This is a genomic window from Mycobacterium hubeiense, from assembly GCF_002838065.1.
Lineage (GTDB): Bacteria > Actinomycetota > Actinomycetes > Mycobacteriales > Mycobacteriaceae > Mycobacterium > Mycobacterium hubeiense.
The window spans coordinates 1-112,205 of the sequence record NZ_PIZU01000005.1; the positions used below are offsets into that span (position 1 = coordinate 1).

Below are 112,205 nucleotides of genomic sequence, written 5' to 3' on the forward strand. Positions count from 1 at the left end.
ACACAAAACGAGGTGTGCACCAAACCCGGGATGCTTCACTCGCCGGCATGAAAGTGTTCCTGAGCGAAACGGGTGCCGAGGTCGGCTGTGACCACGAATCACACCCGCCGACCCTCGTCTTCATGACCCGCCGGCCTCTTGCCGAACTTCGCCACGTACTGGAGTGCCGCGGCGCGCTTTTCAGGGACGACGAGGTCGTGGAAGGTTTCCCGGCCGATGGCGATGGAGTTCGCGCGGGCCGGAACGCAGAGTTTTTGTGGTTCTACGACCTGGACGGCAACAAGATGGAGTTCTGCCGAGTCTTAAAGAAGAACTGACGCGCTATACGTCGGGCTGATAGCAGCAGCGATGCCTATGACACGAGAGGTTTGACCATTTTGGCGAAGAGCTTTCGGTTCGGTGCGGCGTTGTCAACACTGAAATCCCGAGGGCAGTGGCGCGATGCTGTCCGACGTATAGAAGATCTCGGATACGACGTCTTGCAACTGCCCGACCATCTCGTCACCCCTGCGCCCTTTCCCGCCTTGCTCGCCGCCGCAGAAGTCACGACGATGCGACTGAGCCCTTTTGTGCTCAACGCGGGTTTCTACAAGCCGGCGTTGCTGGCCCGTGACATCGCCGCCGTTGATCTCCTGACCGACCATCGGCTCGAAGTGGGTTTGGGTGCTGGCTATGTGCGTGAAGAGTTTGAAGCCGCCGAACTTGAATTTCCAAGCCCACGAAGCCGTGTGGACCACCTCACCCATATGACCACCTATCTGCGTGAGCATGTGCCGACGGTGCCGATCATGATCGCCGGTTCGGGCGACCGAGCGCTGACACTTGCCGCCACGCGGGCCGACATCGTCGGCATCAGCGGCAGCAGAACGAACAGCACGGCAGCCGACCCACTAGCTGACCTGGTGGCTTTCATCAACGACAAAGCTGTCGACCGGTTTACGGGTCTGGAGCTGAATCTGATGTTCACCGCGATGCCGCACGACAGCAGCGGCGTTCCGAAGGTTTTGCGCACATCGGGCTTCGGCCAGGCGCTATCCCAAGAAGAAATACTCGCATCGCCAACAACGCTGGCCGGCTCGCCTCAAGATATGGCGGATACGTTGCGCCACTACAGCGAGGAGTACGGCATCACATACTTCAGCGTTCCTCAGCTGCATGCAGAAGCATTTAGCACGGTGATCGCGGAACTGCGCTGAGAGGTGGAGCAACAATGCCCGAGTCGCTGACATTCGACGTCTCTGCCGCCGCGGGGAGCGGCGAGCAACTCACCCAGGAGGCGTGGATGTTTCTGCCCGAGCGGCCCGCCGACGCGCGTGCGGTGTTGCTGTGCCTCGCGGGCGGCACGTACGACAAGCACTACTGGCACATCGACATCGACGGTTATCCTGGGTACAGCTTCGGCGAGCATCTGGCTGACGCGGGGTTCGTCGTGATCGCCGTCGACCACCTGGGGATCGGCGAGAGTACAGACCCGGTTGCCTCCGGCCCGCTGGGCCTGGAGTTACTCGCGAGAGGCGACGCCGAGGTAGCGCGCCAGGTCCGAGAACGACTGCAATGTGGGGACTTACACCGCGACCTTCCGACGACGCTGCCGTTCGTGGGCGTCGGACACTCGATGGGCGCCTGTCTGACGACGATGGTGCAGGCCACGGCGCACCCATACGACGCCGTAGCGCTGTTGGGCTACGGTGTCCAAATCACCAATGTGTACGACGAAGCCGCCGACGCTGAGGATTTGGAGGCGCGAATTCAGCAGACGATCGAAGTGTCCTGTCAGCTGACGGGGGCCCAGCCCACCGACGTCCATACGTTCGCTCCCCGTGGTTATCTGGCCGACTTGTTCTACGCCGGTGAGGTTCCGCAAGACGTCGTCGACGCGGACACCGCTGTGCAGAGCCGTGTTCCGTTGCGCGCGGCGGCAGAGGTCACCACGCCCGGGTTCGTGGAAAGGTATGCGCCCCGCGTCGATGTTCCCGTCTTCCTCGCGTTCGGAGCAGCGGCCGACGTGTCGCCGAACCCATATGCAGAGCCCGCGAGCTACACCGCCTCAGCGGACGTGACCCTGTTCATCGTCCCGAATTCGGGGCACTGTCATAATTTTGCCAGCCATCGCGCACAGCTGTGGGATCGCATTGCGACGTGGGTGCCGACGGTCCTTCCGGTAGGGAGTGTGCAATGACGAACACCGTTGGGTTCCTCGGCGCCGGACAGCTCGGCGAACCGATGGTCGAGCGGTTGCTCGGCGCCGGGCACGACGTACTGGTTTATGCCAGGCGCGATGAGGTTCGTCGTCGATTGGAAATCAAGGGCGCCGCGATGGCGGCCTCTGTGGCCGACCTTGCACGCGGCAGCGACGTCCTCATCTCATGCCTGTTCTCCGATGCACAGCTGCGCGAGACAGGGCTCGGGCCAGAGGGTTTCATCGCCAATGCGAAGCCCGGCGCGGTTTTCGTCTCGCATACCACCGGCAACCTCTCCACACTCGAAGCGCTGCGGGACAGTTCCGCCGCACCGCCGGTCATCCTCGACGCGCCCGTCAGCGGTACCGCCGACGACATCGCTGCGGGCAAGCTGACGGTGCTGCTCGGCGGGCCTGCTGACGCCGTCGCGGCCGTGACGCCCATCCTGGCCGCGTACGCCGATCCCGTGGTGGCGACTGGCGAGCTCGGCAGTGCGTTGGCGCTCAAGCTGATCAACAACCTGTTGTTTGCGGCAAACGCCCAATTGTTGGCCTCGGCAGCGCAATTGGGCGCCCAGCTGGGCATCGACCCGGACGTGCTGTTGTCTACCTTGCAAGTGTGCAGTGCCAACAGCAATGCAGCGGCGCACGCTCACCGCATCGGCGGGATGGACCGGTTCACCGAACTCGCCGGACCCTTCTTACGCAAGGATATTGCGGCCTGCCGCGAGGCCGCCGCCGAGTCGGGCGTCGACCTCGGCCTGCTGGAAACCGCCGTGCGCGACGGGCCGTTGGCGCTCTACGACGACCCCGCGGCAGGGGAGAACTGACTTCGTCAGAGCTCGTCGAGGTAGCGCTCCACCAATGCGACCGACGTCTGTGGATAGCTCATCGCGGTCGGGGCGTCCAATCCGTCGCGCACCAGTAGCCGGGCGAGCCGGTTGTTGATCAGCGACAGCACGAACGCGGCCACCAACTGGTAGTAGACGATGTCGCCCGTCAACGTCCCGCCGAACTCGAGGTAGCGCCTGACGAATTCGTCGTCGTCCGGGATGCCCGCTAGCCGGGTGAACCCCAAGGCCTCGCACAGAAAGCGCTCGAACATCAGCCACCAACCGAGGTCGATGTCCGGTGGCCCGGTGGTCGCGGTCTCCCAGTCGAAGAGCGCCACCACCGACAGGTCGTCGCCGAAACACATGTTGCCGACTCGCGCGTCGCCCCACACGACCGTCTCGGCGTCGGTGTCGGGCGCGCGGTCACGTATTGTCCGCAGCGCATGCGCGAGCGTGTCAGCACCGACCGCCAGGTCGTCACGGCACCAGTCGTACCAGCCGCTGAGTTTGTCGAGGTAGCGCTGCAGCGCCGTGCCATCGGCGTCGCCCCCGCCGCGGAGGAACCGCAACGTGTCGGCGTCGCGCACCCGGTGTAGAGCCACCAGCGCACGTAAACCGTTGTCGCACAGCAGTTCCCGTTGTGATGCGGTCAGCTCGACCGTCCAGCCCCGCTTGTGCCAACTCGGGACGTCCGACGGTGTGCGCCCCCGCACCCGGCGCATCACATAGAACGGCGATCCCAAGATCGCCGCGTCGCGTTCGATGCCGACGATTTCCGGTACTGGAATACCCTGGGCGCCAAGCCTTTGCATCACCTCGGCCTGCCGTGGCGCGTCGGGCCCGGTGAACAACTGGTGGTCGTCGGCCTGCGTGCGCAATACCAGCTCCTCGGCGTGGTGCGCGCCGGATTCGTCGGTCCACGTGGCGGCGAAGAACACGGTCTTTCCCGAATAGCCTGCCGCGGGCGCGCTGAACTCGGAGATGTCGAAGGCGTTCGCGCCTGAGGGTGCCAGCCGGGGAGGCAGCCAGGCACGCAGCACCTCGTCCACCCGCTCGCCGACGTCGCCGCGCGCCGATGAATACGCCATCAGTCTCCTTCCATGAGTTGAACACTACTGTCAGAATATGCGGTGTGGATGGTGGCCAGACTGTGAGTGTCGCGCTCGGCGCCTACGTGCTCCCCGGCCGCGTCACCGACCCCGGCGCCGCCATCGGCCAGGCTCAAGCCGCCGAGCGGCTCGGTCTGCGCACGGTGTGGCTGAGCGAGCGGTGGGGCACCAAGGACCTCGGCGTTCTGGCGGGCGCGATCAGCCAAGTCACCTCGAGCGTCCGAATCGCCTCAGGCATCACGCATTTGCAGTCGCGCCATCCTGCGCTGCTTGCGTCGTTGGCGATGACGGCTCAGGCACTCTCGGGCGGGCGGTTCATTCTCGGCGTCGGACGCTCGGTCGACGCCATGTGGAGAGCCGTGGGGCTACCGCGGTCCACCAACGCCTTGATCGTCGACCACGCCGACATCTTCCGGCGCCTGTGTCGTGGGGAGAGGGTCCGCTACGACGGCCCCGCGGGCACCTACCCGTCGCTTCGGCTCAACGACATTCCCGATCAACCGGTGCCGCCGCTGGTCTTCGCGGCGATCGGCCCCAAGGGGCTGGAGCTTGCGGGTCGCCACTTCGACGGGGTGCTGTTGCATCCGTTCCTCACCCCGGCCGCCGTGCGGCGGTCAGTCGAGCACGTGCGCGAGGCAGAACGCGCGGTGGGCCGACCGAGGGGCAGCGTGCGGGTGTACGCCACCGTCGTTACGGCTTGCGAGCTTGATGCCGACGAGGAGCTCGCCGTGGTCGGGGCGCGGGCAGTGACCTATTACCAGATTCCCGGCTTCGGAGAACGGTTGGCGGCGGTCAACGGCTGGGATCCGGAACCGTTGACGCGGTTGCGATCTCATCCGTTGCTGGCCGGCATCAGGGGCGCGGCGGACTCCGTGCTCAGCCGCGAAGAACTCGTCGAGGTGGCGTCGGTATTGCCGGCGGCCTGGACCGGCGAGGCGGCGGCGGTCGGAACGGTGTGCGCCTGCGGTTCGATGTTCGGACGCTACCGCGAGGCGGGAGCTGACGAGCTGGTGTTGCACGGCACCACACCCGATCGGCTGGGACCGCTGGTGTCGGCTCACTGCCGAATTGATCAAGATGGCTAAATATTGATCGGCAGCGCGTCGAGATTTCGCGTCGAGTATGAGCTGGGTGTATCGAGTGTGCTTGTGCTGCGGAGTGTTTCGTGAAAATGGATGGTGAGGGCACACTCGACGCTGTGAACGCACACTCGAAGTGGTTAATGCACACTCAAAGCGTCGCACCGAGAATTTGACCGTCAATGCGACCGGACGCCGAAGTCGATGTCGGCAATGCTTTCGAATGGTGTGAAGCCGTCCTTGCCCAACCATGACGGCTTGGCCCGGTGACCCGGCTGGGGGCGGGCCCAGTCGACCCACGGCCCCCAATCCTCGCGCCGCAGTTTCTGTTCCAACGTCTGCGGGTACTTCTTCGCGGCCGCGCTGTAGCGTTGCGCGAACCTCTTCATCTCGGGCAACAACCAGACATCCTCCTCGGACCGCCACTTTCCGCCGCCGGCGTACTCGATGAATTGGTAGGACGGGAAGTCGATGGGAGCTCCGCCGGGCTCCGGGTTGTCGGCGCGGTTGAAGACCTTGTAGGCGACGCGCGTCCCGTCGACGACGTACCAAATGAGCGGGCTGTAGACCTGAGGCGCGGCCCCCATCGTGCCCTCGAGGAACCTGGTGATTTCGTCAGGGCCGGTGAAGGTTCCGTAGAAGTGGTCGAAGTAGGTCGCGTCGTCGGTGAACAAGTACGCCCATGCCTGCCAGTCCTCGAGCACGGGACCAGTCATGAAGTAGCGCCGGAACTCCCGCTCGACTTCTTCGACGTCTGCCATGGTGGTCACCCTCCCAGTCGTAGGCCCGCGTTGCGGGTGCCGAATATGTCGGTGGCCATGATCCCGCCGAGTTTGTCTGCATCCCAACGCTTCTGTCCGTTCGAGACCGACGCCACCGGATGCCATCCCTTGAGCAGCTGGAGGTGTTCGCCCATGGCCCGGATTACCTGCCCGCTGATGTGTCCGGCCTCTGGGCTGGCCAGCCAGGCCACCACCGGTGAGCCCAGCGACGGGTCCTTGGGGTCGAACTCGTCCTCGGCGCGCTCGTCGGGCTCGATGGGCGCCTCGGCCCCTGGCATCGACGCGGACATGCGGGTACGTCCGCCCGGGCTGATGACATTCACCGTCGCACCGATCGACGCGAGCTCCAGGCTCAGGGTCTGGGTCAGTCCGACGATCGCGGCCTTGGCGGCGCTGTAGTTCGTCTGCCCGAAGTGGCCGTGCAATCCAGCTCCGGAGGTGGTGTTAATGATGCGGCCGTAGACCTTTGCGCCGGATTCCTTTGCTTCCGTTCGCCATTTGCGCGCGACGGCGCGGCTGGTGAGCCAGCTACCGCGGACGTGCACCCGCATCACCAGGTCGAAGTCGTCGACGGTCATGTTCCAGATTGCCTTGTCGCGCACGATGCCTGCGTTGTTGACGACGATGTCCAAGCGGCCCAGCTGTGAGTAGGCGCGTTCGACGGCGAGGTCCACCTGCTCCTCGTCGCCCACGTCGCTGAAGTCCGAAACCGCCTTTCCGCCGCGGCTTTCGATGATCGCCACCACCTCGTCGGCGACCTTGCCGGTGCCCTCGCCGGACAGGCTGGTGCCCAGGTCGTTGACGATCACGGTGGCGCCGTGCTTGGCCAGTTCGAGTGCGTGCCCGCGGCCGATGCCGTGGCCAGCGCCGGTCACCAGCGCGACTTTGCCGTCGAGCAGTCTGGTCATCGGTTCTCCTCGCTAGGTGTGAACACCGTCAAGTAGGGGCACTCGGGGTCGTTCTCGTCGACTGGGCGGAAGGCCGCGGCAACCGGCATTCCGACCCGAAGACCACCGGGGTCCGCGCCCTCGATGGTTGTCATCAGTCGCGGACCCTCGTCGAGTTCGACGATCGCCGCGACGTAGGGCAACCGGTCTTTGAACGGAGCCAGGTCATTCACGTACACCGTTGAGTACGTGTAGAGCGTCCCAGTTCCCTTGGCCTGAACCGGGTGCACGTCCTCGCTCCAGCAGTACGGACAGAACGGCCGTGGGTAGTGATGGACCTTGCCGCAAGCCGTGCATTCAGCGATCAGCAGCCGCCCCTGCCTGGCGGCCTCCCAGTACGGTTCACTGGCGGAATCGATGGTGGGAATGTCTGCGCGTGCCACCGCCGTCACCACCCGGTGAACTTGGTCGGACGCTTCTCCATGAACGCTTGCACGCCCTCCTTGGAGTCCTGCGCGTAGGACTGGATCTCCTGGGCCATCGCCTCGGCGACGAATGCGCCGGACCGGTCGGTGTCGGGGGAGTCGTTGAGCAACCGCTTGGTGAATGCGATCGCGGAGGTCGCCGCCTCCGCGAGCCGCATGGCGAAGTCGGCCACCGTGGCGTCGAACTCGTCGGCGTCCACCACCCGGTTCACCAGCCCCAGCGTCAACGCCTCAGTGGCCGAGAGCTTTTCCCCGAAGAACGCCAACTCCTTGGCCTTCTGCATTCCGATGCGCCGGGGCAGCAGGTAGCAGCCCCCGCCGTCGACCACCAGTCCGCGCTTGACGAAAGACTCTGCGAAGTAGGCATTTTGGGTGGCGATCACCAGGTCGGACGCATACACGAGGTGTGCTCCAAGCCCCGTCGCCGCGCCGTGCACCGCGGCGATCACCGGCTTGTTGCAGTCCAGCACGGCCGCGACCAACTTCTGTGCGCCGTTCATGATGCGCCGAGTCGGCTCCAGCACCCGCTTCTCGCCAAGCGCTCGTCGGTCGGCCAGTGCGCCCACGTCAGCGCCCGAGCAGAAGTGCTTGCCGTTGGCGCGTAAGACAACCACCCGCACCTTCTCCTCGGTGTCGGCGGCTTCCAGCAGCGCGATGAGCGTGTTGCGGTCCTCTGGCCGGACCGCGTTGGCGGCGTCGGGCCGGTTCAGGGTGATCGTCATGACTCCGTCCGCGACGTCGGACAGTACCGCTGCCTCACTCATGGCGTGTACGCCGCCTCGAGGTGTTTGATGCCGTTGACGAAGTTCGACCTCAGCATGACGGGTTCGCTGGCCGCGGTGATGTCGGGGTATCGCGAATACAGCATCTGAAACGCCACGTTCAGTTCGAGGCGGGCCAGGTGGGCACCCAGGCAGAAGTGCGGTCCAGGACCGCCGAATGCCAGATGGTTGTTGGGTTTTCGCTCGATGTCAAAGGTCTCGGGATTCTCGAAAACCGCGGGGTCGCGATTTGCGGCGGGATACCACATCACGACCTTGTCGCCCTCGTTGAATGTATGGATGACGTCGTCCTGCTCGTTCGTCAGCGTGACGCCGTCGCGAGTCACGGTGCGGCGCATGTGAATCACCGGGCTCGCGTAGCGCAGAATCTCCTCGACCGCGGTGGGCGCCAATTCGTCGTAGTTCGCCATCAGCCGGTCGCGCTGCTCGGGGTGTGCGCTGAGAATGAGCAGCCCGTGGCTGAGTGCGTTGCGGGTCGTCTCGTTGCCCGCGCCGATCAGCAGGATGAAGAACTTCGCCAGTTCCTGCGGCGTCAGGTTCTCCTCGTCGGAGGTGACCAGCTTGCTGATGACGTCGTCGCGCGGATGGGCAATGCGGTCCTCGGCGATGCTCTTGAGCAGATCGATGAGTTGCTCGCTGGTCTGGCTGACCGCCTTCTCGATCCCCGCGACGGTCTGGTCAGGGACGTACTCGGGATCCGATGCGCCCAAGACGACGTTGGTTGCGCGAAGGATGAATTGTTCGTGCTCGCGCGGCACTCCCAACATGTTGTCGATGATGCGCAGCGGCAGCAGGGTGGCGAACGCCGAGACGAAGTCGCAGGTGCCGGAAGCGGGCATCTCCTCGAGGATCTCGGCGGTTGTCTCGGTGACCAGGCCGCGAAGCTCAGTCAGCATGCGGGGGGTGAAGCCGCGCGACACGATCTTGCGCAACCGCATGTGCTCGGGATCGTCCATGTCGATGATGGAGCCGCGATAGGCGCGCATCTCCGCGGTTTGATCGAAGATCTGGGTGCCTTGCCCGGAGCTGAACTCGTCGGGCCGACGGCTGATGCTCACCACGTCGCGGTGTGCGCCTACCGCCCAGAATCCTCGCACCCGCGGAGAGCCGAGTCGGCTGGTGCGGACGAACACCGGGCGACCCGCGTCGCGCAGGCGTCGGTAGAGCTCCGTTCGGTCGCCCGGATGCTCCTGCCACCACTGCAGGTCGATCAGCGGGGCGAACTGCTGCTCGTCGAGATCGATCGCGCTCACGACATCCGATTCTGGCACTTATGTCACTTTTAGGCAACGTCGCATAACAGGACAGTATGGATTAATGCGGGGAAACTTGCCGCATCGATCTCGTCATATATCTAACATTAGTGTCACTGACAGTAGGGAACCGAGGAGGGCCATGTCATTACGGGTAGGCATCATCGGCGTGGGCTGGGGCGCCCACGTGCAAGTGCCGGGTTTTCGAGCGGCGAAGGGCTTCGAGCCTGTCGCGCTGTGTGCGCGCACACCCGAACGGTTGCAACGGGTGGCCACCAAGCTGGGCATTGACGAGACGTCCACCGATTGGCAGTCGTTCGTCACACGGGATGACCTCGACGTCATCTCGGTCGCCACGCCCACCTCGTTGCACCACGAGATGACGACGGCTGCCCTGGCCGCGGGCAAACCCGTGCTCTGCGAAAAGCCGCTCGCCGGCGACCTGGACGAGGCCCGCGACATGGTGCGCGCCGCCGCCGCCGCCGACGTGCCAACCGCCTGCTGCTTCGAGAACCGTTGGAACCCAGACTGGTTGGCCGTCGCGGATCGAGTGCGCTCCGGTTTCCTGGGCACGCCGTACTTCGTCCGCGTGAGTCGCAGCGCGTCGTACTGGCACCCGAGCCATCCTCTGCAGGCCCACTGGATGTACGACCGCGAGCAGGGCGGCGGATACCTGGCAGGCATGCTGGTGCACGATCTCGACTTCGTGTGCAGCCTGCTCGGTCGCCCCGTGTCGGTGTGCGCGGAGGTGCGCACCAGCGATCCGGTGCGCGAGCTGCCCGACGGTGGGACGCTGCAGGTCACCGCCGACGACACCGCGGCGGTGCTGATGCGGATGGAGTCCGGGGTAACCGCCGTGTTGAGCGTGTCGGTGATGGGTGCGCACGCCGACCACTACCGCCTGGAGCTTTTCGGCGCCGACGGCACCATCATCGGTGATGGCGACTTGCGTTCGGCGGCTTATCAACTCGGTGGGGCCACCGACGACGGCCTGCGTCCGTTGCCAGTCGACAACCGCGAGCCTGCACATCCCGAGCGGCTCCCTGGTGGGCTGGCGGGTCATGCCAGCCGGGCGATGGCGCTGATGCTGGAGGACTGGCTGCCCGCATTCGACGGCGCGCCGAGCCAGGTGGCCACCTTCGACGACGGCCTGCTGTCGCTGGCGGTGATCGACGCTGCGCGTCGATCCGCCGAAGGCGGCGGCTGGGAACCGGTGCAAGCATGAGAAGCGCGTCGAACGTGAACCTGTTGCGAAAAACCGTGGGGAATTTCGCAATAGCTTCACGTTCGGTGGCCTGAGGCCGAGCGTTACGCCTCGGCGGCTGGATAGATCAGCACGCCGCGAATGTTGGCCCCCGCGTGCATGTCGGCGTAGCCGTCGTTGACCTTCTCCAATGGGTACGTGCGGGTGACCATCGAGTCGAGATCCACTTGACCCGCGCTGTACAGCTCAAGAATTTTCGGAATGTCGGCGCGTGGGTTGCCTGAGCCGTAGAGCGTCCCGATGATTTGCTTCTCGGTCAGCGTCAGGTCCATCAGGTTGGCCCGGATCTCGCGCTCCAGCATCGGGTGGATGTTGGTGACGATCAGCTTGCCGCGCTTGGCGGTCATAGCCAGTGCCTGACCCACAAGTTGACCATCGCCGACGCCCATCGCGCAGATGAACTTGTCCACACCGCGGTCCCAGGTGGCTTCGGCCACAACGCTTTTGGCCTCGTTCCAGTCCGCTGCGGTGTGGGTGGCGCCCATCTTGCGCGCTTCGTCGCGTTTGTACGGCGACGGGTCGATGACGGTGATGGTGCGGGCACCGGCCAGACGCGCACCCTGAACCGCTGCGGCGCCGATGCCTCCGACACCAGCGATCGCGACGGTGTCGCCTGGCCGCACGTCGGCGGCATAGACGGCCGAACCCCACCCGGTGATGAAGCCGCATCCGAGCAGGCACGCGAGGTCAAGACGGTAGTGCTCCGGGATTTTGACGCAGCTTGCCTCGTGCACCACGGTGTGGTGCGCGAACGAACCGACGCCGCAGGCCAACGCGAGATCCTTGTCGCCGATATGGTGGCGGGCGGTTCCGTCGTGAATTTGCATGCCGGAGTAGATTTTTGCGCCCAGGTCGCACAGGCTCTGGTGGCCGGTCGAACACGACGGACACCGCCCGCAGGAGGGTATGAAGCTGAACACGACGTGGTCACCCGGGGCCAGCCACGACACGTGGTCGCCGACGGCCTTGACCACGCCGGCGCCCTCGTGCCCTCCGATGCAGGGCAGCGCGATCGGCATGTCGCCGGTGACGAGGTGGTCGTCGGAGTGGCACATGCCCGAGGCGTGAAGTTCGACCAACACCTCCGTCGCCTTGGGCTCGTCGAGCTCGATGGTCTCGATGGACCATGGCGTGTTGCGTTCGAATAGCACTGCGGCTTGGGTTTGCATGGAAATCCCTTCGGAGCCTTATCGAATGATGACTTGATGTTCAACGAAGCCGGCGATGCCCTCGGGCCCGCCCTCGCGGCCGATGCCGGACTGCTTGAACCCGCCGAACGGGCTGGCGAAGTCGAGCACCGCGGTCGAGTTGACCGCCACCGACCCGACCTGCAGCCGCGCCGCCACCGCCGCTGCCCGCTCCGAGTCGGACGACCACACCGCACCAACGAGCCCGTATCGGGAGTCGTTGGCGATGGCGACCGCGTCGGCAGCGTCATCCTCTCCGGTGTCGTCATAGGCGATGACGACAGCGACGGGTCCGAAGACCTCCTCGCGGGCGATCTCCATGTCATTGGTCGCCGCGACGAGTGCCGGGGCGACCAACCATCCTGGCCCGTCCGGCCGCTCACCGCCCACGAGGACCGTGGCGCCTTCTTCTCGTGCACGCGACACAAACTCTTCGACTCTGTCGCGTGCGGCCTCGTTGATCAGTGGGCCGATGTCGGTCGACCGGTCGGCAGGGTTGCCGACGCTCAACTTGGCGACCGCTTGGGTCAGAGCCACCACGTATTCGTCGTAGCGGCTGCGCGGCAGCAGGATTCGCGTCAACGCCGCGCACAGCTGGCCGTTGTTGCCCATCACACCGCTGACGAGTCCGGGCACGGTGTTGTCGAGCTCCGCGTCGGGCAGCACGATCGCCGCGGACTTGCCGCCAAGTTCGAGGCTGCAGCGCCGGATGAGCGAGCCGCACTTCGCGGCGATGCGCGCGCCGACGGCTGTCGATCCGGTGAAGCTGACTTTGTCGATTCCGGCATGTCCGGTGAGCAGCTCGCCGGTCGCGGCGCCGCCGTTGACGACGTTGACCACGCCATCCGGGATTCCCGCCTCCTCGATCGCTTCGGTCAGCACGGCGAACTCCAGCGGGGCGTCGGGCGCCGGTTTGAGCACCACCGTGCACCCGGCGGCCAGCGCCGGACCCAGCTTCAACGCGGCGATGAACAGTGGTGTGTTCCATGGCACGATCGCGCCGACCACGCCGACGGGCACCTGGCGTACGAGTACGGTGCCGCCCGTCATCGAGGGGCGGGTGGTGCAGAAGGGATAGTCACCGGTGATGGCGGCGTATGCCTTCAGCACGCCGACCGCGGTGATCACCTGACCGAAGGTGCTCCACGACCGCGGTGACCCGATCTCCGCGGTCGTCAGGTCGGCGAGCTCACCTTTGCGCGCAGCCAGGGCGTCGGCCAGCCGGCCGAGCGCGGCTCCGCGCTCTGCAGGGGAGGTCTGGCCCCACCCGGGCAGCGCGTCGCGGGCGGCCGCGACGGCGGCGTCGACTTCGGCAGGGCCGGCGACGCCCACCGAGCCGAGGACTTCGCCAGTGGTCGGCGACGTCACGTCGATCGTCTCGGCGGGCGCCTCCGTGATCCATTTGCCTGCGACATAGCTTGCCGCCACCTCGACCATGGGCATCGATTCTGGCATTAATGTCATCTTTGGACAAGCGGCTCATTTGTGCAATAGGCGCCCGGAGAGTTTCGCTCCTGACATTTTTCTGACACTATTGGTCACTATGACTCCATCGTCGGAAGGCGACGCCGACCTTGGCGTCGGAGAGCCGTGGGAGGTGGTGGTCGAACGCGGCAAGATCGCCGAGTTCGCCGAAGCCATGCTGAGTGACAACCCCGCCTACCGGGGCCCCGACGCGATCATCCCTCCGACGTTTCTCACCAGTGCGGCTCGGTGGGCACCGCCTGGTGTCCGGGTGAACGTGGGCTTCGACCGCAAGCGTTTGTTGCATGGTGAGCAGGAGTACACGTTCTACGGCGCACTGCCCGCGGCGGGCGACGTGCTCACCGCTGCGGAGCGCATCGTCGAGCGGTTCACCAAGCCCGGTAAGCGTGGCGGCACCATGCGCTTCGCCAGAGTGGTGACCGAATACCGCGACACCACAGGGACATTGGTCGCCGAGGCGAAGGCGACGTTCATCGAGACAGCGGCCAAAAAGTGACGGCCATGACCGCTCTGCGCGTGGGCGCGCAGGCGGCCCCGCGCGAGTTCGGGCCGCTGACCCGCCAGATGTTCGTCCGTTACGCCGGGGCGTCCGGGGACCTGAACCCGATGCACTACGACGACGAGTTCGCGCGGGCCGCCGGATTTCCGTCGGTTTTCGCCCAGGGGATGTTCTCGGCAGCCCTGCTCGCAGGTTTCGCGACCGACTGGCTAGGCGCGCGCAACGTTCGCCGGTTCGGGGTCAGGTTCCGCGAGCAGGTCTGGCCCGGCGACGTGCTGACCTGCTCGGGAACCGTCACCGCCGTGTCGGAGGAGTCAAACGCCGACCGGCTGATGGTCGAGTTGACCGCCACCCGGCAGACGGGCGGCGTGGCGATCACCGGGACCGCGGAATTCGTCATTCCGCGAAACGCGCCACTGCGCGACACACCCAGCCCGGCTGGGCCATAGGCTTAGACGATCATGTCCGAAGCCTCGATCGTCCGTCGGGCCAGTTACGGCCCGTCGAGCCCCACCGTCGGTGAACGCGGTGCCAGCACGCGGAGCAAGATCACCGAGGTTTCGCTGGAGTTGTTCGGTCGGCTCGGATACTTTGACACGTCCGTCGATGCGATCGCCAAGGGCGCAGGCGTTTCGCGTGCCACCCTGTACCAGTACTTCAAGGGCAAGGACGAGATCTTTCTCGAGTTGCTCAACGAATGCGGGAGCGCGCTGTTCCGGGTGGCTCGCCGCATCGGGCCGCTCGGGCCCGACGAAGTGGGGTTCGACAACCTGAACTGGTGGCTCGGCGAGTGGAGCTGGGTCTTCGAGAAGTACTCCACGATGTTCGTGCAGTGGACGGCCATCGCCTCGTCGGATACCAAGGTGCGCCCGGAGATAACGCGGTTCGTGCGCAGCTACAACCACCGCCTCGCCGAGCGGCTCGCGGCGTCGGGACTGCACGGCCTCGACCCTGAAGTGGCGGCCATGACGATGACCGCGCTCGTGCACCGCATCAACTTGCACGTGCACACCGGTCGCGCCTATGGCCGGACCGCGAAGGATGCGGTCGACACCTTGTCGGTCTTTCTCCAACTCATGTTGTTCCCTGCTACGCCACCTGCGGTGTTGACGTCGCTACGGCTACACGGCAGCAGCAATCCGGCTGCCGACGTGGACGCCGTCGAGGTGCCCGATGAACCGAGTGTCGAGGGACTTTCCATCAGCGAACGCACCGCAGGGCTGAGCAAGCGCGCTGACGCCACGGTCAGGGCGCTAGCTGAAGCCGGTGCGGCCCAGTTCCGCGCCCGTGGGTATCGCAGCACCAGCGTGGACGACATCGTGGCGGCCGCCGACGTAGCGCGCGGCACGTTCTACAAGTACTTCAGCGACAAGCAGGACCTGCTGGCAGCCGTCGCCGCGGAGATATACGGCGCCGGAATCGCGTTCGCAGAACGCATTTCGCAGGTCGACCCCCTCGCGCAGGAGTCGACTCTGCGGCACTGGCTGGCTACCTACGTCGAGTTCTACGACCGGTACTCCGGCTGCATCGAGGCATGGGCGGAGGGCACCACCGACGACCCCACGATCGTCGGCATCGGTGAACACGGCCAGGTGATGATGGACCTCGGCGCGGCCAAAATGCTGATCCGCCGCCCCGGTCCATATCCGTTCGACCCGCTGGTTTCGGCTCTGATCCTGCGCGCGCTCGTCACCCGGGTGCCCCAGGCCGCGTTGGATCTGCCCGAGCCGCTGGACGCAGACGGCATAGTCGAGCTATTGATCAGCTGCATCAAACGCGGGTTCTTCGGTCACGCAAGCTAACGTGCTGGGGCGGACACGGCGACGGCCATCCCGGTGATCCATTCCGGAACAGGCTCGTAGGCAACGGGGAAGACCGGCCTGCCGCCGCCGGCGGCACCCGCGGCGACCCAGGTCCTGACCTCGTTGGCGCCGGCGCCTGCGCGCGTGTGGGCGCAGTCCACGAGTCGGATCAGCGCCGCGGCATCCCAGGTCGACATTGCCTGTAACACCTCGGCATCCCAGTCCGGCCGTATCTTGTTGCGTGCGTCCGCCATTCCTGCGGCGATGATGCGCGCGCGCTCGTCGTCGCTGAGTTGGTAGCTGTCGACTTCCAGGCTCGGTGGCGAATGCGACAGTCCGCCGGTGCCGATCAGCAGCACCCGCTGATCGACCGAGTCGAGGAATCGCGCGACCGCCGCACCGAAGCCAGCGACACGCCGGCCGGTTGGCAGGGGGGCGGTCGCGCAGTTCACCGCGATCGGAATGACAGGCTTAGCATCCAAGTCGCCCACCAGGTCCCGAATCGGCTGTGCGAAAGCGTGATCCAGTTCGACGTCACGGCACACCGCGATATCAAACTCTTCGGTGAGCAAGTGCTCGCACAGTGCGCGAGCCAACGTCGACGGAACCGCCAAGGCGCCCGCGGGATGGCGGCCTTCGGCGATGATCGAAGCCGACAGTGCCACACCGAATGTCGGCACCACGGTGGTGAATGCGCGTCGGTGGTCACCGCCGAAGACGATCACCACGTCGGGGTCGAAAACGCGCACCTCATCGGCCGCCCGCGCCAAGGCCGAGCGGAACTCGAGCCCGAACACCTCCTCGACGTCGCGCTCCTTGCCGGGGCTGTGACTCGCGCAGACCACCAAGCGGCGCGAAGTCATTCCGTCACGGATATCGCGGCTTCGGGGCAGTTGGCCGCGCCGTTGCGCGCCGCCTCGACGTCCAGCGGCGACACCTCACCGTCCGCGACAACTTGGCCATACCCGTGGTCGTCATCAGTGAAGACGTTGGGCGCCAACGAGTAACACATGCCGTGGCCCATGCACTTTGCGGCGTCGATAGTGACCTTCACGCGCGACCCCCGCCCTCGATCGTCAGATGCAGCGAGTCCAGGCCGAGGGTTCCACGCGGCCAGTGCACCCGCGGCGTCGTGCCAGGCGTGATGTGGTAGTTCGGAATTCGCTTGTGCCATTCCTCGTAGAGCACCTGCATTTCCATCCGTGCCAGGTGTGAGCCGAGGCAACGATGCACACCCATGCCGAAGCTGATGTGCCGATTCTCGGGGCGGTGAAAATCGATCTCGTACGGATTGGGGAACACCTCTTCATCACGGTTGGCCACGGCCAGATACGTGGTGATCCGAGTGCCCTCCGACAGCGTGTGCCCGTTGATCGTCACCTCCTCGGTGCTCACCCTGGGAACGAACGGCGCCGGCGGATCCAGCCGCAGCAACTCCTCCATCGCGGCCGGAATGAGCGACGGGTCGTCCACGAGTTCTCTTCGCCGCTCGGGGTTCTCGGCCAGCCGCTGCATCCCGAATCCTAGGGCATCCATCACCGTGTCCAGTCCGGCGAGCACGAACAAAAAGCACAGACCGATGGCTTCTTCATCGGAAAGGGCATCGGGCGGTTCGATACTCAGTACCTGACTGAGCACGTCGTCTCCGGGTGTGCCGCGACGCGTCTTGATGAGTTCGGAGAGGTACGTGAACAGTTCGAGCGCCTTCTGCATGCCTGCCTGGGCCGCTTCGTCGACCGATGTTTGGCCTGCCGCGGCGCTGAGGTTCAGAACGGCGTTCTTCCACTCGATGAACTGATCGCGCATGTCCAAAGGCAGCCCGAACAACGTGAGAAACACCTGGATCGGGAACACGGCGGCGACCTCGGCGATGAAGTCGCATTCCCCGCGCTGCGCGATCGGCTCGATGATGTCGACAACCTGCTTGCGCAGATCGGGTTCGAGGGGCTTGATCACGCGAGGACTGAAGAATGGTTGCAAGATGCGGCGGTAGCGCGTCTGCTCGGGCGGGTCGAATGCTATGGGCACCAACGGGACTGGACTGGCGAGCACGTCGAACGCGCGCTTGGACGAGAACACCGACGGGTTCTTGAGGACGAGCTCCACCAAATCGCGACGCGTGACCGCGTAGCCGCCCTCGACCTCGACGAGGGCGTGCTTGTCCATTTGGTGCCAGGCGTCGTCGCGGGCCTCCGGCATCGGGAGGTCGTCGGTGCAAACCTTCGGAATTGCGTCGGTGGTCAACCCGTCCTCGATTCCTGGTCGATGCGCGGGCGCGCGCACTGTGACGGCGGATACCTTCAAAGTGTGCCAGGACCGTCAGAAATAGACAACGATTTCTCGGAAGTCCCAGCCTTCAAAGCTTAGAAAAGCCATTTTACCTGTGTATATAGCACTGATAGCGCGATCCCCATAGGTAGACGCATCCGTCAGACATAGCCGGTATTGACACTATGACAGTGAGCTGTCATCTTTGGATCGTCGTGAGAACGCCAAAGGAGGCCTCACAGTGACCGACCTCAAGAGCTCCGTCCACGTCGCGGGTTCGGAACCTCATCCCGGACCGCCTGAGCAGATCAAAACCCTTCGGCCGGTTCTCTTTTGGTCGAGTCTCGGTGCGCTCTGTGTGGCGTTCGCCACCTACGTCTACATCTCGTGGATCGTCTCGGGCAACGCGACGCCGGCGGATCCGGGCCCCGACCCGATCCCGGGCGGCACCCAGTTGGCGATGACCGTCTTCCAGATCGCCTGCCCGATACTGGCTCTGGTCGCGATCGTGTATGTGGTGCGCAAGAGCCTGCGCGAGCGCCAGCTCTGCGTCGAGGCCGCTGTCGTTATCGCGTCAGCGATCGCGTGGTGGCACGACCCGCTGATCAACTGGTTCCAACCCGTGCTGTTCTACAACGCAGGGCTGGTCAACTTCAGCAACTGGATGGAGAACGTGCCCGGGTCGCTGAGCCCGGGTAGCCGGCTGATGGCCGAGCCCGTGCTGATGATCGGAATGATTTACATCTGGATGCCGTTGGCGATGGGCAAGCTCGCCTTCTGGGCGATGGATCGGGCGCGGCGACGGTGGCCGACGTTGGGGCCGGTGCGCACATTCTGCTGCGGCTGGCTTGCCGTCTATGTCATCGAGTTCCCCCTGGAGATCTTCGCCGTGCACCACGGCCTGGTCGGCTATCCGGCATCGATTCCCAGCGTGACGCTGTGGGCCGGGCAGACGGTACAAATTCCGCTGTACGGCCCCATTCTGTGGTCGCTGGTGCTCACGTCCAGTGGGGCGTTGATGTTCTTCCGCAACCGCAAGGGCCAGATCCGGGTGGAGGCGGGCGTCGAGACGCTGAAATGGGCGGGGGTTAAGACGAAGTCGCTGCTGCGTGTGCTGGCGGTCGCGGGTTTCTACCACGTCGTCGCGATCGGGGTGTACGACCTTCCGGTCAACCTCGCCGGTTTCTATGCCGGGCCGACCGACACCTACCCGACTTACCTGCGCACGCAGTATTGCGGGCCGGACACCCCGCGGCCCTGCCCCGACGGAACGCTGTTCGACGATCCGTAGTCCGCTACTTCAACACCGACGGCAGGGCGGCGAACTCCTGTCGAATCAGATCGTCCAGCGCACGGTTCGAGGCCAGCCACCGTTTCATCGCGCGCTCGACCAGCAGCATGCCGATTGCCGCAAGCAGATGGCACTCGTCGTCCGGCGAGGCCAGGCGGCGCCGCGCTGCGATCACCCGCGCAACGGTGTCGGCGTTGGCCTGATGGTTCTCGCGCTCGCGGCCCTGCAGCACATACGACGACGCCACCGCTTCGTGATACTGCGCGATCCTCTTGCGGATGCGCTTCAGGCCAGGCGCCAATAATGCGAAAGAATTCGCCATCGCCTCGTAATCCGACAACGAATCGTCCTGGGCGAGGAAGACTCCACTGAACGCGTGGATGAAGCCGTACTCGCCGGAGAACAGCACCGATTCCTTGGTCGGGAAATAGCGGAAGAAGGTCCGCGGCGACACGCCGGCTGCGTCGGCGATCTCGTCAGTTGTCGTCTGCTCATACCCGTTGGCGCTGAACAGGTTCAGGGCAGCTTCGAGTAGCGCCGTGCGTACCTTGTCCGCATGTTCGCTGCGCGGCGAACGATCGCCCCTCGCCATCGGTCATCCTCCTCGGCCATCTCGGCACGCTGTTGGCAATTCAACCACTTCGTCGTTGACACCCGTTGCCGCGCGGACGATACTCGTCAGTTGTGACAGTCTACTGTCATAGTTTGAGCGCGCAATCGTCCGCGCCTGGAAAGGGACCCGCACATGACCGACACAGCCTTGAACGGGACCGCCAACATCAACGATCTGCCGTTTGCGACGGATCGTTCCCGCGCCTGGAGGGAGCTGCGCGAAGCGGGTGAGGCAGTGACCTCCGGCGAGGAGATCATCCTGACCAGTGCCGCGGCGGTCGAGTTCGCAGCGAAGAAGCCGGAGATCTTCTCCTCCGCGCGAGCCTTCGACCGCCTCGGCAGCCCGGTTCCGCTCATTCCCATCGCCATCGATCCGCCCGAGCACACGCGGTTCCGGCGCATGCTGGACCCGTTCTTCAGCCCGAAGAAGATGGCCGAGCGCGAGCCGGAACTACGCAGGCAGGCTGGCGAGCTGATCGACGCGATCCAGGCCAAGGGGCACTGCGACGTCGTCGCCGACCTCGCTACCCCGTTCCCCTCGCAGGTGTTTCTCACACTGTTCGGGCTGCCGATGGCCGATCGCGACCGGCTGGTGCAGTGGAAGGACTCGATCCTGCAGTTCACCGACCCCAGCAGCGCTGAGGCGACGCCAGAGGTGCTCGCCCACGCGATGGAACTGTTCACCTATCTGACCGAACACATTGCCGAGCGGCGGGCCAACACCACAGGCAACGACATGCTGACCCAGCTGATGCAGAACAGCGAAGAGGGCGGCATGGACGACAACGAGATCCTGGGCCTGTGCTTCATGTTCGTGCTCGCCGGCTTGGACACTGTCACCTCCGCGGTGGGATTCTCGTTGGCAAAGCTGGCCGGGGATCCGCAGCTGCGGCGCCGGATCAGCAACGACTACAGCCTGATTCCCGCCTTCATCGAGGAACTGCTGCGCGTCGACGGACCCGTTCCCTTCGCCCCGCGCGTCACCACAGAGGAAGTCGAAGTCGCGGGCAGGGTGGTGCCGAAGGATACGACGGTCATGCTCAGCTATGGCAGCGCCGATCGCGACCCACGGCGCTACGACGACGCGGACAACGTCCATTTGGACAGCAAGGCAGTGCATTTCGCGTTCGGGCGTGGCCCGCACAGGTGTCTGGGCTCGCATCTCGCGCGGCTGGAGCTGCGGATCATTCTCGAGGAGTGGCACACCCGCATCCCCGAATACAGCGTGGCCGACGGCAAGGACCCGCAGATGCCGTGGCCCACCGGAACGATGGGGCTCAAATCGGTCCCGCTGGTGTTCAAGTAGTAAACGTCTGCCGAGAGTGTGGTTTCATACGCGACACGCCGCTCTTAGCGTACGAAACGGCACAGTCGAGTCACGACCTGCTCGCGCAAGTGGCTCATCCGACCTTGGGAATGACCTCTTCGGCGACCCAGTGCATATGTTCGAGGTAGGCGTTGAAGTCGTCGAGGGGCGGCGGGTTGACCCAGGTGTCGGTGACGCCGAGCTCGGCCAGCATGTTGCAGTTGTCGATCACCTGCTGGGCGCTCTGGCCGAACTGCGCGTTCGGATCGTCGACGACTGCATGCTCCTGGCCGACGGCCAGCACGGCGAGGCTATAGAACAGCGAGAACGGCCGGTCGTCGAAGCCCGGCTGGGACCGCAGATAGTCCATCTTGGCCGGCAGTTCCTCCGGCTTGGTGAGCCAGGGCGCCCAGCCATCACCGAATCGGGCCGCGCGACGCAGCACCGCGTCGGCGTCTCCGCCCATCCAGATCACCGGGTGCGGCTTGCGAATCGGCTTCGGTCCGAACGCCACGTCCTTGAATTTGACGAATTCACCTTCGAAACTCGGCGAGTCGCTGTGCCACAGCTCGAACATCGCCTCCAGACACTCGTCGGTGATCCGGCCGCGCTTGTTGAACGGGACGCCGATCATGTCGTACTCGTCTTTGAGCCAGCCCACCCCCACGGTGACCTGCGCCCGGCCGCCGGAAAACCAGTCCAACGTCGAGATGGCCTTGGCGGCGATCACGGGATTGTGCAGCGGCAGAATCGTCACCATCGATCCGACCTGAATCGTCGAGGTGGCACCGGCGATGAAGGCCTGGGCGGTGGTGGCGTCGAAGTAGTGGTCACCCGAAAGCTCGACGTGCCCGGTGGGCGTCAGGAAGTGCTCCGGCAGGAAGACCTGCGAGAACCCCAGCTGCTCGGCGGTGCGAGCGACACGAGCGATGTCGGCGCCTGTGAGGGCGTGCTCCCATGGTTGAGTGATCGCCGCGACGTGCATGGTGTTGGGCAGATAAACGCTGAATCGCATTGTGCGCCTTTCGGTTCGGCGACCCGGTGTGCCGTGTCGGGTCGGGCCGACGGCACCGAAGTCGTGACCCGCAAACAATATGGCAGCCCACTGTCAATCGTCAACAACGATGACGTACGGTGAGAGCAGTCTGACGTGACAGTCGCCTGTCGCAGGGGCCAGGAGGCAGATGAACGGCACCAGCGCTGAACTGACCGACCCGATCCGCGGAGAAACCGCACCGGATCGGCTCTGGACGCTGACCAACGTCGGCGAGGCGACCCCCGACATCCTGTCGCCGCTGTGCTGGTCGCTGTGGGGAAAGGGCGTCGAGTTCGCGTCGCGAGCAGGGATCTACGACTTCGGCGTGCTGCCGGCGTCGGCGCTGGTGGTCCCTGACGATCCGAACCAGTGGAGCACGGCGTGTTTTTTCGGCAGGCAGGCCATGAACGTGGATCGCGCCCGAGAACTCGCCGGTCTGCTGCCGGGGATGACCGGCGACGACTTCGAACGGGACCTGCTGGGTTCGGTCCGCCCCGACGCCACACCAACGAAGAGCAATCCGAAACGGTTGCCGGTTGTCGCCGTCAAGACCCCGCTGGTGCTCCTACGCAGCCGATCGGCCGCCCGCGACGCCTACACCAGGCAGATGTCCTGGTGGCGTGCCACTGTGCTGGCCGGTGACCACACCGACGCCAAGGCGTTGCTCGCCGACTCCGCGCAACGGTTCAGCGCGGTGATGCGCGTCCATGTACGCAGCCGGATGATTCTGAACGCGCTGCGCTCCCAGGTGGAGTCGATCGTGGCCAAGATGGGCCGCGCCGACCTGGTGCCCGTCTTGCTCGCCGGCTACGGCGGCGTCATCGAGACCGAACTCGCCGACGACGTGTGGTCGCTCGGCCAGGGCCGGCTGAGCATGGACGAATTTCTGTCCCGACACGGATTCCACGGCCCCAACGAGGGCAACGTGATCGGCCATTCGTGGCGCGAAGACCACGACGCGATCAAGCGTGCCGCGGCCGCACACGCCGGACGCGCCGAAGAGGAGCGCCCGAGGGTGCGCGTGCAGCGCGCGGTCGCCGCGCGGCAGCGCGCCGAGGCCGAGTTGCTTGCCACGCTCTCGCCGCTGCGGCGGCTGATGCTGCGGAAGTTGTTGTCCTTCACGGGGGAACATGTCAGAGCGGTCGAGCTGGGGAAGGCCGGCTTCCTGACCGCCATCGACGGCTGCCGCGCCGCCGCCGCGGCGCTGGGCCGTGACCTGACGCACGCAGGAATCCTCGATCGGCGCGACGACACGTTCTATCTGACCGTAGACGAGCTACTGGCACCGCTGCCGCCGAATGTGCGCGAACTGGTCGACTATCGTCGCGCTCGGCGCGACGAGTACCGGCGCATGCAGTTGCCCACCGTGTTCACCGGGATGCCATTGCCGATCGATGCCGGCGGGGACCCCGCCCGTCAGGACAGCACCGTACGCGGAATGCCTGCGGGCACAGGGGTATTCGAGGGCACGGTGCGCGTGGTGCTCGATGCCGAATCAGACGACACGATCGATGATGGCGAGGTGCTGGTCTGCAAGATGGTCGATCCGGGGTGGACCGCGCTGGTGTCGCTGGCCGGCGCGCTGGTGACCGACATCGGCAGCCCCGCCAGCCACGGCGCGATCGTCGCCCGCGAACTGGGCATCGCCTGTGTGGTGGGCACGGGCAACGGCACTAGTGTCCTGCACACCGGCGACGTGGTCCGGGTGGACGGGATTACCGGAGAGATCGCTGTGCTCCAACGGGCAGGAAGTTGAGAGGGTATGACATCCACGCAAATCGATCTGTCGTCGGGACTGCCGGCGTCGCGGGAGGAAACCGTTCGGACCTGCCCCGATGTGCCGGGGTGGACCGAGAACCTCTTGTTCACACCGTATGACCCGGTCAACGACGTCGGGATGTGGCTGCATCTCGGGACGGTGGCCGACATGTGGGAGATGTGGGAGGACCGGGTCCTCATCGCGCTTCCCGAAGATCAGGGTGTGCTCAGTATGTGGGCCTATCACCGCACGGCGCCGGAGCACCAGCCCGCCGGCTCGAACCTCGCGTTCCGCTGCGAGCGCCCGTTCACCAAATGGCGCATCACATTCGACGGATTTTGTGTGAAGTCTTCCTACGAGGCGATGCGCAGCGGCCTGGTCACCGACGGCCCGAAGGCCCACGTCCGGCTTGACTTGGACGTGGCGGGCTTGACACCGGTGTGGGACGCCGAATCGGGACCTGCCATTGCATCCGGTGCCGGCATGGCCGAACAGAGCTGGGCCCGTGAGCATTACGAGCAGCTCACCCGCGTGACCGGGGAAATGCGCATCGACGGCGAACCGATCCGTTTCGACGGCGGCGGGTGGCGTGACCACTCCCGCGGCCCGCGCGGCGCAGACACCCTCACCGACTGGGGTGGCCACGTCATCGTCGGGGGAGTGATGCCCAGCGGGCGCGCGTTCGGCTTGTGCCGCTACTGGGCGCGCGACGGCCGCGTCACCCTCGAGGGCTCCTATGTCGTGGAAGACGGGGCGCTGCGGCACGTGCAGGTGGACGAGATTCCGTCGCCCGCGGAGTTGTCGCGCGACGGAGAGCGCTTCACCGTGGCGTTTGACGGTGGCGCGCCGCTGACAGGGAAAGTGTGCTCGTCGTTGTGGCTGTCGATGGCCGACGGCCTGCCCTACGGGGTGCTCGAGCCCGCGCGCGCGTACACCGTCAGCTGGGCGGAGGTGACGTGGGGCGACGAGACCGGCCACGTCTATATCGAGCGGTCGAACCTGTCCGGCCGCTGAGCTGTAGCCGCCGTCGCCAAGAATCAGCACCATGTCCGGGACGCAAGCCCGCAGTCGGCTCGAGCACCAGCGCGACCGCTGGTACCGCGAGGGCTGGTACTCCCGGCGCACGCTCATCGACGCGTTGCAACAGGGTGCGGCCGAACATGGCGACACGCCAGTGGTTTTCGTGACCGACGGGGTTGAGACCGCCAACACCCCCGCCGGCATCTTCCGGCAATCCCAACAGGTGGCCGCCGGTTTGCAGGGGCTGGGTGTCGGGCTCGGTGACGCGGTGGCGGTGCAACTGACCAACCGGCTGGAGTGCGCGGTCGCCTTCGAGGCGGTACTCATGTGCGGGGCCATCTTGGTGCCGATCGTCCACATCTACGGCCCCCACGAGGTGGAATTCATCCTGGCCGAATCGCAGGCCAAGGCGCTGATCATGCCGGCCCGATACCGGTCTGCCTCCTACCTCGACCGCGTCGGTGAGTTCACGAAGATCCCCACCCTGCGGCATGTAGTGGTCGTCGATGCACCACCCGGCGACGGTTACCTCAGCTGGCCGGATCTGGCCGGCGGCCGATACCGTCACGCGTCACCGTCGGCTGATGACGTCGCCGTGCTGATCTACACCTCCGGCACCACGTCGGCTCCGAAAGGTGTTCAGCACAGCCACAATTCGATTCTCGCCGAGCAGCAGACGCTGCCCGACCTGGTGACCGGCGACGATGTGGTCCAGCTGGTCACCTTTCCGCCCGGCCACATCGCGGGGGTGGGATCGCTGCTGCGGCCACTGATCTCCGGATCCCGCGCGGTGTTCATGGACGGCTGGGATCCCGCCGCGGCAGTCGACCTGATCCACCGGCATCGCATCACGGCAACGGCAGGAACTCCGTTTCATCTGGAGGGCTTGCTCGACCTCGGCGACACCGGCCAGAAGCTCGCCACGCTGCGGGAATTCCTCGTCGGTGCGGCCACCGTCACCGAAGAACAGGGCAGACGCGCGGCCGCAGCGGGCATCAACACCTATCGCTGCTACGGCTCCACCGAGCAGCCCACCATCACCTCGGCCCGGTCCTACGACCCCGCGCCGGCCCGGATGGGCACCGACGGTCTACCGATGCGAGGCGTGAGCGTGCGCGTCATCGGCCCGGATGGCGCCGAGCAGCCGGTCGGAGTGGACGGCGAGGTCGTCACGCAAGGACCCGACCAGTTCATCGGCTATCGAGACCCAGCCCTGGATGCCGAGGCGTTCACCGCCGACGGCTGGTTGCGCACAGGCGATCTCGGGCACCTGGATGCCGACGGCCGGTTGACTGTCACCGATCGCATCAAGGACGTCATCATCCGCGGCGGCGAAACCATCTCGTCCGGACAGGTCGAAGACGTCCTCAATGCGCATCCTGCCGTCGTCGAGGGCGCCGTGGTGGCCGCGCCGCATCCCCGCTACGGCGACGTGGTCGCCGCGGTGGTCGTCCTCAAGCCGGGCACCGCGCTGGACCTCGACGGCCTGCGCGACCATTTCGCCGCATCCGGGCTCGCCAAACAGAAGACTCCGGAGCGACTGGTGATCGTCGACGCGCTGCCCCGCACCTCGATGGGCAAGGTACGCAAGGCCGAACTTCGTAAGGAGCACTTTGAAAATCCGTGACAAGGTCTTCGTCGTCACCGGCGCAGCGAATGGGATGGGCCGACACGTTGCGCTGTTGCTTGTCGACAAGGGGGCTCGGGTGGCCGCCGTCGACATCGACGAAGCGGGCCTGAAAGCGGCTGTGGCGCTTGCCGGTCCGCGAGCCGGCCAGGTCTCCACGCACGTCATCGACGTGGTCGACCGGTCGGCCACCGGTGCACTGCCCGACGCGGTCGTCGCGGCCCACGACGCAGTCGACGGACTGGTCAACGTCGCGGGCATCATCCATCGCTTCGCCCGGCTCAACGAGCTGGACTTCGGCGAGATCGAGCGGGTGTTGAACATCAACCTCTACGGCGTGCTCAACATGACGAAGGCGTTCCTGCCGCATCTGCTCAAACGTCCGACGGCGCACATCACCATCGTGTCGAGCATGGCGTCGTATGCCCCGGTGCCGGGGCAGGCGATCTACGGCGCCTCCAAGGCGGCGGTCAAAATGCTTGCGGAGGGCCTCAATTCCGAACTGCGAGGCACCGATGTGCGCGTCAGCGTCGTGTTCCCGGGAGCGGTCAGGACGGAGATTGCGGTCAATTCGGGCGCGATGACCCCGCAGGAGAACGAGGCAACGGCGAACACGATGCGGATGCTGCCGGCGCCGGTCGCGGCCGCCAAGATCGTCCGCGGCATCGAGAAGGATTCCTACCGGGTATTCGCAGGGTTCGACGCATTCCTGTTGGACAAACTGAACCGGGTCGCGCCGCAGCTGGTCGCCAAGCTGATCAACAGGCAGATGCGCGACGTCCTGCCGCCGCGCTAAGCGCTGAGCAGCTTGCTGGTGCCCAGATCCGAGTACGCCTCGGCGAATCGGCCGAGCACCGCGGAGACGATCTCCACCGAATACATCTGATCCGGGGTGATCGCCCACATGCAAAAGCCCCACGCCGGGCTCTCGCGGTAGGCGGTCCACATCTGCTCACGATCCGGCGCCGACGTCACCCCGGCGTCCAGTAGCCGGCCGCGGTAATTGTCGAGCAGTTCCCGCTCGTGTGCGCGACGGAGTTCCGGCGGCAGCGCACCGATGAGCGCATAGCCGACGTCGTGCGACCACGACCCTCGCCGCACCAGTTGCCAGTCCAGAATGCCCATCCGGCCATCGGGCAGTGCGTACGTGTTGCGCGGGTGTGGGTCGCCGTGCAGCAGCGTGATCGGGTCACGAGCGATGCGCTCCTGCAGCTTCCAGAACGCCGCCTCCATCGTGTCCGCGTCGGCGCCTGCGGCGTTGAGCTGCTCCTTCTTGTGCGGATGCTCGAGGAAGGCGCGGATGATCGCAAACCCACTGGCGCGCAGGAACTCTGCGAATCCGCCGGTGAGGGGGTGCTGCAGCCAGGACAGGTCGCCGCCCTCGGCCAATCGCGGGCTGTCCCAGAACGGGGCGTGCACCTGGCTCAGGGTGAACAGCAGCTCATCGACCTGCTCCACCGAAAGCCCCGCGACCGCATCGGGAACCTGCGCTCCGCGCAACGTGATGTCTTCGCCCACGATGATGAACTGCGACGGGCCGTCGAGGTGATCGGCGAAGTAGGTCGTCATCGTCTCGACGTTCAGATCCGCGCGAAGATCGCGGTAGAAGCGGGTCTCGTCGTCGAGGAGCACGGTTCCGCCGCCACCCTGCGACAGCTCGACATCCACGGCGTCGGGCAGGTCGTGCACCGTGCTCAGCTGCGTCTTGAGAAAGAGGTTGCGCGGCAGTCGGGTAGCGGGATCGGCGTACTCCACATCGAGATGTACATGAGAGGTGGTGCCCTGCCAGGTGTGTCGCACCGCGATGTCGGTGACCACCACGCCGGGGTCGCTGTGGCGCAGCAGCGAGGTCAGCACCTCGGGCGTGATGTCCTCTGCGGAGCGCAGTGTGATGGGCAGGGCTTGGCTGGTCATCGCGATCCTCTTCGTTGAGCGCTCGTTTAACTATGACAGTCAACTGTCACAATGTCACGGTAGCACCAGCCGGCGCGAAACGGCGCGCTTCCTCAGGGACCGATGGGCTGACGGCGTGGACGTGTGCGCGGCGACAAGCGTCGGATGGTGTGCATCAATTGAGCCGGCGGCTCCGCCGCAGGCCGCCGCATGACCGCCTCTTTATGGCCTGTCGCGGTTGGTCGGTCCCCGCTACGCCGGGCCAGTTTCGTGATGTCGTGGATCACCACACTCTTGCCCTCTACGGTGATCCAGCCACGTTTGACGAAGTCGCCGAGCGCCTTATTGACCGTCTCACGTGAGGCACCGACCAGTTGGGCGAGTTCCTCTTGGGTCAGGCCGTGCGCCACGCGTACGGCCGCCCCCTCCGGTTCGCCAAACCGGCGCGCCAGATGCAGAAGCTGCTTGGCAACTCGACCGGGCACGTCGGTGAAAATCATGTCCGACAAAGCGTCCTGGGTGCGGCGCAGTCGACGGGCGAGCACCTGCAGCAGCTGCTCGCCGGTCTGGGGCCAGCCCGCGATCCAGCGGCGCAATGCCGCGCGATCCATCGACATCGCCTGCACGGCAGACACAGCGGTCGCGGTCGATGTCCGCGGGCCGGGATCGAAGATCGACAGTTCACCGAACATGTCAGAGGGGCCCATGATGGCCAGCAGGTTCTCGCGGCCATCGTCCATCCGGCGACCGATTTTCACTTTGCCGTTGATGATGATGAATAACCGATCGCCCGGATCCCCTTGTGCGAACACGGTGTGCCCGCGTGGAAAATACACCGGCCGCAGGTCAGCGATCAGCGACGATACGGCCTCCGATTCGACCCCTTGAAAGATCCCTGCCCTGGCCAAGACGGCGTAGGTGTCCGTAGACGAGGGCATCGCGGCTCCTTCCAGCGGCTGGCCCTCGAGTATATGATAGCTATAACTATTTATCTATATTGTTCCCCCGGTGGCCGGAACTAAGCATTCTCATTGACTATGACAGTTGACTGTCATACTGTCGCGGTAGCACCAGCTGACGTGAAAGGCGTGTCATCGATGGCTCACAACCTCTTCATTGCGTTGACCAACCCGATCGCGGGCGAAGACGACGCCTTCAACAAGTGGTACGACACCCAGCATGTCCCCGAAGTGCTCGACGTACCCGGCGTCGTGGCTGCGCAGCGATACGACATCGTGGACCTGCCGGTTCCCGACGATCCGGATCTACCTGCCCAACTGCCGCCGCCGACCCACCGCTACATGGTGATCTACGAGCTGGATCAGGACCCCGAAGTCGTCATGGGCGAGTTCCTCAAGCGGGTCATGGCGGGCACGATGTCGCTGGGCGAGTGGCTCGACCTGAGCACCGTGTCGCTGAATGGTTGGAAGCCGCGCGGCGAACGCGTGGTGGCGGGGTCGTAGTGGGGGACCTTCTGGCCGTCATGCATGCCCAGCGTGCGTGCCGGCGGTTCGACCCTGACGGCAAGGTGCTCGACGCCGACCTGGAGCGCATCCTCGAGTCCGCCGTTCACGCCCCGAGTGCCGAGAACACCCAGCCGTGGTCGTTCGTCGTGGTCCGAAACGAGGAGACCAGAGCCCAGCTGGCCGACTGGTGGACCGAGACGTGGAATGCGGGAGGCGGCGACTTCATCCGGCAGAGCGTCGACGACAAGGCGTTGGTCGCCGACCTCGAATACGGCTTCAACCGTGGGGGATTCGCTGCGGCGCCCGTGGTCGTCGTAGTCTGCGCCGACACCGAACGGGTGCCGGAGATCTATGCCGCCTCCTCGATTTATCCGGCGGTGCAGAATCTGCTGCTCGCCGCGGCCGATCTGGGCTACGCGTCCTGCCTGACGACCGGGCTGACCACCTTCGGCGTTGACCGGGTGCGCGAGAAGCTCCAGCTGCCCGACACGCTGCTGCCCATGGCTGCGGTGTACCTCGGCAAGTCCGCGAGGAAGCTGTCGCCGCCGCGTCGCCGCCCCGCCCTCTCGGTGACATATCGCGAACGGTTCGGCAATCCCTGGTGACAATCATGACGAGAATGGAGCACTGCCAATGGCATTGGCGATAACCGAGGAGCACCGCGCGCTCGCCGACGTCGCCAAGGCGATGGTCGCCGGACGCTCGGGCACGGCGGGTGCACGCCGCATCCTGCTCGATCCGAAGACAGAGGGGCGCTGGTGGCGTGAGGACGGCTTGTGGAAGGAGATCGTCTCGACCGGCTGGCTCGGCCTGCACGTCGACCCGCAGTTCGGTGGCGAGGGGTACGGACTGCCCGAGTTGACGATCGTGCTGGAGCAGCTGGGCCGCGCCGCCATCGCCGGCCCGTTTCTGCCGACCGTCGCGGCGTCCGCGGTGATCGCCGAGGCTTGCACCGACGAACAGCGCGAGCGCTGGCTGCCGGGGCTGACGTCTGGTGACATCGTGGCCGGCATCGGCGCGAAGAGCACTGCGACGCAAACGGATTCGGTCGTCAATGGCGATGTGGTCGCCGCGCTGGCGGAATCGGCCGCGGACATTTTCCTGATCCCTGTCGGCGACGATCTTGTGCTGGTCGAGGCGGGCACTGGCGTCACGACGCGAAGGATCGACTCGGTCGACCAGGTCATGCGACCGATTACGGTGCTGAGCTTATCGTCGACTCCTGTCGCCGACGTCTTCCCCGGCGCCGCCCGCACCGCTTCCCGGATCGTTCGGCTCCTGGCTGCCGCCGAGGCGGTCGGCGGTCTTGCCGCCTGCACCGAGATGGCGACAGCCTACGCGGCGACACGCGAACAGTTCGGCCGTCCGATCGGCTCGTTCCAGGCCGTCAAGCACCATTGCGCGAACATGCTTGTCGACACCGAACTGGCGGTGGCTGTCACATGGGATGCCGCGCGCGCCAATGGGTCTGAAGCCGAGCTGGCGGCGACGATGGCCGCCGGCCACGTACTGCCCGCATACCAGCGGGTGGCACTGCAGAACGTGCAGGTGCACGGCGGCATCGGCTACACCTGGGAACACGACGCTCACCTGTATGTCCGGCGGGCAACGGTGCTACTCACGTTCGTCGGCGGGCAGGAAGCGTTGCGCGACAAGGTGACCGAACTCCAGAAGGGCGGCCACCGGCGCCGCCACTCGGTCGATCTGCCGCCAGAGGCAGAGCAATATCGCAGAGCCGCCGAGGAATTCCGGGCAACGCTGGTGGGCACCGACCCCACCGAACAACAGAAGCTCTGGGCCCGTAGCGGATACCTTCAGCCGCATTGGCCGAAACCGTACGGCCGGGCCGCCGACTCCGTCGAACAGTTGATCATCGAGGAAGTGCTCGACGGACTCGAGAAGCCCAGTCTGGGACTGGGCGAGTGGGTGGTGCCCACCCTGCTGCAGCACGGAAGCGACGAACAGATTGAGCGCTTGATATGGCCCAGTCTCGAAGGAGAGTTGCGCTGGTGCCAGCTGTTCAGTGAACCGGGCGCGGGCTCGGATGCGGCGGCAGTGGCGACCAAGGCAAGAAAGGTCGACGGCGGCTGGTTGGTGACCGGGCAGAAGGTGTGGACCAGCGACGCCATGAACTGCCAACGCGGCCTGGCCACCGTGCGCACCGATCCGAACGCGCCCAAACACAAGGGCATCACCGCGATGGTGATCGACCTCGGCGATCCAGGTGTCCGGATCCAGCCGCTCACCGAGATCACCGGCGAGACATTGTTCAACGAGGTGTTCTTCGACGACGTCTTCGTGCCCGACCGCGACGTCGTCGGCGCAGTGAACGCGGGCTGGACCGTCGCGATGGCGACGCTGGGCAACGAGCGGGTGTCGATCGGCGGCGGTTCGGTGACCATGGGGGCCGATGCGCTGCTCGACCTGCTCACACGGCATCGGTCCGACGACAGCGGCCTGGCGCGCGATGTCGGCGCACTGCTCATCGAGTCGTATGCCGCTGGCGCGCTGAACCTTCGGCAGGCCGCCCGCGCGGTGTTCGACACCGGTCCCGGGATCGAGGGCAACATCGCCAAACTGTTCGGCGCCGAGCACGCCCAACGGGTCGCAGAGCTGGCGCTGCGCATCGCGGGGGGTTCCCTGCTCGTCGGAGGCGAAGGCGACGTGTTGCACGACTACCTGTTCAGTCGATGCCTGACCATCGCGGGCGGGACGTCCGAGGTCGTCAGGAATCTCATCGCCGAACGCATTCTCGGACTGCCCCGAGAGCCAGTGGCGAGATAGATCGGAGATCAAATGACCTGCGCCGTAGTAGGAATCGGCCGCACCGCGTACTCGCGGAAGTCCGGTCGCACCACCCGCGCCATGGCGGTGGCCGCGTGCCGGGACGCGCTCGACGACGCCGGACTGACGCCGGCTGACGTCGACGGCATCTGCACGTACATGGCAGGAGACTCCGAACAGCCGATCTACGTGGGATGGGCGCTCGGTATCGACGAATTGGCCTGGGCCAATGCGATGTACGGCGGTGGCAATCTGGTGGCCGACCAGATTGCCACCGCCGCTGCCGTCATCGAGGCGGGCATGTGCAAGGCAGTCCTGGTGTACCGATCGCTCAATGGCCGCTCCGGCTACCGGTTCGGTCATATCGAGGGCCCCATGCAGGTGCAGCATCACGACCAGTTCGACACCGCATCAGGCTTCATGGTTCCGCCGCAGTGGTTCGCCATGTGGGCACGCAGGCACCAGCACGAATATGGCTCGACGTGTGAGGATCTCGGCCAGATCGCGATCACCCAGCGTGCGCACGCTGGCCCCAACGAACACGCCCTGCGCCGCGAACCGCTCACGATGGACGACTATCTGGCCGCGCGATGGATCAACGAACCCTTCCGCGTGCTGGACTGCACCTCGGAGGTCGACGGCGCCGTCGCCATCCTGATCACCGGAGAGGACATTGCCCGCGACTGCAAGCAGCCGCCGATGTGGCTGGTCGGGTCGTCGAACTCGCAGGGCGGTGCGGGGTGGACCGAGTGGGACGACCCCACCGAGATGTATTCGCGCACTGCAGGTCCCAAGATCTGGGAGAAGACCGGGCTCACTCCGGCGGACATGGACGTCGCCTGCATGTATGACTGCTTCACCTACACCGTGATGGCGACCATGGAGGGTTTCGGCTTCTGTGAGAAGGGCGAAGTCGGGAAGTTCTTCTCGACGGGCCGGGCCACCTACGGCGGCGACGTCGTCGTCAACCCGCACGGCGGGCTGCTGTCGGAGGGCTACATCCACGGGCTGAACCACCACTACGAAGCGGCACTGCAACTGCGCCACGCCGCTGGGGTGCGCCAGGTCGACAATGCGCAACTGGCATTGGTCACCGCAGGCGGCGGGCCCTTCGGCGGTGCGAACGTCTACAGCAGGGAGAAACCGTGACCAATCCTGTACTGCAGCCGCCGATTCCGGTGCCCGACCCAGACACCGCGTCGTACTGGGATGGGCTCAAGGACGGCAAGCTGATGCTGTGCCGCTGCGATGACACCGGCAAGTGGATCCACCCGCCGCTGGAGCGCAGCCGGTTCACCGGCGGCCCTGTGCATTTCGAGGAGGTCAGCGGAAAGGGCACCGTTTTCAGTTACATCGTGGTTCGGCAGGCGCTGGTGCCGGGACGCGTGCCGCCCTATGTCGTCGGGCTGATCGAACTGGACGAGCAACCGGGGCTGCGAATCAACGCGGTCATCGATTGCGATCCAGCTGACGTCCGCATCGGCCAGCGGGTCGAACTACGGATCGCCGACCTGGGGGAGAGCGGGTTTCGCATCCCCGAATTCGTCATCACGCAGGCGGGTTGATCAGGACGCGGCGGGACGGAACAACGGCAGCCACACCCGGCTGTCTTCGTCGCCCGACGTCGCCGTCCAGTCTTCGAAGAACACCTCGACCGGCAGACCGACGCGAATCTCGTCCGGTGACGCATCGACGACGTTGGTGATGAGCCGGACGTCGGGCTCATCAGCGAGTTCCACCATCGCCACGATGTACGGCGGATCGAGCCCGGGTATCCACGGCTGCCGGTTGATCGTGTACGCGGCGACGGTGCCCCTGCCGGATACCGGCTCGGGCGCGACATCGGTGCTGCGGCAGCGCCAGCACGCCGGTCCCGGTGGATGGAAGAAGTGTCCGCAGCTGTGGCAGCGGTGGATCAGCAACTCTCCGTTGCGTCCGCCGGTCCAGAACGCGGCCGACTCGGTGGTGGGACTGGGGGCCAGCCGCATCTGCGGCCGTCGGTACGACCACGTCATCTGGCTGTCTCCTGCCAATCGCAGCCGGTCAACTCTGCCGACAGCTCCCACAGTCGCTGTGCGCTTTCCGGGTCGCGCACCTTGGCGATCAGCTTCGCCGGTTTCGGCTTGCCCCACTGGTGGAACAGGCCGCGGGGCGCGATATACGTCCCGCTGGGCAGGTCTGTGGTCACGGCCTGAATGGTGGAGCGGGCGCCGTCGACGGGGCTTTGCGCGATGTGGGGCGACAGCACCCGGCCGGCCCACTGCAGCAGACCGGACCCGTCACGGGTGATGTCGGTGGCCGTCATCCCGGGATCAGACGCATACGCGGTACGGCCGCGCCGTGCCAGCTCCTGCACGAAAAGCATGTTCGCCAACTTCGATTCGCCGTACGCCGCCCACGGGTTGTAGCGGCGGCGGTGCCAGTTGAGATCGTCGAAATGCATGCGGGCCAACGCGTGGTTGCTGCTGGCTACCACCACGATCCGATCGCGGATCCGATCCCCGAGCAGGCAGGTCAGCGCGAAATGGCCGAGGTGATTGGTGCCCATGTGCGCCTCGAAGCCGTCCGCGGTGCGAGTGAGCGGCAGCCCCAACACGCCGGCGTTGTTGACCAGCACGTCGACATGCTCGACCGAGTCGGCGAACTTGCGCACGCTGGTGAGATCGGCGAGGTCGAGTTCGGCCACTTCGACGGCACCCGTCATTTCCGCGGCCGCCTGATGGGCCTTGCCCAAAGTCCGGCAGGCGATCACAACGTCGTGGCCGGCGGCCGCCAACGCGGTCGCTGTCGCCTTGCCGACGCCGCTGTTACCGCCCGTGACAATGATGCGCACCGGTATCGGACTCCCTCCAGCCTTGGCGTGTGGCATAAACAGTAAACTATATATCGCTATGACGGAATGACGAGCCGGGCACGCGGCACACGAGCTGACGAGGCCCAACGGAAACAGAGGAACCACATGCCAGTCGAAACGATCCCCGATCAAGGGGAGCTGAGCGAGTCGACACCTGAAGTCGACGTCGCAGACTCCGGCGAGACCGCGGAGCATTTCGCCTCCCCCGAGGACGAGTCGGTTGTCGTCGACGCCCCCGACGAGACTCGCTCCGCCAAACCGCGGATGTCACACGTACGGTGGGCCACCATAGCCGGATTCCTGTTGGTCGTGGCGCTGGGCGGACTGACCGGCTGGCTTGGTTACCGGGCCTATCAGTCGCACCAGACGGAGGAGCAACGAAACCTGTTCGTGCAGGTCGGGCGTCAGGGGGCAGTGAACCTCACGACGATCGACTGGCAGCATGCCGATAGAGACGTGCATCGGATATTGGACTCGGCCACCGGGACGTTTTATGACGACTTCCAGAAGCGGTCGGGCCCGTTCATCGATGTGGTCAAAAAAGCGCAGTCCAAATCGGAAGGCAAGGTCACGGAAGCCGCGTTGGAGTCTGGAACCGACGACCATGGCCAAGTGTTGGTAGCGGTCACCGTCAACACCTCAAATGCGGGTGCTCCCGAGCAGCAGCCGCGATCGTGGCGGATGCGAATCACTGTGCAGAAGGTCGATGACGAAGCCAAGGTGTCCAACGTGGAGTTCGTCCCGTGAGAAACAGACTCAGACTGTGGAAAGACGACAGAACCACTCAAGACCCCAAGGACCACGCGGGTGTCGGGGAAGACAAGCCTGCGGTGGAGAAGTTCGACGCGTCGACGGAGGAAGCCGCCGGGGAAGCGGTCGCGGCCGAAGATGCAGTCGAGAAATCTGAGGCCATCGCGAAACGGCACGTCGAACGGTCGCGAGTCCTCGCCTACGGTGTACTACCGGCCATCGCGCTGTTGCTGACCGTGGCAGCGGGATACCTCAAATGGCAGGACAATTCGGTGCGCGATGCCGAAATCGCACGTAGCGCATCACTGCAGACCGCCAAGGAGAGCACCGTTGCGATGCTGTCCTATAAACCTGACACCGTTGAGCAACAACTCCAGGGCGCTCGTGACCTTCTCACCGGCGAATTTCGCGACTCATACACGTCGCTGATCAACGATGTGGTGATTCCGGGGGCCAAGCAGCAACAGATCTCAGCGGCGGCCACGATCCCGGCCGCCGCTTCGGTGTCGGCCAATCCGAGAGAGGCTGTCGTTCTGGTATTCGTCAATCAGACCACCGTTGTCGGACAGGGTGCTCCCAGCGACACCGCGTCGACCGTTCGCGTGACATTGAACAAGTCGGACGACCGCTGGTTGATCTCAAAGTTCGAACCGGTGTAGGCCTCGGACGCCCATTTGTTCTCGTCGTACTGCACACGGGTCTCGGCGATCAGCATTACGCGACGATGCCAGCACTCCTCAAAGATTCTGATGTCAAGAAATCGTCGAAGCTGACCATGGAGTCACGGCGGCATCACTGCGGGTCGCAGATCGTGAAATGAGACCGCGCCGGGGCACCTACAATCGAAAACCGTGGCCGAGCTGGTGCAGCAGTATCTGGACCAGATCCGCGACGAGCATGCCGGCGTCACCGACGGCGCCGTCGCCAGCTACATCCCCGAACTTGCGAACGTCGACCCGATGGGGTTCGGGCTGTCGCTGTCGTCGTCCGACGGGTTTGTCTATGAATCCGGCGACGCGGCAACGGAATTCACGATCCAGTCGATCTCCAAGCCGTTCACGTATGCGCTCGCCCTCGATCAGGCCGGCCACGATGCCGTCGACGCGAAGATCGGCGTCGAGCCGTCGGGCGAGGCGTTCAACGAGATCAGCGTCGACGACACCACAAAGACTCCGAAGAACCCGATGATCAACGCCGGCGCCATCGCTGCCGTCTCCTTGGTTCCGGGTGCCACACCCGACGACCGGTTCGGGTGCATCCACGAGTTTTACTCCGCGTGTGCCGGTCGCCGGCTCGACATCGACCACGCCGTCTACGCGTCGGAGAAGGCCACCGGCAGTCGCAACCGCGCCATCGCCTACATGCTTCAGAGCTTCGGTGTGCTCGGCGACGAACCCGACGACGTGCTCGACGTCTACTTCCGTCAGTGCTCGATCAAAGTGACCAGCACCGACCTGGCGCGAATGGCCGCCACGTTGGCGCGCGGCGGCATCAACCCCGCGACGGGTCGACGCGTCACCGACGCAAAGGTGGTGCAGCGCGCGCTGAGCGTGATGGTGACGTGCGGCATGTACGACGCCGCGGGCGACTGGGTGAGTGCGGTCGGCCTGCCCGCCAAGAGCGGTGTCGGGGGCGGCATCATCGCCGTGCTGCCCGGCCAACTCGGGATCGGTGTCTACTCACCGCTATTGGACGCCAAGGGCAACAGCGTGCGAGGAGTTCGCGTGTGCCGCAGCCTGTCCGAAAAGCTCGGGCTGCATTTCCTCACTGTCACAAGGGAATCCTGCTCAGCTATCCGGGCTCGCTACGACGTATGCGACGGCGTGCGAGTGTATGAGCTCCACGGCGACCTGCTGTTCGCCGGCGCCGAACAGGTGCTGCGGACGATCGAGCGCGACCGCGACGATTACCGCATCGCCATCCTGGAGGTGTCTCGCGTCGACGACATCAACGACGCCGCCCGCGAGATGCTGGCCGGTATGCGAACCGTACTCAACACCGCGGGCAAGGAAGGCTTCCTCGTCGACCCCGACAACAAGGTGGTGCGGCCCGCCAGCGAGCAGGACTACGACGCGGTGCTGTTCAGCACGCTCGACGACGCGGCCGAGGCCGCCAGGCGCCGGCTAGACCGGCACGGCTAGCCGCGTCGGCTCGTCAAGCCCCCGCAACGTCACAGTTTCGCCCAAAGTCCAGTGCCGGCTTTCACTTTCGGTGGCGCCCGCGACTGTATCCGAGGATGCCACCAGCCCGCCTGGTGTCGACTTGGCCAGCTCGCACAACCGCGCCGCCTCGTTCACCGGCTCACCGATCACGGTGTACTCGAAGCGCTCCTTGGCGCCGACGTTGCCCGCCACCACCTGACCCGCCGCCACACCGATGCCCGCGCGGCACTCCGGCACCTCTCGCTCCAGCCGTGAAGCGATCGCGCGCGCCGCCGCCAGCGCCTCGTCCTCGGGATGCTCCAACGTCACCGGCGCACCGAAAACGGCAAGCGCCGCATCACCTTCGAACTTGTTCACAAAGCCATGATGGCGGTCGATCTCCTCGACCACGACCGCGAAGAAGCGGTTGAGCAGCTCTACCACCTCGACGGCCGGCATGCCCGTCACGAACTGGCTCGACCCGATGATGTCGACGAAAATCACTGCGGCATGGCGCTCTTCGCCCCCGAGCTTGGGGCGCTGCTGTTCGGCCAGCGCCGCCACCTCGCGTCCCACGTGGCGGCCGAAGAGATCCCGAACCCGCTCGCGTTCCTTGAGTCCCTGGACCATCGTGTTGAAGCCGCGCTGCAATTCACCGAGTTCGGTCCCGTCGAAAACGACCAGATTGCAGTCCAAGTCCCCGTCCTCGACGTGCTTGAGCGCGGTGCGAACCTGCCGCACAGGTGTAGCGGTCAGCCACGATAACAACCACATCAGGATGAAGCCGATGACCAGCGTCACGACCGCCAAAATCATGATGGCGACGGCGAATTGGGTAGGGGTGAGGTTCTGCAACGAGACCGCGAACAGCGCGATCACCAGGATGCCGATCACCGGTACGCCGCAGCCGAGCAGCCACACCATCATGATCCGGCCCATGATGCCGGGCGCCAGCCTTCGCGGCGGCGGGCCCGCTTCCAGCGCCTGCGCGGCGACCGGGCGCAGCGCGAACTCGGTGACCAGATAACAGCCGGTGGCCACCACCAGGCCGCTGAACCCGACCGCGAACAGGAACCGCGGGATGAAGACGGTGTCGACCAACCCGTACAGCGTGGTCAACAGCGCCGTGCCGAAACCCCACAGGATGAGCAGCATCTTCGCCACCCGCCAGGGCGCTTTGAACGTGTTGCGCTGATCCTCACGCGAGGGCGCGCGTTCCTCGATAGCCCACCGCATCGAGCGCACCGTGCGCGCGGTGACCCAATAGGTGCCCAGCAACAGCGCCAGCAGGATGTAGGCGGGGCTGACGCCGAAGGTGAGCCACACCGGAGCATCGGTGAAGACACTGGGGACCGGGATCGCGACCCCGACCATCACCAGCGCAACGGCGATGCCGAGGACGTTGATGGCCAAGATGAGAACGGTGAGGATGGCCTGGATGCGCACTCGCCTGCGCAGTTGGCTTTCGGTGGACTTGCCCAGCAGCCACGAGCCGTATTCCGGCGTGTCCGGCAACCGGCCGCTCTGCCTGGTCACCGTCTCGAGGACCCGACCCAGCCGCTGCGCCACGCTCTTGTCGGCGTTCATTGGAGTGTCAGCCTAATTTGCGCGAGGCCGAACACCCTAAGGTTGGTCAGGTGCGCCTCGTGATCGCCCAGTGCACCGTCGACTACATCGGCCGCCTCACCGCGCATCTGCCGTCCGCGCGCCGCCTGCTGCTGTTCAAGGCCGACGGGTCGGTCAGCGTGCACGCCGACGACCGCGCCTACAAGCCTTTGAACTGGATGAGCCCGCCGTGCTGGGTGAACGAAGAGGTCGACGGCGAGCAACCGATATGGGTCGTCGAGAACAAGGCGGGGGAGCAGCTGCGCATCACCGTCGAGGACATCGAGCACGATTCCAGCCACGACCTCGGTGTGGATCCCGGACTGGTCAAGGACGGCGTGGAGGCCCACCTGCAGGCCCTGCTCGCCGAGCACGTGGAGTTGCTCGGCGACGGGTACACCCTGGTGCGACGGGAGTACATGACGCCGATCGGGCCGGTCGATCTGCTGTGCCGCGACGAGCAGGGCCGGTCGGTGGCCGTCGAAGTCAAGCGGCGCGGCGAGATCGACGGCGTCGAACAGCTCACCCGCTATCTCGACCTGCTCAACCGCGACAGCCTGCTCGCCCCCGTCAGCGGCATTTTCGCCGCCCAGCAGATCAAACCGCAGGCCCGCACCCTGGCCAATGACCGTGGAATCCGTTGTGTGACATTGGATTACGATCAGATGCGCGGTATGGACAGCGACGAGTACCGGTTGTTCTGATGGTCAAGCGCCGCGCTCCGCGCCGACAACGGCCGCTGCCCCTGGCGCGTCGCATCGAAACCGGGCCCGACGGGTATGACTATGAAGTACGCCCGATCGCCGCGGCGCGCGCCACCAAGACCTATCGCTGCCCCGGCTGCGATCATGAGATCCGTTCGGGCATAGCCCATCTGGTGGTGTGGCCGGCGGATTTGGGCGACCGTGGGGCCGAGGAGCGACGGCACTGGCATACGCCGTGCTGGACGGCCAGGCGCCGCCCGACGCGCAAGTGGTCTTAGTGCTCTTCGGAAGCGGGCTCGACGAGCTCGATCAACACGCCGCCGGCGTCCTTGGGGTGGATGAAGTTGATCTTCGAGTTCGCGGTGCCCCGACGCGGTGCGTCGTACAGCAACCGCACGCCCTGCTCGCGCAGCCGCGCGGTCAACGCCTCGATGTCGCTGACCCGGTAGGCCAGCTGCTGCAGGCCGGGGCCGCGCTTGTCGAGGAACTTCGCGATCGTCGACGTCTCGTCCAGCGGCGCCATCAGCTGGATCTGGGCGCTGCCCTTGGGGGCGCCGCGCACCGAGAGCATCGCCTCGCGCACACCCTGGTCCTCGTTGACCTCCTCGTGCAGCACGATCATGCCGAGGTAGTCGTGGTACCACTTGATCGCGGCGTCGAGATCCGCCACCGCGATGCCGACATGGTCAACCGCCGTCACCAGCGCCGAGGCGAGAACGGGGCGGGCATCAACCTGTTCGGTGGTCATAACGCAAAGGTAACCTAACGACATCGGTTCTGTTTATCCGGTTGGTGGTATTGCCGCCCCGGAACCGCCCGAAACGCCCCTTGGAGGTAGTTGTGACGACGTCGGTGATAGTTGCTGGAGCCCGCACCCCGGTGGGCAAATTGATGGGTTCGCTCAAGGATTTCTCCGGTAGCGACCTGGGCGCGATCGCGATCAAGGGCGCGCTGGAGAAGGCCGGTGTGCCGGCCTCGGCGGTCGAATACGTGATCATGGGCCAGGTCCTCACGGCAGGCGCCGGGCAGATGCCCGCCCGCCAGGCCGCGGTGGAGGCGGGCATCGGCTGGGACGTGCCGTCGCTGACCATCAACAAGATGTGTTTGTCCGGCATCGACGCCATTGCGCTTGCTGACCAGCTCATTCGGGCCGGCGAGTTCGACGTGGTGGTCGCCGGCGGGCAGGAGTCGATGACCCAGGCCCCGCACCTGCTGATGGGCAGCCGGGCCGGCTACAAGTACGGCGACGTCACGGTGCTCGACCACATGGCCTACGACGGGCTGCACGACGTGTTCACCGACCAGCCGATGGGCGCACTGACCGAGCAGCGCAACGACGTCGACCAGTTCACCCGCGAAGAGCAGGACGAGTTTGCTGCCCGGTCCCATCAAAAGGCCGCCGCGGCATGGAAAGACGGCGTCTTCGCCGACGAGGTGGTGCCCGTGCAGATCCGCCAGCGCAAGGGCGATCCGATCGAGTTCAGCGAAGACGAGGGCATTCGCGCCAACACCACCGCCGAGTCGCTGGCGGGCCTCAAGCCGGCGTTCCGCAAGGACGGCACCATCACGGCCGGGTCGGCGTCGCAGATCTCCGATGGCGCCGCCGCGGTCGTTGTCATGAACAAGGACAAGGCCACCGAACTCGGGCTGAGCTGGCTGTGCGAGATCGGCGCCCACGGCGTCGTCGCGGGCCCGGACTCCACCCTGCAGTCCCAACCGGCCAACGCCATCAAGAAAGCCATTGCCCGCGAAGGCATTACAGTCGATCAGCTCGACGTGGTCGAGATCAACGAGGCGTTCTCGGCCGTCGCGCTGGCCTCGATGAAGGAGCTCGGCGTCGATCCCGAGAAGGTCAACGTCAACGGCGGCGCCATCGCCATCGGGCATCCGATCGGCATGTCGGGCGCCAGGATCACCCTGCACGCCGCCCTTGAGCTGGCCCGACGCGGTTCCGGCTACGCCGTGGCCGCGTTGTGCGGCGCCGGGGGACAGGGCGACGCGCTGGTGCTGCGCGCGGGCTGATTCTCTACGACGCGATGTAGTAGCTGGCGGCTTTTTCGGGCACAATGGCCGCCATGACAAGTGCGTTTGATTTGCGGACGGTCGCCGGGTGGTTCCGTCTGGTCGCTCTGCTGGAGGCCGTCAGCTGGGTCGGGCTGCTGATCGGGATGTACTTCAAGTACCTGGGCACGCCGCGAACTGAGGTCGGCGTCAAGGTGTTCGGTCCGGTCCACGGCGGGATCTTCATCGCGTTCGTGGTGGCCGCCCTGTTCGTCGGGATCGCGGTCAAATGGGCGTGGGGGACGTGGTTGCTGGCGTTGCTGGGCAGCATCGTGCCGCTCGGCAGTGTGATTTTCCTCATATGGGCAGATCGGACAGGGCGAATGGGCCCCGTGGAGCTTGTGCAACCGGGCCGGTCGGTACCCGAAACGACGTGACAGACTTGTGGGCGTGACTCGTCCACGACCTTCTATTGCGGGCTCCCTGGCCGGTGCGGTTGACCTCTCCGCCCTCAAACAGCGGGCCAGTCAAAGCTCGGCCAGTCCAGGCTCGGAACAACCCGGCGGTGTCGAAATTACCGAGGCCAACTTCGAGGCCGAGGTGCTGGTCCGGTCCAGTCAGGTCCCGGTGGTGGTCGTGCTGTGGTCGCCGCGCAGCGACGCCAGCGCCCAGCTCGCCAACACATTGGCCGAGCTGGCCTCCGCCGACGCCGGCAAGTGGTCCCTGACGACGGTGAACGTCGACGCGGTGCCGCGGGTGGCGCAGATGTTCGGCGTGCAGGCGGTGCCGACCGTGGTGGCTTTGGCTGCCGGCCAACCCATTTCGAGCTTCCAGGGGGTGCAGCCCGCCGACCAGTTGCGCGGCTGGATCGACTCACTACTGAACGCCACGGCCGGAAAGCTCAGCGGCGCAGCCGATTCCGAGGAGGCCGAGCAGGTCGATCCGGAGGTGGCGCAAGCGCGCGCGCATCTGGATGCCGGTGACTTCGACGCCGCGCTCAAGGCCTATCAGACGATTCTCGACGCGCGGCCCAACCACGCCGAGGCCAAGGGCGCGGTCCGTCAGATCGCTTTCCTGCAGCGCGCGACGGCACACCGGCCCGACGCGGTCGCGGTCGCCGATGCCGCGCCCGACGACATCGAGGCCGCCTTCGCCGCCGCCGATGTGGAGATCCTGCAGCAGCAGGTCACCGCCGCCTTCGATCGACTGATCGCGCTGGTCAAGCGGACCGCCGGCGACGACCGCACCAAGGTGCGCACGCGGCTGATCGAGCTGTTCGAGCTGTTCGACCCGGCCGACCCCGAGGTCATCGCCGGCCGGCGCAACCTCGCCAACGCGCTGTATTAGCTACGGCGTCCAGTGTGAACCCAGTGCGAAAATCCGGCCGGATTCTCGCACTGGCTTCACACTCGCAGAGCCCGGATCCTAGGCCGGTTCGAACCACAGCGCCGCCAGCGGCGGCAACACCATCACCGCCGACGCCGGGCGGCCGTGCCATGGCTCCTCGGTGGCCTCGACGGAACCGAAATTGCCGATGCCCGCGCCGTGGTAGACCGTCGCGTCGGTGTTGAGCACCTCACGCCAGGTGCCCGCATGCGGCAGGCCCAGCCGGTAGCGGGTGTGCTCGGCGCCGGAGAAGTTGAACACACAGGCCAGCACCGACCCGTCGACGCCGAACCGCAGAAAGCTCAGCACGTTGTTGGCGGAATCGTTGGCGTCGATCCAGGAATAGCCCTCGGGGCTGGTATCCCGCGACCACAGCGCCGAGCGGCCGCGGTAGATCTCGTTGAGGTCGGCCACCAGCCGCTGAATGCCGTTGGAGAAGCTGTTCTCGCTCAGCTGATACCAGTCCAGCCCACGCTCCTCCGACCACTCCGCGCGCTGCCCGAAATCCTGGCCCATGAACAGCAACTGCTTGCCCGGGTGGGCCCACTGGTAGGCCAGCAGGCCACGCACGCCGGCCGCCTTCATGTGATCGTTTCCGGGCATCCGGCCCCACAGCGTGCCCTTGCCGTGCACCACCTCGTCGTGGCTGATCGGCAGCACGTAGTTCTCACTGAACGCGTACAGCATCGAGAACGTCATCTCGTGGTGGTGGTAGGAGCGATGCACCGGGTCGCGGCTGATGTAGTCCAGCGTGTCGTTCATCCAGCCCATGTTCCACTTCATCGAGAAGCCAAGGCCGCCAAGGTTCGTCGGGCGCGATACGCCGGGCCACGAGGTGGACTCCTCGGCGATGGTGACGATGCCGGGCGCGATCTTGTGCACCGTCGCGTTCATCTCCTGTAGGAATTGCACCGCCTCCAGGTTTTCCCGACCGCCGTAGATGTTGGGCGTCCAACCGCCCTCGGGCCGGGAGTAGTCCAGATACAGCATCGACGCGACGGCGTCCACACGTAGGCCGTCGATGTGGAACTCCTGCAGCCAGTACAGCGCGTTGGCCACCAGGAAGTTGCGCACCTCGGGCCGCCCGAAGTCGAACACATAAGTGCCCCAGTCGAGTTGCTCGCCGCGGCGCGGGTCCTGATGCTCGTACAGCGGCGTGCCGTCGAACCGGCCCAGCGCCCAGGCGTCTTTCGGGAAATGCGCCGGCACCCAGTCGACGATCACGCCGATCCCGGCCTGGTGCAGGCAATCGACCAGATACCGGAAATCGTCGGGCGTGCCCAGCCGCGAGGTGGGGGCGTAGTACGACGTCACCTGGTAGCCCCACGATCCGCCGAACGGATGCTCGGCAACCGGCAGCATCTCGACATGGGTAAAGCCCTGCGCCACCACGTATTCCGTGAGCTCCACGGCCAGCTGCCGGTACGACAGCCCGGGTCGCCACGACATCAGGTGCACCTCGTAGGTGCTCATCGGCTCGAACACCGGGTTGCGCCGCGCACGCTGAGCCATCCACGCCTCGTCACCCCAGGTGTAGGAACTGGACGTCACCCGCGACGCCGTCTGCGGCGGGACCTCGGTGGCGAACGCCATCGGGTCGGCGCGGTCGGTGACCGACCCGTCGGCGCCGTGGATGCGGAACTTGTACAGCCCGCCGACCGGGAAGCCGGGCCAGAACAACTCCCAGACGCCTGATGAGCCCAGCACCCGCAGCGGCGCCTCGTTGCCGTCCCAGTGGTTGAACTCACCGATGAGGCTGACGCCCTTGGCGTTTGGCGCCCACACCGCGAACGACACGCCGCTCACCACGCCGTCGGCGGTGGTGAAGGAGCGCGGATGCGCGCCGAGAATCTCCCACAGCCGTTCGTGGCGGCCCTCGGCGAACAGGTGCAGATCCAACTCGCCCAGCGTGGGCAGGAACCGGTATGCGTCGGCCGTCACATGCACATCCGGCGATTCACCGGCGCCTGGATAGCTGACCTCGAGGCGATAGTCGATGAGGTTGGTGAATGGCAGCGCCACGGCGAACAGTCCGGACTCGATGTGCTCCAGCGGATAGCGGTCATCGCCGACCAGCGCCACCACCTTGACCGCGTGCGGGCGATACGCGCGCAGGACGGTGTGATCGCCGTATTCGTGTGCGCCCAAGACGGAATGCGGGTTGTGATGCTCACCGGCCAACAGCCGGTTCAGATCCGACGCATCTGGTCGCAGGTACGGGCTGGTGAGCTGATTGGTACGCGTCATATCCTCATCCCCTGCGCAGCAAGGCAAGTCGTTTCTCGTACGGGATCAACGGCATGTTCAGCACATGCGCGACCGCCTTGCCCGGGTCAAGGCGAACGTAATTCGATTGTCCCCATTGGTATTCCTCTGCGGTGATCTCGTCGCGCACCCAGAACCGGTCGTACCATTCCATGCCCAGCGCCGGCATATCGAGCCACAGCGTGGCCTCCTCCGGGCCGAACGGGTTGAGCGTCACCACCACCAGCACCGTGTCGCCGGTCACCGGGTCGAACTTGCTGTAGGCCAGCAGCGCGTCGTTGTCGATGTGGTGGAACTTGATGGTGCGCAGTTGACGCAGCGCCGGATGCAAGCGCCGAATCTCGTTGAGCCGGGTCAACAACGGCTCCAGCGATTCCCCGGCCGCCAGCGCCGCGTCGAAGTCCCGGGGGCGAAGCTCGTACTTCTCCGAATCGAGGTACTCCTCGCTGCCCGGCCGCACCGCCTGATGTTCGAACAGCTCGTAGCCGGAGTACACACCCCACGACGAGCTCATTGTCGACGCAAGGACGGCGCGGATCGCGAACATCCCCGGACCGCCGTGCTGCAGGCTTTCGTGCAGGATGTCGGGGGTGTTGACGAACAGGTTGGGCCGCGCGTAGTCGGCGTGCTGGGCGATCTGCTCGCCGAATTCGGTGAGCTCGGCCTTCGATGTGCGCCAGGTGAAGTACGTATACGACTGCGTGAAACCGAGTTTGGCCAACCCGTACAGCCGGGCCGGGCGGGTGAACGCCTCGGACAGGAACAACACGTCGGGGTCGTCGTTCTTGACCTGCCCGATCAGCCAGGCCCAGAAGTTCGGCGGTTTGGTGTGCGGGTTGTCGACCCGAAACACCTTGACACCGTGGGACACCCAGAACCGCACCACCCGCAGCACCTCGTGGTACAGCCCGGCGGGGTCGTTGTCGAAGTTCAGCGGGTAGATGTCCTGGTACTTCTTCGGCGGGTTCTCCGCGTACGCGATCGTCCCGTCGGGCAGCACGGTGAACCACTCCGGATGCTCTTTGGCCCACGGGTGATCGGGCGCGCACTGCAGCGCCAGGTCCAGCGCGACCTCCATGCCCTGATCGCGGGCCGCCGCAACGAAATCGTCGAAATCGTCGATCGTGCCCAGTTGCGGGTGCACGGCGTCGTGGCCGCCTTCGTCGCTGCCGATCGCCCACGGCGAGCCGACGTCACCCGGCGCGGCGGTCACGGAATTGTTGCGGCCCTTGCGATGAACCTTGCCGATTGGATGGATGGGCGGCAGGTACACCACGTCGAATCCCATTTTGGCGATGCGCGGCAACGCTTTCGCCGCGGTGACGAACGTGCCGTGCACGGGGTTGCCGTCGTCGTCCCACCCTCCGGTGGACCGCGGGAACATTTCGTACCAGGAGCTGAACCGGGCCAGCGGCCGATCCACCCAGACGCCGTAACGCTCACCGCGCGTGACCAATTCGCGCAACGGGTACTGCTCGAGCAGTTCGGTGACCTCAGGGGACAGCGCCGCGCCGGCGCGGGTGAACGGGTCTCCCGGTTTGCGCAGCGCCGCCGCAGCCTCGATCAGCGGATCGCGCAACTTGCGGGGCAGCCCGGTCGCGGCGCGTTCCAGCAGCCGGGCGCCGATGAGCAGGTCGTTGGACAACTCGGTCTCACCCTGGCCGGCGTCGAGCTTGGCCGTCACCGCGCGGCGCCATGTGGCGATCGGGTCACCCCATCCCTCGACCCGGAACGTCCACAGGCCGACGCTGTCGGGGGTGAACTGCCCATGGAACACGTCGGGCGTGTCACCCGGTGGCATCGGCAGCCGCTGCGGTTTGACCCGCGAGGTCGAATTGTTGCCGTTCTCGATCGGCGTGATGCTGGGCACCGGCCCGTCGGCGAGCTGGGGATAGGCGGTGCCGTGATAACGCACCACCAGCGTCGCCGCCACCGCATCGTGGCCTTCACGCCACACGGTGGCGCGAACCGGCACCACCTCGCCCACGACGGCTTTGGCCGGAAACCGCCCGCCGGAGACTACGGGCGCGACGTCATCGATCTCGATCCGGCCGGCCACTAACCACTCCTAACGCTCCTCGTGCGCCTATACCCACCGTAATGGTCGGCCCAACCCCGTGCGGGTGAAGCGGTCACGCTCCGAACACTGCAGCGCCACGATTAATCAGTAAGGTTGACTCGCGTGAAAGCGCTTCGCAGGTTCACCGTCCGCGCCCATCTGCCCGAACGATTGGCGGCGCTGGAACGGCTGTCGGTCAACCTGCGCTGGTCGTGGGACAAGCCCACCCAAGACTTGTTCGCCACCATCGATCCGCAGCTGTGGCGCCAGCTCGGCTGCGACCCGGTGGCCCTGCTCGGCGGGGTGAGCCCGCAGCGGCTGGACGAATTGGCGACCGATGAGTCGTTTCTGACGCGCCTCGACGAGCTGGCCGCCGAGCTCGACGATTACCTGGCCCGCCCGCTGTGGTACCAGGAGCAGCTCGAGCAGGGAGCCGAACTGCCCAATGGCATCGCCTATTTCTCGATGGAGTTCGGCGTCGCCGAGGTGCTGCCCAACTACTCCGGCGGCCTGGGCATCCTCGCCGGCGACCACCTCAAGGCGGCCTCGGACATGGGGCTGCCGCTGATCGCCGTCGGCCTGTACTACCGCTCCGGCTACTTCCGGCAGTCGTTGACGGCCGACGGCTGGCAGCACGAGAACTATCCGTCGATCGATCCGCAGGGTCTGCCGCTGCGGCTGCTCACCGATGCCACCGGCAACCCGGTGCTGATCGAACTCGCGATGCCCGAGGGCGCCCAGCTGCGGGCACGGGTCTGGGTCGCACAAATCGGCCGAATTCCCTTGCTGCTGCTGGATTCCGACATTCCGGAGAACGAGCACGACCTGCGCAGCGTCACCGACCGGCTCTATGGCGGCGATCAGGAGCACCGGATCAAGCAGGAGATGCTGGCCGGCATCGGCGGCGTACGGGCGATCCGCGCGTTCACCGAGATCGAAGGCCGGCCCGAGCCCGAGGTGTTCCACATGAACGAAGGTCATGCGGGCTTCCTCGGCGTCGAACGTATCCGGGAATTGATCGACGCCGGCCTGGATTTCGACACGGCGCTGGCGGTGGTGCGCTCGTCGACGGTCTTCACCACGCACACGCCGGTGCCCGCGGGTATCGACCGTTTCCCCGTCGAGATGGTCAAGCGCTACTTCGGCAGCGGTACGGGCGGCGACTCGCGGCTGCTGCCGGGCGTGCCGCTGGATCGAGTGATCGCCTTTGGCGCGGAGGACGACCCGTCCAAGTTCAACATGGCCCACATGGGTCTGCGGCTCGCGCAGCGGGCCAACGGGGTGTCGCTGTTGCACGGCCAGGTCAGCCGGGTGATGTTCAACGACCTGTGGCCCGGGTTCGACCCCGACGAGGTGCCGATCGGCTCGATCACCAACGGCGTGCACGCGCCTACGTGGGCCGCCCCGCTGTGGCTGGAGTTGGGCCGCGAGCTGCTCGGCGCCCAGGACCTGGCCTCGCTGCGCGAGCCCGCCACGTGGGCGCGTCTGCAGCAAGTCGACCCTGCACAGATCTGGTCGATCCGCTCGCAGTTGCGCGCTCAGCTCATCGACGACGTCCGCGCGCGCTTGCGTCGTTCCTGGCTGGAACGTGGCGCCTCGGAGGCCGAACTGGGTTGGATCGCAACGGCTTTCGACCCCGACGTGTTGACGGTCGGATTCGCCCGCCGGGTGCCGACCTATAAGCGGTTGACGCTGATGCTGCGTGACCCCGAGCGGCTGGAGAAATTGCTGCTCGACGAGAAGCGGCCGGTCCAGCTGATCGTCGCGGGCAAATCGCATCCCGCCGACGACGGCGGTAAGGCTTTGATTCAGCAGGTGGTTCGCTTCGCCGACCGGCCCGAGGTGCGCCACCGCATCGCGTTCTTGCCCGACTACGACATGTCGATGGCACGGCTGCTGTACTGGGGCTGCGACGTCTGGCTGAACAACCCGCTGCGACCGCTGGAGGCGTGCGGCACGTCGGGCATGAAGAGCGCGCTCAACGGCGGGCTGAACCTGTCGATCCGCGACGGCTGGTGGGATGAGTGGTACGACGGCGAAAACGGTTGGGAGATCCCGACGGCCGACGGTCTGGCCGACGAGAGCCGTCGCGACGACCTGGAAGCCAGCGCGCTGTATGACCTACTCGAGCAGTCGGTGACACCGAAGTTCTACGAGCGCGACGAGCGGGGCATCCCGACGCGCTGGGTGGAGATGGTGCGGCATACGCTGCAGGTGCTCGGGCCCAAGGTGCTGGCGTCGCGGATGGTGCGCGACTACACCGAGAAGTACTACGCCCCGGCCGCGCAGTCGCTGCGCAGGACCATTCAGCCCGACGACGCGGGCGTGCCGTTCGGCGCGGCCCGGGATCTGGCCGCCTACCGGCTGCGTGCCCAGGAGGCCTGGCCCAAGATCCAGATCACCGACGTGGACAGCTACGGATTGCCCGATACGCCGCTGCTGGGCTCGAAACTCACGCTGACGGCGACGGTGCACCTGGCCGGATTGCGTCCCGACGAGGTGTCGGTGCAGGCCGTGCTGGGCCGGGTCGACGACGGCGACGCGCTGGTGAACCCGGTGACCGTGCCGATGTCGCACACCGGCAGCACCGACGGCAACGAGGTGTTCTCGACGACGACGCCGCTGCCGGTGGCCGGTTCGGTCGGTTACACGGTGCGGGTGCTGCCACATCACCCGCTCCTGGCGGCGGACAACGAGCTGGGGCTCGTCACGTTGGCCTGATGTTTTCCAGCGGTCAATGCCGGAGTAATTAAGTAGGCGATGTAAGTTCCCGGGGAAGCTTACGAAAGGCCGCGCCATGTTCCGACCGCTCGCCCTGTTGGCCGCCTGCCTGTTGACCTGCGCTCTCACCGCTCCGTCGGCGTCGGCCGACCCCGAGACCGAACCCGTCGTCGCGGATGCGCCGGCCCCCGAGGCGGCCCCGCCGCCACCCGCGGCCGCGCCGGTCGACGAAGGCCGGGTGGAGTCGACGCCGCCGGCGAGCACCAAGACCCCCGACGGCTGGGAGTTGGTGCTGTCGGCCAGAGACGAGACGCAGAAGGTCATCCCGCCGCTGACGACGGCGTTGTCGTCGCGCGAATACGTGGTCGGCGGCACCTATTCCGGCCAGCTGATCGGCCCGGATGAAGGCGAGCCGCCGCACGGCACCCTCGAGGTCGGCTACGAGATCGGCTGCGGCATCGATATGAGCACGTCCAACGGCGTCTCGCTGACCGGGACCGCGGGCATCAACCCGTCGATCGGCGTGATCGGCACCGACATCATCTCGCCGGTGCCCGACGGCGTCCTACCGGGGATCGGCGGCAACCTCGGTGGCGGCATCACGATCGGCCTCAAGCCGGGCATCGTGAACATCGTCCCGGTGACGAAGAAGGACTTCAAAGGCGCCGAGCCGTGGGTCATGATCAGCAATTTCCGGGTCAAGATCGACGGCTGCGTCGGTGAATCGTTCATCAGGTCCTATGCGTTTTTGACCCGATCGACCGACATGTCCGACGCGGTGCTGGCCTGGTACGGCGTCACCAAGAAGGTCTGACGGTTTGCGGCGAGGCCTCGCTACGGGAATCGCTTGAAGCAGCGGTCCATATCGCCGAGCACGCCCACGCGGAACGCGTCGATCCGCGAGAACCCCGACGGCACCGATTCACCGTTGACGTCGCTGGCGACCAGGCCGTTGGTGAGGATGCCCGAGATCGCCTCGTCGACGTCGCCCGCGGTCAGCGCGATGGTGTTGCCGTCGGGTGTGGTGACGTTGTTCGTCAGCTTCACCGTGGCCACCCCGGACAGGCAGGCGGTGCGCAGCGCGGCCTCGGCGGTGTCGAGGGCCATGCCCCCGCGCTGATGTTGCAGGGCGAGCGTGTAGCGCGACACCAGCACCGAGTAGGCCGAGTTGTCGCCGGTGGCGAGTCCGCCGCCCTCGGAGGGATCGCTCTGGGCGCCCATCAGTTCGAGTTCGGGCAGGTCGACGACGATGGTGTTGGTGGCGGGACAGTAGGAGGCCGGCGGGCTCGGCCGCGCGTCGGGACAGTCGTCGGCGGTGTCGGCCTCGAAGCTCAGCCGCGGGGGATCGGCCGGTTCGAACAGGATTTGCATCGCGTCGACGATCGCCCGCACCGACTCTTCGGTCACCGGCAGTTCGCCGGTCTGGTCTTCGGGCAGCAGCACCGGCAGGTCACCGCGGCGTTGTGCAATCTCCTTGAGATCGATTGCCGCACAGGATGATGCGCCGTCGGTGAACCCGAACTGGAACGCTGAGATGCGCTCGAAGGCCGAACCGTGTTCGTCGGCACCGGCTTCGACGTCACTCTCGGTCAGCAGCGGGTCGCGGAACGAGATCATCGCGGCCAGAAGGTTGTTGAGCCCGTCGCCGGTGGACAGCGTGAACCGCGGGGAATTCCCTTCGGCCACCCAGCGCATGTACACCCCGGTCAAACAGTCGGCCTGCTGTTCGGACACCAGCGTCGGCGTGTTCCTTTTGATCAGGCCGCCCTGGCGCTGGATCGAGTGGCCGTATTCGTGGGCGAGCACCATCGTCACCGCCATGTCGCCGTGCGCATCGCGCAGCGACGGCAGCAGCACGCCGCGGTCCCAGCCGATGGTGTCGTCGATAGGGCAGAAGCCGGCGTTGACCAGACCGTAGGTGTCCTCACCGCAGAACCGGCCGTCGAAACCGTTGGCGTCCCAGGAGATCAACTCGTCGACCGGAAGAAACTTCTGGCCGAACATCTCCTGAAAGACGCTGTCCCAGAAGTCTTCGATGTCGCTGACCGAACTGGCGGCCAATTCGTCGATGTCGGAACCGTCGGTGTCGGTCACATCGCGCGACGGAGGCTCGGCGTCGGGGCGCAACCCGGTCTCACCGTCGGTGGCGGGCAGGCCGGCGACGCGGAACGGGTCGTCGAACACCGAAACCGGGTTGCCCTGCACGGTGGTGGAGCACGAGGCGGTGAGCATCACCGTGGCCAGTGCGACGCCAACCAGGTGCCGTCGGCTCATGGGCACCGCCTTTCGGTGAAGTTGTCGCCGCCAGGATAGTGAAATCAATCGCTGCCGCGGAGGCGTTCGAGCGCCCCACGCACCCGAGCCGGATCCGTCGTCGCCCAGAACGGCGGCAGCGACGCGCGCAGATACCCGCCGTAGCGCGCCGTCGCCATACGTGAGTCGAGCACCGCGACGACGCCGCGATCGTCGACGCGCCGCAGCAGCCGGCCGGCCCCCTGCGCCAGCAGCAGCGCCGCGTGGCTGGCGGCCACCGCCATGAACCCGTTGCCGCCGTGCGCCGCCACGGCACGCTGACGGGCGGTGAGCAGCGGATCGTCGGGGCGCGGAAACGGAATTCGGTCGATCAGCACCAGCGACAGCGACGGGCCGGGCACGTCGACGCCCTGCCACAGCGACAACGTGCCGAACAGCGACGTCTCGGGGTCGTCGGCGAACCGTTGCACCAACGCCGAGGTGGTGTCCTCGCCCTGACAGAGCACCGGGGTGTCGAGCCGTTCCCGCATCACGTCGGCGGCTGCCTTGGCCGCTCGTATCGACGAGAACAGCCCCAGCGTGCGTCCGCCCGCCGCGGTGATCAATGCCTCGATCTCGTCGAGCTGCTCGGCCGAGCCGGTGCCGTCGCGGCCCGGTGGCGGCAGATGCGCCGCCACGTAGAGGATCCCGGCTTTCGCATGGTCGAACGGTGAGCCGACGTCGATGCCGCGCCACTTCACGTCGCCGCCCGTCAGCCCCCACGCGCCGGCCATCGCGTCGAACGTCCCGCCGACCGTCAGTGTGGCCGAGGTCAATACGGCAGTCGAATGCTCAAAAAGCCTGCCGCGCAACAACCCTGCCACCGACAGCGGCGCCACCCGCAGCAGCGCTCGCACCGTCCCGCGGTTCTCCTCGCGTTCCACCCACACGATGTCGGTGCGGTCGGGTATCGCCGGAACGAACGAGGCCAGGATGCGGTCGGCGGTGTCGCTGATGTCCGTCAGTGCCGTCACCGCCTCGGCGCGGGCCGACGCCGCCTTCGGGTCGCTGGGCGTGGTGTCGATCGCCGAGCGCGCCTTGTTCGCGGCGTCGCGCAGCGCGGTCAGGTAGGTGGCCAGCTCGTCGTCGAGACGGTCGATACGCCCGGGGGTGGCGTCGTGAATCGCCGACGAGAGCGTGGCCGTCGCGGCCTCGAGTCGTTGTGCGAGTTCGGGTTCCACGAGCCGGGCGGCGCGGCGATGCGCGACGCCCAGCGCGGTGGCCGACAGTTCGCCGGTGGCCACGCCCGTCACGCGGTCGACCAGTTCGTGTGCCTCGTCGACGACGAGCAGGTGGTGTTCGGGCAGCACCGAGGCGTCGGCGATGGCGTCGATGGCCAACAGCGCGTGGTTGGTGACGATGACATCGGCGTGTCCGGCCACCTCGCGGGCCCGTTCGGCGAAACAGTCGGTGCCGAACGGACATCGGGCCACACCGATGCATTCCCGCGCCGACACGCTGACCTGGCTCCACGACCGGTCGGGGACGCCCGGGGTCAGGTCGTCGCGATCGCCGGTGTCGGTGTCCGACGACCATGCGACCAGCCGCTGCACGTCACGCCCGAGCGCGCTGGCGGCCACCGGCTCGAACAGTTCTTCCTGCGGCCGGTCCTCTGGCTCCGCTGCGCCAGCCGAACTGCCATTGTGGATTTTGTTGAGGCACAGGTAATTTCCCCGCCCCTTGAGCAACGCGAACTCCGGTCGACGCGGCAGCACGTGGGCCAGCGAGTCCGCCAGCCGGGGCAGGTCGCGGTGCACCAGCTGACGTTGCAGCGCGATCGTCGCCGTCGACACCACCACCGGCTCGTCGGTGGTGACCGCCCGCGCGATCGCGGGCACCAGATAGGCCAGCGACTTGCCGGTGCCGGTGCCGGCCTGTACCGCCAGGTGCTCGCCGGTGTCGAATGCGCGCGCGACGGCCTCGGCCATCTCGATCTGGCCGCGACGTTCGGTACCGCCCAGTGCTGCAACCGCTTTGGCCAGCAGATCGGTGACCCCACCAGCTTCCCTGGTCGCTGCGCTCTCCCCTGCCCTTCGGGCGTGGGCCCAACCCTCCGGAATCGTAGTGCCTCCTACCGCCCCGGCGGGATGATCCGCGTCGGGATCGCCGGCTCACCGCGCGACAGTTTGAGCCCGTCCCACGGCAGGCTGTGCCTCCCGTCGGCCACCCGGTCGCGGGCCTTCTCGAGGCTGCCGTCGCCGACCGGTTCGCCGTCGCGGACCAGCGGGACGGTCAGCGGCCGGGCGATCAGGTCGGGCTGATCGTCGGGTGGGTGGCCGAACGGGTGCACGACCTCCTCGACGATGGTGCCCGTCTTCTTGGCCAGCCGGCACGCCTGTTTGCGGCCGCCGTGCGATTGTTTGTGCGTGCTGCGCTTCTCCACCGGCATGCCGTCCACTTCCACCAGCTTGTAGACCATGCCGGCGGTCGGCGCGCCCGACCCGGTGACCAGCGAGGTGCCCACACCGTAGATGTCGACCGGTTCGGCGCGCAGCGCCGCGATCGCGAACTCGTCGAGATCGCCGGAAACCACGATGCGGGTCTTGGTGGCGCCCAGCCCGTCGAGCTGTTCGCGCACCTGGCGGGCCAGCACCCCCAGATCACCGGAGTCGATGCGCACCGCGCCGAGCTCGGTGCCGGCCACCTCGACGGCGTTGGCCACGCCGGCGGTGATGTCGTAGGTGTCGACCAGCAGCGTGGTGCCCACACCGAGTGCCTCGACCTGCGCCCGAAACGCCGCCTTCTCCCACTCTGATGTTCTTCGCCCGAGAGGCTCATCACCCGGCCCGACTGGACCTGTGGTGTGCAACAGCGTGAACGCGTGCGCCGCGGTGCCCAGCGCGGGCACCCCGTAGCGGCGCTGGGCCTCGAGGTTCGACGATCCCGTGAAACCGGCGAGGTAGGCCGCACGTGCCGACGCGACGGCGGCCTGCTCATGCGTGCGCCGCGAGCCCATCTCGATCAGCGGCCGACCCTCGGCCGCGCCGACCATGCGTGCCGCCGCCGACGCGATGGCGGTGTCGTGGTTGAAGATCGACAACGCCAACGTCTCCAGCACCACGCATTCGCCGAAGCTGCCGTGCACCGACAGCACCGGGGACCCGGGGAAGTACAGCTCGCCTTCGGCATACCCATCGACGTCGCCGCGAAAGCGGTACTCGGCGAGGAATGCCAACGTGTCGTCATCGAGAAAGTCCAATGACGCGAGCGCCTCGTCGTCGAACCTGAACTGCTCCAAGGCTTCTACGAACCGCGCGGTGCCGGCGACGACGCCGTATCGACGGCCTTCGGGCAACCTGCGGGCGAACACCTCGAACGACGTGCGGCGGTGCGCGGTGCCGTCACGCAGCGCGGCCGCGAGCATCGTCAGCTCGTATTTGTCGGTCAGCAACGCCAGGGATGCCGAAGTCACACGCCTAACCGTAGCCGTTCGAAGGCCTCGGTAGACCCCGGTATTCTGGGCCCATGGTTACGCCAGCGCGAACCCGGCCGGGCACTCGCGAGGAGCGCGACGTCGAGACCATCGACGCGACCGACGCACCGTGGGTGACCATCGTCTGGGACGATCCTGTCAATCTGATGACGTATGTGACCTACGTCTTCCAGAAGTTGTTCGGGTACAGCGAACCGCACGCCACCAAGCTGATGCTGCAGGTGCACAACGAAGGCAAGGCGGTGGTGTCGGCCGGCAGCCGGGAGTCCATGGAGGCCGACGTGTCCAAACTGCATGCCGCCGGGCTGTGGGCGACCCTGCAGCAGGACCGCTGATTCCCGGTGCGCAAATGGAAGCGGGTCGAGGGCGCCGACGGCCCCCGGTTCCGCTCAGCATTGGCCTCGCACGAGGCGGCGCTGTTGCGAAGCCTGGTCGAGTCGATGCTCGCGATGCTCGAGGAGCGCGAATCCGCTGCTCCCTCAGATGAACTCGAGGAAATCACCGGGATGAAGACCGGTAACTCGCAGCCACCCGCGGACGCCACGCTCAAGCGGCTGCTGCCCGATTTCTACCGGCCGCAGAACGATCATCCGGCAGGCTCGGGCACCGCGGAAAGCCTCAACAGTGCGCTGCGCAGCCTGCACGAACCGGAGATCATCGAGGCTAAACGCCAAGCAGCGCAACGGGTTCTAGAGACGGTGCCGGTGGGCGGGGGCAAGTTCGAACTCACCGAGGACGATGCGCACGCATGGGCGGCCGCCGTCAACGACGTCCGACTGGCGCTGGGCACCATGCTGGATGTGCAGCCCGGCGGGCCCGAACAGCTGCCGCCGGATCACCCGATGGCCGGGCATCTCGACGTGTACCAATGGCTCACGGTGCTGCAGGAATACCTGGTGCTGGGCTTGATGGACAAGCGATGAGCTCGATCACCGACGTCGCCGGCATCCTCGTCGGGCACCATCACCGGCTCGATCCCGATGCGACGCTCGGCTCCGGATGGGCGACAGGCAGCACGGTGGTGCTGACGCCACCGGGCACCGTCGGCGCGGTCGACGTCCGCGGCGGCGCGCCGGGCACTCGCGAAACCGACCTGCTCGACCCGATGAATTCCGTGCGGCACGTCGACGCGGTGGTGCTCGGCGGTGGCAGCGCCTACGGACTGGCGGCGGCCGACGGGGTGATGCGCTGGCTGGAGGACGCCGGCCGCGGAGTGGCCTTGGAGGGCGGCGTGGTGCCGATCGTGCCGTCGGCGGTGATCTTCGATCTGCCCGTCGGCGGCTGGGACTGCCGGCCGACCGCCGACTTCGGCTACGCGGCGGCCGCGGCGGCCTCCACCGACTTCGCGCTTGGATCGGTTGGCGCCGGCACCGGAGCGCGCGTCGGCGTGCTCAAGGGCGGCGTCGGCACGGCCTCGGTGACGCTGGAGTCGGGGGCGACGGTCGGTGCGCTGGCGGTCGTCAACGCCGCGGGCAACGCCGTCGACCCGGACACCGGGCTGCCGTGGCTGTCGTATTTGGTCGAGGAGTTCGGGCTGGTGCCCCCGCCGCCCGCGCAGATCGCCGCGTACGCCGACCGGCACACCGAGTTCAGCCCGCTCAACACCACGATCGCGGTGGTGGCCACCGACGCCGCGCTGAGCCCCGCCGCGTGCCGCCGCGTCGCGGTCGCCGCACACGACGGCCTGGCCCGCGCCATCCGCCCGTCGCACACGCCACACGATGGCGATACGGTATTCGCGCTGGCCACCGGGGCGGTGGAGGTCGCGCCGCCGCCGGACACCCCGGCATCGTTGTCACCCGAGACGGCGCTGACCACGCATGTGGGCATCGCCGCGGCGGACGCTCTGGCGCGCGCGGTGCTCGTCGGTGTGCTGGCCGCGGAGGCGGTGGCAGGAATACCGACATACCGCGACCTGTTGCCGGGAGCGTTCGAGTGAAGGAGAAACGCAGTGCTGGTGATTCGCGCCGACCTGGTTGATGCCATGGTCGCGCACGCCCGCGCCGACCATCCCGACGAGGCGTGCGGCGTGCTCGCCGGCCCGGAGGGCAGCGACCGTCCCGAGCGGCACATCGCGATGCTCAACGCCGAACGGTCGCCGACGTTCTACCGCTTCGACTCCATGGAGCAGCTCAAGGTGTGGCGGGCGATGGACGAGGCCGACGAGGTGCCCGTCGTCATCTACCACTCGCACACCGGCACCGAGGCTTATCCCAGCCGCACTGACATCGCGTTGGCGTCCGAACCCGATGCGCACTACGTGCTGATCTCCACCCGCGACCCCGACGAGCACGAGCTGCGCAGCTACCGCATCGTCGACGGCGTCGTCACCGAAGAACCCGTCAAGATCGTCGAGCAGTACTAGAAAGGCTTGTCCATGGCAGTCACCGTTTCCATCCCGACCATCCTGCGCAGCCACACCGGCGGCGAGAAGCGCGTCACCGCGTCCGGTGCCACGCTCAAAGACGTGATCAGCGACCTGGAGTCCAACTACTCGGGCATCTCCGAGCGTCTGGTCGATAACGGCAAGCTGCACCGCTTCGTCAACATCTACGTCAACGACGAGGATGTGCGGTTCTCCGGCGGGCTGGACACCGCGATCTCCGACGGCGATTCGGTGACGATCCTGCCGGCCGTCGCAGGCGGTTCGTGACGTGACGTCGCGGCCATCCGCGAGACTGTTGTTATCGAGGCCTCTACTCGCACTTTCGCCCGCTAACGACAGTCTCGACGCGCCGAGTGGGGCGGGCGTCGCATGACCCGGTACGACTCGCTGCTGCAGGCCCTGGGCAACACGCCACTGGTCGGGCTGCAGCGGCTCTCACCGCGCTGGGACGACGAGCCTCATGTGCGGCTGTGGGCCAAGCTCGAGGACCGCAACCCGACGGGCTCCATCAAGGACCGGCCCGCGCTGCGGATGATCGAGCAGGCCGAGCGCGACGGGCTGTTGAAGCCTGGCGCGACGATCCTCGAGCCCACCAGCGGCAACACCGGGATATCCCTGGCAATGGCGGCCCTGCTCAAGGGCTACCAGTTGATCTGCGTGATGCCGGAGAACACCTCCATCGAGCGACGGCAGCTGCTCGAGCTCTACGGCGCGCGCATCATCTACTCGCCCGCCGAGGGCGGCTCCAACACCGCCGTCGCGCACGCCAAAGAGCTTGCCGCACAAAACCCGTCGTGGGTGATGCTGTACCAGTACGGCAACCCGGCCAACACGCTGTCGCACTACGAGGGCACCGGCCCCGAGCTGTTCGCAGACCTGCCGGAGATCACCCACTTCGTCGCCGGACTGGGCACGACGGGCACGCTGATGGGCACCGGCCGGTATCTGCGCGAAAAGGTGCCCGACATCCAGATCGTGGCCGCCGAGCCGCGCTACGGCGAGGGCGTCTACGCGCTGCGCAACATCGACGAGGGCTTCATCCCCGAGCTGTATGACCCCGACGTGCTGACCACCCGCTACTCGGTCGGCTCCTACGAGGCCATCAAACGCACCCGCGAACTGGTGCAGCAGGAGGGCATCTTCGCGGGCATCTCGACGGGCGCTGTCCTGCACGCCGCACTGGGGATGGCGGCCAAGGCGGTCAAGGCGGGAGAGCGGGCCGACATCGCGTTCGTGGTGGCCGACGCCGGTTGGAAGTATCTGTCGACCGGTGCCTACGCCGGTAGCCTGGACGAAGCCGAAGACGCTCTGGAAGGGCAGCTATGGGCATGACAGCTCAGGAGCCGAAGAAGCGACCCGCGTGGATGGTCGGCGGCATCACGATCGTCAGCTTCGTCGTGCTGCTGTACGTCATCGAACTGTGGGACAACCTGACCGGGCACAACCTGGACCACAACGGCATCCGCCCGCTGGAGACCGACGGGTTGACGGGCATCATCTTCGCGCCGTTGTTGCATTCCAACTGGCAGCACCTGCTCGCGAACACGGGTCCGGCGCTGGTGCTGGGCTTCCTGATGACGCTGGCCGGGCTGTCCCGGTTCATCTTCGCCAGCGCGATCGTCTGGATCGTCGGCGGCTTCGGCACCTGGCTGATCGGCAACGTCGGCGCGCCGTACGGCGTCGAGACCAACCACATCGGCGCGTCCGGCCTGATCTTCGGTTGGCTGACATTTTTGATCGTGTTCGGGTTCTTCACCCGCAAGGCGTGGGAGATCGTCGTCGGGGTGATCGTGCTGTTCGTCTACGGCAGCATCCTGCTCGGCGTGCTGCCGGGAACGTTCGGGGTGTCGTGGCAGGGGCATCTGTGTGGTGCGATCGCCGGCGTCATCGCCGCCTATGTGCTGTCCGGGCCTGAGCGCAAGGCCCGGGAATCGCGCAAACGCGGGGTCCAGCCATATCTGACGTCGTGAGCGACCGGTTGGCGCCCGTCGGGATCTTCGATTCCGGCGTCGGCGGGCTCACGGTGGCCCGGGCGATCATCGATCAACTGCCCGACGAGGACATCATCTACGTCGGCGACACCGCCAACGGGCCGTACGGGCCGCTGACCATCCCGGAGGTTCGCGCGCACGCGCTCGCGATCGGTGATGACCTGGTGGCGCGCGGCGTCAAGGCCTTGGTGATCGCGTGCAACACCGCGTCGTCGGCCTGCCTGCGCGATGCCCGCGAGCGCTACGCGCCGGTGCCCGTCGTCGAGGTCATCCTGCCCGCGGTGCGCCGGGCGGTGGCCACCACGCGCAATGGCCGTATCGGCGTGATCGGCACCGCGGCGACGATCGCGTCGGGGGCATATCAGGATGCGTTCGCCGCGGCGCGTGACACCGAGGTGATCGGCGTGGCGTGCCCGCGGTTCGTCGACTTCGTGGAGCGCGGGGTGACCAGCGGGCGGCAGGTGCTGGGGCTGGCGGAGGGTTATCTGGAGCCGCTGCAGCGCGCCGAGGTGGACACGCTGGTGCTGGGCTGTACGCACTACCCGATGCTGTCCGGTCTGATCCAGTTGGCGATGGGCGAGAACGTCACGCTGGTGTCCAGTGCCGAGGAGACCGCGAAGGATTTGCTGCGAGTGCTCACCGAATTGGACCTTCTGCGGCCGCACGATGCACCGCCCGCCCGTCGGCAGTTCGAGGCCACCGGCGATCCTGAGGCGTTCACCACATTGGCGGCCCGATTTCTCGGGCCGACGCTTGATGGTGTTCGGCCCGTCAAACGTCACGTCGCCGCCCAAACATGACGTTGGTCGCCCAATGGAGTGATGTTTTCGGCATGTGAATGTCGAGCATGGCAAGCTAGTGTGCGTGCGAATCACCGTCCTCGGTTGCACCGGCAGCGTCGTCGGTCCTGATTCGCCAGCTTCGGGCTATCTCGTCCACGCCCCCGATACGCCCCCTTTGGTGATCGATTTCGGCCCCGGGGTGCTCGGCGCGCTGCAGCGCTACGCCGATCCGAACGACGTGCATATCCTGCTTTCGCATTTGCACGCCGACCATTTTCTGGACCTGCCGGGCTTATTTGTCTGGCGGCGCTATCACCCGTCGCCAGCAAAGAAGCGAGGGGTGATGTACGGCCCGGCCAACACATGGGCCCGGCTGGGTGCGGCGTCGTCGCCCGAGGGCGGTGAGATCGACGATTTCTCCGACATCTTCGAGATCCGGCACTGGGCCGACAAGCAGTCCGTACAGATCGGGTCGTTGACGGTCGAATCGCGGTTGGTGTGTCACCCGACCGAGTCCTACGGGATGCGCATCACCGATCCGTCGGGTGCGACGTTGGTGTACAGCGGCGACACCGGCTACTGCGATGCGCTGATCGAACTGGCCCGCGGCGCCGACATTTTCCTGTGCGAAGCGTCGTGGACGCATTCGCCGGACCGGCCGCCCAAGCTGCACCTGTCGGGCACCGAGGCCGGGATGGCCGCTGCCGCCGCGGGCGTTTCCGAACTGCTGCTGACCCACATTCCGCCGTGGACGTCACGCGAGGACGTGATCAGCGAGGCCAAAGCGGAGTTCGACGGACCGGTGCACGCGGTGACGTGCGGGGAAACCATCAACGTCACCCGTTAGGGTTGGCGAGTGTCCAGTCGAGAAGACGGGCGGCTCGATGACGAGCTGCGTCCGGTAGTCATCACCCGCGGTTTCACCTCACATCCGGCCGGCTCCGTGCTGGTGGAGTTCGGCCAGACCCGCGTCATGTGCACGGCGAGCGTCACCGAGGGCGTGCCGCGCTGGCGTAAGGGGTCGGGCCAGGGCTGGCTCACCGCCGAATATGCGATGTTGCCCGCCGCGACCCACGAGCGGTCCGATCGAGAGTCGGTCAAGGGGCGCATCGGCGGGCGGACTCAGGAGATCAGCCGGCTGATCGGGCGGTCGCTGCGAGCGTGCATCGATTTGGGCGCGTTGGGGGAGAACACCATCGCGCTCGACTGCGACGTGCTACAGGCCGACGGCGGCACGCGCACGGCGGCGATCACGGGCGCGTATGTCGCGCTGGCGGATGCGGTGACGTGGTTGTCGGCGGCGGGCCGGTTGTCAGATCCGCGGCCGCTGTCGTGTGCGATCGCGGCGGTGTCCGTCGGCGTGGTCGACGGACGCATCCGGGTGGACCTGCCGTATTCGGAGGACGCGCGTGCCGAGGTCGACATGAACGTCGTCGCGACGGATACCGGCACGCTGGTGGAGATTCAGGGCACGGGCGAGGGGGCGACGTTCGCGCGCTCGACGCTGGACAAGATGCTCGACGTGGCGCTGGCCGCGTGCGACAAGCTGTTCGAGGTGCAGCGTAAGGCGCTGGAGTTGCCGTATCCGGGGGTGCTGCCGGAGTCGTCGGAGCCGCCGAAGAAGGCGTTCGGAAGCTGACCTCTCTTTTGGTCGCCAGCCGGAACTCTAAGAAGCTGGCCGAACTGCACCGGGTGCTCATGGCTGCCGGTGTTTCGGGGTTGACGCTGTTGTCGCTGGACGACGTGCCGCCGTTCGACGAGGCGCCGGAGACGGGGGCCACGTTTGAAGAGAACGCATTGGCCAAGGCGCGGGACGCATTTCGTGCTACGGGGCTGCCGTCGGTGGCCGACGATTCCGGGCTGTCGGTGGACGCGCTGAACGGGATGCCGGGGGTGTTGTCGGCGCGGTGGTGCGGTCGGCATGGCGATGATGCGGCGAATACGGCGTTGTTGCTGGCGCAGCTGTCGGATGTGCCTTCGGAGCGTCGGGGTGCGGCGTTCGTGTCGGCATGCGCGCTGGTGTCCTCGGCCGGGGAGGTCGTGGTGCGCGGCGAGTGGCAGGGCAGCATCGTGCGTGAGCCGCGCGGTGAGGGCGGGTTCGGTTATGACCCGGTGTTCTTGCCTGCAGGGTCATCGCGCACGGCTGCCGAGCTGAGCCCGTCCGAGAAGGACGCGGTGTCGCATCGGGGGCGGGCGTTGCGGCTGCTGGTACCGGCGCTGCGGGAGCTCGCGGGCTGATTTTGCGCCTTGGCGCCGACTGTGCGGTTTCATACGCGACGCGCCGTGGCGTGCGGATGAAATCGCACAGTCAAGGCCGCTACAGGTTGAACTGCTGCTTGATTTCCTTGGTGCGGAAGTGCTCGACGATGATGCCGAGCAGCGGGATCGTCCCGGCGAGCAGCACGCCGATGGTCTTGCCGATGGGCCAGCGCACCTTCACCGCGAGGTTGGCAGCGAACAGCAGGTAGATGAAGTACACCCAGCCGTGCACGACGGCGATCCAGTTCAGGCCCTCCACGCCGAATCCGTACTTCATCACCATCTCGTAGCACAGGGCGATGAGCCAGATACCGGTTGTCCAGGCCAGCACGCGGTAGCCGAGCAGGGCCTTGCGGATGGTTTCGACGGGGGTAGTGGTCGGGGTTTCGGTCACTGTTCCTTGTCTTTCTTGGCCAGCTCGGCGAGGTAGGCGTTGTACTCGCGGAGGGTGGGATCGTCATCGGAATGGGTTGAGGGCTTGGGCCGTTCGGGCAGTAGGTCTTGAGGGATTTCGGTGACGGTGTCGGGCTTGTGCGGCTCGGGCGGGGCCTCTTCGTAGCGGACGAACTTGTAGTAGGCGTAGACGCAGAACCCGGCGAATAGCGGCCATTGCAGGGCGTAGCCGAGGTTCTGGAAGCTGCCCGACGTCGACTCGAAGCGGGTCCACTGCCACCAGGCCAAGGCGAGGCAGCCGGCAGCGGCAACGATTACCAGCGCGACGAGCGCTGGTCTCCTACGCCGTGTAGTGGACACCATTCAACGGTACCGCGATGGCTTTTGGACCGACGAACTCGTCCAACCGGGCGGTCGCGGCCTTGCGGTAGATCGCGCCGTCGGTCATGTCGGCGGCGATGAGGCGTTGCACTTCGTTGAATTCCTCTGCCGACCGCACGTCCGCCCCCGTCGTTGAACACAAGTTATGCGGCGCCACCGACAGATTTCGTCGACGTCGGAAGCGGTACGATCGTTGGGCTTGCGGGCGTGGTGGAACGGCAGACACGATGGCTTTAGGTGCCATTGCTCGAAAGAGCGTGGGGGTTCGAATCCCTCCGCCCGCACCATGCCCAGAGGTCCCAATGTGTGCGGCTCCCCGCGTCAACACACGCTGACGCGCCGGCGAGAGTGGCTGCGCGATTCCCCCATAGCGTCACGGAACGACGATGAACCGGCCGCCTCGCAGTGGGCGCAATACTTCGAAATGCCGGCGGTCGAGGGTGACGATGGTTCGAGTTTGGTATCGATCCGCCAGTACGACGTTCGACGCATCTGCCACTCCGATGTTCTGGTCGCGATACTTCTTGACCACCGAGGCGGCAAGCTCTAGGTCCGAGCCGCCTATGGCGGCTAATTCCCATGCGCCACTGGACAATTCACCCAGCACTGCGAGTTTCGCATCTACGCCAACGCGAGTAGCGACGAGATAGTCGAGTTCGGCGACCACGTACGGCGAGATTACGAGCGGGTCCTCGTTTCCATCGATGACTCGCGCGACTGCGTCATGATCAGGTTCGCCGGCATCGAAATAGGCGAGAAGCGCACTGGTGTCGATGATCACCGCTCACCGAAGCCGTCGAGGAGCTCATCAACGCGGCGGGCGATTGGCTGCTTGCCGGTGTAGAGGCCGCCCCGCGGCCGTGGTTTGGCACTACCGACTCCCGCGCGGATGGATTCGCGGATGACCTCAGCTTCGGATACTCCGCGTTGTCTAGCGGCGCGCTTCACTGCCGTCTTGAGGTCTTCAGGCAGGTAGATCGTCGTCTTGTCCACGTATATATGGTACCACCGGTGGCACTATACATACCGCCGCAGCTAATAGACCCTTCCCGCAGTAAGGTTGCCGCGATGGAGATGTGGGAGCTGATCGCCCGCGAACGCATCCGCGATACCCTCGCCCGCTACAACTGGTCGGGCGACGCGGGCCGCATCGAAGACCTGACGCAAGCGTTCTGAGTTGACGGCGAACTCGAGGTGCGCGGCTTGACGACGGCTCGTGGCCGCGCCGCGATCGCACAGTTTCTCGGCGGCGTCACCGAGCAACCGGCGTCGTCGACAAGCACGGTCAAACGCATTGTGCGGCACAACGTGACCAACATCCGGTTCACCGCGGTGACCCGCCACCGGGCCGATGTCTCGTCATACTTCACCGTGTTCACCGAGATCGGGCTCGACCACTTCGGCCGCTACCGCGACGTGTTCGTCCCGCTCGGCGAGGACTGGTTGATCCAGAGCCGGTTCGTATCGACGGACTGGCATGCGCCCGATTCGACGATGGCGCGTCCTACACCTTGACCCCGACGGTGATCACGTCCGAGGCCCACCGCGTCCAGATCGGTCGACGGACGGGGTGCTGGTCGTCGACGGCCAACCCGGCTTCTTCGAACAGTGCCCGCACCTCCGCCGGCGACGGGTTGTGCGCGGGATTGCGCAGGCTGGCCGAGAGGCGTTCCAGCGGATAGGGGAGCGACGGGCTGATCGCCGCGACCGCTGCGAATCCTCCGGGCACGAGCACGCGGTGGAATTCGCGCAGTGCCGCGGGCTGGTCGAAGAAGTGAAACGCCGAGGTCGTCACGACGGCATCGAGGGCGCCGTCCTCGAAGGGGAGCTGCTCCGCCGGCGCCTTCAACCATTGCACCGTCGACGAGCGTGCTCGGGCCTGGGCCAGCATCCCGTCCGACATGTCGACCCCGTAGACCTCGTCGAGATGCAATTCGCGTTGGATGCGATCCGCAAGAATTCCTGTGCCGCAGCCGATATCGGCAACCCGGCGAGAACCGTGCTTACGTAGCGCACCGATGATCTCGTCCTGCGGCGGACGGTATGCCCAACGTTGCACAAAGCCGGTGTCGTAGAGCGGAGCGGCCACACTCCAGAATCTTGTGACCGCGGTGTTGAACGCTCTGCCTCGTTCCGTCCTCATGCCACCATCCTGCTTTCCTTGAGCGTTGCAGTCGAGGCCGACCAAAATCCCACGAGCCCAACACGTACGGGATTAGTGATCCGACGCTTCTTCCGGCAGTAAGGACTCCAGCTGGGCCAACGTCGAGGTGAGCGTTTCCATCCGGTCCGCGCCGCCGGCGAGTTGGCGTCCAACGGCGCAACCGACCACGAACGTCGACAGTGGAGTGAACTTGCGCTCCACTCGGTGGGCGACATCGCGCGCGGCATCGAGCAGGCGGCTGGTTTCTGCAGGCGTCAGTGGCTCCTCGCCAAGGGTGCGGGCGAGCTCGTCGATCCAGTTGTCCATGGTTCCTCCCGGGTGATCCTGTCCCTATCGTGCCTCGTGTGCCCAGAAGGCCAAATTGGTCATAAATACTAAAAATGGCGAAGTACGGCGACATCAGAGGCAACCTGGTGTGGTCGGGGCGATCGTGCCGTGGAACTTCCCCGTTCGAGGTCACAAGGCTGGTCAGTTCGGCGGTTCGGATCATCGGAGACAACCCGGGTTTCGAGGCGCAACTGCGCGACGACCGCAGCACGATCCCGGCCTTCCTTGAAGAGACATTGCGGATGGAAAGCCCGGTCAAGGCGCACTTCCGGATGGCTCGCACGACCACCACCATCGGAGATGTCAAGGTGCCTGCGGGCACGACGGTCATGCTTCTTCCCGGTGCGTGCAATCGGGACGAACGGAAGTTCCCTGATCCCAACATGTTCCGCCCCGATCGACCGAACGTGCGCGAGCAGATCGCCTTCATCCGGGGCGTTCACTCCTGTCCAGGTGCGCCGTTGGCTCGAGCAGAGGGCCGGATCTCCCTGAACAGGATCCTCGACCGGATGCGTGACATCACCATCTCCACCGAGCACCACGGCCCGTCAGGGGACCGCCGCTACACCTACGAGCCGACTTTCATCATGCGCGGGCTCAGTGAACTGCACATAACGTTCACACCGGTCGGTTGAGAAGGGAAGTTGTTGTGGGCCAACTCATCATGCTCGGCACGCTGTTCGGACTGATCGTGCTCATATTCGGTCTGGTGATCTACTTCGACCCCGAAGCCCGCGGCCACGAGCGCGACCAGTGAGCACCGAGCTGACGCCGTTGCTGACGGCGGCGGTGATCTTCGGCTGGGGCGGCGGCATCCTGTTCACCGCGATCGGCGTGTACCTGAGCATTCGCCGCGGCCGACTGCATCCCCTACTGCTGCTGTGTATCTCGGCGATCTCGTTCTCCTGGATCGAGGCACCCTACGACTGGGCGATGTACGCGCAGTTCCCGCCCGCGCTGCCCCGCATGCCGTCCTGGTGGCCGTTGAACATGACGTGGGGTGGGCTGCCGTCGTCGGTGCCCGTCGGCTACGTCTCCTACTTTGTTCTGCCCGCGGTGATCGGAGCAGCGCTCGGGCGATGGATCAGTGCGCGGTTCAACGTGCGCAGACCTACAACCCTGTTGACCGTCGGTCTTGTCGTCGGCTTCTGCTGGGCGCTGTTCTTCAACGCGGTCATCGGAGCGCAGCTCGGTGTCTTCCACTACGGCTATGTGATCCCAGGGTTGGCGATCTTCGAGGGGACCAAGCATCAGTACCCGATCTACGACGCCATCGCGATGGGTGTGCAGATGATGGTGTTCACCTACCTGCTCGGGAGGACGGACTCCCAGGGCCGAAATGTCATCGAGATGTGGTCCGACAAGGTGTCGAAGACCCGTCTGCAATCGGCAGTCGTATCCGTCGCCTCTGTCATCGTCATCGGAAATGTCTTGTACGGTGCTGTTTTCGCGCCCCACCTCGCCACGAAACTGGGCGGTTGGGTGACCTCAGGCCCATCGGAGCAGTTGTTCCCGGGTGTGCCGAACCAGCCCAGATAGGCGGGGCCCCACCGCTACCGTGTTCATGTGAGCAGGGTCAGCAAGCTGACGGTTCAGTATTCAAGCTGGCTGGTGCTCGCATATCTGTTGTCCGTCGCCGCAGCGGTCGCAATTTTGATACCGCTGGGCGGCGAGGCGCTCGGGGGAGCGGCCGCCTACTTCAGCACCGCGAACGTGATCATCTCAGTCGTGCTGGTCGTCGTCGGAACCATTGTGGTGGCGGTGGGCGGAGCGCTGAACATTGCCCCGACATTGCGGTGGTTCGTTCCCGGGCACGCGCCGGATCCGCGTCAGCGTCGAGTGGCGATGAAACTGCTCGGCCGCCAGTCCGCACTCCTCGCGGCGACGTGGTTCGTCAGTGGGGCGATCTCGGTTCTGATGAATCTTGATGGTGGGGTTTCCATTGCGGTGCCGACCCTCTTCGGCGTCGTGTTCGGTGGATCCGCCGCGGCCGGAATCGGTCTTCTGGTGACTCAGCGCGTCGTGCGCCCGATCATCGTCGCCGCGTCACACAGCTCGGAAGGCGTGGTCACCGCACCGGGCGTGTTGGCCCGGCTGGTTCTGCTGTGGGTCCTGTGCAGCGCACTGCCTTCCGCTGTCATTGTCGCCCTTGTCTTTGTGCGATCCAAGGGCTGGCTCATCCCGCAGACTGCGTCCATCGAGGGCGCCGTGCTGGTGGTGTCACTCGCGGCGGTGCTTCTCGGACTGCCGACGATGATCTTGACGTCGCGATCCATCTCCGAGCCGATCGGCGAGGTCGTCGACGCGATGGCCGAGGTCGAACAAGGTCGGATCGACACGTACGTCGACGTGGTCGAGCGCTCCGAAATCGGCCGACTGCAAAGTGGATTCAATCGGATGGTCGCGGGGCTGGCCGAACGCGAGCGACTGCGCGATCTGTTCGGCCGCCACGTCGGTGTGGACGTCGCCCGTCGCGCCATCGACGAGGGCGCGTCGCTGACAGGGGATGTACAGGAAGCCGCAATCCTGTTCATCGATCTGGTGGGCTCCACGGCGCTGGCGCAGAGTCGCGCGCCGCAAGAGGTCGCTGACGTGCTCAACGAATTCTTCCGCATCGTCGTCAGTGCCGTCGACGAACACCAGGGACTGATCAACAAGTTTCAGGGCGACGCCGCACTCGCGGTGTTCGGGGTGCCGCTGCGGACTACCGATGCGGCAGCGGCGGCACTGGCGACCGCACGCAGCCTGGCCGGCCAGCTGCAGCAGCTACCGACGGTCGACTTCGGCATCGGTGTCTCGGCGGGCCGAATCTTCGCTGGCAACATCGGCGCCGAAAACCGCTACGAATACACGGTGATCGGCGATCCCGTCAACGAGGCGGCGAGGCTGGCCGACCTGGCCAAGACCTCAGAGCGGCGGATTCTGTGTTCGGCGGCGGCGGTCGATCGCGCCGATCCGGCGGAACGCGAGCGGTGGGCCGCGCAGGGTACGACGGTGCTGCGGGGCCGCGCCGAAGCAACAAGCATCTTCGCGCCGACGGTCTAACCAGCTCTCTCGTAACGGGTCCCGCGCGGTTCGCGGACCCACAGCTCACCATCTCCTGCGGTGGGTCCCTGCGCGGCCAGTTCACGCTTGAGCACCTTGTGCGTCGCGGTGGTGGGTAGGCTGGCGGCGATGCGGACGTACCTCGGCCAGGCCTTGGGCGACAAATCCCGTTGCGCGGCAAGGAATGCCTCGAATGCGGCCGGATCCAGTGTGGCGCCGTCGTTGAGCACGATCGCGGCCATGATCTGGTCGCCGACGTGCTCGTCGGGCACCGGATAGACCGCGACCTGGTTGATATCGGGCAACCGCACCAGGATTCGCTCGATCGGGGCCGCCGCCATGTTCTCCCCGTCGACGCGCATCCAGTCTCCGCTGCGGCCCGCGAGGTAGATCCAGCCGTCTTCGTCGCGATACGCCAGGTCACCCGACCAGTACATGCCGTGCCGCATGCGTTCGGCGGTCGCATCGTCGGCCTTGTAGTAACCGGTGAAATACCCGCTGCCCGAAGTGTTGACCAGCTCGCCGACCGCCTCGTCGGCGTTGATCAGCGCACCGTTCTCGTCGAACCGTGCCGGCGGGCACTCCGTCACCGTGTCCGGGTTGTAGATCGCCACGCCCGGATATCCTTTGCCCAGTGAGCCTTTCGGTGTTCCCGGCTCCCGAGTGATGATGACGGCGTTCTCGGTGGAGCCGAAACCATCCCAGACGATGCAGCCGAATCTCCGTTGGAATTCTTCGATATCGCGATCGCTCGCCTCGTTGCCGAATGCGACGCGCAACGGATTGTCGGCGTCGTCAGGTTGCTCGGGCGTGGCCAATATGTAGGCCAGCGGCTTTCCGACGTAGTTCATGTATGTTGCGCCATAACGGCGAACGTCGTCCAAGAAGCGGGATGCCGAGAACTTCGCCGGTGCCATGGCCGCGCCGGTCGCGACGGCCACACCCCATCCGGCGACCAGCGCATTGGAGTGAAACAGCGGCATGGACAGATAGCAGGTGTCATCGCCGGTGACGTCGAACCGCGCCACCAGCGCCTCGCCCGACATCCTCACCATGAAATGCGATACCCGGACGGGTTTGGGGTCACCGCTGGTGCCCGACGTGAAAATCAACATGTAGGTGTCCATCGGCTCGGCCTCGCGATACGGCGTCAACTCCGGCGCGGCTGAGACGAGGCGGGCCCACTCGTCGCTCGACGAGTCGATGACGCGTACCCCGTCGAGGTCCAGGCCGTCCAGCAGGTCCCGGTGTTCGGCGTCCGTCACGACGATCTGGCAGTCGGCCCGGCGGATATCGGCGGCCAGCGCGTCCCACCGGCGGGTGGTGTTGAGCCCGACGAGCACATATCCGCCCAGGCCCGCGGCCGCCATCTGGTTGAGGAACTCGGGGGTGTTGCCCAGCAGCACACCGACGTGCAGAGGCCGGTCATGGTCGGCGAGCGTGAGTAGTGCGGCGGCACGGGCCGACGCGTCGCGGATGTGCTCGCGCCATGTCCAGGTCTGGTCGCCGTACTTCACCGCTACGGCATCCCTGGACGCGTGTTGCCGGAGCAGTTGCTGGATGGTGTCGGCCGTCATCTTGCTATTTTGCCCACATCGCTAGCGCGGTGACGCTGAGCCGCCACACCGAGTTTTGCACGAGGGCTGTGATCATCGAATGTACGACCCTCGTGCAGAATTCGACGGTCCAGGGGGCTAGTCAAGGCCGAAATCGATGACCCCGCGGATGATTTCGCCGTTGAGCAGGTCGGCGTAGGCGTCGTTGATGTCGTCGAGCCGATAGCGTTTGGTAATCATCTCATCCAGCTGAAGCTGTCCGGATTGGTAGAGACGTGCCAACCGGGCGATATCCGAGCGCGGATTGCACGACCCGAACACCGTGCCGACCAGATTCTTGTTCCACAGGATGAAGTCCTGCAACGCGATCTTGACCGACCGTGTTGTCTGCGCGCTCATTCCGGTGAGCACACACGTCCCGCCCTTGCGCGTCAGCTGCAGGGCGGCGTGCACGTCGTCACCGGTGATCAGCGACGGCGCGACGACCACACTGTCGGCCATCACCCCATAGGTCAGGTCGCGCACCAGGTCGGCCGCCTCCTCCGTCGACGCGACACTGTGCGTGGCACCGAATCCGAGCGCGGCCTTCCGCTTGAACTCGACGGGATCCACCGCGACGATCTGCGCGGCGCCGTTGATCCGCGCGCCCTGAATCGCGGCGGTGCCGATGCCGCCGGCGCCGATGACGACGACGGTGTCGCCGCCGCGCACGTTCGCGCGGTGAGCCGCCGAACCGTAGCCCGTCGGGATCGCACACGACAGCAACGCGCTGGGCACCAGCGGCAGGTGCGGGTCGATCTTCACCAGCGAGTTCACCGACACCACAGTGTGATTCGCGAACGCCCCGACCTTGGCGAGATGCCCGAGCGGGGTGCCGTTGGCGGTGTGGTGCCGGAACGTCTGATCGGCCGGCATACCCGGCGCCATCGTCTGGGCGCCGTAGTCGCAGAGGTACTCCATGCCCGACGCGCACCACCGGCACCGTCCGCACACCGCGACGAACGACATCACGACGTGGTCGCCCGCCGCGAAATCCGTTACCCCGTCGCCGACTTCGAGGACGACACCCGAGCCTTCGTGGCCACCGATCAGCGGGAACATCGGCGTCAACCCGAATTCGCGGGCCACCTCGTTGGACACCGACATATCGCCACGCAGAATGTGGTCGTCGGAGTGGCACAAGCCCGCCGCCGCCATTTCGACGAGCACTTCACCCGCGCGTGGTGGATCGAGCTCGATGTCCTCCACCGACCACGGCCCGCCGACGTCGTGCAGGATCGCCGCGCGGCTCCTCATGAGGCCGGACGGAACGTCACCGGCAATTTGTTGGGCGAGCGGAACGTCAGCCCGACGATCCCGACGTCGTCGTCGGCCGCCAACTCCAGATCCGTGACCCGGTCGAAGAGGCTGGTCAGCATCGCCCGCGTCTCCACTCGTGCGAGGTGCATGCCCAGACACATGTGAATGCCCCCGGCGAACGCGATGTGTGCGTGCCGCGGCCGGTGGATGTCGAAGGTATTGGGCTCGGCCCAGCGGGTTTCGTCGCGGTTGGCCGATCCGGTACACAGGTTGACCTGAGCGCCGGCCGGAATCGTCGTTCCGTGCATGACCACGTCACGCGTCGTCGTCCGCGGAACGCTGACCAGCGGCGTCTCGTAACGCAACGCTTCCTCGATGGCCGCAGGTATCAGGCCGCGGTCTTGCTGTACCGCGCGCAGCTGATCCGGATGCGTCAACAGCAGATACAGCAGATTGCCCGACGACCGGTACGTGGTCTCCAGACCGGCGGGCAACAGTAGGCGCAGGAACGAGATGATCGCGTCGTCGGTGAGCTTTTCGCCGTCGATCTCGGCGGCGACCAGGTCCCCGATGATGTCGTCGGTCATCGTGCGGCGGCGCTGCTCGACCTGCTCGAGGAAGTAATCGTGCAGCTCGACGGATGCGCGCAGGCCGGCCTCGATGTCGACCGAGATCGAGATCAGGTCGAACGACAGCCGCCGGAACAGCTCGAGATCGTCGGACGGCAGGCCGAGCAGCGCGGCCGTCACGCGCGTCGGGAACTCGAATGTCACCGCCTTGACGAGGTCCGCCTGCCCGGCGTCGCGGATCTCGTCGACCAGCGCGTCGCAGATCGGGTCGATGACGCTGGGTTCCCAGCGCTCGAGCGCACTGGCCCGAAAGGCCTTGGCCACCAGGCTTCGATGGTCGTGATGCTGCTTGCCGTGCATGGCCAGGATGGTCGGGCCGATCACCAGACCGATTGTCTGGTCGTAACCGTGCGAGCCGAACACCTCGTCGTTGCGGAACGCCGCGAACACGCTGTCGTAGTCGAACAGCGTCCACTCCTCGTCGGGCACCATCTCCGGGGGCGCCATGGAGTGGTCCATGATCGTGCCCCGCCACACGGGCTCGGTCTTGCGCTTGTACTCGAAGAACGGATACGGGTCTCCGGACATGTCCAGAGCGACCGGCTCATTGTCCGTGCTGATGGTCACCGATGCCTCCCGGCCGAGCCTCGCGACTCTGTCTTCCTATCTTTACTATTTTAGGTAATCTAGGTCAAGGACTCGTAAGGGGACGAGATGCAGCGTCGACCGGTGTGCGCCATCGAGGACCTGCCTCCTGGGACGATGAAGTTGGTGGAGGCCGGCAAGTTCGGCGTGGGCGTGTACAACATCGACGGCTCGCTGTATGCGATCGCGAACTATTGCGCACACGAGGGCGCACCGCTGTGTGCCGGATACGTCAGTGGCACCACGGAATACGCACCCGACGAACCGGACAAGCTGCGGCACGTGCGTGAAGGCCGCATCGTGCGATGCCCTTGGCACAACTGGGAGTTCGACATCACGACGGGGGAGGCGGTCGCCAAGCCGAGCAAGCGCGTTCGCACCTATGAGGTCGACGTCACCGACGGGCAGGTGTACCTCACGGCATGAGGATTATCGACGCGAACGTCCAGCCGCATTTCCGCTACAACGCGGAGATCCGGCGGTACCTGCCGGCCGCGCACAAGCTGCGCGCGATCCCCGACGTCGAGCAGCAGTGGTATCAGGCGCCCGGCGGGGACTACCGCCAGGATCTCTACGGTGACCATTACCCGGGCTCCGACCCCGACACCGTCGCCCGGCATCTGTTTGACGACGGCGGTGTCGATTGCGCGATCCTCAATCCGTTGACACGTGGCAACATCGCCGATTATCTGCTCAACAGCCGAATCTGCGCGGCGGTCAACGATTGGCTACTCGACCGGTGGCTCGAACCCGACGCTACCGGACGATTCCTCGGCACCATCCGCGTCAACCCCGAGGACCCGAAGGGTGCCGTCGCCGAGATCGAGCGTCTGGCCGGCCATCCGAAGATGATTCAGGTGGGCGTGCCGCTGCAATCGCGGGAGCCGTACGGCAAGCCGATGTTCGAGCCGATCTGGGAAGCCGCTGCGGCACATGGCCTGCCGGTGGCCGTGCACATCAACGGCGGCAACGGTGTTGATTACCCGCCGACGTTCGCGGGCCACGCGTTCACGTATCCGGGCTACGCGGCGTTCATGCCGTTGAACGGATTCGTGCACCTGGCAACGCTGATCATTGAAGGAATGTTCGGGCGCCATCCGGATCTGCGGTTCGTGTTCGCCGACGGTGGGTACGACGTCCTCACCCCGCTGATGTGGCGGCTCGACACGTTCTGGATGTCGATGCGCGACCAAACCCCTTGGGTGGACCGGTTTCCCAGCGAGTACCTGGCCGACCATGTGCGGTTTTGTTCGTCGGCGTTCGACGGGCCGACCGACGCCGGCCAGGCCGAGCGGTGGATGGATTTGACCGATAAGTCGGACCTGGTGATGTACGGCTCGAGCTATCCGCACTGGTCTTTCTCGACGCCGGGCGTCGTGGCCGCGGGACTCAGCGACGAACAGCGCGAGAAGGTGCTGTGGCGCAACGCAAGTGACCTGTACGGCGTCGCGGCCGAAGTCGAAGGAAGTCTGCCATGACAACAGTGGAAGCATCCAAAGATACGGCGCTGCGCGACATCGAGGTCACCATCGTCGACACCGATGTGCATCCGCTGCCGGTGTCGGCCGAGGTGCTGAAATCGTATGCCCCCGCGGAGTGGAGGGACACACTGTGGCCGACGGGCCACGCGGTGACGCCGACTTCGCACTTCTACGACACGCCGGATTCGTACAAGACGATGTCGATGCGCGTCGACGCGACGCCGCCCAGCGGTGGGGTGGCGGGCAGTGATCCCGACTTCGCCGCAAAGCAATTGCTGCTCGATGCCGGTGTGAGCATCGCGATCCTCGAGCCGATGTGCGACGCGCAACTGCCCCAGGCCGAACACGTGCTGAAGGCCACCTACAACGACTGGCTGGCTGATATTTGGCTGGGCGAGAACAACTGGCACGGCCGTTGGCGCGGCGCGATCAGCGTCACCGCACAGGATCCTGAGCTGGCTGCGCGTGAGATCGAGCGGTGGGCCGGGCATCCGTATATGGCCGAGGTGCTCATCACACCCCAGACGCGGGGCATTCCGTTTGGTAGCCCGCATTTCGATCCGCTGTACAAAGCCGCCGCGCGCCATGGCCTTCCGGTGGCGACCCATCTGATGGGGCAGACGCCGTTCGAACTGATACCGCTGTATCCGGTGGGCAATCCCGCACACTGGCATGACTTCTTCGCGTCCTGGCCGCTGCTGTACGTGTCGCATCTGATGAGCCTGGTGTTCGACGGCGCCTTCGACCGGCATCCCGATCTGCGGATCGTGTTCGTGGAAGGCGGTTTCACCTGGGCGATGCCGGTGATGTGGCGCATGGACCGAATCTGGGAGCAGCGCAAGAGCGATCTGCCGCATGTGCGCCGTAGGCCATCGGAGTATGTCCGTGAGCATGTGCGGTTCACCACGCAACCGCTCGAGGATGTCAACGCCGGCGTTTACCGCGAGTACCTGGAGATGATGGATCTCGGTGACATCTTGATGTTTTCGACGGACTATCCGCATTGGAGCTACGACTCGCCGGCCTGGGCGATCAAGCGGTTCCCCGCGGCGCAGCGCGAGCGCATCGTGCGTGGGAACGCCACCGCGCTGTATGGGCTGCCGGCTACGGTCAAGGCGCTTCCGGGTGAGCGGCTCGCCGCCGTCTGATGTGGCGGATCTTGTCCGCGACTACGACGAGCGTTGGACCAGACTGGATTTCGATGGGCTGGCGGATCTGTGGGAGCGGGATGGTCCGCAGCCGGTCTACATGGGCGAAGAGTACGCGGCGCCGCTGATCGGCAATGACGAGCTTGACCGGCACTGGGAGCGGATTGCCGGCAGGATCAAGGCGGCATCAGTGTCGGCGACGCCGTCGTGCGCGTGGTGCTGCTCAGCCGGTAGCGGCTGACGTCCCGCGAGTCAGACTTCGAGCACACCGGCGCCAGCTGGATCACCTGGCTACTGATTCGCCGTGGCGATCGGTATCGGATCTTCCATCACATGGAATCGCAGGTCTACCTGGCTGACTAGTGTTCCTCGAAATCGACACTGGCGCGAAGAAGTTCGAGTGCACTGCACTAACGTCGATCTCGCGCCATAACACACGACGACTAATCGTCCGCCACCAAGGGACCACCCTATTTTTCCGCGTCAGCATGTGCTGACGCGATTTCGCGAACTGTGCCGCCGGTATGGTCGGTGCGCGGTCGGCTGAGTTTCAAACCGATTGTCATCGGGATCGTAGAACCAGACGAACTCGTTGTTGACGCTCTGAGCGAGTTCGCTGACTTCGACGCCTCCGTCGACCAGCGCCTGCCGCAAGCGTTCGAGGTCACCGTTCATTACTACGACGACGTAACTATTGCGGTCGTTTTCCGCACGAGAACGCACACGACCCGTTGGAAGCTGCCACAACGTCACCTGCGAACCTGCAATGGCGTAGACCGCGAATGGATGATCCGCGATACCACTCTATAGAGGCAGCGACATCGCGTACCCGCAAGATCGTTGCGGCCATCAAGGCTTGGTCGAAAATGCCTGCCTTCATTTTCACTTGCCGGCGCGCCGCTCAACCTCGAGAGGCACCACCGGCGGACGCGCGGCGGGTCCACGTGTGATCGCGTTCAATCGAATCTCCGGCAGGTCCACCGACGGGTCGACGGTGTCCAACCACGCGACGGCCTCGGCGACGTCCGCAGCGCGTATCGCATACATCTCGAACGGCACGTCGGCCAGCATGTCGGTCTCGACCGGCCCGGGCGTGACGATGTGCACGTTGATCCCATCGCGGTCGACCTCAAACGCCAGGGCCCGCGCGAACGCGTTCATCCCGGCCTTCGACGCCGAGTAGGCCGTCCGTGCCCGCATCGGCTCATGCGCGGCCGAGGATGAGATGAATACGATCCGCGAACCCGCCGTCATCTTCGGCAACACTGCCGACGTGACGACGAAACACGAGTCCAGATTCGCCGAGATCGTTGCCCGCCATTGCGCGAAAGTCTGTTTGCGCGCGTAGGTTCCGCCCAATATCCCCGCCGCGTGCACCAGCAGGTCGATCCGATCCACCGCCTGCACCGCCGGTGCGAACCCGTCGGGATCGGCTGCGTCGGCGACAACATATCGCGCACCCATCTCCTGCGCGGCGGCACGCAACGGCTCCTCCCGCCGTGCGGTGAGTACGACGTCGTAGCCGAGTTCGACGAGCTTGCGGCCGCAGGCCTTTCCGATACCGCCGCTGCCACCGGTGATCAAGGCCGTTCGCACGCCGCACCTTTCAGCGCTGGCGGCGCGCCAACGCCTGCGGTGAAAGCGCCACGATCCGCTGTTCGGGATCGCCCGCCAACAGATAGGTGCGGGTGTCGGAGACGTGCCGCGCGGCCAGCTTGCGCGCCCGTTCCGCGTCACCGGCCTCGATCGCGTCGGTGATCTTGTTGTGCACGTTCAACGCGATACGGCGCTTGCTCAGCGACGGATACTCGCCGCGCGCCGTCGTCTCGTCGGCCCACCACTGCAGGTGGCTCGTCCACAGCGTCTCCAGGCTGCCGACCACCGCGACCATCGTGTGATTGCCGCAGCCACGCACGATCTCGTCGTGGAACTGGCCGCCGATCTCCGTGAAGCGCGCACCGTCCTCGATGTGTTCAGCCATCGCATCATTGAGTTCACGCAGCTTCGGGATCAACGTTTCGGCGCGGTCCGGGCGCCGCGCCGCGAGCGCGGCACACATCGGATCGAGTTCCTCGAGCGCGGTGCCGAGATCGGCCAGCGGCACATAGTCGCTCTGCAACAGCAGCCCCAACATGTATGCGGCGCTCGCCTTCGCGGGTGCGTGCACGACAGCGCCACCGCGATTGCCGCGCCGCACCGACAGCAGGCCCTCGGTCTCGAGGATTCGCAACGCTTCCCGCAACGACACCAGGCTGACGTTGAACTGCTCGACGAGCACCTCCTGGCGCGGCAGCAGGTCGCCGTCGGCGAGCTCACCGTCGATGATCTGCCTGCGAAGCTCGTCGGCAACGATCTCGGCGGTCCTGCGCGCCGACAACCGGCGTCGGGCCTCGGGGCCAATTCCCAGTGTTGTCATGTCTTAGCAATCTTAACAGTGAAAGATGCCTCGCCCGTGGTCTACGTCCGCTATCTGTCAAAAGTAACTAAGATGGCGAAAATGGCGCCGACCCCGTTGAATGACGTGCGCGTTGTCGAGATCAGCGACCGGATCGCCGGCGGGTACTGCGGCAAGCTTCTGGTCGACGCGGGTGCCGACGTCGTGAAGGTGGAACCCGGCACCGGCGACCCCGTGCGACGCCTCACCGCGACGGGCGCCGCCCTGCCCGACGGGGTCGATTCGCCGCTGTTCAACTACCTGGCCGCCGGGAAGCGCAGTGTGACAACGGCTTCCGAGGAACTCTTGACGCGCGCCGACATCGTGATCCTCACCGCGAGCCGGTCTGCGGCTGCTGAGCTGGGCATCGACCCGCAGCGGCTGCTCGCGGCTGCACCGCGGTGCGTCGTCGTCACGATCTCCGACTTCGGCTGGACCGGCCCGTGGGCCGAGCGCCCGGCGACGGAATTCACCCTGCAGGCGTGGTCGGGCTGCACCGGCTTCCGCGGCGATCCGGCGGGTCCGCCGATCTCGATCGGCGGGGACCTGGGGGAGTACATGGGCGGCGCGGTCGCGGCGTACGGCGCGCTGGCGTTGCTCCGTCGGGTTCGCCGCGGTGGACCCGGCGGGCATCTCGACATGTCGATGCTCGAAGCGATGACGTTGATGCAGAGCAGCGAGTGGCTGCACTCTCAGCTGTTACAAGTCCCTCCGATCACGCGCTCGGTCGAAGTGCCATCGATCGAACCCGCCAAGGACGGCTACGTCGGCATCAGCATGGTGACCGGGCAGCAGTGGCTGGACTTCGCCGCGATGGTGGAGTGTCCCGAACTCACCGAGATTCCCGAACTGCGATTTCAGCTGGGGCGGTGGGCGTATCGCGACTGGATACGCGAACGGATCGGGCCGTGGCTGCGCGAGCGGACGGTGAACGAGATCGTCGAACTCGGCCAGCTGTTCCGGTTGCCGATCGCCCCGCTGGGCAACGGCGCGACCATTCCGCATATGGATCACCTGCGGGAACGTGGCGTCTACGTCGACAATCCCGCGGGTTTCCGCCAGCCGCGACCACCGTGGCTGATGTCGATCGCGTCGCCTGCGCCGCTGCGACGTGCCCCGAGGATAGGTGAGAGCGAGTTCCTTTGGGACACGCGCGAATCCGTCGCCACTGCCCCGTCATGCGAACTGCCACTCAAGGGGGTACGCATCGTCGACCTGACGGCCTTCTGGGCCGGGCCGTCGGCGACGCACGCCCTGGCCGCCTTCGGCGCGGACGTCATCAAGATCGAGTCGATCCAGCGGCCCGACGGAATCCGCTATTCGGGCGGCATGCGCACCGACGTCGACGACTGGTGGGAGTACGGCTGGGTTTTCCACGCGATGAACACCAACAAGCGCTCTGTGACACTGGATCTCGATTCCGACGACGGCCGGGGACTGTTCGAGCACTTGGTGCGCCAGGCAGACGCAGTCATCGAGAACTTCTCCCCGCGGGTGCTCGACCAGTTCGGGCTCGGCGCGGATGCGCTGCTCGATCTGAACCCGTCGCTCGTGGTGGTGCGGATGCCGGCGTTCGGGCTGATGGGTCCGTGGCGCGACCGCGTCGGCTTCGCGCCCACGATGGAACAGATCGCGGGGCTGGCGTGGGTCACCGGTCTGCCCGACGGGCCGCCGATCGCGCCGCGTGGCGCATGCGATCCGCTGGCCGGCGCGCACGCCGCGTTCGCCTTACTCGCCGCGCTGGAATTCGCGGACCGCACGGGCCACGGCCAGCTCGTCGAGGTGCCGATGATCGAGACCGTGCTGAACGTGACCGCATCGCAGACAATCGAATTCGAGGTGCTCGGTGTGCTGATGGAGCGACGGGGCAACCGGGGCCACACCTCAGCGCTGCAGGACCTCTACCGCTGCGCCGGTGATGACACCTGGGTCGCGTTGACCGTGCGCAGCGATGACGAGCGTGACGCCTTGGCGGAGCTGACGGCCGGTGCGGCGCTTGAGGATTGGTTTGCGAAGCAACAGCCCGCCACCGTCGTCGACCGGCTCACCGACGCGGGAATCCCAGCGGCAGAGGTGGTATCGCCGTCGCTGGTCACGGAGAACCCGCAGTTACGCCATCGCGGCTACTTCGAACGTCTCGAGCATCCACGCACCGGGGAGGGTCTGTACCCGTGCCCGCCGTTCGCCCGGCTCGACGGCGCCGAGCGATGGCTGACGCGGCCGCCGCCGACGTTGGGCCAGCACAACACCGAGGTGCTGACGCAGTTGTGCGGGCTCAGCGAGGCCGACCTGCGCAGGTTGACCGAGCAAGGAGTCATCGGCTCGCGCCCGAAGGGGCTGTGACGGCTCAACGGGGCGTGAGCGAGATCGCCATCTCGTCGAAGATCGACATGTTGTTCGTCAGGTTCGGATAGGTGACCTTCGGCGGGCCGAGCGTGATGTCATCCGCACGGCAGAGCAATTCATCGAGGACAGCGCAGATCTCGGCGCGCGCCAGCATCGCGCCCAGGCAGTGGTGGGGGCCGCCGCCGCCGAAGGTGACATGCGGATTGTCGCGTCGGCCGATGTCGAACGTGAACGGCTCACCGAAGATCTCTTCGTCGCGGTTGGCTGAGCGCAGCATCGACACCACGCGCTCGCCCTTCGGGATCGTGACGCCGTCCATCTCGACGTCGACCTTCGTGCTGCGGGTCCAGAATGCGACCGGCGTCGACCAGCGCAGGACTTCCTCGACCGCTGAGGGCCGGATCGCCGCGTCCGCGCGGTACCGCTCGATCTCGTCGGGATTGGCGACGAACGCCTGCAGCCCAGAGGCCAGCGCGTTCTTCGTGGTGTCGCTGCCCGCGAAGGTCAGGACGTAGAAGAAGATCTCGAGTTCGTTCGTGGGGATGGACAGTTCCTCGCCGTTCTCGTCGGTGATGATCGCGGACGCCAGGGTGCTCCATATGTCGTCGACCGGGTGGCGCTTCTTCTCGGCGGTGAGCTCAGACGCGTAGGTGAAGATCTTGCCGAACAGTTCGAGCTGCTCCTGTTCGGTCAATTTCGTCTCTGGCGCATTGGCTTTGAGGATCCGGTCGAGCGTCTCGAAGATCTCTGGCCGGTCCACGTCGGGGATGCCGATGATGTCACCGATCACCGACATGGGCAGCACATCGGCGACGTCGGAGATCCAGTCGCCACCACCCGAGTCGAGCAGTCGGTCGATCAACGACGCCGCACGAGTCCGAATGCCCTCTTCGAGTTTGGCGATCGCCTTCGGGGTGAAGGCATGTGACATCACCCTGCGCCGCTTGGTCAGCGTCGGCGGATCCATGTGGATGATGGTCGGCGCATCCGCCATCACGTCGATGGGCTGGATCAGCGGGCCGTCGACAGCGGTGAACGAATCGGTGTCGCGATGAATGCGTTGCGCATGGCGGTGCTTGGTCGTAATCCAGAAGTCCCGTTTGACTGTTGCGCGACGCCGTCGGTGCGCTCGTGGTGGAAAATGGGCTGCTCACGGCGTAACTGCACGAACAGGTCGTCAGGAAAACCCTTCTGCCACAACGCAGGATCTGACAAGTCGACCGGAACAATCGTGGGCATGCAGCAACCTCGCTTCGGCGTTCTTGACCTAGAATGCCTAAAATAGTAAAAATAGGCAATGGACGGCGGAAACGGAGTGACTCGCGTGGTTTCTGACTCGACTCTGGATCCGTCGGAGCGCGAGTTCGGACCCAGCGGCATCAGCCTGTCCACCTACCGCTTCCCGACCGGGTGGTTCATCGTCGGGTTCGCCTCCGAGCTAGCCGCCGGCCAGGTCAAACGCGCCCATTACTTCGGCGAAGAGCTGGTCATCTTCCGCACGGAATCTGGACAGATCCACGTGCTCGACGCGTACTGCCAGCACCTCGGCGCGAACATGGGCGTGGGCGGGACCGTCGAGGGCGAACACATCGTCTGTCCCTGGCACGGCTGGCACTGGAACGGTGACGGCACCAACGCCCTGATCCCGTACAGCAAGATCGGCTGCAAGCAGAACGTCCGCATCCGCACCTATCCGGTCACCGAGTGGTACGGCTTCATCCTCGTATGGCACGAACGCCACGGCCGGGCACCGTACTGGCAGCCGCCCGTACTGCCCGAGCTCGAGACCGGCGAGTACTACCCGCTGCATCCGCACAGCAGGATGGTCAACCGCGTCAAGGTGCACGCCCAGATGATCATCGAGAACGCCGCCGACCCGTACCACGTGCAATATGTGCACAAGGCGGCCAATCCCGCGAACACCGCGTCGTTCGAAGTCAGCGGCTATCACCTACACACCACGGTGAACGCGAATTTCGGTGGGGGGCGGGCGAAGACCTGGTTGACGCCGAACGGGCCCGTCGACGCAAAGATCATCTACGACAACTACTCGCTGGGGTTGGGTGTCGTGCGTTTCCCGTCCGAGCTCGTCGCGACCATTCAGGTCACCGGTCAAACGCCGGTCGACGAGGATTACACCGACTATTTCTACACCCAGGCTTCTGTCCGCGAACCAGGTGACACCGGCGAGCGGCCGACCGGCCGGGCCGCGAAGTTCGTTGCACTGCAACAGGAAGTCATCAAACAGGACTTCTTCACCTGGGAGAACATGAAGTACCTCGAGAAGCCGAACCTGGCGCCCGAAGAAGCGCGGGACTATGCGGCGCTGCGTCGTTGGGCGCACCGCTTCTATCCCGGAACCGAGCCGTCGCCAGACGATTTCGGCTACACCGCCGACGGCGCTCCCGACCCGGCGGCCGCGACGCGGTGACCGATCCGTCCGCGTTCGGCGTCGACCAATTCACCATTCCGGCGGTGCTCGACAGGCGGGCCGAACAGTTCGGCGACCGGGTGATGATGACGATCGCCGGCACCGACGTGACGTTCGCTCAGATGCGTGATCGGTCCTGTGCCGCAGCCAGCGCGCTCGCCGACCTCGGTATCACGCGGGGCGAGACCGTCGCCCTGTTCACCGGGACGTGCCCCGAGTGGGTGTACTTCTGGCTTGGTGCGGCACGCATCGGCGCGGTGACCGCCGCCGTGAACGCGGCCAGCAAGGGCGACTTCCTCGCACACGCCCTGCGGCTGTCGCGGGCAAGCCTTGTCATCACCGATGCCGACCGGCAGCCCCGGCTGGCCGAGGCATGCGATGTGAGATCAGTCCTCGCACAAGAAATGTCACTCACAGCGATGGAAGCACCGTCGACGGCGCCGGTGGGCGAACATGAGGTCGGGGCGCTGTTCTTTACCTCGGGCACCACCGGGCCGTCGAAAGCCGTCGCGACGACGTGGGGCTACCTGTTCCGCGCGGCGGCCACCGTGGCGGCGGCATGGGAGTTCTCTTCGGACGACGTGCTGTGGACCGCGATGCCGCTGTTCCATCTCAGCGCGGCACCAACGGTTCTCGCGCCGATGCTGGTCGGCGGGACGTCGGTGTTGGCCGACGGATTCCACCCAGCGCACGTGTGGGATGAGATACGCGCCTGCGGCGCTACTGGTTTCGCGGGCGCGGGCGCAATGGTGTCCATGCTCTGGAACCTGCCGCCCGATCCGCGAGACGCCGAGCTACCGCTGCGGTTCCTCTCGGCCGCACCGATTTCCGCGGACATCTACCGTGACATCGAGCGACGGTACGGCTGCCGCGTGGTGACGATGTACGGCCTGACCGAGGCCTTTCCGATCGCCTACAAATCAGTGTCCGACGAGGGCGTGCCAGGTACCTCAGGCCGCGTCAACCCCGCCTTCGAGGTGCGCATCGTCGACGGGTGTGGGCGGCCGCTGCCCACCGGCGAGGTCGGCGAAATCACCTGCCGGGCGCGGACAACGCATGCGATGAGCGAGGGGTATGTGTCGTCCGCGTCCGACGGGCCAGGTTTGCCCGTCGACCCACACCCGCAGTGGTTCCGCACCGGTGATCTCGGCGTCCTCGACGAGGATCAGAACCTGACGTACGTGGATCGGGTGAAGGACTCGCTGCGCCGTCGGGGGGAGAACGTCTCCTCGGTCGAGGTGGAGACGACGGTGACGCGCCACCCCGCGGTGGCTGAGGCCGCGGCCGTCGGCGTGCCGAGCGAACTCGGGGAGGACGACATCCTGGTCGTTATGACGTTACGGCCGGGCGCCACGCTGGATTACACCGAGCTGCTCGATTTCTGTGCGGCCCGCATGCCGTATTTCTGTGTGCCGAGATACCTCGAAGTGCTGGAGGAGATCCCGAAGAACGTCATCGGGCGGGTCCGCAAGGATCTGCTGCGCCGCAGGGGATTGGGCCCCGCCGCCTGGGACCGCGAAGCGCACGGCTACGTGCTGAGCCGCTAGGGAGAACGCATATGACGATGACCTATCAGCAGCAGTACGTGTTGGACGGAATGGCCGGCCGCGCCGCGATACTCGACTTGACGGCGCGATACAACCGGCTGTATTCGAGCGGTGACATCGAGGGGTGGATCGCGTGCTTCCGGCACTCGGGAGCAACGATCGTCCGCGGCGGAGAAACGCTCACCGACCTGCGCGCCGCATTCAACGGCGGCGGCGGAAAACGGCTCGTCACAGTCGATCATGAGATCGCGGTCGACGGCGTCGATGCCACCCAGCGCTGTGTCGCACTGCTGTTCGTCGGCGCCGAACTCCGCGCCACCGGACTCTATACCGACCGGCTGATCTACGAGCGGGGCGGCTGGTACTTCACCTCCAGAGAACTGGAATGGGACGTACCGCCGCCGTGACGATCGAGATCAGCTACGAATTCGCGTTCGGCACCTATGAGGATGCGCTGCGCATGGTCGGCACGCGCACCGAACCGAGGCACGCCGGCACCGCGGTGAGCGGCGCACGCATCCAGCACTTCGCGTCGATGGTGCGCGACGACAACCCGTCGTATTGGGATCCCGAGTTCGCACAGCGGGTTTGGGGCGGTCTGGTGGCACCGCCGGCGCTGTTGACGGGTCTGCTGATGCCGCCGCCCTGGGTGCCCACCGGTGAACCGCCGATGGCGTCGATCGCGGTGCGGGTTCCACTTCCGGGTACCGCGATCATCAATGCATCCAACGACGCCGAATACCTGGCGCCGATCCTGGAAGGCGACCTGTTGAGCGTGGTCGAGGAACTGGTGTCGGTGTCCCCGGAGAAGGAAACCCGGCTCGGCATCGGGCATTTCATCGAAACCGTCGAGACCTACTACCGCGGTGACGAAGTGGTGGCCCGCTGCCGTAACTCGTTGTTCCGATTCACCCCCACCGGCTCATGATCTGGGACGAGATCGTGGTGCCGACCGATCTTGACGAGGTGGTCGACGAGATCAGCTATCAGCGGGTCGTCATGAACGCTGGGACGACGTGGGACTACATCCCGTGGCACTATGATCACGTCTATGCCCAAAACCACGGGCATCCAACGATCTTCGTCAATACGATGCATCTCGCGGGTTTCATCGACCGGGTGGCGACCGGTTGGGCAGGGCCGGACAGCCGCGTGGTGCGGCGCAAGGTCACGCTGCTCGGGTCGATCTACGCGGGAGACTCAATGGTGGGACGAGGCCGCGTGGTTGGCAAGCGGCGCGAAAAGTCCCGGCTGGTCGATCTCGAGATCGGCGTGTACAACCAGCGCGACGAGCTGTGCTGTCCGGCCGAGGTGACGGTCGAATTGTCAGGTTAGCTCCGGCAGTGTGCCGGCACTGATCGTCGACTGCAGCTCAACGTATTCGGACAACCCCTCGGCCCCGAACTCGCGACCGATGCCCGACTGCTTGAACCCGCCGAACGGAGCGCTCGTGTCGAGCGTGTACATGTTGATGCCGTATGTGCCGGTGCGGATCTCGGCGGCGATCTCCAATCCGTGGGCGACATCCGCCGTCCACACCGAACCGGCCAGCCCGTAATCGCTGTCATTGGCGATGCGAACGGCGTCGCGTTCGTCGCGGTATGTGAGCACGGTCAGCACCGGCCCGAAAATCTCCTCGCGGGCGATCCGCATGTCGTTGGTCGCGTCCGTGAACAGGGTGGGGCGGACGTACCAGCCGCGTTCGCGCGGTTTGTCGGTGCCGCCGAGCACCATTCGCGCGCCCTCGTCGAGGCCGGCCTGGATGTAACCCAGCACGCGCTGCTGCTGTCGTTGCGCGACAAGAGGTCCGATGTCGGTGGCCTCGTCGGTGGGATCACCGATCTGCAGTCCGGACATCATCTCCGCGAGCGCGTCGACGACTTCGTCGTGGCGGCGTTCGCTGACCAGGATGCGGGTCTGCGCGACGCAGGCCTGCCCGTTGTTCATCAGGCTCGCCATTTTCAGGCTCTCGACGGTGTGGTCGACGTCGGCGTCGTCGAGGATGATCGCCGCGGACTTGCCGCCCAATTCCAGGCTGACGCGCTTGAGCTGCTCGCCGCACAGTGCGGCAATTCGCCGTCCGGCCGCCGACGAACCGGTGAACGAGATCTTGTCCACGCCGGGGTGACGCACCAGGGCTTCGCCGGTCTCCCGGCCGCCTGGGAGAATCGACACCACGCCTTCCGGCAGGTCGACTTCTTCCAGCATCTCAGCCAACCACATTGCGTCCAAAGGGGTTTCGGGTGCCGGCTTCACCACGACCGTGCAGCCCGCGATCAGCGCCGGGATCAGCTTCGGCATGATCACGAACTGCGGGACGTTCCATGGCACGATCGCGCCGACGACGCCGACGGGCGCGCGGCGCACATGGACCTCTCCGAATAGTCCCGGTCGCCGCTCCACCCAGGGGAACTCTTTGGCGGCTGCAAGGGTGAGGTGCATCTGCGAGAGCGCCCCCGTCGCCTGGCCCATTCTGCTGAAACTGCGCGGTGAGCCCATCTCGGCCGTGATGAGATCGGCCATCGCGTCGGTGACGTCGCTGTAGAGCGCAGCGAGTTTTTCGATCTTCTCCATGCGCTCGGACACGGCCAGGCGCGGCCACGGCCCGTCGTCGAATGCCCTCCGCGCGGCGCTGACGGCCCGGTCGACATCCCCGGGCCCGGCCTCCGGCGTCGCGCCGATCGGTTCCTCGGTGTGCGGCGAAATGACCGCGATCCGCTGCCCCGTGGAGGGTTTCTCCCAGCGCCCGCCGATGAAAAGGTCGTCGTAGGTAAGCGATCTCAACGCCAACACCGCCCGTCCATTATTGCTATTACTGCTAACATAGCAAAAAAGCGATGGCCTGGGCATACGGAGTGGCTTGTGGGCGGAGACTGGCGTCGGTACCCCTTCGAACTGGTGCCCGGCGATGCGCAGCTCCGCTTCCCCGACGCGGAAGCCAACCACCCTGACTGCGAGTCCGACACCTGGTTTCTGGCCGGCGAACTCGCCGGCGGCAGTGGTCGACGATACGCATTTCTGAGCATCATCAACAAGAACCGGCCCGGCCAGTCGATCGTCGCCGACTTCTACACCTTCGCCCTGTTCGACCTCGACGCCGGCACGTATGCGACATACACCGATTACGACATGCCGTCGGCCAACCGGCATTCCAGTGCGAGCCCAAAGCTTTCCGCTGCGAATGACCACCTCGACTTGACCTACGAGGCCAGTGCGGGCACCGCAGTCTGGCGGACGTGCCGCGACGCGCGCGGCGAGTTGATGCCGTATACCTACGACGTCGAGTTCGTCGGCGCCGACCAGGCGGGGCAGACCATGGGCCTGGACCTGCGTGTGACACCGTCGCGTCCACCGGTGCCGTTGGGGGCCGCGGTGTACAGCGGGAAGATCGAATGCTTCGGGCAGCCCGACACCTATTCGTACTTTCAGACCCGGATGGCCATGAAGGGCACGCTTCGGTGGGGGTCCGCGCAAGAGGAGGTCAGCGGGAGCATGGGGCATGTGGACCGGCAATGGTTTGCCCTTGTCGCCAACAGCGGAGGCCCGAACGGCGATATGCGTTCCAGATCCCACGAATGGCGCACCATCAACCTCGACAACGGCGTCGACCTGAGCATCTGGCGACAATTCGACCGCGCGAACGGCAATGCATTGCAGCCGTTTTCGGGTGCCACGACGAGCGTGCCGGAGGGCGAGCCCCAATATGCCGATGACATCGAGGTCGAAACCTTCAGTTACGTGCAGTGGCCCGAGTCGGTGCGGACGTTGGTTCCGCCGCCCGCCAGCGCGCGGTATATGCCGGACCGGCATCGTCTCACGTCACGCGAGCTTGACCTGGACCTGACGGGGGAGCCGTTGGTGGCCGCGCCTGCGCATGCGCTGCCGATCGAGTACATGGAGGGGCCGTACCGCTATCGCGGCACGATGCGGGGAAATCCGGTGAGCGGCTTCGGGTTCTATGAGCGGTCGCTGGCGCTGTACCGGGACTGGGAACTGGCCGAAGCTTTATCTCGCACGTAGCCCGCGAGTGTGCGGTTTCATCCGCGCACATCGGCGAGTCGCGTATGAAACCGCGCATTCGGCGCAATTTCATCCACCGATTGCTGCCGCCGACGTTTCGTGGCGGTGCTGGCGGGTGAGGTCGATGAGCTGGTCGCGATCCATGCCTGATTCCCCGGTCGTTGAAGGACCATTTTATTGTTTTTATAATGATAGATGGGGCGCGATCGCAAGGCGATCAGGACGTTGCCGGGTCATCTGCGCGCATGCCCTCTCTGCGCCGCGAAACGGCGTGCCAGCTAGGCGGACACATCACGTGGGGCTGAGCCGATGCGGGGGAGGTCTTGTTCGGCCCAGGCGGCCATGGTGGCCAGCACGACTTCGAGTCGTTGGCCTGCGGGGGTGAGTTGGTACTCCACGCGGGGTGGGATCTCCGGGAAGGCGGTGTGGGTAACCAGTCCAGTGCCGACGAATCGCTATCATGCGCGTTGTCGACGGCACGATCACCGAAATCTCTCACGTCGAAGAACTGCTCAAGTTGACGCAACAGATCAGCGGCGCGCAGCCGGCGTAACGAGCCGCCGTCGGTGTGCAGATATCGAAGTCAATTCGTTCAAAAGGTTCGATCTCAGACGTGTGATAGCTCCGGCGAATTGCATGTCTTCCAGCTCGGGGTCCGCCCGTGACCAGCCAAGTCTTATTCAGAAACCCAGCTAGTCTGGTGGATATGAAAAAGAGTTCGTTCGCGGGGTGGCCGTGTTCGATCGCCCGGACGATGGATCTTCTTGGTGATGCGTGGACGCCGCTGGTGCTGCGTGAGGCCTTCTACGGTGTTCGCCGATTCGACGAGTTCCAGTCCGGGCTGGGGATCGCGCGCAATACCCTGGCCGATCGACTGCATCGTCTCGTCGACGAAGGGTTGCTGCAAAAGCAGCTCTACCAAACCGAGCCGCGCCGGTATGAGTATGTGCTGACCGATAAGGGCGCCGATTTCTTCGGTGTGCTCGCCGCGATCTCGCAGTGGGGCGACCGTTGGCTCGCCGGGCGACAGGGGCCGCCGGTAACGATGCATCACGACTTGTGTGGCCACGACAGCGAGGCTGCGGTGGTGTGCACGCAGTGCGGAGAGCCGCTGCGGACGGCGGACACCACGATGAAGATCGGGCCGGGCTACCCAGACAAGCTCAAACGGCGGCCGGACGTGCGACAGCGGTTTGGCTTGACAGAGTAGGTCTCAATAAGCAACTGTAAAGGTCAGACCCATCGAGGCCAGGAGGTTCGCGAGCTGTGGAGTGGACTGGTGCGCGCTACGCGGATAAACCGACGGCGGAAGTCAGCACGTTCATCGAGGCTCCGCCCGAGCGGGTGTGGGAGATCGTCGCTGACATTGAGCTGATGCCGACCATGAGCGACGAACTGCAGCGGGTCGAATGGCTCGACGGCGCAACCGAACCCGCCGTCGGCGCCAGGTTCGTCGGCCACAGTAAACACCCTGACCTCGGGGAGTGGGCCACCACTTCGCAGGTGATCGAGTGCGAACCCGGGCAGGTGTTGGCCTGGGCCGTCGAAGACGTCGACAACCCCACCGCGATCTGGCGGTTTCGGCTGATGCCGACCGACAATGGCGGGACCGAGCTGTCGCAGTGGATGCAGATGGGGCCCGCCCGCTCCGGCTTGTCGGTTGCCATCGACCGCATGCCGGAGAAAGAACAGAAGATCGTCTTCGTGCGCATGCGTGAGATCGAGCGCAACATGACCGTCACCCTTGAACACATCAAGAAACTGGCGGAGAGTTGATGCGCGCTGCCACCACGGTCGAAGCGTCCGGGTTCGAAAACTGGTCGCAACAAAGGGACTTCGTCGTCGAAGCCGAGAAGCTCGGGCTCGATATCTGCTGGGTCGCTGAAGCGTGGGGGTCGGACGCACCGTCAGCGATCGGCTACTACGGGGCTTGCACGGACCGGATGCTGTTGGGCTCCGGCATCATTCAGTTGGGTACTCGCACGCCGGTTGCGATCGCGCAGGCTGCGATCACGCTGTCGAATCTGACCGATGGCCGGTTTTTACTCGGTCTCGGCGCGTCGGGTCCGCAGGTGATCGAGGGGCTCCACGGCGTGGACTTCGCACGGCCCTTGACTCGTATGCGCGAAACTGTCGAGATCGTGCGCCGCGTTATCGAAGGCGGCAAAATCTCCTATGCCGGTTCTGAATTCGTGATTCCTCGGCGGGGTAGCGAGGCGGTGCCGATGCGGCTCTCCATGCGCGCCGAGCATGAGATCCCTATCTACCTGGCCACGCTGTCGCCGGCGATGCTGCGCCTGACGGGTGACATCGCCGATGGCTGGCTCGGCACCAGCTTCGTGCCTGAGGGCGCGGCGGACGCCTACTTCACCCACCTCGACGAGGGATTGCGACGAGCCGGTCGCAGCCGTAGCGACCTCGATGTGTGCCAAGGCGCCGAGGTCGCTTTCGCCGCCGATGAAGACGCGTTGCACAGTATGGTCCGCGCACGCAAGAAGGAACTCGCGTTCAGCCTCGGTGGAATGGGATCGGCGTCGACAAACTTCTACAACCAGGCCTACAGCCGCCAGGGCTGGGGTGAGGTCGCGACCGAGGTGCGCGAGCGATGGCGGGCCGGCGACCGTGACGCCGCGGCCGACCTTGTCACCGACGAGATGGTGCTGGGTACCACCTTGATCGGGACGGAATCCATGGTGCGCCAACGGTTGCGCGTGTGGCGCGACGCCGGTGTCGACACGGTCCGCATGTATCCGGCGGGGGAGACCCTCGATGCCAAGTTGTCCACCCTGGCCAGGGCGATCGAGATCGCCCACGGAATCGATGCCGACGGCCAATAGAGGTCCTCTGGCGCTCGGACGAGTGTCTCAGACTGCGAATTTGAAGGTCTTGCGCAGTTGTTTGTCGAACGCCCGGGCCGGGACGAGGCGGCGCATCGTGCTGAGGCGACGTGCCCTCGGACTCGCGGGGTAGCGAAGCTGCGGCTTCGTATCGGTGGCCGCGGCCACAATCGCTTTGGCGACCGTGGCGGGGTCGTCGCCCATGTTTACCTGCTCCGCCACTACCTGGTTGGTGGCATCTCGCTGCCGGGCGTAGATCTCTAACGGGTTGTCGGGTGGCGTGGTGTTGTCGTCGAAACCGGTTCTGGTACCACCGGGTTCGACGAGAAGTACTCGGATGCCGTACTCGCGAACTTCATGGTCGACGGATTCGGAGTAGCCCTCGACCGCGTGTTTGGTTGCGCTATAGGCAGCCATGAACGGCGCGGGCATGAACCCGAATACGGATGAGATGTTGACGATGCGTCCACTACCTTGGGCGCGCATGTGCGGCAGTACGGCGTTGGTCATCCGGATGACGCCAAACACGTTGATGTCGAACAGGCGCTGGGCCTGCGCGATCGAGTTCTCCTCGGCGGCCCCCGACAGACCCATGCCAGCGTTGTTGATCAGGACATCGATGCGCCCGAACTGCCCGAGCACCCGCTTGACCAGAAGTGCGACCGAGTCATCGCTGGTGACATCAAGATCGATGAATGTCACACCCTCTCGGCGGATCAGTCCCTCTGTATTGCGACTGGTGCCGACAACCTCGAAACCCGCTTTCACCAGGGCGTGGGCAGCGAACTTGCCGAGACCTGAATACGCGCCCGTGACGAGTGCGACCGGCCGAGTTGCTGACATGCTGTGCTCCAATGGAGATTGAATTACAATCGTAATATTGAATTACGACCGTAAGGTTATAGGATCCGTTGGCGAAGGGCAAACGACCAGTCGGGGCAAGCGGAGGAACGTGTGGCCAGGTACGGCAAAGAGCACAAGGACGCGACACGACGGCGGATCCTCGAGTCGGCGGGCCGCCGGTTCAAGCGCGACGGCATAGACGGCTCAGGCATCGCCACGCTCATGGCCGACGCAGGCTTGACCAACGGAGCCTTCTACGCGCATTTCGCCTCCAAGAACGACCTCATCGCGACCGCCGTCGCCGATCAGTTGCGCGCGCAGGCGGACCGTCTGCGTGCGCTTCCGCCTGGCGAATCCGGCCTCGAGCAGTTCGTGCGTTGGTATCTTTCCGCCGAGCACCGGGACGCCCCCGAGGACGGCTGCCCATCGGCGGCGCTGCTTGATGAGATCGGACGGGCGCAGCCCGCAATCAAGGAGGCGTTTACCGACGGATTGCTCGAGTCCACCGACGAGCTCGCCGCTCGCCTTGCGCCGGACGATCCCCAATCGGCACGCGCTCAGGTGCTAACCGTCTTCGCCCTGATGGTAGGCACGGTGCAACTTTCTCGGGCACTGGCCGACCGGCAGCTTGCAGACGAGGTACTCGGGCAAGGCATCAAGAACGCCCTTGCCTTGCTTGGCATTTCACATCACAGCTGATAGGCGTCATCGCCGATGCCGGACGCGCACTGGACGCAGTCTTAGCCATTGAATGGGCAGCACAGCTGCGGCCTGATACCTTCCGGAGCGGACGACGAATCCGAGGCGCAGGAAGGTCAACAAGGCATGAGCGGCGTGGTAGTGACAGGCGCGGCGTCGGGTATCGGGCGAGCCAGCGCCGAAGCCCTTGTGGCCGACGGCCGCAGCGTGGCGCTGTGGGACATTGCCCCCGACGTGACCGAGGTGGCCACAGCCATTGGCATGCCCAGCGCCGTGGTGGACGTCTGCGACACCGAGGCCATGGCGGCCGCGGCTGATGTCGCCGCCGAAAGTTTGGACGGCATCGACGGACTCGTGCACGCCGCCGGGCGCGTCATTCCCGAGCCGGTCGGCGCCTACACACAGGACTCGTGGGACGCGGTGCTGGACGTCAACTTACGGGCGCAGGCGATGTTGGTGCAGATCCTGTTGCCGTATCTGGAACGCGCCGCTGGCGCCGGTGCAGCGCCGGCCATCGTCGGAATCTCCAGCATCGAGGGGCTTGCTGCAAATCCGTTCATCCCGGCCTACTGCGCATCCAAGGCGGGATTACTGGGTTTGACGCGGTCGATGGCTGCACAGCTCGGCCCGTTGGGAATTCGCATCAACGCCGTGTGTCCCGGGTTCATCCACACACCGATGCTTCAGATGGCGCTGGACGTCGACGAGGTGCGGGTTGGCTTCGAACACGCCGCGCCGCTCGGCCGGATCGGCACTCCGGGCGAGGTCGCCAACGCGGTGGCATTCCTGATGTCGCCCAAGGCCTCGTTCATCACGGGGACGTATCTCGTTGTGGACGGGGGAGTGACGAGCCGCCACGCCTAAGGCCTCGTTGACTCTGCGGATATGGCGCGGTGCACTCGCCTTTTGCGCCCTGGACGCAGTGTCAACGCAAGCGCTCAGTCGCTGGCGGGCAGCGGCTTGGCTTCCTTCAGGCTCAGCGGGGTGGTTCCGATGCTCAGCGTGCCCGCGCCGGCCTTGGTGACGAGCACTTCGGCACCGTTCTCGTCGACGTAGCGCTTGCCCATCAGGTTGCCGTCGGCGAAAGCCGGGTCCAGCGTTGCGTCGGAGGCTTTTTCGGCGTCCAGCGGGATCATCGGCACCCCTCCGGCGCGCAGATCGTCGAGACTGTCGGCGGCACGCACGACGATGACCTGGGTGTCACACACCTGGCTTTGCAGGCGAGTGCCGTTCTTGATCATGCTGGCTCCTTTGCGGCTGATTGGAATTCGTCGACGAGTTGTCGGCGCAGCACCTTGCCCAACGCGTTGACCGGCAGTTCGTCGCGGAACACCACCCGGTCCGGGGTACGCGAGCCCCGAAGGTGTTGGCGCACATGGCCGCGCAGCTCTTCGGGGTCGGGTTGCGCGCCTTCGGCGGGTACGACGACGGCGAGGATGATCTGGCCCCATTGCGGATCGTCGGGGCCTACCACTGCACAGTCGCGCACCGCAGGATGCTCCACGAGCACGTCCTCGATCTCGGCGGGGGCGATGTTCTCCCCGCCGCGGATGATGGTGTCGTCGGAGCGTCCGCCGATGAACAGGTAGCCGTCTTCGTCAAGCATCGCAACGTCTTTGGTGGGGAACCAGCCGTCGGCGTCGAGCACTGAACCGATCTCGCTGTACCGGCCCGACACCTGCTCGCCGCGCACGAACAGCTCACCGGTCTCACCCGGCCCGAGCACGCTGCCATCCTCGCCGCGGATCTGCACTTCGATGCCGGGCACCGGCTGACCGACTGATCCCAGCCGCCGCGACACCTTCTCGTCGGTGGCGCTCAGCGCGGTGCGGTGGTCGTCGGGGCCGAGCACCGCGATGGTGGAGCTGGTTTCGGTCAGGCCGTAGGCGTTGACGAAACCCACGTCGGGCAGCAGCTCAAGCGCCTTGCGCACCAACGGAAGTGCGACTTTGGACCCGCCGTAGGCCAGATTGCGCAGCGTGGGCAGTTCGACCTTCTCGGCCTCCAACGCGGAGACGATGCGGTCGAGCATCGTGGGCACCACGGTCGCGGTGGTGACGCGCTCTTCGCGAACCAGGCGGATCCATTCCTTGGCGTCGAACTGGCGCAGATACACCATCTTTCGGCCGGCATACAGATTCGTCATCGCCGCGCCCACACCCGCGATGTGGTAGGGCGGCACGCAGATCAGGGCGGCATCATCGGGTGCGGCCGATCCGAACTCGACCGTGCCGGTGACGTAGCTGGTGAGATTGTTGTGCGTCAGCTCAACGGCTTTGGGTCGCGACGTGGTGCCGGAGGTGAACAGCACCACCGCGACCGAATCGGGGTCGGCGAACTCCGAGACCGGCTCGGTGGAGCGCGCCGCCGCGAGGAACTCCTCGGATTCGATGACCTGCTTGCCGGCCACCACATCGCGGTACTCCGCGTCGACGATCACCAGCGGCTGTTGGAGTCGGTCGACGAGCTCGCGCAGACCCTCGGCGCTGAGCCGGTAGTTCAGCGGGGTGAACGGCACTGCGGCCCGCGCGGAGGCGAACAGCAACAGCGGCAGCATGACGCCGCCGGTGCCGACATATGCCACATGGTCGGCCCCCGATGCGGCGATGACGCCCGCACCGCCGTCGGCGAGGGTGCTCAATTGCTCTGCGGTGAGCCGTGTTTCGTCGGACACCACCGCGGTGCGCTCCGGATCACCGGAGGCAGCCATCTCGAGCAGCAGGGAAATACTCATAGGCCCTGACCCGGCGCATCGATGAAGATGTCCACGATCGGATTATCGCCGCCGCCGTAGCGGGTCAGATCGCCGGCCACCACGTCGGCGTCGATGTAGCACTGGCCGTTGACGTCGGCCGCCGGCCGGGACAAGATCTCGACCGCGGCATCGGCCATGATCTCCGGGCTACGCGAGCGCGCCGCCATCTTGTCGCCGTCTGCCAGGTTCGCGACCGCCGCGGTGGCGATATACGTCTGCGGCCACAGGCAGCTGAAACCGATGCCGGCAGAGGCGTATTCGCTGGCCCAGCCCAGCGACAACAGCGTCATCCCGTACTTCGACAGCGTGTAGGAGGGATGGGCGCCCAGCCAGTACGGATTCAGGTTCAGCGGCGGTGCCAGCGTCAGCACATGAGGGTTCGCGGACTTGCGCAGGTGCGGCAACGCGGCCTTGGTGAGCAGGAAGGTGCCGCGGACATTGATGTCCATCATCAGGTCGAATTTCTTGGCCGACAGCGCCTCGGTGGGTTCGGTGGCGATGGCGCTGGCGTTGTTGATGACGATGTCCACCCCGCCGAAGTGCTCCACGGCGGCCTCGACCGCGCGCGCCACGTCCTCTTCCTTGCGCACGTCGCCCACCACCGCGACACCCTTGCCGCCCGCCGCTTCGACGTCGGCCACGGCGGTGTGCACGGTGCCCGGCAGTTTCGGGTGGGGTTCGGCCGTCTTGGCCAGCAGCACCACGTTCGCCCCGCGGCGTGCGGCGCCGAGCGCGATCGCCAAACCGATGCCGCGGCTGCCGCCCGACACGACCAGCGTGCGATCGGTGAATGAGTCCTGCTGGTCAGACATTGGCCTCCTACGACGGCGCCGCTACCGATGGTTACCCGATGGTTACCCGATGGTATTGACATTCTCATTTTCTGCAAGTCTCGTAATCATACGCCGACGGGCCAGCCGAATCGCCGCCGACCATGCCCTTCACGTCGCCCTCCGACCCGTCGTTCGAGACGCCCGCGGATGCTCGACGGCAGTACAGCGGGTACATTTCCCAACCGCGGTATTGGCATTCTCATTTTTGGCAAGTACGTTATCCAGTGATGAGCGACCCAGTACAGACCTCCTCTGGCATCCCGCTCGAGCCCGTCTACGGACCGGCCGACCGGACGTCCGAGCCGCCGCCACCGGGGACCTACCCGTTCACCCGGGGAAACTTCGCGTCCGGGTACCGCGGCCGGCTGTGGACATTCCGCCAGTATTCGGGATTCGGCACCCCCGAGGAGTCCAATCGCCGCTACCGCTACCTGCTCGAACAAGGCGGCACCGGGTTGTCGGTGGCGCTCGATCTGCCCACGCAGTGCGGCTATGACTCCGACGACCCCGAGTACGGCGAAGAGGTCGGCCGCGTCGGCGTCGCGGTGGACACGCTCGCCGATGCCGAGATCCTGTTCGACGGCATCCCGCTGGACAAGATCAGCACCAGCTTCACGATCAACGGCACCGCGGCCATCCTGCTGGCCTTCTATGTCGCCGCCGCCGAGAAGAAGGGCGTACCCCGCGAGAAGCTCACCGGCACCATCCAGAACGACATCCTCAAGGAATACGCGTCGCGCGGCACCTGGATCTGGCCGCCGGAGCCGTCGCTGCGGCTGATCGCCGACACCATCGAGTTCTGCGCCGCCGAGGTGCCGAAGTTCAACGCGATCTCGGTGGCCGGCGCGCACTTCCGCGACGCCGGGGCCAACGCGGTGCAGGAGATGGCGTTCACCCTCGCCGACGGCGTGACGTACTGCGACACCGTGGTGGAGCGCGGCCGGATGACCATCGACCAGTTCGCGCCGCAGATCTCGTTCTTCTTCTATACCCACGGTGACTTCTTCGAGGAGATCGCGAAGTACCGGGCGGGCCGTCGCCGCTGGGCGACGATCGTGCGGGAACGGTATGGGGCGACGTCCGACAAGGCGTCGATGTTCCGCTTCGGCTGTGTGTCCGGTGGTGCCTCGCTGTACGCCCCGCAAGCGCAGAACAATGTGGTCCGGATCGCCTACGAGGCGATGGCGTCGGTGCTCGGCGGCGTGCAGTCGATGTTCACCGCCGCCTGGGACGAGCCGTTCGCGCTGCCCAGCGAGGAGTCGGCGACGCTGGCGTTGCGGACGCAGCAGATCCTGGCCTACGAGACCGGCGTGACGCGGGTGGCCGATCCGCTCGGCGGCTCGTATTTCGTCGAGGCGCTCACCGACGCCACCGAAGAGAAGATCATCGAGATCATGGCCGACCTCGAAGCCCACGGCGGCATGGTGCGCGCCATCGAGGACGGCTACTTGCAGGGGCTGATCGCCGACGAGGCCTACCGACTCCATCAGGAGATCGAGCGCGGCGAGCGGCCGGTCGTCGGGGTGAACAAGTTCGTCACCGACGAGCCTCCGCCCGACATCGACACCTACGAACTCGACGCCGAGGGGCGCGATCTGCAACTCAAGCGGCTCACCAAGGTCAAGGCCGAACGCGATTCGGCTGTGGTCGAGGCCAGTCTGGCCGCGTTGTCCCGCGCCGCGGAGGGAGACGACAACCTGATGCACAAGCTGATCGACTGCGCGAACGCGTATTGCACTGTGGGCGAGATGGTCACCGCGCTGAAAAAGGTGTGGGGCGAATTTCAGCAACCGGTGGTGTTCTAGATGGCCGTACGAGTTCTCGTGGCCAAACCCGGTCTGGACGGGCATGACCGCGGCGCCAAGATCGTCGCCCGCACATTGCGCGACGCCGGATTCGAGGTGATCTACACCGGCATCCGTCAGCGCATCGAGGACATCGTGTCGATCGCGCTGCAGGAAGACGTTGCGCTGGTGGGCCTTTCGATCCTCTCGGGTGCACACCTGGCCTTGACGACCCGCACCGTCGAGGCGCTGCGGGCGGCCGACGCCGGCGACATCGCCGTGGTGGTGGGCGGCACCATCCCGCAGAGCGACGTGCCCAAGCTGTTGGAAGCCGGGGCCGCGGCGGTGTTCCCGACCGGGACGCCGTTGGATGCGCTTGTCGACGAGGTACGGAAACTGACCTCAGAGAAAGTAGGGGAGTAGCCATGCGCCTCGGCGTGATGATCGGGGCCGAGCGCGGCGACATGGCCCGCAAGGTCACCAAGTTCCTGGCCGACATCGAGTGGGCCGAGGGCGCGGGTTTGGACACCGCGTGGATGCCGCAGGTGCCCAACGATTTCGACTGCCTCACCATGGTCTCCCTGATGGGCAGCCGTACGTCGCGCATCGAACTCGGCACCGCAGTCGTGCCGCTGCAGGCGCAGCATCCGATTGCCCTTGCGCGCCAGGCGTTGTCGGTGCACGCCGGTTCTGGTGGACGGCTGGCGCTCGGCGTCGGCCCGTCACATCACTGGATCATCCGCGATATGCTCGGCCTGCCCTACGACAAGCCCGCCGCCTACACCCGCGACTACCTCGAGGTGCTCAACAAGGCACTGGCCGGTCCCGGTGAGGTCGACGTCGAGAACGACACATTCACCGTGCACAATCCGACCGTCCTCGGGGCCGAGACCCCGCTGCCGGTTTTGGTGGCCGCACTCGGTCCGGTAATGCTGCAGATCGCAGGCGAACTCGCCGACGGCACGGTGTTGTGGATGGCCGACGAGCGCGCCATCGGCGAGCACATCGCACCGCGGATCACCAAGGCGGCCGACAACGCCGGCCGGCCGGCTCCGCGCATCGTCGCGGGCATCCCGGTGTGCCTGTGCGCCAACTCCGAGATCGACAAGGCCAAGGAGCGCGCGAATCGCATTCTCGCCGAGGCGGAGACGTCGCCGAACTACCAGCGGCTACTGGACCGCGGTGACGCCCGCGACGTCGGCGATCTGACGGCGGCCGGTGACGAAGAGTCAATTCTGGCCCGTTTCAAGAAGTTTGCCGACGCCGGCGTGACTGATCTGTCGGTGCGCCTGCTACCGATCGGCGAGACGCGCGATGAGCTGGTGGCGTCCAAGTACCGGACGCGCGAGGTGATCGCCGAGCTCGCCAAACAAGTCCGATGACTGGGCCCCTCGCGGGCATCCGCATCCTCGAGGTCGGCGTCATGCTCGCCGGGCCGTACGCCACCATGCAACTGGCCGACCTCGGTGCGGAAGTCATCAAGATCGAGCCGCCGGGCGGCGAAATCTCCCGGCAGGTTTCCGACAGCTACTTCGCCAGCCTCAACCGCAACAAGCAGAGCATCTGCCTCGACCTCAACTCGGAGGACGGACGCAAGCGGCTGGGTGAGCTCGTCGCGAATTCCCATGCGCTGCTGGTCAATATGAAGCCATCGGTGATCCGCAAACTCGGCCTCACCTACGACGCCCTGCGCCAGTACAACGAGAAGATCGTGTGCGTGGCGATGACGGGCTTCGGGCTCGACGGCGGCGACGATCCCGCCTTCGACTACGTGATCCAGGCGGCGACGGGTGTCGCGGCGATGACCGGAGACCCCGACGGCCCGCCGACCCTGCCGGGATATTCGTCGGCGGACAATTCCACCGGACTGGCCGCGGCGCTCGGCCTGCTCGCGATGATCGTCTCCGGCCGCGGCGGGCAAGTCGACGTCTCACTGCAAGACGTCATGCTGTCGCAGCTGAACTATCACGCGTCGGCCTACCTCAACAGCGGAGTCGAACCGCGTCGTCATCCCCACGGCGCCCACTCCTATTACGTTCCTGCGCAACTATTTCCGACTGCCGACGGGTATCTCGCGTTGTTCATCACCCACGACGGCTTCTGGAAGTCGTTCGCTGCGGAGGCCGGTATCGAGGGCTTTGCGACGATGGCCGAACGCGCCGCCCGCCGCGAGGAGGTGCTGGCCGTCGTCACCGAAGTCTTGGCGGGCGACACCGCCGCGAACTGGGAATCGCGGCTACGGCCACTGGGAATTCCGGTCGCCGCGGTGCGCACGCTGCCGCAGGCGTTGGACGCGACGCCTGAAGCCGTCGTCACCGCGGGGGATTTCCGTCTGGTCGGCAGCCCGATCCGGGTCAGCGGTTACAAGCCCGAGTACCGGCCGCCGCCCCGCCTCGACGAGCACGGCTGAATTCATTCGTCGTAGGACACCGTGACCGACGGCGTGTCGGGCACCGCCTGGCACGTCAGGATCCAGCCGTCCTCGATCTCGTCGTCTTCGAGGGCGTCGTTGACCCGCATCGTGACGTTGCCGTCCATCAGCTTGGCTATGCAGGTGCCGCAGTTGCCGGCCTCGCACGAGAAGGGCGGCGCCAGCCCGGCCCGTCGTGCGCTCTCCAGGAGCGTCTCGCCCGCCACCCGCGGGACGGACACCGTCTTGCGATCGAGAACGATCGTGACCTTGTTGTCGGCGTCGTTGGCGTCGTCGGCGGGCGGGTTTGGCAGCGCTTCTGCCGTCATGTGCCCCCTATCGTCTGGCATTGTCATTCTGATAATAGGAGAATAGTATTCTCCTCGACAACCGAAGATCTTCTCCATGTTGTCGTGGCGGTGACTTGCGCGAGGCCGGAAGGGGTAAGCGAGACGTGACTGAGTCGATCGCCCTCGCTTACGAGGAGCGGGAGTACACCCTCGGTCGGCTCGATGCGCTGGCCGCCGGCATGGCGACCATGCTCGAGCATCGCGGCGTTCGGGCAGGTGAGCGCGTCGCGCTGATGTCGTCGAACCGGCCGGAGTTCGTCATCGCGTTGCGGGCGATCTGGCGGCTGGGTGCATCGGCGGTGTTGCTCAGCCCGGCGTGGAAGCGCACCGAGGTCGAGCACGCCCTCGCCTTGACCGAACCCGCCCACGCGGTGGGAGATCATCCGGTGCTGGCCGAGGTGATGCCGATGCTGCACCTCGACGAACCTGTCACGCCGGGACGGCGAGCGTTCGACGCGCCGCGGCCGGATCCCGACGCGCTGTTCGTATTCAGCTCGGGCACCACGGGCATGCCCAAGGCGGTGCGCCATACCCACGGCTCGTTCGCCGTGGCGGTGCAGCATTGGCGTGACGCGCTGGGCTTGACGTCCGCGGACCGCATGCAGATCATGACGCCGCCGTCGCACATTCTCGGACTGCTCAACATCGTGATGGCGCTCGAAACCGGCACCTGGATCCGGCTGCACCGCCGGTTCGACATCGACTCCATGCTGCGGCACATCGAATCCGACCGCATCACCATCGAAATGGCCGTGGCGCCAATCGCTTTGGCGCTTGCCGCGCACCCGGAGCTGGAACGCTACGACCTCTCCTCGCTGCGGTACATCATGTGGTGCGCGACGCCGGTGACGCAAAGCGTGGCTGAAACGGTCACGCGCAGGACCGGTGTGAACTGGGTGACGGCGTATGGTGCCAGCGAACTGCCGGTGATCTCGTGCAATCCACTCGACGGGGCACGACTGGACACGGTCGGCAGACCAGTACCCGGGGTCGCGGTGCGGATCGGCGACAACGGCGAGATCCAGGTGCGCTCGGATTCGGTGATGGCGGGCTATCTGCCGGATTCGGCTACCGCAGAAGCTTTTTCCGATGGCTGGTACCGGACCGGCGACGTCGGACACCAGGACGGCGACGGATTCCTCCACATCACCGACCGCTCGAAGGAAATGATCAAGATACGGGGCTTTCAAGTCGCGCCGGCCGAGATCGAGGCTGTGCTGCACGGGCACTCGGCGGTCGAGGACTGCGCGGTGTTCGGGGTTCCCGACACCGCCAACGGTGAGGCGATCGTCGCCGCGGTCAAGGCGGATGGCGTGGTCGATGCCGAGGAGCTCGTCGCGCTCGTCGGGGACCGGCTGGCGTCCTACAAGCGGCCCAGCCGCGTGGTGTTTGTCGACGAGGTACCTCGTCTGCCCTCAGGAAAGGTGTTGCGCCGAGTGCTAAAGGAGCGTCTGTGGACGTCCGTCTGACAACTGAACAGCAACAGCTGCGCGACGCCGCGGCCAAGCTGGCCGACGACCTTGGACCGGGTTCGGTCGCCGATCTGGACGACGAGAGCCGCCGGGCGCGACTCGAGAAGTCCGTCGACGCGACTGGTTTCCGGACGTTACGCTCGGACGGCGCATCCGGTGTCGAGGTGGCCATCGTGGCCGAGGAATTCGCCCGGGGGCTGGTCGACGTGCCGTTCATCGGACCGGTGTTGCTCGACGATCTGGCAGGCCGCCTCGGCCGGCAGCCGACCGTTCCGGCCGACGACCCCGAATCGGTCGATCTGACCGGAAGTCTTGCGGGCGTGGCCGAGTCACCAGCGGAGCTCGACGAACTTGCTGACGACGACGCCGGCCGGTGGCACGCATTGGCGCTCACGGTCACCGCCGCCGACCTGGTGGGTGCCGCCCGCGGCGCGCACACGCTGGCGGTCGAGTACGCCAAGGTGCGCGAGCAGTACGGCGCGACGATCGGCTCGTATCAGGCCGTCGCGCATCTGCTCGCCGAGAGCCTGGCGCTCATCGAGGGCTCGATCAGCGTGGCGCGCCACGCCGCGTGGGCGGTCGACGAGCTACCGGTTGGCGAAGCCATCGAAGCCGCCCGGGTGGCCAAGATCTACTGTGCGCGTTCAGCATTGACGGTGTGCGAAACCTCGATCCAGGTGCACGGCGGGATCGGCAACACCTGGGAGTGCCTGGCGCACGTCTACCTGCGGCGAGTGTTGGCCGCGACCGAGATGTGGCCCGCGAAGCTGGAGGAGCTGACCATTGGACTTTCGTGATTCGCCGGAGGAAGCCGCCTTCCGGGAGAGGTTGCGCGGCTGGCTGACCGAACAGAAGGGCAAGTTCCCGACGTCGGGCGACGAGTACTGGGCCAAGCAGGGCGAGTGGCATCAGGCGCTGTATGAGGCCGGGTTTTTCGGCACATCGTGGCCGAAGAAGTACGGCGGCCAAGACCTGCCGCCGGTCTACGACGTCATCGTCGACGAGGAGATCGCGAAGGCAGGAGCGCCGGCGCGGCCGAGCCTGGGTTATCTCGTCGTCGGACTGTCTCATCACGGCAATGAGGAACTGCGGCAACGGTTCCTGCCCGGCATGATCAACGGCACCGAGCGGTGGTGCCAGGGTTTCTCCGAGCCCGGCGCGGGCTCCGACCTCGCGTCGCTGACCACCACCGCGACACGGGAGGGTGACGAGTACGTCATCCACGGTCACAAGATCTGGACGAGCTACTCCGACGTCGCCGACTGGTGCCTGGTGCTGGCCCGCACCGACAAAGACGTGCCACGGCACAAGGGGATTTCGGCGTTCATCGTCTCGATGCATCAGCCCGGAATCGAGCAGCGCCCGCTGAAGATGATCAGCGGTGTCACAAAGGAATTCGGCCAGGTCACGTTCGACGGTGCGCGGGTGCCCGCCGAGAACATGGTGGGCGCGCCCGGTGAGGGCTGGAAGCTGGCGATGACCGTCGTCAGCCATGAGCGCGAGCCGTCGACGCTCGGCTTCTCCGCCCGGTACGGCAAGTTGGTGCGCCAGTTGGCATCTCGTGTCGACGGGCCGCCGCCGCAGGAACTGGCGTGGGCGTGGGTGCAAACCGAGATGCTGCGGTTGCACGTGCGGCGCCGGCTGTCAGAGCAGCTCGACGGACTCACCCACGGGCCGCAGGGGTCGCTGGACAAGCTGTTGATGACGTGGACGGAGCAGGCCGTCGGGCACGCCGCGCTGGCCACCGTCGGCACCCGCGATCCGGAGCTGTTCGGCGCCTACATGTACAGCCGCGCGCAGAGCGTCATGGGCGGCACGTCACAGATTCAGAAGAACATCATCGCGTCGCGAATTCTCGGACTAGGAGCCTGATTTGTACGACATGCCACCGGAAATCGACGTCCAGGCCGACGGTCCGCTGCGGATCATCACGCTGAACCGGCCCGCCGATCTCAACGCGGTCAACGACAACCTGCACGTCGGGCTCGCCAAGATCTGGGAGGCGCTGAACGAGGACGCCGGCGCGCGGGCGGCCGTCATCACCGGGGCCGGCAGGGCATTCTCGGCCGGCGGTGACTTCAACTACCTCGACGAGCTGCGCAAGGATGAGGCCCTGCGCCAGAAGACAATCAAGCATGGCCGCGACATCGTGATCGGCATGGTTCGGTGTCGCATTCCGGTGATCGCCGCCGTGAACGGCCCGGCGGTGGGGCTGGGCTGCAGCCTCGCCGCGCTGTCGGACGTCGTCTTCATCGCCGAAAACGCCTTCTTCGCCGACCCGCATGTCTCGATCGGACTTGTTGCGGCAGACGGTGGTCCGCTTGTCTGGGGTTCGCAGATCAGCTTGCTGCAGGCCAAGGAGTTCGCCCTCACGGGCGTGCGAATCAAGGCGCAGCGGGCGGTCGAGCTGGGCTTGGCCAATCACGTCGTCGCCGACCCACTTTCTGAGGCGATCGCCTGCGCGAAGAAGATCGTGGAGTTGCCGCAGCAGGCGGTCGAGGCCACCAAGCGGCTGATGAACATGCAGCTGGAGAAGTCGGTGATGGCCTCACTGGACTATGCCAACCTCGCCGAGTACGTGTCGTTCGGCACGGCGGACTTCAACAAGATCGTCGACGGACTCATCGCCAAGGAGAAGTAGGGCGCCCGACCTCGAATATTTCGGCGTTATTGGGCAAGCTCCTCGGAGCGCTGAATCGTGCCCGTGATGCCCGACGCGTCCTGCTGAGCCAGCCATACCGCGGCCTTTGCCATCGCCTCGGGTGGTTCGACCATCTCGGGCGGGATCTGCATACCGCCGCCGGCCTGCCAGCCTTCGGTGAGCACCACCCGCGACGGGCTCAGGCAGTTCACCGCGATGTTGTCCGGCTTCAAATCCGTTGCCAGCCCAAGGCATAGTCGCTCGACGCCGGCCTTGGACACCCAGTAGGCATTCGAGCCGTGATCGGTCATGGTGACGCCGGTGGTGGTGACCGCGATCAACGACCCGCCGCCGCGTGCTCGCACATGGGGGATAACGGCTTTCGTCACCAAGAACACCCCGGTGAGGTTGACGTTCAAACACAGTTGCCAGCGCTTGAGCGGCGTCGACTCGATCGGCCCGAGCCACAACACACCCGCGTTGGCGACCAGGATGTCGATGCCGCCGAACTCCGAAACCGTTGCCGCCACAGCGGCTTCCACCGACTCCTCACTGGTGACGTCGCACGGCACGGGCAGCGCTCGCCCGCCCGCCGACGTGATCCCGTCGGCGACCGAGAAGATCGTCCCCGGAACCTTGCCCTGTTGCTCGGACCGCGCCGCGACGGCCACCGATGCCCCTTCGGCTGCCAACGCCGACGCGACCGTCGCGCCGATGCCCCGGCTGGCACCGGCGACGAAGGCGACCTTGCCGGAAAGCGTCACTTCGGCGGGAACCGCAAAGCTCCGTCCAGGCGGATGATTTCGCCGTTGAGATAGTCGTTTTCGATGATGCTCTGCGCCAGCTGCGCGTACTCCGTCGACCGGCCCATCCGCTTCGGGAACGGCACCTGCGGGCCCCAGTACTGCTCGAGCTGGTCGGCCGCCTTGCCGTAGGCGGGCGTATTGATGGTGCCCGGCGCGATGGTGACGACGCGGATGCCCAGCGGGGAGAGATCACGCGCCGCGACGAGCGTCATGCCCAGCACCCCACCCTTGGCGGCGGAGTAGGGCAGCTGTCCGATCTGGCCCTCATAGCCCGCGATCGACGCGGTGTTGACGATCACGCCGCGGCCACCCTCCTCGAGCGGCTCGGACTTGGCGATCGCGGCGGCGCTCAACCGCATCACGTTGAAAACCGCGGTGAGGTAGAACTCGATCGTCTTCTTGAAGCCGTCCAGGTCCAGCGGGGAACCATCCTTGCCGACCAGCCGGCCGCCACTGGCCGGGCCGCCGTGGGTGTCCACCGAGATTCGCAGCGGGCCCAGCGACTCCGCCTCGGCGATCGCCGCGAGCACGGATTCCTCGGAGGTCGCGTCGGTGCGCACATACCGCACGCCGAGTTCCTTCTCCAGCTCGCCGCCCTTTTCGTCGGCGACGTCGGCGACGACGACCTTGGCACCTGCGCCGTGCAGTCTGCGAACGGTCGCCTCACCCAGGCCGCCTGCGCCACCGACCACGATCGCGGCGCTACCTGCGATTTGCATATGGTTCCCCTTCTTGCAACTGGCACTCTCAAACTGAGAGAATAGCATTCTCATACCGGTCGAGACGGAGACACCTATGCCTGAAGCCGTGATCGTCAATGCCCTGCGCACGCCCATCGGCACCGCCATGAAGGGCACGTTGCGCGACACCGACGCCTACCAGCTGGCCGAGCGTGTGGTGGGTGCCGCGGCGGCCGATCTCGACGGTCAGCCGATCGACGACGTCATCCTCGGCGAGGGCCTTTACGGCGGCGGCGTCGTCGCCCGGCACGCGGCGATCACTGCGGGGCTGACGTCGGTCCCGGGCTTGGCTCTGAATCGGCATTGCGCAGCGGGCCAGGCCGCCGTGCAGGGCGCCGCGGCCAGCATCCGGGCGGGAATGGATCAGTTGATCATCGCCGGCGGGGTGAATTCGGCGTCGACATCACCGCGGTTCACGCGCCGCATGGGCGAGGACGTCGTCGATTGGTTTCCGCCCACCCATCCCAACCGCCCCGACGCGCCCAACATGGACATGTCGATCACGGTCGGCTGGAACGCCGCGGTCAAGGCGGGTGTGAGCCGTCAGGAGATGGACGAGTGGGCGCTGGGCTCGCATCGCAAGGCGATCCAGGCCATCGACGAGGGCCGCTTCAAGGAGGAGATCGTCCCGATCGAGACACCGCACGGCCTGTTCGAGGTCGACGAGCATCCACGCCGCGATACCACGCTCGAGAAACTCGCCGCGCTCAAACCGCTGCATCCGGAGATCGAGGGTTTCTCGATCACCGCGGGCAACGCGTGCGGCGCCAACGACGGTGCCGCCGCGCTGGTCCTCGCCAGCGACCGGCTCGGCCTACCCGCGCTGGCCACCATCAAAGCGTGGGCGTCGGTCGGCGTCGATCCGGCGTCGACGGGCCTCGCGCCGGTCGAGGCGATTCCGAAAGCGCTTGCACGGGCGCGTCTTTCGCTGGCCGACGTCGACCTGTTCGAAATCAACGAGGCGTTCGCGTCGATGTGCGTGGCCACCATCAAGCTGCTCGACATCGATCCGGAGCGCGTGAACGTGAGCGGCAGCGGCTGCTCGCTGGGCCATCCCGTCGCGGCCACCGGTGCCCGCATGCTCGTCACGCTGGTGCACGAACTGCGCAGGCGCGGCGGCGGTATCGGCGTCGCAGCGATGTGCGCCGGCGGCGGGATGGGGTCGGCGACGGTCATCGAGGTGCCTGCGCCATAGGCTGGGGGCGATGACCATCGATGAGCTCATCGCGGCGGCGCGCGACGGATCCACCCGCGCGGCCGGCCGACTGCTGAGCCTGGTCGAAAGCCCACGCCGCGACGAGGTACTCGCCGCGCTCGAACCCGCGTCGGCGCGCGTCATCGGGGTGACGGGGCCGCCGGGCGCCGGGAAGTCGACGACGGTCGGGGCGCTGGTCGGGGCCTATCGCGAACGCGGCCTGCGGGTCGCCGTGCTCGCGGTGGACCCGTCGTCTCCGTACAGCGGCGGGGCGCTGTTGGGTGACCGCATCCGGATGGCCGCGCACATCAACGATCCGGACGTGCTCATCCGATCGGTGGCCACCCGGGGACACCTGGGTGGGTTGGCCGCCGCCGTGCCCGCGGCGATCCGGCTGCTCGCTGCCCTGTCGTACGACCTGATCGTGGCGGAGACGGTCGGCGTCGGGCAGTCCGAGATCGAGATTGCCGCCATCGCCGACCCGACCGTCGTCATCCTCAATCCCGGTGCGGGAGATGCGGTTCAGGCCGCAAAAGCGGGGCTGTTGGAGGTCGCCGACCTCGTCGTCGTCAACAAGGCCGACCGGGAGGGTGCGGACCAGACGGCGCGCGACCTTCGGGCCGAGACACACGTTCCGGTCCTCAAACTTGTTGCGGCACAAGGGGAGGGCCTGGCGGAGCTGGTCGAGGCCATCGACGCCCACCACCGCGCGGACACCCACGACCGGCGCACTGCGCGGGCGCGGGCCCAGATCCTGTCGCTGGCCCAGACCCTGCTGCGCAACCATCCCGAGCTGGACCGGCTGGCCGCGTCGGTCGCCGAAGGCCGCGACGACCCGTACGGGGCGGCGGAGCAACTGTTCGCCGTACCCGTCGAACCTTAGGCTGCGCGGCTCTACCCGCAGAGCAGGCTGGCGATCCCGGCGTCAGGGACGACGTGCGCGATGTCCGGCACGTCGGCGAACGCCTTGTCCGCGGACACGAGCGCGACCGCGCCGGCATTGCCGGTGGTCAGGGAAGGCCGAGCATTCGACGTGTCATCTGCTTCAGCTGCACGCGCAGTGTTTCGCCGTCGACGTCGGCGACCAGCGGATGCATCACCGCGACGCTGATCGCACTCGACAACACCGCGGCATGCAGTCGAGCCTCGACGCCGGCCTCGGTGCCGAGCAACGTCGCGTAAAGACGTTCGATGAATTGCTGAAACGGTTTGTATTCTGCCTGCAGCCGAAGGATGACCGGGTCGAACTGCAAGGCGCTGACAACGCCGCGGCGATCGACGGCCTGGTCGATCATCCTGTCCAGCAGCACTTCTCGCGCCCGGGGACCGCGTCCCTGTGCCTCGGCGGCTTCGAGTGCCTCTTCGAGCCGGCCCATCTCCCGCTCGGTGAGCGCAATGACGATTTCTTCCTTCGTCCTGAACTGGCGGTACACCGCCGCCTTCGTCACGCCCATCTCGTCGGCGATCATCTGCAGGGACGTGCCGCTGACGCCGCGCTCGGCGATCAACTTCAACGCCGCATTCAGCACCCGCGTCTGCGCGGCGGTCCTGGTGATATCGCTGAACCTGCGGCCTTCCTGCGTGGTGGTCACAGCGACGAGGGTAGTCGAGTATTGACCGTTTAGTTGCCGATCGGCTACCGTGCGAGTTGCCGATCGGCAACTAGGCATCGGAAGGGATCGACGATGAGACGAACTGATGGTGAGTTGATCCTTTTCTGGACGTTGCCGGCGTTGGCGATCATCTGGATCTTGGCGTTCTTCCTGTTTCCCGGCTTCGTGCACCCGATGTCGCCGACCATGTCCGCCGAGGAGGTCGCCGCGTTCTATCGCGATGAGACCGCGCGGATCCGCTACAGCATGATCTTGTTCAACTGGTTCGGTGTGGGACTGATCCCCACCGTGATGCTGTTGGCGATGCAGATCCGCCGGATGGCCCACCGCACACCGATCCTGTCCTACAGCCTGATCGCCTGCGCCGGCGGCCCACCCTCACTTTTCTTGATTGCCAACATGTTCTGGCTGCTGGCTGCCTTCCGCCCGGAGCGGGCGCCCGAACTCACGCAGTTGTTCAACGACCTCGCGTGGGTGACGTTCACCATCCTGGTGCCCTACCTGATCGCTCAATGCCTTCTGCTGGCGCTCGCGATCTACTGGGATCGTCAGGAGCAACCCGTATTCAAGCGGTGGGTGGCCCACTTCAATCTGCTCATCGCGGTGGCGCTGATGCCGGCCGCCTTCACCGCGCTGGCGTTCGACGGGCCCCTCGCGTGGGACGGGCTGCTGTCGTTTTGGGTCAAGAACATCGCGATCGCCGTATGGATCATTGTGATGGGAATCGTTCTCGGACAGAACATCCGGCGGCAGCGCGCCGAGAATCTGGTCGCCGCATGAGTACGTCCATCACGATGGCGGAGCCACTCGACGAGAGTTCCGCGCTGAGCCGGTTCGCGTGGAACGTCCGCCACCATCCCAAGCGCGAGCTGTGGTTCGCGTGGTGGGTTATGGTTATCTTCTACCAGCTCTACGGTGTGCTGTTCTTTCTCGTCACCCGCGTGCAGCCGCCGCCGAGCCCGGCCTGGGACACCCCCGCCGTGGTGGAGTGGTTGAGCCAGCGCCACACCGGCATCCTCCTCGGGTTCGGTGTCGTGTTCCTCATCTCGGGCTTGTGCGCACCGATGAACGCCCTTCTCGCATACTCGATGCGGCGCATGTCGGTGAGCCGCATCTTCGCGTAC

General features: G+C 65.9%; 118 protein-coding genes, 1 tRNA gene and 3 pseudogenes (1 of these 122 running past the window's edge). 74 read left to right on the forward strand and 48 right to left on the reverse strand.

The features are described from left to right. The 4 genes from CWS39_RS05750 to CWS39_RS05765 all read left to right on the forward strand — a co-directional run. Window positions 1–317, forward strand: a 317-nt coding sequence (locus CWS39_RS05750; RefSeq protein WP_233213373.1) for a hypothetical protein, incomplete at its 5' end; no start/stop codon positions are given. Between the two features lie 60 nt (window positions 318–377). Then, entirely contained in the window at window positions 378–1,196 is an 819-nt protein-coding gene (locus CWS39_RS05755; RefSeq protein WP_102142136.1) for a TIGR03621 family F420-dependent LLM class oxidoreductase, read from the forward strand. Between the two features lie 14 nt (window positions 1,197–1,210). Continuing rightward, on the forward strand, window positions 1,211–2,179 hold the full coding sequence (locus CWS39_RS05760) for an alpha/beta hydrolase (RefSeq protein WP_102141955.1): 969 nt from the start codon (window positions 1,211–1,213) through the stop codon (window positions 2,177–2,179). Beyond that, the gene (locus CWS39_RS05765) at window positions 2,176–3,009 is read left to right on the forward strand and encodes an NAD(P)-dependent oxidoreductase (RefSeq protein ID WP_102141956.1); all 834 of its coding nucleotides are present in this window, start codon (window positions 2,176–2,178) and stop codon (window positions 3,007–3,009) included. Before CWS39_RS05760 ends, CWS39_RS05765 begins: the two co-directional genes overlap by 4 nt. Before the next feature lie 5 nt (window positions 3,010–3,014). Here CWS39_RS05765 and CWS39_RS05770 read toward each other — a convergent pair whose 3' ends face one another. Then, window positions 3,015–4,100: a phosphotransferase family protein gene (locus CWS39_RS05770; RefSeq protein WP_102141957.1), complete on the reverse strand. Its 1,086-nt coding sequence runs from the start codon at window positions 4,098–4,100 to the stop codon at window positions 3,015–3,017. 44 nt (window positions 4,101–4,144) lie between these two features. On the opposite strand from CWS39_RS05770, the gene CWS39_RS05775 reads away from it, so the two are divergent. Then, entirely contained in the window at window positions 4,145–5,206 is a 1,062-nt protein-coding gene (locus CWS39_RS05775; RefSeq protein ID WP_233213374.1) for a TIGR03857 family LLM class F420-dependent oxidoreductase, read from the forward strand. Window positions 5,207–5,379: 173 nt separating this feature from the next. Here CWS39_RS05775 and CWS39_RS05780 read toward each other — a convergent pair whose 3' ends face one another. The 5 genes from CWS39_RS05780 to CWS39_RS05800 are packed head-to-tail and all read right to left on the reverse strand — an operon-like array spanning window position 5,380 to window position 9,389. Further along, window positions 5,380–5,961, reverse strand: a complete 582-nt coding sequence (locus tag CWS39_RS05780; protein WP_102142138.1) for a nuclear transport factor 2 family protein — start codon at window positions 5,959–5,961, stop codon at window positions 5,380–5,382. Window positions 5,962–5,966: 5 nt separating this feature from the next. Beyond that, window positions 5,967–6,890 (reverse strand): SDR family NAD(P)-dependent oxidoreductase, encoded by a 924-nt coding sequence (locus tag CWS39_RS05785; protein WP_102141958.1) that lies wholly within the window; start codon window positions 6,888–6,890, stop codon window positions 5,967–5,969. Then, window positions 6,887–7,321, reverse strand: coding sequence for a Zn-ribbon domain-containing OB-fold protein (locus CWS39_RS05790; protein WP_102142139.1), 435 nt, complete (start codon window positions 7,319–7,321; stop codon window positions 6,887–6,889). Before CWS39_RS05790 ends, CWS39_RS05785 begins: the two co-directional genes overlap by 4 nt. Next, window positions 7,318–8,118 (reverse strand): enoyl-CoA hydratase/isomerase family protein, encoded by an 801-nt coding sequence (locus tag CWS39_RS05795; RefSeq protein WP_102141959.1) that lies wholly within the window; start codon window positions 8,116–8,118, stop codon window positions 7,318–7,320. Before CWS39_RS05795 ends, CWS39_RS05790 begins: the two co-directional genes overlap by 4 nt. Next, the gene (locus tag CWS39_RS05800) at window positions 8,115–9,389 is read right to left on the reverse strand and encodes a cytochrome P450 (protein ID WP_102141960.1); all 1,275 of its coding nucleotides are present in this window, start codon (window positions 9,387–9,389) and stop codon (window positions 8,115–8,117) included. Before CWS39_RS05800 ends, CWS39_RS05795 begins: the two co-directional genes overlap by 4 nt. Before the next feature lie 142 nt (window positions 9,390–9,531). Here CWS39_RS05800 and CWS39_RS05805 point away from each other — a divergent pair, with 142 nt between their 5' ends. Continuing rightward, complete coding sequence (locus CWS39_RS05805) at window positions 9,532–10,614, forward strand: Gfo/Idh/MocA family protein (protein WP_102141961.1); 1,083 nt, start codon at window positions 9,532–9,534, stop codon at window positions 10,612–10,614. 83 nt (window positions 10,615–10,697) lie between these two features. On the opposite strand, the gene CWS39_RS05810 is transcribed toward CWS39_RS05805, so the two are convergent. Continuing rightward, entirely contained in the window at window positions 10,698–11,822 is a 1,125-nt protein-coding gene (locus CWS39_RS05810) for a Zn-dependent alcohol dehydrogenase (RefSeq protein ID WP_102141962.1), read from the reverse strand. Window positions 11,823–11,840: 18 nt separating this feature from the next. Then, on the reverse strand, window positions 11,841–13,304 hold the full coding sequence (locus CWS39_RS05815; protein ID WP_102141963.1) for an aldehyde dehydrogenase: 1,464 nt from the start codon (window positions 13,302–13,304) through the stop codon (window positions 11,841–11,843). A gap of 79 nt (window positions 13,305–13,383) precedes the next feature. Here CWS39_RS05815 and CWS39_RS05820 point away from each other — a divergent pair, with 79 nt between their 5' ends. The 3 genes from CWS39_RS05820 to CWS39_RS05830 are packed head-to-tail and all read left to right on the forward strand — an operon-like array spanning window position 13,384 to window position 15,626. After that, window positions 13,384–13,821 carry an FAS1-like dehydratase domain-containing protein gene (locus CWS39_RS05820; protein ID WP_199177982.1) on the forward strand — a complete coding sequence of 146 codons (438 nt, stop codon included), beginning with the start codon at window positions 13,384–13,386 and terminating at the stop codon, window positions 13,819–13,821. Window positions 13,822–13,826: 5 nt separating this feature from the next. Beyond that, window positions 13,827–14,273: a MaoC/PaaZ C-terminal domain-containing protein gene (locus CWS39_RS05825; protein ID WP_102142141.1), complete on the forward strand. Its 447-nt coding sequence runs from the start codon at window positions 13,827–13,829 to the stop codon at window positions 14,271–14,273. Between the two features lie 12 nt (window positions 14,274–14,285). Continuing rightward, complete coding sequence (locus tag CWS39_RS05830; protein ID WP_102141964.1) at window positions 14,286–15,626, forward strand: TetR/AcrR family transcriptional regulator; 1,341 nt, start codon at window positions 14,286–14,288, stop codon at window positions 15,624–15,626. On the opposite strand, the gene CWS39_RS05835 is transcribed toward CWS39_RS05830, so the two are convergent. Genes CWS39_RS05835 through CWS39_RS05845 form a run of 3 tightly spaced genes read right to left on the reverse strand, consistent with a single transcriptional unit; the run spans window position 15,623 to window position 17,870 of the window. Continuing rightward, a complete protein-coding gene (locus CWS39_RS05835; RefSeq protein WP_199177983.1) occupies window positions 15,623–16,489 on the reverse strand; it encodes a 3-carboxyethylcatechol 2,3-dioxygenase in 867 nt (288 codons plus the stop codon). The genes CWS39_RS05830 and CWS39_RS05835 overlap by 4 nt on opposite strands. Next, window positions 16,486–16,680, reverse strand: a complete 195-nt coding sequence (locus tag CWS39_RS05840) for a ferredoxin (RefSeq protein ID WP_102141965.1) — start codon at window positions 16,678–16,680, stop codon at window positions 16,486–16,488. Before CWS39_RS05840 ends, CWS39_RS05835 begins: the two co-directional genes overlap by 4 nt. Continuing rightward, window positions 16,677–17,870 (reverse strand): cytochrome P450, encoded by a 1,194-nt coding sequence (locus CWS39_RS05845; RefSeq protein ID WP_102142143.1) that lies wholly within the window; start codon window positions 17,868–17,870, stop codon window positions 16,677–16,679. Before CWS39_RS05845 ends, CWS39_RS05840 begins: the two co-directional genes overlap by 4 nt. Window positions 17,871–18,135: 265 nt before the next feature. Here CWS39_RS05845 and CWS39_RS05850 point away from each other — a divergent pair, with 265 nt between their 5' ends. Then, the gene (locus tag CWS39_RS05850; protein ID WP_158240322.1) at window positions 18,136–19,185 is read left to right on the forward strand and encodes a spirocyclase AveC family protein; all 1,050 of its coding nucleotides are present in this window, start codon (window positions 18,136–18,138) and stop codon (window positions 19,183–19,185) included. Window positions 19,186–19,189: 4 nt separating this feature from the next. Here the strand turns inward: CWS39_RS05850 and CWS39_RS05855 are convergent, their stop codons facing one another. Next, entirely contained in the window at window positions 19,190–19,777 is a 588-nt protein-coding gene (locus CWS39_RS05855; protein WP_102141966.1) for a TetR family transcriptional regulator, read from the reverse strand. A gap of 153 nt (window positions 19,778–19,930) precedes the next feature. On the opposite strand from CWS39_RS05855, the gene CWS39_RS05860 reads away from it, so the two are divergent. Then, entirely contained in the window at window positions 19,931–21,103 is a 1,173-nt protein-coding gene (locus CWS39_RS05860) for a cytochrome P450 (RefSeq protein ID WP_102141967.1), read from the forward strand. 94 nt (window positions 21,104–21,197) lie between these two features. Here CWS39_RS05860 and CWS39_RS05865 read toward each other — a convergent pair whose 3' ends face one another. Beyond that, window positions 21,198–22,118: a TIGR03619 family F420-dependent LLM class oxidoreductase gene (locus tag CWS39_RS05865; RefSeq protein ID WP_102141968.1), complete on the reverse strand. Its 921-nt coding sequence runs from the start codon at window positions 22,116–22,118 to the stop codon at window positions 21,198–21,200. A 169-nt stretch (window positions 22,119–22,287) separates the two neighbouring features. Here CWS39_RS05865 and CWS39_RS05870 point away from each other — a divergent pair, with 169 nt between their 5' ends. From CWS39_RS05870 to CWS39_RS05885, 4 genes are read left to right on the forward strand one after another with little or no spacing between them, the layout of a single operon-like run. Next, complete coding sequence (locus CWS39_RS05870; RefSeq protein WP_102141969.1) at window positions 22,288–23,895, forward strand: PEP-utilizing enzyme; 1,608 nt, start codon at window positions 22,288–22,290, stop codon at window positions 23,893–23,895. A 6-nt stretch (window positions 23,896–23,901) separates the two neighbouring features. Then, complete coding sequence (locus tag CWS39_RS05875) at window positions 23,902–24,912, forward strand: DUF7064 domain-containing protein (RefSeq protein ID WP_102141970.1); 1,011 nt, start codon at window positions 23,902–23,904, stop codon at window positions 24,910–24,912. A gap of 31 nt (window positions 24,913–24,943) precedes the next feature. Then, window positions 24,944–26,545 (forward strand): class I adenylate-forming enzyme family protein, encoded by a 1,602-nt coding sequence (locus CWS39_RS05880; protein ID WP_102141971.1) that lies wholly within the window; start codon window positions 24,944–24,946, stop codon window positions 26,543–26,545. After that, complete coding sequence (locus CWS39_RS05885; protein ID WP_102141972.1) at window positions 26,532–27,341, forward strand: SDR family NAD(P)-dependent oxidoreductase; 810 nt, start codon at window positions 26,532–26,534, stop codon at window positions 27,339–27,341. The genes CWS39_RS05880 and CWS39_RS05885 overlap by 14 nt, the downstream gene beginning before the upstream one ends. On the opposite strand, the gene CWS39_RS05890 is transcribed toward CWS39_RS05885, so the two are convergent. After that, window positions 27,338–28,459 carry a phosphotransferase gene (locus tag CWS39_RS05890; RefSeq protein ID WP_102141973.1) on the reverse strand — a complete coding sequence of 374 codons (1,122 nt, stop codon included), beginning with the start codon at window positions 28,457–28,459 and terminating at the stop codon, window positions 27,338–27,340. The genes CWS39_RS05885 and CWS39_RS05890 overlap by 4 nt on opposite strands. A 92-nt stretch (window positions 28,460–28,551) precedes the next feature. After that, on the reverse strand, window positions 28,552–29,376 hold the full coding sequence (locus tag CWS39_RS05895; RefSeq protein WP_102141974.1) for a Crp/Fnr family transcriptional regulator: 825 nt from the start codon (window positions 29,374–29,376) through the stop codon (window positions 28,552–28,554). A 159-nt stretch (window positions 29,377–29,535) separates the two neighbouring features. Between CWS39_RS05895 and CWS39_RS05900 the strand changes: the two genes are divergently transcribed. From CWS39_RS05900 to CWS39_RS05920, 5 genes are read left to right on the forward strand one after another with little or no spacing between them, the layout of a single operon-like run. Next, window positions 29,536–29,901, forward strand: coding sequence for a DUF4286 family protein (locus CWS39_RS05900; RefSeq protein ID WP_102142145.1), 366 nt, complete (start codon window positions 29,536–29,538; stop codon window positions 29,899–29,901). After that, window positions 29,901–30,509 carry a nitroreductase family protein gene (locus tag CWS39_RS05905; RefSeq protein WP_102141975.1) on the forward strand — a complete coding sequence of 203 codons (609 nt, stop codon included), beginning with the start codon at window positions 29,901–29,903 and terminating at the stop codon, window positions 30,507–30,509. Before CWS39_RS05900 ends, CWS39_RS05905 begins: the two co-directional genes overlap by 1 nt. Window positions 30,510–30,537: 28 nt before the next feature. Further along, window positions 30,538–32,688: an acyl-CoA dehydrogenase family protein gene (locus tag CWS39_RS05910; protein ID WP_102141976.1), complete on the forward strand. Its 2,151-nt coding sequence runs from the start codon at window positions 30,538–30,540 to the stop codon at window positions 32,686–32,688. 12 nt (window positions 32,689–32,700) lie between these two features. After that, the gene (locus CWS39_RS05915; RefSeq protein ID WP_102141977.1) at window positions 32,701–33,837 is read left to right on the forward strand and encodes a thiolase C-terminal domain-containing protein; all 1,137 of its coding nucleotides are present in this window, start codon (window positions 32,701–32,703) and stop codon (window positions 33,835–33,837) included. Further along, window positions 33,834–34,253, forward strand: coding sequence for a Zn-ribbon domain-containing OB-fold protein (locus CWS39_RS05920; protein ID WP_102141978.1), 420 nt, complete (start codon window positions 33,834–33,836; stop codon window positions 34,251–34,253). Before CWS39_RS05915 ends, CWS39_RS05920 begins: the two co-directional genes overlap by 4 nt. Here the strand turns inward: CWS39_RS05920 and CWS39_RS05925 are convergent, their stop codons facing one another. Continuing rightward, on the reverse strand, window positions 34,254–34,703 hold the full coding sequence (locus CWS39_RS05925) for a Zn-ribbon domain-containing OB-fold protein (RefSeq protein WP_102141979.1): 450 nt from the start codon (window positions 34,701–34,703) through the stop codon (window positions 34,254–34,256). It lies immediately after the preceding gene. Beyond that, window positions 34,700–35,521, reverse strand: coding sequence for an SDR family NAD(P)-dependent oxidoreductase (locus tag CWS39_RS05930; protein WP_102141980.1), 822 nt, complete (start codon window positions 35,519–35,521; stop codon window positions 34,700–34,702). Before CWS39_RS05930 ends, CWS39_RS05925 begins: the two co-directional genes overlap by 4 nt. A 126-nt stretch (window positions 35,522–35,647) precedes the next feature. Here CWS39_RS05930 and CWS39_RS05935 point away from each other — a divergent pair, with 126 nt between their 5' ends. The 3 genes from CWS39_RS05935 to glsA all read left to right on the forward strand — a co-directional run bounded on the left by CWS39_RS05935 (window position 35,648) and on the right by glsA (window position 38,433). Further along, on the forward strand, window positions 35,648–36,289 hold the full coding sequence (locus tag CWS39_RS05935; RefSeq protein WP_199177984.1) for a tetratricopeptide repeat protein: 642 nt from the start codon (window positions 35,648–35,650) through the stop codon (window positions 36,287–36,289). After that, the gene (locus CWS39_RS05940; RefSeq protein WP_233213375.1) at window positions 36,286–36,951 is read left to right on the forward strand and encodes a hypothetical protein; all 666 of its coding nucleotides are present in this window, start codon (window positions 36,286–36,288) and stop codon (window positions 36,949–36,951) included. The genes CWS39_RS05935 and CWS39_RS05940 overlap by 4 nt, the downstream gene beginning before the upstream one ends. Window positions 36,952–37,143: 192 nt before the next feature. After that, the gene (gene glsA / locus CWS39_RS05945; RefSeq protein ID WP_102141981.1) at window positions 37,144–38,433 is read left to right on the forward strand and encodes a glutaminase A; all 1,290 of its coding nucleotides are present in this window, start codon (window positions 37,144–37,146) and stop codon (window positions 38,431–38,433) included. Here glsA and CWS39_RS05950 read toward each other — a convergent pair. After that, window positions 38,416–40,020 (reverse strand): adenylate/guanylate cyclase domain-containing protein, encoded by a 1,605-nt coding sequence (locus CWS39_RS05950; protein WP_102141982.1) that lies wholly within the window; start codon window positions 40,018–40,020, stop codon window positions 38,416–38,418. The two genes, glsA and CWS39_RS05950, sit on opposite strands and share 18 nt — an antisense overlap. Window positions 40,021–40,070: 50 nt before the next feature. Between CWS39_RS05950 and nucS the strand changes: the two genes are divergently transcribed. After that, window positions 40,071–40,742 (forward strand): endonuclease NucS, encoded by a 672-nt coding sequence (gene nucS / locus CWS39_RS05955; RefSeq protein ID WP_102141983.1) that lies wholly within the window; start codon window positions 40,071–40,073, stop codon window positions 40,740–40,742. After that, entirely contained in the window at window positions 40,742–41,020 is a 279-nt protein-coding gene (locus CWS39_RS05960) for a hypothetical protein (protein WP_102141984.1), read from the forward strand. Before nucS ends, CWS39_RS05960 begins: the two co-directional genes overlap by 1 nt. Here CWS39_RS05960 and mce read toward each other — a convergent pair. Then, window positions 41,017–41,514: a methylmalonyl-CoA epimerase gene (gene mce, locus CWS39_RS05965; protein WP_233213376.1), complete on the reverse strand. Its 498-nt coding sequence runs from the start codon at window positions 41,512–41,514 to the stop codon at window positions 41,017–41,019. The genes CWS39_RS05960 and mce overlap by 4 nt on opposite strands. Window positions 41,515–41,582: 68 nt before the next feature. Here mce and CWS39_RS05970 point away from each other — a divergent pair, with 68 nt between their 5' ends. The 3 genes from CWS39_RS05970 to CWS39_RS05980 are packed head-to-tail and all read left to right on the forward strand — an operon-like array spanning window position 41,583 to window position 44,090. Then, window positions 41,583–42,764, forward strand: coding sequence for an acetyl-CoA C-acetyltransferase (locus tag CWS39_RS05970; RefSeq protein ID WP_102141986.1), 1,182 nt, complete (start codon window positions 41,583–41,585; stop codon window positions 42,762–42,764). Between the two features lie 44 nt (window positions 42,765–42,808). Continuing rightward, entirely contained in the window at window positions 42,809–43,180 is a 372-nt protein-coding gene (locus CWS39_RS05975) for a DUF3817 domain-containing protein (protein ID WP_199177985.1), read from the forward strand. 13 nt (window positions 43,181–43,193) lie between these two features. After that, the gene (locus CWS39_RS05980) at window positions 43,194–44,090 is read left to right on the forward strand and encodes a tetratricopeptide repeat protein (RefSeq protein ID WP_102142149.1); all 897 of its coding nucleotides are present in this window, start codon (window positions 43,194–43,196) and stop codon (window positions 44,088–44,090) included. Between the two features lie 78 nt (window positions 44,091–44,168). Here the strand turns inward: CWS39_RS05980 and glgB are convergent, their stop codons facing one another. Next, window positions 44,169–46,376, reverse strand: coding sequence for a 1,4-alpha-glucan branching protein GlgB (gene glgB, locus CWS39_RS05985; protein WP_102141987.1), 2,208 nt, complete (start codon window positions 46,374–46,376; stop codon window positions 44,169–44,171). A 4-nt stretch (window positions 46,377–46,380) separates the two neighbouring features. After that, window positions 46,381–48,453: an alpha-1,4-glucan--maltose-1-phosphate maltosyltransferase gene (locus CWS39_RS05990; protein WP_102141988.1), complete on the reverse strand. Its 2,073-nt coding sequence runs from the start codon at window positions 48,451–48,453 to the stop codon at window positions 46,381–46,383. Window positions 48,454–48,576: 123 nt separating this feature from the next. Here CWS39_RS05990 and CWS39_RS05995 point away from each other — a divergent pair, with 123 nt between their 5' ends. Together CWS39_RS05995 and CWS39_RS06000 are read left to right on the forward strand one after the other, a co-directional pair. Next, window positions 48,577–51,174: a glycosyltransferase family 1 protein gene (locus CWS39_RS05995; protein ID WP_102141989.1), complete on the forward strand. Its 2,598-nt coding sequence runs from the start codon at window positions 48,577–48,579 to the stop codon at window positions 51,172–51,174. Between the two features lie 76 nt (window positions 51,175–51,250). Then, window positions 51,251–51,988, forward strand: coding sequence for an MspA family porin (locus tag CWS39_RS06000; RefSeq protein ID WP_102141990.1), 738 nt, complete (start codon window positions 51,251–51,253; stop codon window positions 51,986–51,988). Between the two features lie 20 nt (window positions 51,989–52,008). Here the strand turns inward: CWS39_RS06000 and CWS39_RS06005 are convergent, their stop codons facing one another. From CWS39_RS06005 to CWS39_RS06015, 3 genes are all read right to left on the reverse strand, one after another. After that, on the reverse strand, window positions 52,009–53,448 hold the full coding sequence (locus CWS39_RS06005; RefSeq protein ID WP_102141991.1) for a neutral zinc metallopeptidase: 1,440 nt from the start codon (window positions 53,446–53,448) through the stop codon (window positions 52,009–52,011). 44 nt (window positions 53,449–53,492) lie between these two features. Next, window positions 53,493–55,451: an ATP-dependent DNA helicase gene (locus CWS39_RS06010; protein WP_233213383.1), complete on the reverse strand. Its 1,959-nt coding sequence runs from the start codon at window positions 55,449–55,451 to the stop codon at window positions 53,493–53,495. Between the two features lie 86 nt (window positions 55,452–55,537). Further along, a complete protein-coding gene (locus tag CWS39_RS06015; RefSeq protein ID WP_102141993.1) occupies window positions 55,538–56,878 on the reverse strand; it encodes a nicotinate phosphoribosyltransferase in 1,341 nt (446 codons plus the stop codon). Window positions 56,879–56,931: 53 nt separating this feature from the next. Here CWS39_RS06015 and clpS point away from each other — a divergent pair, with 53 nt between their 5' ends. The 11 genes from clpS to rdgB all read left to right on the forward strand — a co-directional run bounded on the left by clpS (window position 56,932) and on the right by rdgB (window position 64,296). Next, a complete protein-coding gene (clpS, locus tag CWS39_RS06020) occupies window positions 56,932–57,234 on the forward strand; it encodes an ATP-dependent Clp protease adapter ClpS (protein ID WP_102141994.1) in 303 nt (100 codons plus the stop codon). A 6-nt stretch (window positions 57,235–57,240) separates the two neighbouring features. Further along, complete coding sequence (aosR, locus tag CWS39_RS06025) at window positions 57,241–57,822, forward strand: oxidative stress transcriptional regulator AosR (protein ID WP_102141995.1); 582 nt, start codon at window positions 57,241–57,243, stop codon at window positions 57,820–57,822. Further along, entirely contained in the window at window positions 57,819–58,838 is a 1,020-nt protein-coding gene (locus tag CWS39_RS06030) for a P1 family peptidase (RefSeq protein ID WP_102141996.1), read from the forward strand. Before aosR ends, CWS39_RS06030 begins: the two co-directional genes overlap by 4 nt. Window positions 58,839–58,850: 12 nt before the next feature. Continuing rightward, entirely contained in the window at window positions 58,851–59,264 is a 414-nt protein-coding gene (locus CWS39_RS06035; RefSeq protein ID WP_102141997.1) for a M67 family metallopeptidase, read from the forward strand. A 12-nt stretch (window positions 59,265–59,276) separates the two neighbouring features. Continuing rightward, window positions 59,277–59,552, forward strand: coding sequence for a MoaD/ThiS family protein (locus tag CWS39_RS06040; protein WP_102141998.1), 276 nt, complete (start codon window positions 59,277–59,279; stop codon window positions 59,550–59,552). A 102-nt stretch (window positions 59,553–59,654) separates the two neighbouring features. Beyond that, entirely contained in the window at window positions 59,655–60,617 is a 963-nt protein-coding gene (locus CWS39_RS06045; protein ID WP_102141999.1) for a cysteine synthase, read from the forward strand. Beyond that, on the forward strand, window positions 60,608–61,255 hold the full coding sequence (locus CWS39_RS06050) for a rhomboid family intramembrane serine protease (protein ID WP_102142000.1): 648 nt from the start codon (window positions 60,608–60,610) through the stop codon (window positions 61,253–61,255). The genes CWS39_RS06045 and CWS39_RS06050 overlap by 10 nt, the downstream gene beginning before the upstream one ends. Continuing rightward, window positions 61,252–62,076 carry a glutamate racemase gene (gene murI / locus CWS39_RS06055; RefSeq protein ID WP_102142001.1) on the forward strand — a complete coding sequence of 275 codons (825 nt, stop codon included), beginning with the start codon at window positions 61,252–61,254 and terminating at the stop codon, window positions 62,074–62,076. Before CWS39_RS06050 ends, murI begins: the two co-directional genes overlap by 4 nt. A gap of 58 nt (window positions 62,077–62,134) precedes the next feature. After that, complete coding sequence (locus CWS39_RS06060) at window positions 62,135–62,905, forward strand: cyclic nucleotide-degrading phosphodiesterase (protein WP_102142150.1); 771 nt, start codon at window positions 62,135–62,137, stop codon at window positions 62,903–62,905. A gap of 9 nt (window positions 62,906–62,914) precedes the next feature. After that, the gene (gene rph / locus CWS39_RS06065; RefSeq protein ID WP_102142002.1) at window positions 62,915–63,697 is read left to right on the forward strand and encodes a ribonuclease PH; all 783 of its coding nucleotides are present in this window, start codon (window positions 62,915–62,917) and stop codon (window positions 63,695–63,697) included. Further along, window positions 63,694–64,296 (forward strand): RdgB/HAM1 family non-canonical purine NTP pyrophosphatase, encoded by a 603-nt coding sequence (gene rdgB, locus CWS39_RS06070; RefSeq protein WP_102142003.1) that lies wholly within the window; start codon window positions 63,694–63,696, stop codon window positions 64,294–64,296. The genes rph and rdgB overlap by 4 nt, the downstream gene beginning before the upstream one ends. A 79-nt stretch (window positions 64,297–64,375) precedes the next feature. Here the strand turns inward: rdgB and CWS39_RS06075 are convergent, their stop codons facing one another. Genes CWS39_RS06075 through CWS39_RS28835 form a run of 3 tightly spaced genes read right to left on the reverse strand, consistent with a single transcriptional unit; the run spans window position 64,376 to window position 65,209 of the window. After that, complete coding sequence (locus CWS39_RS06075; RefSeq protein ID WP_102142004.1) at window positions 64,376–64,711, reverse strand: DUF3817 domain-containing protein; 336 nt, start codon at window positions 64,709–64,711, stop codon at window positions 64,376–64,378. Continuing rightward, window positions 64,708–65,070: a hypothetical protein gene (locus CWS39_RS06080; protein ID WP_102142151.1), complete on the reverse strand. Its 363-nt coding sequence runs from the start codon at window positions 65,068–65,070 to the stop codon at window positions 64,708–64,710. Before CWS39_RS06080 ends, CWS39_RS06075 begins: the two co-directional genes overlap by 4 nt. Further along, complete coding sequence (locus tag CWS39_RS28835) at window positions 65,051–65,209, reverse strand: hypothetical protein (RefSeq protein ID WP_158240323.1); 159 nt, start codon at window positions 65,207–65,209, stop codon at window positions 65,051–65,053. Before CWS39_RS28835 ends, CWS39_RS06080 begins: the two co-directional genes overlap by 20 nt. Before the next feature lie 83 nt (window positions 65,210–65,292). Between CWS39_RS28835 and CWS39_RS06085 the strand changes: the two genes are divergently transcribed. Then, a tRNA-Leu gene (locus CWS39_RS06085) sits at window positions 65,293–65,378 on the forward strand. Window positions 65,379–65,464: 86 nt separating this feature from the next. On the opposite strand, the gene CWS39_RS06090 is transcribed toward CWS39_RS06085, so the two are convergent. Together CWS39_RS06090 and CWS39_RS06095 are read right to left on the reverse strand one after the other, a co-directional pair. Beyond that, window positions 65,465–65,872, reverse strand: a complete 408-nt coding sequence (locus CWS39_RS06090) for a PIN domain-containing protein (RefSeq protein ID WP_102142005.1) — start codon at window positions 65,870–65,872, stop codon at window positions 65,465–65,467. Next, window positions 65,869–66,084 (reverse strand): ribbon-helix-helix domain-containing protein, encoded by a 216-nt coding sequence (locus CWS39_RS06095; RefSeq protein WP_102142006.1) that lies wholly within the window; start codon window positions 66,082–66,084, stop codon window positions 65,869–65,871. The genes CWS39_RS06090 and CWS39_RS06095 overlap by 4 nt, the downstream gene beginning before the upstream one ends. Window positions 66,085–66,159: 75 nt before the next feature. On the opposite strand from CWS39_RS06095, the pseudogene CWS39_RS06100 reads away from it, so the two are divergent. Beyond that, a pseudogene (locus CWS39_RS06100) lies at window positions 66,160–66,606 on the forward strand (nuclear transport factor 2 family protein). Here the strand turns inward: CWS39_RS06100 and CWS39_RS06105 are convergent. Together CWS39_RS06105 and CWS39_RS06110 are read right to left on the reverse strand one after the other, a co-directional pair. Further along, complete coding sequence (locus tag CWS39_RS06105) at window positions 66,596–67,234, reverse strand: class I SAM-dependent methyltransferase (protein ID WP_102142007.1); 639 nt, start codon at window positions 67,232–67,234, stop codon at window positions 66,596–66,598. The pseudogene CWS39_RS06100 and the gene CWS39_RS06105 overlap by 11 nt on opposite strands. 72 nt (window positions 67,235–67,306) lie before the next feature. Beyond that, window positions 67,307–67,561: a DUF6457 domain-containing protein gene (locus CWS39_RS06110; RefSeq protein WP_102142008.1), complete on the reverse strand. Its 255-nt coding sequence runs from the start codon at window positions 67,559–67,561 to the stop codon at window positions 67,307–67,309. A 152-nt stretch (window positions 67,562–67,713) separates the two neighbouring features. Between CWS39_RS06110 and CWS39_RS06115 the strand changes: the two are divergent. From CWS39_RS06115 to CWS39_RS06125, 3 genes and pseudogenes are all read left to right on the forward strand, one after another. Continuing rightward, window positions 67,714–68,217: pseudogene (locus CWS39_RS06115) on the forward strand (cytochrome P450); the annotation flags it as partial. 118 nt (window positions 68,218–68,335) lie between these two features. Next, window positions 68,336–69,121 carry a spirocyclase AveC family protein gene (locus CWS39_RS06120; RefSeq protein ID WP_102142009.1) on the forward strand — a complete coding sequence of 262 codons (786 nt, stop codon included), beginning with the start codon at window positions 68,336–68,338 and terminating at the stop codon, window positions 69,119–69,121. A gap of 27 nt (window positions 69,122–69,148) precedes the next feature. Beyond that, the gene (locus tag CWS39_RS06125) at window positions 69,149–70,627 is read left to right on the forward strand and encodes an adenylate/guanylate cyclase domain-containing protein (protein WP_431306089.1); all 1,479 of its coding nucleotides are present in this window, start codon (window positions 69,149–69,151) and stop codon (window positions 70,625–70,627) included. Here the strand turns inward: CWS39_RS06125 and fadD1 are convergent. The 3 genes from fadD1 to CWS39_RS06140 form a co-directional block, all read right to left on the reverse strand. Next, a complete protein-coding gene (gene fadD1 / locus CWS39_RS06130) occupies window positions 70,624–72,204 on the reverse strand; it encodes a fatty-acid--CoA ligase FadD1 (protein WP_102142010.1) in 1,581 nt (526 codons plus the stop codon). The genes CWS39_RS06125 and fadD1 overlap by 4 nt on opposite strands. A gap of 117 nt (window positions 72,205–72,321) precedes the next feature. Further along, window positions 72,322–73,479 (reverse strand): Zn-dependent alcohol dehydrogenase, encoded by a 1,158-nt coding sequence (locus CWS39_RS06135; RefSeq protein ID WP_102142011.1) that lies wholly within the window; start codon window positions 73,477–73,479, stop codon window positions 72,322–72,324. After that, window positions 73,476–74,639: a cytochrome P450 gene (locus CWS39_RS06140; protein WP_199177993.1), complete on the reverse strand. Its 1,164-nt coding sequence runs from the start codon at window positions 74,637–74,639 to the stop codon at window positions 73,476–73,478. The genes CWS39_RS06135 and CWS39_RS06140 overlap by 4 nt, the downstream gene beginning before the upstream one ends. A gap of 126 nt (window positions 74,640–74,765) precedes the next feature. Between CWS39_RS06140 and CWS39_RS06145 the strand changes: the two genes are divergently transcribed. From CWS39_RS06145 to CWS39_RS29475, 4 genes are read left to right on the forward strand one after another with little or no spacing between them, the layout of a single operon-like run. Further along, a complete protein-coding gene (locus tag CWS39_RS06145; RefSeq protein ID WP_102142013.1) occupies window positions 74,766–75,122 on the forward strand; it encodes a Rieske (2Fe-2S) protein in 357 nt (118 codons plus the stop codon). Then, window positions 75,119–76,174 (forward strand): amidohydrolase family protein, encoded by a 1,056-nt coding sequence (locus CWS39_RS06150; protein ID WP_102142014.1) that lies wholly within the window; start codon window positions 75,119–75,121, stop codon window positions 76,172–76,174. The genes CWS39_RS06145 and CWS39_RS06150 overlap by 4 nt, the downstream gene beginning before the upstream one ends. Continuing rightward, entirely contained in the window at window positions 76,171–77,325 is a 1,155-nt protein-coding gene (locus CWS39_RS06155) for an amidohydrolase family protein (protein ID WP_102142015.1), read from the forward strand. The genes CWS39_RS06150 and CWS39_RS06155 overlap by 4 nt, the downstream gene beginning before the upstream one ends. Next, window positions 77,303–77,566 carry a hypothetical protein gene (locus CWS39_RS29475; RefSeq protein WP_233213377.1) on the forward strand — a complete coding sequence of 88 codons (264 nt, stop codon included), beginning with the start codon at window positions 77,303–77,305 and terminating at the stop codon, window positions 77,564–77,566. Before CWS39_RS06155 ends, CWS39_RS29475 begins: the two co-directional genes overlap by 23 nt. A 242-nt stretch (window positions 77,567–77,808) precedes the next feature. On the opposite strand, the gene CWS39_RS06165 is transcribed toward CWS39_RS29475, so the two are convergent. The 3 genes from CWS39_RS06165 to CWS39_RS06175 all read right to left on the reverse strand — a co-directional run bounded on the left by CWS39_RS06165 (window position 77,809) and on the right by CWS39_RS06175 (window position 79,741). After that, window positions 77,809–78,078, reverse strand: a complete 270-nt coding sequence (locus CWS39_RS06165) for a VOC family protein (RefSeq protein ID WP_142386809.1) — start codon at window positions 78,076–78,078, stop codon at window positions 77,809–77,811. 129 nt (window positions 78,079–78,207) lie between these two features. Then, window positions 78,208–78,921 (reverse strand): SDR family oxidoreductase, encoded by a 714-nt coding sequence (locus CWS39_RS06170; RefSeq protein WP_102142017.1) that lies wholly within the window; start codon window positions 78,919–78,921, stop codon window positions 78,208–78,210. A 10-nt stretch (window positions 78,922–78,931) separates the two neighbouring features. Further along, window positions 78,932–79,741: a FadR/GntR family transcriptional regulator gene (locus CWS39_RS06175; protein WP_102142018.1), complete on the reverse strand. Its 810-nt coding sequence runs from the start codon at window positions 79,739–79,741 to the stop codon at window positions 78,932–78,934. Between the two features lie 72 nt (window positions 79,742–79,813). Here CWS39_RS06175 and CWS39_RS06180 point away from each other — a divergent pair, with 72 nt between their 5' ends. After that, complete coding sequence (locus CWS39_RS06180; RefSeq protein ID WP_102142019.1) at window positions 79,814–82,102, forward strand: CaiB/BaiF CoA transferase family protein; 2,289 nt, start codon at window positions 79,814–79,816, stop codon at window positions 82,100–82,102. A 4-nt stretch (window positions 82,103–82,106) separates the two neighbouring features. Here CWS39_RS06180 and CWS39_RS06185 read toward each other — a convergent pair. Then, window positions 82,107–83,344: pseudogene (locus CWS39_RS06185) on the reverse strand (cytochrome P450). A 58-nt stretch (window positions 83,345–83,402) separates the two neighbouring features. Here CWS39_RS06185 and CWS39_RS06190 point away from each other — a divergent pair. From CWS39_RS06190 to CWS39_RS06210, 5 genes are read left to right on the forward strand one after another with little or no spacing between them, the layout of a single operon-like run. Continuing rightward, window positions 83,403–84,536, forward strand: coding sequence for an aromatic ring-hydroxylating oxygenase subunit alpha (locus tag CWS39_RS06190; RefSeq protein WP_102142020.1), 1,134 nt, complete (start codon window positions 83,403–83,405; stop codon window positions 84,534–84,536). Continuing rightward, window positions 84,533–86,083, forward strand: a complete 1,551-nt coding sequence (locus tag CWS39_RS06195; protein WP_102142021.1) for an AMP-binding protein — start codon at window positions 84,533–84,535, stop codon at window positions 86,081–86,083. The genes CWS39_RS06190 and CWS39_RS06195 overlap by 4 nt, the downstream gene beginning before the upstream one ends. 11 nt (window positions 86,084–86,094) lie before the next feature. Beyond that, entirely contained in the window at window positions 86,095–86,490 is a 396-nt protein-coding gene (locus CWS39_RS06200; RefSeq protein WP_102142022.1) for a nuclear transport factor 2 family protein, read from the forward strand. Continuing rightward, entirely contained in the window at window positions 86,469–87,011 is a 543-nt protein-coding gene (locus CWS39_RS06205) for a MaoC family dehydratase (RefSeq protein ID WP_102142023.1), read from the forward strand. The genes CWS39_RS06200 and CWS39_RS06205 overlap by 22 nt, the downstream gene beginning before the upstream one ends. Next, window positions 87,008–87,418, forward strand: a complete 411-nt coding sequence (locus CWS39_RS06210; protein WP_102142024.1) for a MaoC/PaaZ C-terminal domain-containing protein — start codon at window positions 87,008–87,010, stop codon at window positions 87,416–87,418. The genes CWS39_RS06205 and CWS39_RS06210 overlap by 4 nt, the downstream gene beginning before the upstream one ends. On the opposite strand, the gene CWS39_RS06215 is transcribed toward CWS39_RS06210, so the two are convergent. Beyond that, window positions 87,410–88,867: an aldehyde dehydrogenase gene (locus tag CWS39_RS06215; protein WP_102142153.1), complete on the reverse strand. Its 1,458-nt coding sequence runs from the start codon at window positions 88,865–88,867 to the stop codon at window positions 87,410–87,412. The genes CWS39_RS06210 and CWS39_RS06215 overlap by 9 nt on opposite strands. A 78-nt stretch (window positions 88,868–88,945) precedes the next feature. Between CWS39_RS06215 and CWS39_RS06220 the strand changes: the two genes are divergently transcribed. Beyond that, the gene (locus tag CWS39_RS06220) at window positions 88,946–90,103 is read left to right on the forward strand and encodes a lipocalin-like domain-containing protein (protein ID WP_102142025.1); all 1,158 of its coding nucleotides are present in this window, start codon (window positions 88,946–88,948) and stop codon (window positions 90,101–90,103) included. A gap of 278 nt (window positions 90,104–90,381) precedes the next feature. On the opposite strand, the gene CWS39_RS06225 is transcribed toward CWS39_RS06220, so the two are convergent. Next, window positions 90,382–90,540, reverse strand: coding sequence for a winged helix-turn-helix transcriptional regulator (locus CWS39_RS06225; RefSeq protein ID WP_102142026.1), 159 nt, complete (start codon window positions 90,538–90,540; stop codon window positions 90,382–90,384). Window positions 90,541–90,764: 224 nt separating this feature from the next. Here CWS39_RS06225 and CWS39_RS06230 point away from each other — a divergent pair, with 224 nt between their 5' ends. Genes CWS39_RS06230 through CWS39_RS06240 form a run of 3 tightly spaced genes read left to right on the forward strand, consistent with a single transcriptional unit; the run spans window position 90,765 to window position 92,940 of the window. Further along, entirely contained in the window at window positions 90,765–91,313 is a 549-nt protein-coding gene (locus CWS39_RS06230; protein WP_233213379.1) for a winged helix-turn-helix transcriptional regulator, read from the forward strand. Between the two features lie 56 nt (window positions 91,314–91,369). Beyond that, window positions 91,370–91,879, forward strand: a complete 510-nt coding sequence (locus CWS39_RS06235; protein WP_102142028.1) for an SRPBCC family protein — start codon at window positions 91,370–91,372, stop codon at window positions 91,877–91,879. Continuing rightward, the gene (locus CWS39_RS06240; RefSeq protein ID WP_102142029.1) at window positions 91,879–92,940 is read left to right on the forward strand and encodes an LLM class flavin-dependent oxidoreductase; all 1,062 of its coding nucleotides are present in this window, start codon (window positions 91,879–91,881) and stop codon (window positions 92,938–92,940) included. The genes CWS39_RS06235 and CWS39_RS06240 overlap by 1 nt, the downstream gene beginning before the upstream one ends. A gap of 27 nt (window positions 92,941–92,967) precedes the next feature. Here CWS39_RS06240 and CWS39_RS06245 read toward each other — a convergent pair whose 3' ends face one another. Then, window positions 92,968–93,783, reverse strand: coding sequence for an oxidoreductase (locus CWS39_RS06245; protein ID WP_102142030.1), 816 nt, complete (start codon window positions 93,781–93,783; stop codon window positions 92,968–92,970). Between the two features lie 111 nt (window positions 93,784–93,894). On the opposite strand from CWS39_RS06245, the gene CWS39_RS06250 reads away from it, so the two are divergent. After that, window positions 93,895–94,482 (forward strand): TetR/AcrR family transcriptional regulator, encoded by a 588-nt coding sequence (locus tag CWS39_RS06250; RefSeq protein ID WP_102142031.1) that lies wholly within the window; start codon window positions 93,895–93,897, stop codon window positions 94,480–94,482. A gap of 126 nt (window positions 94,483–94,608) precedes the next feature. Further along, on the forward strand, window positions 94,609–95,346 hold the full coding sequence (locus tag CWS39_RS06255; RefSeq protein ID WP_102142032.1) for an SDR family NAD(P)-dependent oxidoreductase: 738 nt from the start codon (window positions 94,609–94,611) through the stop codon (window positions 95,344–95,346). A 74-nt stretch (window positions 95,347–95,420) separates the two neighbouring features. On the opposite strand, the gene CWS39_RS06260 is transcribed toward CWS39_RS06255, so the two are convergent. Genes CWS39_RS06260 through CWS39_RS06270 form a run of 3 tightly spaced genes read right to left on the reverse strand, consistent with a single transcriptional unit; the run spans window position 95,421 to window position 98,049 of the window. After that, window positions 95,421–95,723 (reverse strand): hypothetical protein, encoded by a 303-nt coding sequence (locus CWS39_RS06260; protein ID WP_102142033.1) that lies wholly within the window; start codon window positions 95,721–95,723, stop codon window positions 95,421–95,423. Next, a complete protein-coding gene (locus CWS39_RS06265) occupies window positions 95,720–97,216 on the reverse strand; it encodes a class I adenylate-forming enzyme family protein (protein ID WP_102142034.1) in 1,497 nt (498 codons plus the stop codon). Before CWS39_RS06265 ends, CWS39_RS06260 begins: the two co-directional genes overlap by 4 nt. Then, complete coding sequence (locus CWS39_RS06270; RefSeq protein WP_102142035.1) at window positions 97,213–98,049, reverse strand: SDR family oxidoreductase; 837 nt, start codon at window positions 98,047–98,049, stop codon at window positions 97,213–97,215. Before CWS39_RS06270 ends, CWS39_RS06265 begins: the two co-directional genes overlap by 4 nt. Window positions 98,050–98,297: 248 nt before the next feature. Between CWS39_RS06270 and CWS39_RS06275 the strand changes: the two genes are divergently transcribed. The 4 genes from CWS39_RS06275 to CWS39_RS06290 are packed head-to-tail and all read left to right on the forward strand — an operon-like array spanning window position 98,298 to window position 102,264. Beyond that, on the forward strand, window positions 98,298–99,875 hold the full coding sequence (locus tag CWS39_RS06275) for a methylmalonyl-CoA mutase family protein (RefSeq protein ID WP_102142036.1): 1,578 nt from the start codon (window positions 98,298–98,300) through the stop codon (window positions 99,873–99,875). Then, entirely contained in the window at window positions 99,876–100,277 is a 402-nt protein-coding gene (locus CWS39_RS06280) for a cobalamin B12-binding domain-containing protein (RefSeq protein WP_102142037.1), read from the forward strand. It begins immediately after the preceding gene. 2 nt (window positions 100,278–100,279) lie between these two features. Next, window positions 100,280–101,236 (forward strand): LLM class F420-dependent oxidoreductase, encoded by a 957-nt coding sequence (locus CWS39_RS06285; protein ID WP_102142038.1) that lies wholly within the window; start codon window positions 100,280–100,282, stop codon window positions 101,234–101,236. Further along, the gene (locus tag CWS39_RS06290; RefSeq protein ID WP_102142039.1) at window positions 101,233–102,264 is read left to right on the forward strand and encodes a CaiB/BaiF CoA transferase family protein; all 1,032 of its coding nucleotides are present in this window, start codon (window positions 101,233–101,235) and stop codon (window positions 102,262–102,264) included. The genes CWS39_RS06285 and CWS39_RS06290 overlap by 4 nt, the downstream gene beginning before the upstream one ends. A 2-nt stretch (window positions 102,265–102,266) precedes the next feature. Here the strand turns inward: CWS39_RS06290 and CWS39_RS06295 are convergent, their stop codons facing one another. Beyond that, entirely contained in the window at window positions 102,267–102,593 is a 327-nt protein-coding gene (locus tag CWS39_RS06295; protein WP_102142040.1) for a 2Fe-2S iron-sulfur cluster-binding protein, read from the reverse strand. Window positions 102,594–102,718: 125 nt separating this feature from the next. Between CWS39_RS06295 and CWS39_RS06300 the strand changes: the two genes are divergently transcribed. Genes CWS39_RS06300 through CWS39_RS06315 form a run of 4 tightly spaced genes read left to right on the forward strand, consistent with a single transcriptional unit; the run spans window position 102,719 to window position 106,727 of the window. Further along, window positions 102,719–104,083: a class I adenylate-forming enzyme family protein gene (locus CWS39_RS06300; RefSeq protein ID WP_102142041.1), complete on the forward strand. Its 1,365-nt coding sequence runs from the start codon at window positions 102,719–102,721 to the stop codon at window positions 104,081–104,083. After that, window positions 104,068–104,883, forward strand: a complete 816-nt coding sequence (locus tag CWS39_RS06305) for an acyl-CoA dehydrogenase family protein (RefSeq protein ID WP_102142042.1) — start codon at window positions 104,068–104,070, stop codon at window positions 104,881–104,883. Before CWS39_RS06300 ends, CWS39_RS06305 begins: the two co-directional genes overlap by 16 nt. Beyond that, window positions 104,870–105,958 (forward strand): acyl-CoA dehydrogenase family protein, encoded by a 1,089-nt coding sequence (locus tag CWS39_RS06310; protein WP_102142043.1) that lies wholly within the window; start codon window positions 104,870–104,872, stop codon window positions 105,956–105,958. The genes CWS39_RS06305 and CWS39_RS06310 overlap by 14 nt, the downstream gene beginning before the upstream one ends. A 1-nt stretch (window position 105,959) precedes the next feature. Continuing rightward, window positions 105,960–106,727: an enoyl-CoA hydratase/isomerase family protein gene (locus tag CWS39_RS06315; protein ID WP_102142044.1), complete on the forward strand. Its 768-nt coding sequence runs from the start codon at window positions 105,960–105,962 to the stop codon at window positions 106,725–106,727. Window positions 106,728–106,753: 26 nt separating this feature from the next. Here the strand turns inward: CWS39_RS06315 and CWS39_RS06320 are convergent, their stop codons facing one another. Beyond that, window positions 106,754–107,491 carry an SDR family NAD(P)-dependent oxidoreductase gene (locus CWS39_RS06320; RefSeq protein ID WP_102142045.1) on the reverse strand — a complete coding sequence of 246 codons (738 nt, stop codon included), beginning with the start codon at window positions 107,489–107,491 and terminating at the stop codon, window positions 106,754–106,756. Beyond that, entirely contained in the window at window positions 107,488–108,252 is a 765-nt protein-coding gene (locus tag CWS39_RS06325; RefSeq protein WP_102142046.1) for an SDR family NAD(P)-dependent oxidoreductase, read from the reverse strand. Before CWS39_RS06325 ends, CWS39_RS06320 begins: the two co-directional genes overlap by 4 nt. 76 nt (window positions 108,253–108,328) lie before the next feature. Between CWS39_RS06325 and CWS39_RS06330 the strand changes: the two genes are divergently transcribed. Both CWS39_RS06330 and meaB read left to right on the forward strand, forming a co-directional pair. Then, window positions 108,329–109,468 carry a thiolase family protein gene (locus CWS39_RS06330; protein ID WP_102142047.1) on the forward strand — a complete coding sequence of 380 codons (1,140 nt, stop codon included), beginning with the start codon at window positions 108,329–108,331 and terminating at the stop codon, window positions 109,466–109,468. A 10-nt stretch (window positions 109,469–109,478) separates the two neighbouring features. Continuing rightward, window positions 109,479–110,351 (forward strand): methylmalonyl Co-A mutase-associated GTPase MeaB, encoded by an 873-nt coding sequence (meaB, locus tag CWS39_RS06335; protein WP_102142048.1) that lies wholly within the window; start codon window positions 109,479–109,481, stop codon window positions 110,349–110,351. A gap of 127 nt (window positions 110,352–110,478) precedes the next feature. Here meaB and CWS39_RS06345 read toward each other — a convergent pair whose 3' ends face one another. Next, window positions 110,479–111,060, reverse strand: coding sequence for a TetR/AcrR family transcriptional regulator (locus CWS39_RS06345; RefSeq protein WP_233213380.1), 582 nt, complete (start codon window positions 111,058–111,060; stop codon window positions 110,479–110,481). A 93-nt stretch (window positions 111,061–111,153) separates the two neighbouring features. On the opposite strand from CWS39_RS06345, the gene CWS39_RS06350 reads away from it, so the two are divergent. Next, window positions 111,154–111,861 carry a hypothetical protein gene (locus CWS39_RS06350; protein WP_102142050.1) on the forward strand — a complete coding sequence of 236 codons (708 nt, stop codon included), beginning with the start codon at window positions 111,154–111,156 and terminating at the stop codon, window positions 111,859–111,861. Continuing rightward, window positions 111,858–112,205: the 5' end (the start) of a hypothetical protein gene (locus CWS39_RS06355; protein WP_431306090.1), read on the forward strand. 441 nt of this gene lie beyond the right edge of the window; the window shows 348 of its 789 coding nt (coding positions 1–348); it begins with the start codon at window positions 111,858–111,860; its stop codon lies beyond the right edge, outside the window. Before CWS39_RS06350 ends, CWS39_RS06355 begins: the two co-directional genes overlap by 4 nt.

Bases quoted from the DNA above. Each gene is read 5' to 3' on its own strand.
- CWS39_RS05895 (WP_102141974.1), bottom strand. From the start codon at position 29,376: ATGCCCTCGTCTACGGACACCTACGCCGTCTTGGCCAGGGCAGGGATC.
- CWS39_RS06105 (WP_102142007.1), bottom strand. From the start codon at position 67,234: ATGAGGACGGAACGAGGCAGAGCGTTCAACACCGCGGTCACAAGATTC.
- CWS39_RS06000 (WP_102141990.1), top strand. From the start codon at position 51,251: ATGTTCCGACCGCTCGCCCTGTTGGCCGCCTGCCTGTTGACCTGCGCT.
- CWS39_RS05880 (WP_102141971.1), top strand. From the start codon at position 24,944: ATGTCCGGGACGCAAGCCCGCAGTCGGCTCGAGCACCAGCGCGACCGC.
- CWS39_RS06140 (WP_199177993.1), bottom strand. From the start codon at position 74,639: ATGTCCGGAGACCCGTATCCGTTCTTCGAGTACAAGCGCAAGACCGAG.
- CWS39_RS06045 (WP_102141999.1), top strand. From the start codon at position 59,655: ATGACCCGGTACGACTCGCTGCTGCAGGCCCTGGGCAACACGCCACTG.
- CWS39_RS06190 (WP_102142020.1), top strand. From the start codon at position 83,403: ATGGACGGCGGAAACGGAGTGACTCGCGTGGTTTCTGACTCGACTCTG.
- CWS39_RS05975 (WP_199177985.1), top strand. From the start codon at position 42,809: ATGGCCGCCATGACAAGTGCGTTTGATTTGCGGACGGTCGCCGGGTGG.
- CWS39_RS05915 (WP_102141977.1), top strand. From the start codon at position 32,701: ATGACCTGCGCCGTAGTAGGAATCGGCCGCACCGCGTACTCGCGGAAG.
- CWS39_RS05890 (WP_102141973.1), bottom strand. From the start codon at position 28,459: ATGACCAGCCAAGCCCTGCCCATCACACTGCGCTCCGCAGAGGACATC.
- CWS39_RS06260 (WP_102142033.1), bottom strand. From the start codon at position 95,723: ATGATCAAGAACGGCACTCGCCTGCAAAGCCAGGTGTGTGACACCCAG.
- CWS39_RS06205 (WP_102142023.1), top strand. From the start codon at position 86,469: ATGGGACGTACCGCCGCCGTGACGATCGAGATCAGCTACGAATTCGCG.
- CWS39_RS05780 (WP_102142138.1), bottom strand. From the start codon at position 5,961: ATGGCAGACGTCGAAGAAGTCGAGCGGGAGTTCCGGCGCTACTTCATG.
- CWS39_RS05870 (WP_102141969.1), top strand. From the start codon at position 22,288: ATGAACGGCACCAGCGCTGAACTGACCGACCCGATCCGCGGAGAAACC.
- CWS39_RS05825 (WP_102142141.1), top strand. From the start codon at position 13,827: ATGACCGCTCTGCGCGTGGGCGCGCAGGCGGCCCCGCGCGAGTTCGGG.
- CWS39_RS06270 (WP_102142035.1), bottom strand. From the start codon at position 98,049: ATGTCTGACCAGCAGGACTCATTCACCGATCGCACGCTGGTCGTGTCG.
- CWS39_RS05830 (WP_102141964.1), top strand. From the start codon at position 14,286: ATGTCCGAAGCCTCGATCGTCCGTCGGGCCAGTTACGGCCCGTCGAGC.
- CWS39_RS06200 (WP_102142022.1), top strand. From the start codon at position 86,095: ATGACGATGACCTATCAGCAGCAGTACGTGTTGGACGGAATGGCCGGC.
- CWS39_RS06325 (WP_102142046.1), bottom strand. From the start codon at position 108,252: ATGCAAATCGCAGGTAGCGCCGCGATCGTGGTCGGTGGCGCAGGCGGC.
- CWS39_RS05770 (WP_102141957.1), bottom strand. From the start codon at position 4,100: ATGGCGTATTCATCGGCGCGCGGCGACGTCGGCGAGCGGGTGGACGAG.
- CWS39_RS05805 (WP_102141961.1), top strand. From the start codon at position 9,532: ATGTCATTACGGGTAGGCATCATCGGCGTGGGCTGGGGCGCCCACGTG.
- CWS39_RS05935 (WP_199177984.1), top strand. From the start codon at position 35,648: ATGCCAGTCGAAACGATCCCCGATCAAGGGGAGCTGAGCGAGTCGACA.
- CWS39_RS06330 (WP_102142047.1), top strand. From the start codon at position 108,329: ATGCCTGAAGCCGTGATCGTCAATGCCCTGCGCACGCCCATCGGCACC.
- CWS39_RS06210 (WP_102142024.1), top strand. From the start codon at position 87,008: ATGATCTGGGACGAGATCGTGGTGCCGACCGATCTTGACGAGGTGGTC.
- CWS39_RS05875 (WP_102141970.1), top strand. From the start codon at position 23,902: ATGACATCCACGCAAATCGATCTGTCGTCGGGACTGCCGGCGTCGCGG.
- CWS39_RS05950 (WP_102141982.1), bottom strand. From the start codon at position 40,020: ATGAACGCCGACAAGAGCGTGGCGCAGCGGCTGGGTCGGGTCCTCGAG.
- CWS39_RS06275 (WP_102142036.1), top strand. From the start codon at position 98,298: ATGAGCGACCCAGTACAGACCTCCTCTGGCATCCCGCTCGAGCCCGTC.
- CWS39_RS05760 (WP_102141955.1), top strand. From the start codon at position 1,211: ATGCCCGAGTCGCTGACATTCGACGTCTCTGCCGCCGCGGGGAGCGGC.
- CWS39_RS05820 (WP_199177982.1), top strand. From the start codon at position 13,384: ATGACTCCATCGTCGGAAGGCGACGCCGACCTTGGCGTCGGAGAGCCG.
- CWS39_RS06050 (WP_102142000.1), top strand. From the start codon at position 60,608: ATGGGCATGACAGCTCAGGAGCCGAAGAAGCGACCCGCGTGGATGGTC.
- meaB (WP_102142048.1), top strand. From the start codon at position 109,479: ATGACCATCGATGAGCTCATCGCGGCGGCGCGCGACGGATCCACCCGC.
- fadD1 (WP_102142010.1), bottom strand. From the start codon at position 72,204: ATGACGGCCGACACCATCCAGCAACTGCTCCGGCAACACGCGTCCAGG.
- CWS39_RS06350 (WP_102142050.1), top strand. From the start codon at position 111,154: ATGAGACGAACTGATGGTGAGTTGATCCTTTTCTGGACGTTGCCGGCG.
- CWS39_RS06285 (WP_102142038.1), top strand. From the start codon at position 100,280: ATGCGCCTCGGCGTGATGATCGGGGCCGAGCGCGGCGACATGGCCCGC.
- CWS39_RS06290 (WP_102142039.1), top strand. From the start codon at position 101,233: ATGACTGGGCCCCTCGCGGGCATCCGCATCCTCGAGGTCGGCGTCATG.
- CWS39_RS06005 (WP_102141991.1), bottom strand. From the start codon at position 53,448: ATGAGCCGACGGCACCTGGTTGGCGTCGCACTGGCCACGGTGATGCTC.
- CWS39_RS06150 (WP_102142014.1), top strand. From the start codon at position 75,119: ATGAGGATTATCGACGCGAACGTCCAGCCGCATTTCCGCTACAACGCG.
- CWS39_RS06295 (WP_102142040.1), bottom strand. From the start codon at position 102,593: ATGACGGCAGAAGCGCTGCCAAACCCGCCCGCCGACGACGCCAACGAC.
- CWS39_RS05785 (WP_102141958.1), bottom strand. From the start codon at position 6,890: ATGACCAGACTGCTCGACGGCAAAGTCGCGCTGGTGACCGGCGCTGGC.
- CWS39_RS05960 (WP_102141984.1), top strand. From the start codon at position 40,742: ATGGTCAAGCGCCGCGCTCCGCGCCGACAACGGCCGCTGCCCCTGGCG.
- glgB (WP_102141987.1), bottom strand. From the start codon at position 46,376: ATGACGCGTACCAATCAGCTCACCAGCCCGTACCTGCGACCAGATGCG.
- CWS39_RS05810 (WP_102141962.1), bottom strand. From the start codon at position 11,822: ATGCAAACCCAAGCCGCAGTGCTATTCGAACGCAACACGCCATGGTCC.
- CWS39_RS06145 (WP_102142013.1), top strand. From the start codon at position 74,766: ATGCAGCGTCGACCGGTGTGCGCCATCGAGGACCTGCCTCCTGGGACG.
- CWS39_RS06030 (WP_102141996.1), top strand. From the start codon at position 57,819: ATGAGCTCGATCACCGACGTCGCCGGCATCCTCGTCGGGCACCATCAC.
- CWS39_RS06280 (WP_102142037.1), top strand. From the start codon at position 99,876: ATGGCCGTACGAGTTCTCGTGGCCAAACCCGGTCTGGACGGGCATGAC.
- CWS39_RS06255 (WP_102142032.1), top strand. From the start codon at position 94,609: ATGAGCGGCGTGGTAGTGACAGGCGCGGCGTCGGGTATCGGGCGAGCC.
- clpS (WP_102141994.1), top strand. From the start codon at position 56,932: ATGGTTACGCCAGCGCGAACCCGGCCGGGCACTCGCGAGGAGCGCGAC.
- CWS39_RS06265 (WP_102142034.1), bottom strand. From the start codon at position 97,216: ATGAGTATTTCCCTGCTGCTCGAGATGGCTGCCTCCGGTGATCCGGAG.
- CWS39_RS05765 (WP_102141956.1), top strand. From the start codon at position 2,176: ATGACGAACACCGTTGGGTTCCTCGGCGCCGGACAGCTCGGCGAACCG.
- CWS39_RS06135 (WP_102142011.1), bottom strand. From the start codon at position 73,479: ATGAGGAGCCGCGCGGCGATCCTGCACGACGTCGGCGGGCCGTGGTCG.
- CWS39_RS05910 (WP_102141976.1), top strand. From the start codon at position 30,538: ATGGCATTGGCGATAACCGAGGAGCACCGCGCGCTCGCCGACGTCGCC.
- CWS39_RS06240 (WP_102142029.1), top strand. From the start codon at position 91,879: ATGCGCGCTGCCACCACGGTCGAAGCGTCCGGGTTCGAAAACTGGTCG.
- mce (WP_233213376.1), bottom strand. From the start codon at position 41,514: ATGTCGTTAGGTTACCTTTGCGTTATGACCACCGAACAGGTTGATGCC.
- CWS39_RS06245 (WP_102142030.1), bottom strand. From the start codon at position 93,783: ATGTCAGCAACTCGGCCGGTCGCACTCGTCACGGGCGCGTATTCAGGT.
- CWS39_RS06175 (WP_102142018.1), bottom strand. From the start codon at position 79,741: ATGACAACACTGGGAATTGGCCCCGAGGCCCGACGCCGGTTGTCGGCG.
- CWS39_RS05835 (WP_199177983.1), bottom strand. From the start codon at position 16,489: ATGACTTCGCGCCGCTTGGTGGTCTGCGCGAGTCACAGCCCCGGCAAG.
- CWS39_RS05795 (WP_102141959.1), bottom strand. From the start codon at position 8,118: ATGAGTGAGGCAGCGGTACTGTCCGACGTCGCGGACGGAGTCATGACG.
- CWS39_RS05865 (WP_102141968.1), bottom strand. From the start codon at position 22,118: ATGCGATTCAGCGTTTATCTGCCCAACACCATGCACGTCGCGGCGATC.
- CWS39_RS05860 (WP_102141967.1), top strand. From the start codon at position 19,931: ATGACCGACACAGCCTTGAACGGGACCGCCAACATCAACGATCTGCCG.
- CWS39_RS06040 (WP_102141998.1), top strand. From the start codon at position 59,277: ATGGCAGTCACCGTTTCCATCCCGACCATCCTGCGCAGCCACACCGGC.
- CWS39_RS06180 (WP_102142019.1), top strand. From the start codon at position 79,814: ATGGCGAAAATGGCGCCGACCCCGTTGAATGACGTGCGCGTTGTCGAG.
- CWS39_RS05925 (WP_102141979.1), bottom strand. From the start codon at position 34,703: ATGACGTGGTCGTACCGACGGCCGCAGATGCGGCTGGCCCCCAGTCCC.
- CWS39_RS05900 (WP_102142145.1), top strand. From the start codon at position 29,536: ATGGCTCACAACCTCTTCATTGCGTTGACCAACCCGATCGCGGGCGAA.
- CWS39_RS05815 (WP_102141963.1), bottom strand. From the start codon at position 13,304: ATGACATTAATGCCAGAATCGATGCCCATGGTCGAGGTGGCGGCAAGC.
- CWS39_RS06110 (WP_102142008.1), bottom strand. From the start codon at position 67,561: ATGGACAACTGGATCGACGAGCTCGCCCGCACCCTTGGCGAGGAGCCA.
- CWS39_RS06155 (WP_102142015.1), top strand. From the start codon at position 76,171: ATGACAACAGTGGAAGCATCCAAAGATACGGCGCTGCGCGACATCGAG.
- CWS39_RS05855 (WP_102141966.1), bottom strand. From the start codon at position 19,777: ATGGCGAGGGGCGATCGTTCGCCGCGCAGCGAACATGCGGACAAGGTA.